Raw genomic sequence first — 106956 nt, forward strand, 5'->3', positions numbered from 1 at the left:
GAGTCGTTTGCTGGAACCATTGTCGCCGCGAGCTTGGCTTACGTGCTCACCCCCGATGGTAGTGATCGCCCGCTCTACTGCACCGTATTCTTGGATGAGGCGTTCTCCAACACTGCGGAAGCAGTGAGCCGTCGGGTGCTTAAGGTATTCCGAGAGCTGAAGATTCACGTGAATCTGATTACGCCATACAAGAACCTCAATCTTGCTCGCGAATCGGCGCGGTCGCTGTTGATCGCTGAGCGTAACGAGGAGAAGCATGAGAGCCGGCTCTGCGAGGTCACGTGGGAAGAGATTGACGAACAATTGGCGCGACATGAACAACAAAGTTTGCAAACGGTTGCCAGCTCATTGGGGATTGAAGTGGAGCCGGCCCTATGAGGGCTTGGGGACGACTGCCGGAGGATGCTATTGATGAGTTGCGTCGGCTGGAGTGGGATCACTCTAGCCGGCTTCGGGAGCGACTTCTTGGGACTCGGCCGTTCCCAGTCACTTGTGCGTTGAAGCCTCCAACGGGTAACCAGCTGCTTGAGGACCTTGCCCACTTCCATGGCTATATCGCAGCTTGGCGTAAATGGCCATGGCCGCATCAGGTGACTTGGGTGAAGAAGCAATTTCGGCAAGTCGGTGAATGTGATGTCCCCATCAGGCTGGAAATCAATTCCACCCAGGCTCTTATAGCTGTGCTGGGAGCTACAGCGATTGAGAGAAGCCAGGGATGGGCGGAGCGAATGGAGCCGTTGCTCTCGTTGGACAGGACTCTGTTCACCACGCTCATCAAGCAGCTTTGGGAATTAGAGAGGCTCTCGATGGCGGATATCCATTTGCTGGTTAGTGTGCTGCCGCAGCTGCATCGCGGATTGGGCCAGCAACGCTACTTGCGGGCCCTACCGCTCCAAGGCGTGGATACCAAATTCGTAGAGCTGAACCAGACGCTGATTATCGCACTGTTGGATGCGATGCATGGCCAGGAGATTTCCGCCCACGGTGGATTAGAAGCTTGGCTAGATTGTCGCGCGACTCCGTCTAATTGGCTTCACGTGAAACCACTTTGCACTGAAGCGAAAGAGTATTTTGCTGGGATTGATCTCCTTCGATTGCCCTTCGAGCATCTGGTGACTTACCCCTTGCCCGCTCGGAACGTGCTGGTCGTTGAGAACCTCCAAGCTGGATACGAGCTTCCCGAATTACCAAACACCGTTGCGGTATTTGGCGGAGGAGCCAACACAGCCTGGCTACAAGCTGAATGGCTGAAGGATCGACGTGTTGGGTACTGGGGCGATCTTGATACCTGGGGTTTGAGGTTTCTCGCCGATGCGAGACAAAGACAGCCGCATGTTGAGGCCTTGATGATGGATCAGGAGACATTGCTTGCGCACGTTGATCGGGGAGTGTGTGAAGAGCGGCCAGCAGAGCTGCCTGAGCAGGGCCTGACCTTTGTCGAGCGGGTCTTATTTGACGGGTTACGCTCCAATAGTTTTGGGGTTGGCCGGTTGGAACAGGAGCGGTTGTCTCAAGATTACGTCGAGCAACGCCTTGCAAATTGGGCCTTTACCGATGCGACGGTGGTCAGCCCGTAGGGGTTGTGAACTCATCGAGTAAGGAGGCCTTGATGCAATTGTTTAGCTACAAGATGACCCACGACACAGGGTTCGCGCCTAACCCTTTTGGCTGCACTCTCACCCTTGCGACCTGTAAACCCATGATTCGCCGGGCCAAGCATGCAGGTCAATGGATTGCAGGTTTCACGTCAGTGACACTGACCGGTGATCACGTCGGTGAAGAGCGATTGATTTACCTTATGCGGGTTGGCGAGAAGCGTCATTTGCGTGATTACTTCAACGATCATCGTTTTCAAGACAAGATTCCGGACATGCAACTGCCTGGCCCTATACCCAAGGCAGGCGACAATATCTACCGTCCCTTGGTAACCGGTGCATGCGAGTTTTCACACTTCGAACAGCTCAAAAATCCGAACCACTGGGCTGATTCTGGGCCTAGCGAATTCGACCTAAAACGAGACATTTCAGGTCAGTACGTTCTGGTGGCGGATACGTTTTACTACTTTGGCGCTCGCGCAATAAGCATTCCCGTCGAGTGTCGGCCATGGTTACCGAAGGGGCAGTCAGCACACGGGCGTTTGACGCCACCTGAACAGGCCTTGCGTTTCATCCAATACATTAAAGAGCGCTATCAGCCAGGGCGACATAGCAACCCGACGGATTGGCCGGAAGACGAAGTGCTGAACAAAACTCCCTGTGGAGGACGTCGATGCGGATCATCTTAAGTCGAAAGGGTTTTGATTCAGCTGCCGGTGGTTGCCCAAGTCCAATCTTGCCGGATGGACGCTTGTTTTCCCTACCTATCCCAGACAAAGCTTCGTCTATTGGATACTCCGATATCCAGTTCGATGGCCTTGATGTGGGCGAGCTGGTTGCGCAATTAACAGATGAACCGAAGCGTGTGCGACATTTCGCCCATCTAGATCCCGATTTGCGTCACACAGCCTTGAAACGGCAGCCTGGATGGAGGCCTGTACTCGGTCAAACTGGTAGCGCACAGGGGCACCTGCTCAATCAAAAGGTACAGGCTGGGGATATCTTCATTTTCTTTGGTTCTTTTCGGACCGTCGAAAAAATTGATGGTGTCTGGAGATTCATTAGAAGTGAACCCGCTCGGCACATTATCTGGGGATGGCTGCAAGTCGGAGAAATTTTGAAAGTGGATGATTTAGCTGATACGGCCATTCCCTGGGCGCGCTATCACCCCCACTTCTCTTATGGTAAAGACAAGGCGAACACGTTGTATTTGGCAGCTGACCATTTGGTTTTCGATGGGCAGCTGACGAATACTCCTGGTGCAGGGGTGTTTCCCCATATTCATGACACCCTGATGCTCACAGCACCAGGTGCTCTAAACCAAACTCAATGGAGGATGCCGTCTTGGTTGTTCCCTAGTGACGGAATATCTATGTTGAGCTTCCATCCAGACCTGAATCGTTGGACTTCCGATGGGGAATTCTGTCTTCTCAAAAGCGCAGCGCGAGGGCAAGAGTTTGTGTTTGACTCCAAAGGAAAGCCGGAGCCCATCGCGTGGATTAAGGGACTGCTTGAAGTCGTTGGACATTAGAGACGCCGCTCAAGCATCGTGGATGCGAGATCAGAATCTTGGACTTTTGATAACCGCTATGTTTCTGTTGGATTGAGGTCAGCAGCGCTGGGTTGTGCGCTGGTTCTGAATGGTAGAGGTGGAAAGCTGTGACAGACGCCAATCTGCTGGCGACATTACAAGCTGAGAACGCGAGGCTAATTGCCTTGCTTGACGCTCATGGGATTGATTGGCACCTGCCTGTTGAGCCGGTGAAGATACCGGTTGCTCAAATTGAGGCTTCGCGGCTGCTCAATACAGATGCCAAGGTTGACCTATTCAGAAACCTGTTTCGCGGTAGAGCCGACGTTTATCCCATCCGTTGGGAAAGCAAGGCCGGCAAGTCAGGATACGCGCCAGCCTGTGCTAACGAATGGCGCCCTGGGGTTTGTGAGAAGCCGCGAATCAAATGTGGCGATTGCGGCAATCGTCAATTGCTGCCGCTGACTGATGAGGTGATTTTTCGTCACTTGGCAGGCGACGTGGTGGTTGGTATCTATCCTTTGCTCCCTGATGACACCTGTTACTTTCTGGCCGTCGACTTCGATGAAGCTGAATGGCGTGATGATGCCCGAGCTTTTGTTCAGTCGTGTCATGAGCTAAATGTCCCAGTGGCATTGGAGATTTCACGCTCAGGCAATGGTGCTCATGCGTGGATTTTTTTCGACCGTAATGTTTCTGCTTTTGATGCACGCCGCCTAGGTGCTTCGATCATCAGTCATGCCTGTGAGCGTACTCGCCAATTGGCACTCAGTTCCTATGATCGACTGTTTCCAAACCAGGACTATATGCCGAAGGGTGGCTTTGGGAACCTCATTGCTCTGCCTTTGCAAAAGCGTGCAAGGGCGCAAAATAACAGCGTATTTGTAGATGACTCACTGGAACCTCATTCCGATCAATGGGCCTTTCTGGCCTCCATTCAGCGGATGAGCCCTGGGGATATTGAGCCGGCTATTATCCGGGCGATGGGTAACCGTGATCCTGTAGGCGTCGCGTATGTCGAGGACGAGGGGGATGCAGAGCCTTGGAAAGGCCGCGGTACTAGATCGCATAAGTTGACTTGCCCGTTACCTGCGTCTCTCCGTATCACATTGGCAAACTTGGTGTACTTCGAAAAATCGGAGTTACCGCAACCCTTGGCAAACCAACTTGTCCGACTCGCGGCATTTCAAAATCCTGAGTTTTATAAAGCCCAGGCAATGCGAATGTCCGTCTGGAACAAGCCTCGGATCATTGGCTGCGCGCAAAATTTCCCTAAACACATCGCCTTACCACGGGGATGCTTGGATGCGGCTCTGGAGCTTCTGGAGGAAAATGGAATCACCGCTGAGTTCCAAGATGAACGCTTTGCGGGCGACCCCATCGACGTGAGCTTTCTCGGCACGTTGCGTTCTGATCAGGAAGTTGCGGTCAGCTCGATGCTTAGTCATGACGTCGGTATCCTGTGTGCGCCGACAGCATTTGGCAAAACCGTAACTGCCGCCGCGTTGATAGCGAAGCGTAGTGTTAACACGTTGGTGCTCGTGCATAGGACTGAGCTGCTACGGCAATGGCAAGAGCGTTTGCATGCATTTCTAGGTGTTGGCAATGAAGTCGTGGGTACTATCGGTGGTGGAAAGGCAAAACCCACAGGTGTCATCGATATCGCTGTAATGCAGTCTTTATCGCGAAAAGGTGAGGTCAGCGATACGGTAAAAAACTACGGCCAGATCATAGTTGATGAGTGCCATCACGTGTCAGCGGTCTCGTTCGAGTCGTTACTGAGAAGTGCTGTTGCAAAGTATGTGGTGGGACTTACAGCAACTCCAATACGACGTGATGGGCAGCAACCTATCATCTTTATGCAATGCGGACCGATCCGGCACTCTGCTACTCGACCGGCAAGTTCCCCTCATGATTTGTCTGTGGTGCCCCGATTACTTTCCAAGCCCATTGTCGTCCCCGATGGCTCAGGGATTCAGGATGTATTTCGACGTTTAGCCGACGATGTCGAGCGTACAGCTAAAATTGTCTCCGAGGTTGAGCTAGCCTTTAGCCAAGGTAGGAAGATTTTGGTGCTGACTGAGCGTACTGAACATGTGGATGCACTTGAGACTGAATTGAAGGGGCGCGTGCATAACCTTTTTACACTTCATGGGCGTGTGCCAAAAAAGCAGCGAATCGCCCGCATGCACGATCTTGACTCACTGCCACCCGATGCTCCACGCGTCCTCGTTGCAACTGGAAAGCTAGTTGGTGAAGGCTTCGATCATCCAGCATTGGACACATTGGTGCTGGCAATGCCTATCTCTTGGAAAGGAATTCTTCAGCAATACGCAGGCCGGTTGCATCGAGCGCATGCCGATAAGGCCGACGTGCGAGTGATCGACTTCGTAGACGCGGGTAATGTCGCGTTGATGAGGATGTGGGATAAGCGGCAGGCGGGCTACAAAGCGATGGGGTACCGAATGGCTGACTCTCTAGCCACTATGGACTTGCTCTAGCAGCACAGTCGGTCCCATGGATTTCGATTTTGGACGCAGCCAGCAAGCTCCTTCAGTACGGTGAGGATGCTGGTTCCGGAAACGACATTTAATATGGTCAAATAACCGCAGTACGACACTTATCGTGGCTCAAATGCGACATTTATGGTGCCCATGTTCCACGTGGAACCCTGATTCCACCTAGGGTAGCCATGACACTTAATATGCCCATCGACACCCGCGTTTACTCAGCTGGTACAAAAAAGGCCAACGCTTTGCGTTGGCCTTTTTTATGGGCGTGTATTCAATTAGACAAGGCGCCGGACGGGTATAAAAAAACCGGCTAAAAAGCCGGTTTTCTGGGTCACTGCGAAAACTTATGCACGTTTTTCCCTGTTTTATCAGCTTAAGAAATATGTATCTAAATCATAGACTTAAGTGATAAATGAAACGATTTCAAAGAAAACCGTGCACAGGTTATCCACAGAAACTCAAATCGCCTGTGGCTCGGTCGCAGTTGCGAGTGGCGGCAAGGAGCCCATGTCGCGCTGGGTCTGCTCATTCCACGCAGCCGCGCGGTCGTTCAGTTCGGCAATCGCCCGTGGACCGGTGCCTTCGGCATACATGGGCTCACCGATCACCACGGTGATCACCCCAGGCTTTTTCGCCCAGCCGGTTTTCGGCCAGAACTTGCCGGCGTTGTGTGCGATAGGCAGTACCGGCAGTTCAGCATTGACCGCCAGCGCCGTGCCTCCCCGGGAGAACTTGCCAACCGTGCCAAACGGGACGCGGGTGCCTTCCGGGAAAATCAGCACCCAGACATTGTCCTTGAGCAGTTCATCGCCCTTCTTGGCCACATGCTTGAGTGCGGCCTTCGGGTTATCGCGGTCGATAGCAATCGGTCGCAGCATCGCCATCGCCCAGCCAAAGAACGGCACGAACAGCAGTTCGCGCTTGAGTACTTGACTCAATGGCTGGAAGTAAGCCGAGAGGAAGAATGTCTCCCAGGTGCTCTGATGGTTCGACAGGATTACGCAAGGCTGCTGCGGGACGTTCTCAGCGCCTTTGATCTCGTAGTGGATGCCAAGGAACACTTTGCTCAGCCACAGGGCGCAGCGGCACCAATAGACGTTGATGAATCGATAACGCGCCTTGAACGGCAGGAAAGGCGCGATAAAAAAGCTCAGGCTGCACCACAGCAACGAACTGGTGCCCAGCAGCAGGTAAAAAAGAAAGGTTCTGATTGCCTGCAAGATCGACATGGTCGCGTTTACCGTTGCGGGTCAGTGCCCGCCTTCCAAAAGCGCGCTCTGAACAGTCCCACGACAGGCTGCCAGAATCGCTCTAGTTGTTAATAAGTTCTGCGGCAATTGCCGCCAGATCGTCAAAAATCAGCGTACCTGCCGGCAAGGTCTTGCCCAGCGTCTTCTCGCCCTTCCCGGTTTTCACCAAAACAGGCTGAGAATCGACGGCTTTTGCGGCCTCCAGGTCACCGAGACTGTCGCCGACGAACCACAGGTGGCTCAGCGACACGTCGTAATGTGCGGCAATGGTTTTCAACATGCCGGGTTTTGGCTTGCGGCATTCGCAGCCTTCGTCAGGCCCGTGCGGGCAATAGACGATCAGGCCGAGTTCGCCGCCCTGCTCGGCCACTAACTCGCGCAAACGCGCGTGCATGGCGTCCAGGGTGGCGATGTCGTAATAGCCACGAGCAATACCGGACTGGTTGGTGGCCACGGCCACTGTCCAGCCGGCCTTGCTCAACTGCGCGATCGCCTCGATCGAGCCCGGCAGCGGAATCCACTCCGCCACCGATTTGATGTAAGCGTCGGAGTCGTAATTGATGACCCCATCCCGATCGAGAATCAGCAGTTTCAAACGGTCTTACCCCAGCAACGAAATGTCGGCTACACCCAGGAACAGGCCACGCAGACGCGCCAGCAGCGCATAGCGGTTGGCGCGCACATTGGCGTCCTCGGCATTGACCATCACCGCTTCGAAGAACGCATCCACCGGCTCGCGCAAGGCGGCCAGGCGCGCCAGCGACTCGCGATACTGACGAGCGGCAGCCATCGGTTGTACCGCCTGGTCGGCTTGCTGAATAGCCGAATAGAGCGAGAACTCGTTGGCGTTGTCGAAGTACTTGGCTTCGACGGTGGTCGGCACGCTGTCTTCGAGCTTGCTCAGCAGGTTCGACACGCGCTTGTTCACGGCGGCCAGGGCAGCCGCTTCCGGCAATTTGCGGAATGCCTGCACGGCTTGCACGCGCTGGTCGAAGTCCAGTGCCGAACCCGGGTTCAGTGCACGTACCGACAGGTAGGTGGCAACATCCACGCCTTCGTCTTCGTAGCGCGCACGCAGGCGGTCGAAGATGAATTCCAGGACCGCGTCAGCCAGACCGGCGGCCTTGACCTTCGGACCGAACGCAGCAACGGCGAAGGCCACCGCGTCGGTCAGATCGAGGTCGAGCTTCTTGTCGATCAGGATGCGCAACACGCCCAGGGCCGCACGACGCAGGGCGTACGGGTCCTTGCTGCCGGTTGGCAGCATGCCGATACCGAAGATCCCGACCAGGGTGTCGAGCTTGTCTGCAATCGCCACCGCTGCACCGGTCAGGGTGCTTGGCAGTTCAGCACCCGCACCGCGCGGCATGTACTGCTCGTTCAGTGCCAGGGCGACGTCTTCTGGCTCGCCATCATTGAGGGCGTAGTAGTAACCGGCGACGCCTTGCATCTCCGGGAACTCGCCGACCATTTCGGTCGCCAGGTCGCACTTGGACAGCAGACCCGCGCGCGCCGCCCATTGAGCGTTGCCGCCAATGTGCGGGGCGATGAACGCGGCCAGCTTGGAAACGCGCTCGGCCTTGTCGTAGACGCTGCCGAGTTTTTCCTGGAACACCACGTTCTGCAGGCGCTGGTTGAAATCTTCGAGTTTCTGCTTCTTGTCTTGCTTGAAGAAGAATTCGGCGTCGGTCAGGCGTGGACGAACCACCTTCTCGTTGCCGTCGATGATCTGCTGCGGGTCCTTGCTTTCGATGTTGGCCACGGTAATGAAACGTGGCAGCAACTTGCCGTCGGCGTCCAGCAGGCAGAAGTACTTCTGGTTGTCCTGCATGGTGGTAATCAGGGCTTCTTGCGGCACATCGAGGAAGCGTTCCTCGAACGAGCACACCAGCGGCACCGGCCACTCGACCAGCGCGGTCACTTCGTCCAGCAGGTTGGCCGGAACGATAGCCGTGCCTTCCTGGCGGGTCGCCAGTTCTTCGGTGCGCTTGCTGATGATCTCGCGACGCTCGTTGGCGTCGGCCAGCACATAGGCGGCCCGCAGGTCGGCCAGGTAGCTGGATGGCGAACCGATGCGCACGCTTTGTGGGTGATGGAAGCGGTGGCCACGGGAATCGCGACCGGCTTTCTGCGCCAGGATGGTGCAGTCGATGACTTGGTCACCCAGCAGCATCACCAGCCATTGCGTTGGACGAACGAATTCTTCCTTGCGCGCGCCCCAACGCATGCGTTTCGGGATCGGCAGGTCATTCAGGGAGTCTTCGACGATGGTCGGCAACAGGCTGGCGGTCGGCTTGCCGGCGATGTTCTGGCTGTAGCGCAGCTTTGGACCGCTCTGATCGATTTCGCTCAGGTCGACGCCGCACTTCTTGGCAAAGCCCAGCGCCGCTTGGGTCGGGTTGCCTTCGGCATCGAACGCGGCCTGACGTGGCGGGCCGTCGAGGTTGATGCTGCGATCCGGTTGCTGGGTGGCCAGTGCAGTGATCAGCACGGCCAGGCGGCGCGGGGCGGCATAAACGGTTTTGGTTTCGTAGTTCAGGCCGGCAGCTTGCAGGCCCTTGTCGATACCGGCGAGGAACGCCTCAGCCAAGGTGTTCAGGGCTTTGGGTGGCAGTTCTTCAGTGCCCAGTTCAACCAGAAAATCCAGAGCACTCATTGTGCAGCCTCCAGCTTGGCCAGTACTTCATCACGCAGGTCCGGGGTCGCCATCGGGAAGCCCAGCTTGGCGCGAGCCAGCAGGTAGGCTTGCGCAACGGAACGCGCCAGGGTGCGCACACGCAGAATGTATTGCTGACGCGCGGTCACCGAGATCGCCCGGCGCGCATCCAGCAGGTTGAAGGTGTGCGAAGCCTTCAGCACCATTTCATAGCTTGGCAGCGGCAGCGGTTGATCCAGCTCGATCAGACGCTTGGCTTCGCTTTCGTAGAAATCGAACAGTTCGAACAGTTTTTCGACGTTGGCGTGCTCGAAGTTGTAGGTCGACTGCTCCACTTCGTTCTGGTGGAACACGTCGCCGTAGGTAACCTTGCCCATCGGGCCGTCAGCCCAGACCAGGTCGTAGACCGAGTCCACGCCCTGCAGGTACATGGCCAGGCGTTCCAGGCCGTAGGTGATTTCGCCGGTCACCGGATAGCACTCGATGCCGCCCGCTTGCTGGAAGTAAGTGAATTGGGTCACTTCCATGCCGTTGAGCCAGACTTCCCAGCCCAGGCCCCAGGCGCCCAGGGTCGGCGATTCCCAGTTGTCTTCGACGAAACGGATATCGTGCACCAGCGGGTCGAGGCCCACGTGCTTGAGGGAACCCAGGTACAGCTCCTGGAAGTTGTCCGGGTTCGGCTTCAGGACTACCTGGAACTGGTAGTAGTGCTGCAGACGGTTCGGGTTTTCGCCGTAGCGGCCGTCAGTCGGGCGACGACTGGGCTGCACATAAGCGGCGTTCCAGGTTTCCGGGCCGATGGCGCGCAGGAACGTGGCGGTATGGAAAGTGCCGGCGCCTACTTCCATATCGTAGGGCTGAAGTACCACACAACCTTGCTCGGCCCAGTATTGCTGGAGGGCGAGGATCAAGTCTTGGAAGGTACGCACGGCTGGCGTAGGCTGGCTCACGAAATTCACCTGTTTCTTGGGCTGCGATTTAAAGAGCGGGAGTATACCCGATTCGTTCGTGCGCACGCCCCCTGGAGCCTTATGCCACGCTGCTTTTGGTGTTCCGAAGATCCGCTGTACATGGCTTATCACGATCAGGAGTGGGGCGTGCCGCTACGCGACGCGCAGCGCTTGTTCGAGTTGCTTTTGCTCGAAGGGTTCCAGGCCGGTCTGTCCTGGATCACCGTGCTGAAGAAGCGCGAGCGCTATCGGGAAGTGTTGTACGGCTTCGATGTGCAACGTGTGGCGCAGATGAGCGATGCTGAAATCGACGATCTGATGCTCGACCCCGGGATCATCCGCAACCGCCTGAAGCTCAAGGCCGCGCGCCGCAACGCCCAGGCCTGGTTGGCGCTGGAGGATCCGGTGGAGTTTCTCTGGTCGTTTGTTGGCGGGGTGCCGACGGTCAATCATTTCCAGGACCGCACCCAGGTACCGGCCGTCACCCCGGTCGCCGTGGAAATGAGTCGCGGGCTGAAAAAGGCCGGCTTCACCTTCGTCGGTCCGACCATCTGTTATGCCCTGATGCAGGCCTCGGGCATGGTCATGGACCACACGCTCGATTGTGATCGTTACGCCGAGTTGGCGGCGGGCGGTTAGAATAGTCGGCTCGCAACAGGATTCAGACAACAGGAGTGACCTGTGGATAAGTTTAAAGGCGCCTTGCTGGTGGGCGCTCTGCGGTTGTTTGCCCTGCTCCCGTGGCGGGCCGTGCAGGCGGTCGGTTCGGCGATTGGCTGGGTGATGTGGAAAACCCCCAACCGTTCCCGCGACGTGGTGCGCATCAACCTCGCCAAATGTTTTCCCGAGATGGACCCCGCCGAGCGTGAGCGTCTGGTGGGCCAAAGCCTCAAGGACATCGGCAAATCCCTGACCGAAAGTGCCTGTGCGTGGATCTGGCCGGCCCAGCGTTCGATTGACCTGGTGCGTGAAGTCGAAGGCCTGGACGTGCTCAAGGACGCCTTGGCGTCGGGTAAAGGCGTGGTGGGCATCACCAGTCACCTGGGCAACTGGGAAGTGCTCAATCACTTCTATTGCAGCCAGTGCAAGCCGATCATTTTCTACCGTCCGCCCAAGCTCAAGGCGGTGGATGAACTGCTGCGCAAGCAGCGGGTGCAGTTGGGCAATCGGGTGGCAGCGTCCACCAAGGAAGGCATTCTCAGCGTGATCAAGGAAGTGCGCAAAGGTGGCGCCGTGGGTATTCCGGCTGATCCGGAGCCGGCCGAGTCCGCCGGGATCTTCGTGCCCTTCTTCGCCACCCAGGCCCTGACCAGCAAGTTCGTGCCGAACATGCTGGCCGGTGGCAAGGCGGTCGGGGTGTTCCTGCATGCCCTGCGCCTGCCCGACGGCTCAGGCTACAAAGTGATCCTCGAAGCGGCCCCCGAAGACATGTACAGCACCGATACCGAGACGTCCTGTGCCGCGATGAGCAAGGTGGTTGAGCGTTATGTGCGGGCCTATCCGAGCCAGTACATGTGGAGCATGAAGCGCTTCAAGAAGCGTCCGCCGGGTGAAGAACGCTGGTACTGAAATCAGTGCCTAGAGGTGGCGGTCGAGTTTCTTGAGGAACACCGCCATCTCTTTCTCTGCCTGCTTGTCACCGTGGGCCTGCGCCGCGCTGATCCCCTGCTCCCAGGCCCGGCGCGCCGCCGCATGATCTTCCAAGCCCAGCAACGCCTTGCCCAGCAGCTTCCACGCCGCCGAATATTTCGGATCGAACTCGACGCACTTGCGCAGATGTTCGGCGGCCTTGGTGTAGTCCTTCAGGTCCAGATAACCCTTACCCAGACCGAAGCGCAGCAGGGAGTTATCCACACCCTTGGCAAGCATCTTTTCCAGCGACTCCAGCATCTGAAAACCTCCTGGTGATTGTCAGAAAAAGCTCAAGCCCACGTGGAACAGCTTCTCCACATCGCGGATGTGCTTTTTATCCACAAGGAACAGAATCACGTGATCGCCGGCTTCGATCACCGTGTCGTCGTGGGCGATCAGCACTTCTTCGTCACGAATGATCGCGCCGATGGTGGCACCCGGCGGCAATGCGATGTTTTCGATGGCCTTGCCGATCACCTTGCTGGACTTCGCGTCGCCGTGAGCAATCGCCTCGATGGCCTCAGCCGCGCCGCGGCGCAATGAGTGCACGCTGACGATATCGCCGCGGCGTACGTGTGCCAACAGGGTGCCGATGGTCGCCAGTTGCGGGCTGATGGCGATATCGATATCGCCGCCTTGGATCAGGTCGACATAGGCAGGGTTGTTGATGATGGTCATCACCTTCTTCGCTCCCAGGCGCTTGGCCAGCAGCGACGACATGATGTTGGCTTCATCGTCGTTGGTCAGTGCAAGGAAGATATCGGCGTCGGCAATGTTCTCTTCCAGCAGCAAGTCACGGTCCGACGCGCTGCCCTGTAATACCACGGTGCTGTCGAGGGTGTCCGACAGGTAGCGGCAACGCGCCGGGCTCATCTCGATTATCTTGACCTGGTAGCGACTCTCGATGGCCTCGGCCAGGCGCTCGCCAATCTGTCCACCGCCGGCAATGACGATGCGCTTGTAGCTTTCGTCGAGGCGGCGCATTTCGCTCATGACTGCGCGAATATTCGCTTTGGCAGCGATGAAGAATACTTCGTCGTCCGCTTCGATCACCGTATCGCCTTGCGGCAGGATCGGCCGGTCGCGACGGAAGATCGCGGCAACCCGAGTGTCGACGTTGGGCATGTGTTCGCGCAACTGACGCAATTGCTGACCTACCAGCGGCCCGCCGTAATAGGCCTTGACCGCCACCAACTGCGCCTTGCCTTCGGCGAAGTCGATGACCTGCAGGGCGCCAGGGTGTTGGATCAGACGCTTGATGTAGTTGGTCACGACCTGTTCCGGGCTGATCAGCACGTCCACTGGAATCGCGTCGTTGTCGAACAGGTCAGCGCGGGTCAGGTAGGACGCTTCGCGGACCCGGGCGATCTTGGTCGGGGTGTGGAACAGGGTGTGGGCCACCTGGCAGGCGACCATGTTGGTTTCGTCGCTGTTGGTCACCGCCACCAGCATGTCGGCGTCGTCGGCACCGGCCGAGCGCAACACGGTAGGCAGCGAGCCGCGACCTTGCACGGTGCGGATGTCGAGGCGATCGCCGAGGTCGCGCAGGCGTTCGCCGTCGGTGTCGACCACAGTAATGTCATTGGCTTCGCTGGCCAGATGCTCCGCCAGCGATCCGCCCACCTGCCCTGCGCCGAGGATGATGATTTTCATCCAGTCACTCCCTTGGAATCGTTTAACCGCGCGCGGCGGCGATCTTGATCAGCTTGGCGTAATAGAACCCGTCATGACCACCCTCTTGTGCCAGCAACTGGCGACCATGGGGCTGCTTGATACCGGCCTGGCTGGCGATATCCAGCTCGCGGGCACCCGGGGTGCGGGCGAGAAACGCCTCGATCACTTCGGTGTTTTCGGTGGGCAGCGTCGAGCAGGTGGCGTACAGCAGGATGCCGCCCACCTCGAGAGTCTTCCACATGGCGTCGAGCAACTCGCCCTGCAGAGTGGCCAGCGCGGCGATGTCGTCGGGTTGGCGAGTCAGCTTGATGTCCGGGTGACGGCGAATCACCCCGGTGGCCGAGCACGGCGCATCGAGCAGGATCCGCTGGAACGGTTTGCCGTCCCACCAGGCCTGAGTGTCGCGGCCGTCGGCGGCGATCAGCTCGGCATCCAGGCGTAGGCGATCGAGGTTTTCCCGTACCCGCAGCAGGCGTTTGGCTTCGAGGTCCACTGCCACCACGCCGGCCAGCGCCGGTTCAACTTCAAGAATATGGCAGGTCTTGCCGCCCGGGGCGCAGCAGGCATCCAGCACGCGTTGGCCGGGTGCCAGATCGAGCAGATCGGCCGCCAGTTGCGCGGCTTCGTCTTGCACACTGATCCAGCCTTCGCTGAAGCCCGGCAGGCTGCGCACGTCGCCTGGCGTGTCGAGGACGATGCCGTCCTGGCTGAATACGCAGGGTTGTGCGGCAACACCGGCCTGGTTCAACAGGGCGAGGTAAGCGTCGCGGGAATGATGGCGACGATTGACCCGCAAAATCATCGGCGGGTGCGCATTGTTGGCCGCGCAGATGGCCTCCCATTGCTGGGGCCAGAAGGCCTTGAGCGACTTCTGCAGCCAGCGCGGATGGGCGGTGCGCACTACCGGATCGTGCTCCAGTTCTGCCAACAGCGCTTCACTCTCACGTTGGGCGCGGCGCAGGACGGCGTTGATCAGGGCTTTTGCCCACGGTTTTTTCAGCTTGTCGGCGCAGCCAACCGTTTCGCCGATGGCGGCATGGGCCGGAACACGGGTGTAGAGCAACTGATACAAGCCGACCAGCAGTAGCGCCTCGACATCGGTATCAGCGGCCTTGAAGGGCTTTTGCAGCAGCTTGGCCGCCAGCGCCGACAAGCGTGGCTGCCAGCGCGCGGTGCCGAAAGCGAGGTCCTGGGTGAAGCCGCGATCGCGGTCTTCGACCTTGTCCAGCTGGGTCGGCAGCGAACTGTTGAGCGAAGCTTTGCCGTTGAGCACGGCAGTCAGTGCCTTGGCGGCGGCCAGACGCGGGTTCATTGCGCGTCCACCGCTTGGCCAAGGACGGTGCCGACAGCGAATTTTTCGCGCCGGCTGTTGAACAGGTCGCTGAAGTTCAGGGCCTTGCCGCCGGGCAGTTGCAGGCGAGTCAGGCACAGCGCCTGTTCGCCGCAGGCAACCAGCAGGCCGTCCTTGCTGGCGCCGATGATTTCGCCGGGGGTGCCTTTGCCGTCGGCCAAGGTGGCGGCGAGCACTTTCAACGCTTCGCCGTTGAGTGTGCTGTGGCAGATCGGCCATGGATTGAAAGCCCGGACCAGTCGCTCCAGCTCGACGGCCGGACGGCTCCAGTCAATGCGCGCTTCGTCCTTGTTCAATTTGTGGGCGTAGGTGGCCAGGCTATCGTCCTGCACTTCACCTTGCAGGGTGCCGGCAGCCAGCCCGGCAATTGCCTGGAGCACAGCTGGCGGGCCCATTTCGGCGAGGCGGTCGTGCAAGCTGCCGCCAGTGTCTTGGGCAGTAATTGGGGTGTGGACCTTGAGCAGCATCGGCCCAGTGTCCAGACCGGCTTCCATGCGCATCACGGTGACGCCACTTTCTGCGTCACCGGCTTCGACGGCGCGCTGGATCGGCGCCGCACCGCGCCAGCGTGGCAGCAGCGAGGCGTGGCTGTTGATGCAGCCCAGGCGCGGAATATCCAGCACCACTTGCGGCAGGATCAGGCCGTAGGCCACCACCACCATCAAGTCGGGCTTGAGCGCAGCCAGTTCGGCCTGGGCATCGGCGTTGCGCAGGGTCGGCGGCTGCAGCACCGGAATGTTGTTTTCCAGCGCCAGTTGCTTGACCGGGCTTGGCATCAGCTTTTGCCCGCGACCCGCCGGGCGATCCGGTTGGGTGTAGACCGCGACGATTTCGTACGGGCTGTCGAGCAGGGCCTTGAGGTGTTCGGCGGCGAATTCGGGGGTGCCGGCAAAAACGATGCGCATCGGGGGATCTCACAAAAGAAAAAGGCTTGCCGCAGCAAGCCTTTGGAAGAAAGGAGTCAAGTGTTCTGGCGGTGGAGCTTTTCCAGCTTCTTCTTGATCCGGTCGCGTTTGAGCGTGGATAGGTAGTCGACGAACAACTTGCCGTTGAGGTGGTCGCATTCGTGCTGGATGCACACCGCCAGCAGGCCTTCGGCAATCAGCTCGTAGGGCTTTCCGTCGCGATCCAGAGCCTTGATCTTGACCTTTTGCGGACGGTCGACGTTTTCGTAAAAGCCCGGTACCGAAAGGCAGCCTTCCTGGTACTGCTCCATCTCGTCGGTCAGGGTTTCGAACTCGGGGTTGATGAACACCATCGGTTCGCTGCGATCTTCGGACAGGTCCATGACCACGATGCGCTTGTGCACGTTGATCTGGGTCGCCGCGAGGCCGATGCCCGGAGCTCCATACATTGTTTCAAACATGTCATCGACCAACTGCCGCACTTCATCGTCCACTACGGCCACCGGTTTGGCGATCGTTCGCAGGCGCGGGTCGGGAAATTCGAGGATGTTCAAAATGGCCATAAGCGTAATAGCTGCACGTGTGAAGTTGGGTCAGGGCCGAGGCCACCGTTATAAAACGTCGCCCCCGACAGGAGCGAGCCCGGCGGGCCCTGGCGTTTTATGCGAACGGACATGATAAAGGGATTCACTGCATGAGTGAATCATTAGTCGCCCTGCGGCTTTGTACCTGGCGGCATTCGCGGTAAAGCCCTCAACAAGTTACCAACAGAGTTATCCACAGCTTATTCCTGCTAAAGCGGGACCACTTACGATCAAGGATGATCCTATGCCCTGCCCTGAAAATTCGCCGATATCCCCGGCCGAACTTGAAGCTCGCCTGCGTTTGCATTGCCTGCCGGAACTGGGGCAGCGACGTTATCTCAAACTGTTCGAAGCCTTCGGTTCAGCATCCAAAGCCCTCAGTGCGCCGGCCAATGCCTGGCGATCCCTGGGCCTGCCGGCATGTTGCGCCGAGGCCCGACGTAGTCCGCTGGTGCGCGACAGCGCCCAGCATGCCCTGGCCTGGCTTGAGCGCGAAGGCCAGCATTTACTGATGTTCGACCAGCCCGGTTACCCCGCATTGCTGGCCGAAATCAGCGATCCGCCGCCGTTGTTGTTCGTCGCTGGCGATCCGACCATCCTGGAAAAACCGCAACTGGCGATGGTCGGCAGTCGACGCGCGTCCAGGCCGGGCATGGATACCGCCGCGGCGTTTTCCCGCAGTCTGGCGGGTGCCGGTTTTGTCATCACCAGCGGCTTGGCCCTGGGGATTGATGCGGCAGCGCATCAAGCCGCGCTGGATGTGGGCGGTCAAACGATTGGGGTGCTGGGCACCGGCCTGGAAAAATTTTATCCACAGCGTAATCGGCGTCTGGCCGAGATGATGATCGCCCAAGGCAGTGCAGTGATTTCCGAATTCCCGCTCGATGCTGGGCCGCATGCCGGCAACTTCCCTCGGCGCAACCGGATCATCAGTGGTTTGTCCCTCGGGGTGCTGGTGGTGGAGGCCAGTGTCGCCAGTGGTTCTTTGATTACTGCACGGCTTGCTGCTGAACAGGGGCGCGAGGTCTACGCCATCCCGGGCTCCATCCATCACCCGGTCGCCCGAGGCTGTCACCAGCTAATTCGTGATGGCGCGGTGCTGGTGGAAACCATCGAGCACATTCTCGAAGGGCTACGGGGCTGGCAAAACCTGGCGGTGCCCGCGCAACCGGCCGTGGCTCTCGATCATCCCCTGCTCTGTTTGCTGATTGCTGCACCGCATACCAGCGAAGCCTTGGCTGACGCCTGCGGCTGGACATTGCCGAAAGTGCTGGCGGCCCTGACCGAGCTTGAGATGGATGGGCGCGCCGTGTGTGAAGGCGGACGCTGGTTTGCCCGCCTAAGCTAGGTTCAGACGCTGGGCTTTACAGGGAAGATGGGTAAACTGCGCACAGCCTTAATTTGGAGAGTCGATCATGGTCAACAGGTGGCGTGTGCAGCAAGCCGCACGAGGAATTCGCGCAGGGGCGGTGATTGCCTATCCAACGGAAGCTGTCTGGGGGCTGGGTTGCGACCCCTGGGACGAAGAAGCGGTCTATCGTCTGCTGGCGATCAAGGGGCGCTCGGTTGAAAAGGGCTTGATCCTGGTGGCCGATAATATCCGTCAGTTCGATTTCCTGTTCGAGGATTTCCCTGAACTGTGGATGGATCGCATGGCCAGCACCTGGCCAGGCCCCAACACCTGGTTGGTCCCGCATCAGAACATGCTGCCGCAATGGATCACGGGTGTGCACGAAACCGTCGCCTTGCGCGTCAGCGATCACCCGCAGGTGCGCGACCTGTGTTCGCTGGTCGGGCCGCTGGTATCGACTTCCGCCAACCCGCAGGGCCGTCCGGCGGCGCGCACGCGTCTGCGGGTCGAGCAGTACTTCCGTGGTGAAGTGGACCTGGTGCTGGGCGGCAGCCTCGGTGGGCGCAAGAATCCGAGCGTGATTCGCGACCTGGCCACCGGGCACGTGGTGCGCCCGGATTGACACCGCTTGCCGCTCTTCGCTGGCAGATGAGCGCCAGCGAAAGCGGCTTATTTCAGGGCAGGAGAATGGTCGAGCCGGTAGTGCGCCGCGCCGACAACTCTGCCTGCGCCTTGGCCGCGTCGGCCAGCGAATAGCGCTGGCTGATATCCACCTTCAGTTGGCCTCTGATGATCATCTCGAACAGCTCATCGGCCATGCGCTGCAGGTTGTCGGCGTTGTTGGCGTAGGTCGCCAGCGTCGGGCGAGTGACGTACAGCGAGCCTTTGGCCGCCAGAATCCCCAGGTTAACGCCGTCAACGGCACCGGAGGCATTGCCGAAGCTCACCAGCAGGCCACGGGGCGCAGTGCTGTCGAGGGAGGTCAGCCAGGTGTCTTTGCCGACACCGTCGTAAACCACCGGGCATTTCTGCCCATCGGTCAGTTCCAGCACTCGTTGTGCAACGTTTTCGTGGCTGTAGTCGATGGTCGCCCAAGCGCCGTTGGCCTTGGCCAGCGCGGCCTTTTCCGGCGAGCTGACGGTGCCGATCAGTTTCACCCCGAGCGCCTTGGCCCATTGGCAGGCCAGCGAGCCGACGCCCCCGGCTGCGGCGTGGAACAGGATGGTTTCGCCGCCCTTGAGTTCATAAGTCTGACGCAACAGGTACTGCACCGTCAGGCCCTTGAGCATCACCCCGGCGGCCTGCTCGAAACTGATAGCGTCCGGCAGATGCACCAGGTTGGCTTCGGGTAGCACGTGTACATCGCTGTAGGCGCCCAGCGGGCCGCTGCCATAAGCCACGCGATCACCGACCTTGAACCGGGTGACTTCGCTGCCCACCGCCTGGACCACGCCGGCGCCTTCCGCACCGAGGCCCGACGGCAAGGCCGGAGGCGCATAGAGACCGCTGCGGAAATAGGTGTCGATGAAGTTCAGGCCGATCGCCTTGTTACTCACCCGGACTTGATGCGGGCCTGGCTCGGCGGGCTGATAATCCACGTACTCAAGTACTTCGGGGCCGCCATGGGCGCTGAACTGGATACGTTTGGCCATCTGCACTCTCCTTGGGTGGTTTTGCGTAGGGGGTCTATCGGACTCCTAAGCTTGACCTTCGTCAACTGCGGCAGGTGTGGGTGCAGTGGTATGCTACGCGCCCATTTGCGTTGGTCGCCGCTCCGTGCGGGCGCCACGTAGCTTTGCCCGATTCAAGGTGATGCCATGACTACCCGCACCGAGGCCGTTAAAGCCTACCTGCTCGACCTGCAAGACCGCATTTGTGCTGCACTGGAAACCGAAGACGGCGGCACTCGTTTTGTCGAAGACGCCTGGACCCGGCCTGCCGGCGGTGGCGGTCGCACGCGGGTGATCGAAAATGGCGCGCTCATCGAAAAAGGCGGGGTCAACTTTTCCCACGTCTTCGGCAGCGGTTTGCCCCCTTCCGCCAGCGCGCATCGGCCTGAATTGGCTGGGCGTGGCTTTGAAGCCCTCGGCGTGTCGCTGGTGATTCATCCGCACAATCCCCATGTGCCGACGTCCCACGCCAACGTGCGGTTTTTCATCGCCGAAAAAGAAGGCGAAGAGCCGGTCTGGTGGTTTGGCGGCGGCTTCGACCTGACCCCTTACTACGGCAATGAAGAAGACTGCGTGCATTGGCACCGTGTCGCCGCTCAGGCCTGTGCGCCGTTCGGGGCAGACGTCTACAGCCGCTACAAGGACTGGTGCGACAGCTATTTCCACATCAAGCATCGCAACGAGCCTCGCGGCATTGGCGGTCTGTTCTTCGATGACCTGAACGAGTGGGACTTCGATACCAGCTTTGCCTTCATGCGCGCCATTGGCGATGCCTACATCGACGCTTACCTGCCGATCGTGCAGCGACGCAAGGCCCAAGCCTTCACCGCGCAACAGCGTGAATTCCAGGAATTTCGTCGCGGGCGTTATGTCGAGTTCAACCTGGTCTACGACCGTGGCACATTGTTCGGCCTGCAATCGGGCGGGCGCACCGAGTCGATCCTCATGTCGCTGCCACCGCAAGTGCGTTGGGGCTATGACTGGAAAGCCGAGCCCGGCAGTGAAGAGGCACGCTTGACCGAGTACTTCCTGCAGGACCGGGACTGGTTGGCAGGCACTGTTTAATAGCGAACCTGAAGGCGCTTACCCAGAGGTTGTGAGATGGATCAGTACGTAGTTTTCGGTAACCCGATTGGCCACAGCAAGTCGCCATTGATCCATCGCCTGTTCGCCGAGCAGACTGCCCAGCAACTCGATTACCAGACCTTGCTGGCGCCACTGGATGATTTTTCCGGCTGTGCCCGGGCATTTTTCCGCGAAGGTCGCGGCGCCAACGTGACGGTGCCATTCAAGGAAGAAGCCTATCGCCTGGCCGATCAGCTGACCCCTCGCGCGCAACGGGCAGGTGCGGTCAACACCTTGAGCAAGCAAGCGGACGGCAGCCTGTTGGGCGATAACACCGACGGCGCTGGACTGGTCCGTGACCTGACGGTCAACGCTGGATTCAGCCTGCGCGGCAAACGCATCCTGTTGCTGGGGGCTGGCGGTGCGGTGCGGGGTGCGCTGGAGCCACTGCTGGCCGAACAACCGGCGTCGGTGATCATCGCCAACCGCACGGTGGAAAAAGCCGAATTGTTGTGTGAATTGTTCACTGATCTCGGCCCGGTGTCGGCGAGTGGTTTCGGTTGGCTGCGTGAGCCGGTGGACCTGATTGTCAACGCCACGTCGGCCAGTCTGTCGGGCGATGTACCGCCGATTGCCGGCAGCCTGATCGAACCGGGCAAGACCCTGTGCTACGACATGATGTACGGCAAGGAGCCGACCTCGTTCTGTCGCTGGGCGGCCGATCAGGGCGGCGTGACGATGGACGGCCTGGGCATGCTCGCCGAGCAGGCTGGCGAAGCGTTCTTCCTGTGGCGCGGCGTGCGTCCGGACACCGCGCCAGTGCTTGCCGAACTACGCCGGCTGCTCGCCTAGTCTTCGAATCGTATCGGGCACTTCTCCAGCCCTTCGAGTTTGCGCAGTTCCTCGATTACATGAACCCGCGCCCGGCGCAGGGTCAGGCTGCGCTTCTGTCTGAGCAGGCGACGGGCCTCTTGATGGAGCATCTCCACGCCCGAGTAATCGATGAAGTTGATGTACTGCGCCTCGATCACCACCTTCAGGCCCTGGGTGCGTTGCAGGCGCACTTGCAGGTAATGGCTGGCGCCGAAAAAGATCGAGCCGCCGACCCGCAGGATTTCCTCGTCACCTTCGCGCCACTGCTGCACTCGCGGCTGCGAGGTGCGTTTCAGATAAAAGAACAGCGAGGCCAGCACGCCGGCGTAGATCGCGGTCTGCAACTCCAACAGCAGTGTGGCGACACAGGTCAGCGCCATCACCACGAACTCGGCACGGCTGACCCGGAACAGCGAGCGAATCCCGCGATGGTCCACCAGGCCCCAGCAAATCAGGAGGATGCTGCCGGCCATAGCCGGAATCGGAATGTGCGCGATCAGCGCCGCGCCGCTCACCGCAAACAGCGCCACCCAGAGCGCCGAGAACACACCGGCCAGCGGCGAACAAGCGCCCGCCTCATAGCTCAACCCGGAACGAGTAAAGGAGCCGGCCGACAGCGAGCCGGAGAAAAAACTGCCGACAATGTTCGACAGTCCCTGGGCGCGGACTTCCCGATTGGCATCGAGCAACTGCTGCGAGCGCGCCGACAACGAGCGGGCAATCGACAGGCTGGTGACCAGGCCGAGCATGCCGACGGCCACCGCACTCGGCAGCAGGCGCAGCACCAATTCCAGATCCAGCGGCAACGGGCTAAATGGCGGCAGGCGTCCAACAAATGCGCTGACCAGCGCCACATGACCGAACATCGATGGCCACAGCCATACCAGCAGGCTGCCGGCGATCAGGCTGATCAACAGGCTCGGCCAACGCGGTCGCCACAACTTGATCAGAATGCCCAGTGCCAGGGTGCCGAGGCCCAGCGCCAACGACGGTTTATCCACGGCGTCGAGATGGTTGACCAGTGACAGCAGACTATTGAGCGCGGTTGCCTGGCTCGGCAGGTCCAGCCCCAGCAGGTTCGGCAACTGTCCGAGGGCGATAACGACGGCGGCGCCCAGGGTGAATCCCAGTACCACCGAGTGCGAGACGAAATTCACCAGGGCGCCGAAGCGCAGAAGTCCCAATAGCCATTGGAAGACCCCGGCGAGGAAGGTCAGCAACAGGATCAGGGTGATGTAGTCCTGCGACGCCGGGACGGCCAGAGGGCTGACGCTGGCATAGAGGACAATGGAAATGGCTGCTGTAGGACCGCAGATCAAATGCCAGGAAGAGCCCCAGAGGCAGGCGATTAGCACCGGGATGATGGCGGCGTACAAGCCGTATTCCGGGGGAAGGCCGGCGATCAATGCGTAGGCGATGGATTGTGGCAACGCCAGAATGGCGCCGCTCAGGCCCACCAGCAGGTCGCGGCCGACGCTAGCGCGGGTTTGCCGGGGCAGCCATTTGAGAAAGGGAAAGAGCGAATGGCGACTGGGGATTGCCATGAATCCTCGCGATTGGGGTGTTTGCCAAAGAGTATCAGGGCCCGGGCGAATGTTCCCGCGCTGCTGGCAGGAACAGACCCGGGTCGAGCAGATTTAGAGCTTGGCTTGCACCGCCGGCAGCGCGTCTTTGCCATCCGCCGTCTTGACCCCGTCCAGCCATTTTTCCAGTACCGCCGGGTTGGCTTTGATCCAGGCTTTTGCGGCATCGGCGTTGCTGACCTTCTTATTCACCACCTCGGCCATGATGCTGTTCTCCATGTCCTGGGTGAAGCTCAGGTTGGTCAGCAGCTTGCCGACATTCGGGCAGGCCTGCGCATAACCCTTGCGAGTCAGGGTGTACACGCTGCCGGTGTCGCCGAAATATTTCTCGCCGCCCTTGAGGTAGTGCATTTTCAATTGCACGTTCATTGGGTGCGGAGTCCAGCCAAGGAAGGTCACGAACTTCTGCTTTTTCACTGCTCGCGAGACTTCGGCGAGCATTGCCTGCTCACTGGACTCCACCAGTTTCCATTGACCCATTTCGAAGTCATTCTTCTTGATGATTTCCTGCAGCGAGAGGTTGGCCGGCGCGCCGGAGCCGATGCCATAGATTTTCCGGTCGAACTTGTCGGCGTACTTGTTCAGGTCGGCAAAATTCCGCACCCCGGCGTCCCACACATAGTCCGGTACAGCCAGGGTGAACTCGGTGCCATCGAGGTTCTTGGCCAACTGGGTGACATCTCCAGTGGCGACGAATTTGTCATAGAAGCCCTGCTGCGCCGGCATCCAGTTGCCGAGGAAGACATCGACCTGACCGTCCTTGAGTCCGCCAAAGGTGATCGGCACGGCGAGGGTATCGACCTTGGCCTTGTAACCCATGCCATCGAGCAGGAAGCCAGTGATCGCATTGGTCGCGGCAATATCGCTCCAGCCGGGGTCGGCCATCTTTACGGTGGCGCAGCTGGTGTCGTCGGCCCAGGCCGGAACGCAGATCACCAGCAGGCCCGCGCTCAATACGGTGGATAACCTTTGCATGCTCTTCTTCCCCTTACGTTATTGGTTTTGGCAGGGTTGTGGATAACGAGCCTTGCGCTCCAGATCATCGAGGTCGATGTGGTTGCGCATGTACTGCTGACTGGCGTCGACCATTGGCTGGTGATCCCAGCTCTTGAGCTTGCCCAGGGTCAGCGCGTCGGCGACGAAGCGGCGGCGGCGCTGGCTGGCAAGGACTTGGTTGTGAATGGTTGGAATGTCCCACTTGGCGCGTGCTTCGGCGAGGAACGCGGCGAACAGTTCCCGGTGGTCCGCTGACTGACTGAGCTCTTCGCGCTCCTGCGGGTCGTTGCTCACGTCGTACAGCAGGCAGGGATCGCTTTCACTGTAGATAAATTTGTACGGCCCGCGTCGGATCATCATCAGTGGGCTGACGGTGCCTTCGGCCATGTATTCGCCAAACACTTCGTCATGCCCGCCCTGCCCTTGCAGATGCGGCAACAACGAGCGGCCGTCCAGTGGCAGGCCTGGCTCCAGTTGGCCGCCGGCGAGCGCGACGAAAGTCGGCAGCAGGTCGGCGGTAGAGACTGCGGTACTCACACGCCCGGCTGCGAACTGTCCCGGTGCGCTGATCAGCAGCGGTACCCGGGCCGCCATTTCGAACCAGTGCATTTTGTACCAGAGGCCGCGCTCGCCCAGCATGTCCCCGTGGTCGCCGGAGAAGACGATGATGGTGTCGTCGATCAGACCGGTCTCTTCAAGTGTTTGTATGAGCTTGCCGACATTGGCGTCGATGTAGCTGCACGCACCAAAATAGGCGCGGCGCGCATCGCGGATTTTCTCCACCGGCAATGGCTTGTTCCACAGGTCGTAGACCTTGAGCAGGCGCTGGGAGTGCGGATCGAGGTCGGACTGATCGGGAGTTTCCGGCAGCGGGATGTCCTGGTCGTCGTATAGGTCCCAGAATGCCTTGGGAATGGTGTACGGGTCGTGAGGGTGGGTCATCGAGACCGTCAGGCAAAACGGTTGATCGCCGTCTTCACGAATGTGATCGAACAGATACTGCTGCGCCTTGAACACCACCTCTTCATCAAAATCCAGCTGGTTGGTGCGCACACATGGGCCGGCTTGCAGCACCGATGACATGTTGTGATACCAGCTTGGGCGCACGTCCGGTTCATCCCAATTCACGGCCCAGCCATAGTCCGCCGGGTAGATGTCGCTGGTCAGGCGTTCTTCATAACCGTGAAGTTGGTCCGGCCCGCAGAAGTGCATCTTCCCCGAGAGTGCGGTGCGATAGCCGAGCCGGCGCAGATAATGGGCATAGGTCGGGACGTCGGCGGGGAAGTCCGCCGCATTGTCGTAGGCGCCGATTTTGCTCGGTAACTGACCGCTGACCAGGGTGAAGCGTGAAGGCGCGCACAACGGACTGTTGCAGTAGGCGGCTTCGAACACCACGCCTTCGGCAGCGAGACGGCTCAGGTTGGGCAGCTTGATCGGTGATGAACCGTAGAACGGCAACAGTGGCGCGGCCATTTGATCGGCCATGATGAAAAGAATGTTCTTGCGCTTCATGTGATCGCGGCATTCCATAGTGAGCAGTTATGCGAAAGTGCTGCGATCGAGAATGGAGTCCGCTCACTTCGTGGTAAAGCCCATGGCCGGCAATGACTAGGATAACGACAGCTTATGTATGACGCCCTTGGTGAGTTATCGCTGGATCTGCTGCGTACCTTTGAAGCGGCGGCGCGCCATCGCAGTTTCACCGCTGCGGCAGTTGAACTGGGAACCACTCAACCTGCGGTCAGTCAGCAGCTCAAACGGCTGGAGGAGCAACTCGATACGCGCCTGTTCGACCGCATTTATCGGGGCATCGAGTTGACGGAAGCCGGGACCATTCTGTTCGAGCATGTACAGGCCGGCTTGCAGGGCATCGATGATGGCCTGAATGCAATCAGCGCCCAGCACCAGCACGAGGTGTTGCAAGTGGCCACCGACTTCGCCTTTGCCGCCTACTGGCTGATGCCACGGTTGCATCGCTTTCACCAGGCCAATCCCCAGGTGGATGTGAGCCTGGTCACCAGCGAACGCAGTCACAACATGCTGCGTACCGACATTGATGTAGCGGTGCTGTTTGGCGATGGGCGCTTCAAGCAGGGCGAAAGTCATTGGTTGTTCAGTGAAGAGGTGTTTCCAGTCTGCAGCCCTTTGCTACTCAAGGACCGACCTGCTCCCCTTCCCGCCCAGGCACTCATGGAACTGCCCTTGCTTCATCTGCGCGGCGAGAACCGCAGTCACTGGTTTGATTGGAGCGGCGTGTTCCGCAGTCTGGGGATCGGCACTTCGCCCGCACCGGGGCAACTGCGCTTTGATAACTACACGCTGTTGATTCAGGCGGCGATTGGCGGCCAAGGGGTGGCCATCGGTTGGCGTCATCTGGTTGATAACCTGCTGACGCAAGGCTTGCTGGTGCGCCCGATCAACGAGACGGCGCTGTCGAGCTTTGGCTACTACGTGGTATTGCCTCAGCGCAAAAGGCGGCGCGCGTTGATCCAGCAGTTCGTCGACTGGTTGATGAGTGAGCAGGCCAGTAGTGCTGAATCGCTGACAGGCTTGGCCCTGCCATCAATTGCGGTGTAGCTTGATCATTTGCGCCACGAGAATGATATGCAACGGATCAAGGGCTATCACGCCCACGTTTATTTTGATGCGACCACTATCGACCAGGCCCGGGCTTTGTGTGAGCAGGCTGCTCAGACATTCAAACTGCGGATGGGGCGGGTCCACGAGCGGCCGGTCGGCCCCCATCCCGACTGGAGTTGTCAGCTGGCATTCGAGCCGGAATTGATTGGCGTGGTGCTGCCATGGTTGGCGCTTAATCGAAACGGCTTGGTGGTGTTCCTGCACCCGGAAACCGGTAATGACCTGCTGGACCACACCGATCACGCAATCTGGATGGGCGCTATTCGGCCGCTGGATCTGTCGAATTTCTAGATGCGCATAAAAAAGGCCCAGGGCAAAAACCTGAGCCTTCGATGCCGCTTTTAGATACTCAAGCAGTGCGCGCGTTACGCACACCTTGTGACAGCGCCGAGCACAGGCTCAACACGCCATCGATGGCTTGCTCGGATGTCGTCGCGTTGGCGATGTGATCGATCAGGGCCGAACCCACCACCACGCCGTCCGCTAGGCGAGCAATCGCAGCCGCCTGCTCCGGAGTGCGGATACCGAAGCCGATGCTGATTGGCAAATCGGTGTGTCGACGCAGACGAGCGACGGCTTCCTCGACATGCTCCAAGGTGGCCGCGCCGGCACCGGTCACACCGGCAACCGACACGTAATAGACGAAGCCCGAGCTGCCGTTGAGTACGGTCGGCAGGCGTGCGTCGTCAGTGGTCGGGGTGGTCAGGCGGATAAAGTCCAGACCTGCCGCTTGAGCCGGATCACAGAGTTCGCCGTTATGTTCAGGCGGCATATCCACCACGATCAGACCATCGACGCCGGCCTCCTTGGCATCGGCGATGAAGCGTGGAACGCCGTAGTAGTGAATCGGATTGAAGTAACCCATCAGCACCAGCGGGGTGTCGTTGTTCTCGGCACGGAACTCGCGAACCATCTGCAGGGTTTTCGCCAGGTTCTGTTTGGCACCCAGCGCACGGATGTTGGCCAATTGGATCGCCGGGCCATCGGCCATTGGGTCGGTGAAGGGCATGCCGAGTTCGATCACGTCCGCCCCCGCCGCTGGCAGGCCCTTGAGGATCGCCAGGGAGGTGTCGTAGTTCGGGTCGCCAGCGGTGATGAAGGTCACTAGGGCCGCACGGTTCTGCTCTTTGAGTTCGGTGAAACGAGTCTGCAGGCGGCTCATCAGTGTTTCTCCTGCTTGGATTGTTCCATGTGGAACATCACTGTTTGCATGTCTTTATCACCTCGGCCGGACAAGTTGACCACCATCAGGTGATCCTTGGGCAAGGTCGGTGCACGTTTGAACACTTCTGCCAGGGCGTGGGCGCTTTCCAGCGCTGGAATGATCCCTTCCAGGCGGCAGCACTTGTGGAACGCATCGAGGGCTTCGTCGTCGGTCACCGAGGTGTATTGAACACGACCGATGTCATGCAACCAGGCGTGTTCCGGGCCGATGCCCGGATAGTCGAGGCCGGCAGAAATCGAGTGTGCATCGATGATCTGGCCATCGTCGTCCTGCAGCAGGAAGGTGCGGTTGCCGTGCAACACGCCCGGTACGCCACCGTTCAAGCTGGCGGCGTGCTTGCCGGTTTCGATGCCGTGCCCTGCCGCTTCAACGCCGATGATCTCGACACCTTGGTCATCGAGAAACGGGTGGAACAGTCCCATGGCGTTCGAGCCACCGCCGATGCAGGCCACCAGGCTGTCGGGCAGACGGCCTTCCTGAGCCTGCAGTTGGTCGCGAGTTTCCTTGCCGATCACTGCCTGAAAATCGCGGACCATTGCCGGATAAGGGTGTGGACCGGCCACGGTGCCGATCAGGTAGAAGGTGCTGTCGACGTTGGTCACCCAGTCACGCAGGGCTTCGTTCATCGCGTCTTTCAGGGTACCGGTACCGGCAACCACCGGGATCACCTCAGCGCCCAGCAGTTTCATACGGAACACGTTGGCCTGTTGCCGCTCTATGTCGGTGGTGCCCATGTAGATCACACATTCCAGGCCAAAGCGCGCGGCGACGGTGGCTGTGGCCACACCGTGCATGCCGGCGCCGGTCTCGGCGATGATGCGTTTCTTGCCCATGCGCCGAGCCAGCAGGATCTGGCCGATGCAGTTGTTGATCTTGTGCGCGCCGGTGTGGTTCAGCTCTTCGCGTTTGAGATAGATTTTTGCGCCGCCGCAGAATTCGGTCAGACGCTCGGCGAAATAAAGCGGGCTTGGGCGGCCGACGTAGTCGCGCTGGAAGTAGGCCAGTTCTTCTTTGAAGGCTGGATCCTCTTTGGCGGCTTCGTATTCACGGGCCAGGTCGAGGATCAACGGCATCAGGGTTTCGGCAACGTAACGGCCGCCGAACGCGCCGAACAGGCCGCTGGCGTCAGGGCCGTTGCGCAGATTAGTCTGGGTCATGGGGCGCTCCAGGTGAATGCGTGAAGAGACAATGGCGTTCACTCTACCCCTGACGCTCCCCGGTGAAAACCGATAAGATCGCCACGACCTGTCAGGAAAACTCACCTATCCATGAGCCACGACCTGCCCCCTCTCAACGCCCTGCGCGCCTTCGAAGCCACTGCTCGCCTGAATAGCGTCAGTCAGGCGGCGGAGCAATTACACGTGACTCATGGGGCCGTGAGCCGGCAACTGAAAGTCCTCGAAGAACACTTGGGCATCAGCCTGTTCGTCAAAGATGGCCGCGGCATTAAACTCACAGATGCCGGCGTACGTCTGCGCGATGCCAGTGCCGATGCTTTTGAGCGACTACGCAGCGTTTGCGCTGAGCTGACGCAGGGTCACGCCGATGCGCCCTTTGTGCTCGGCTGCTCTGGCAGTTTGTTGGCGCGCTGGTTTATTCCGCGCCTGGGACGATTGAATGCCGATCTCCCGGACCTGCGCTTGCATTTGTCGGCGGGCGAAGGTGATCTCGATCCGCGCCGCCCTGGACTGGACGCCCTGCTGGTTTTCGCCGAGCCGCCGTGGCCAGCGGACATGCACGTCTATGAACTGGCCAGTGAATGCATCGGCCCGGTGCTCAGCCCACGTTGCGCCGCATACGAAACATTACGTGCGGCGCCGGCCAGCGCCCTGCTCGAGCAAGCCCTGTTGCACACAACCTCACGCCCGCAAGCCTGGCCCAGTTGGGCGCAACACAATCACCTCGACCCGCATGCCTTGAAGTTCGGTCAGGGATTCGAGCATTTGTATTATCTGTTGGAGGCGGCGGTTGCCGGTTTGGGAGTGGCTATCGCTCCACAGCCGCTGGTGGCTGAGGATTTGAAGGCGGGTCGCCTGATTGCGCCGTGGGGCTTTTCGCAAACCCCGGCGCAACTGGCGTTGTGGTTACCCAAGCGCGCCGCGGACGGGCGCGCTCGGCAACTGGCGCAGTGGCTGAAAAACGAACTGCGCCAGGCGGATTAGTCGCCGCGTTTGCACAACAGATACGCCGCCAACAGGCCCAGGGCACCGACTGCGACACCCGCCGTGGTCCACGGGTGCTCCTGCGCGTAGTCGCGGGTGGCGATCCCGGTCTCGCGGGTTTTCACTTTGACTTCTTCGTACGCGTCGCTGAGCAGGCTGCGCGAGTGTTTGAGCGCGCTCTCGGCATTGCCTTTCAAGGTTTTCAGGGTTTTCAGCGACTCGTCAGAGGCATCGCTTTTCAAGCTTTCCAACGACTTGAGCAGACTCTCGATCTCGGCTTCCATGCTTTGCAATGAAGCTTTGCGCAACGAGGTGTTGGCCATGGTGACTCTCCTGCATTGATTGAGTGGCATGTGTTGGTTCCGACTCCGGCGCTTCGCGAAAGTGCCGAAAAATCTGAACCTTCTCTGAGGAAATGCACACAGAAGAAATACGAAAAATCACTGCTAGTCTGTATTAACACTTAAGGAGATCGCCATGACTGACCATCACACTTACAAGAAAGTTGAACTGGTGGGCTCATCCCCTACCAGCATCGAAGATGCGATCAACAATGCGCTGGCCGAAGCCAGCAAAAGCATCAAACACCTGGAGTGGTTCGAGGTGGTCGATACCCGCGGGCACATCAAGGACGGCAAGGCGGCGCATTTTCAAGTGACGCTCAAGGTGGGCTTTCGGATCGCCAATAGCTGAGGGTGATCGCAGGCTAATGAACTCGTTCGCTGGCTGATTGCCATAGGAAGTGGCAAAGCGCTATTTAGACTCGGACACTGGAGTCTTGGACTTTATTTATAACCTTTTGATTCGACCAAGGAATGTGACCGATGAAGAAATTGATTCTGGCTTTGGGCTTGCTGAGCATTGCGGGTACAACGCTGGCGGCGGGTAAGCCGTGTGAGGAACTCAAGACGGAAATTGCAGCGAAGCTCGACGCCAAGGGCGTCTCCGGGTACACGCTGGAAATCGTCGACAAAGACGCTTCGACAGGCGGAAAAGTCGTGGGCACCTGCGAAGGTGGCTCCAAGGAAATCGTCTACAAAAAGTGACCCATTCCACACAAAAAAGCCGACGCCCAGGCGTCGGCTTTTTCATGGGTGCTCACAGGATATTCAACCCTTCATGACCTGCGCCAGCAGCTCGTAGGAGTGCAGGCGGTCAGCATGCTCATACAAGTCGCAGGTAAAGATCAGCTCATCGGCCTGGGTCTGCTCGATCAGCACCTCGAGCTTGCCGCGGATCTTCGCCGGACTACCGACCATGGCCAGTCCGAGGAAATCGCCGACAGCCTGTTTCTCATGCGGCAGCCACAAACCGTCCATGGATTTCACTGGTGGGCGCTGCACCAGGCTCTGGCCACGCATCAACGCCAGGATCCGCTGATAGACCGACGTCGCTAGGTAGTCGGCCTGGTCGTCAGTGTCGGCAGCTACCAGTGGCACGCCCAGCATCACGTAGGGTTTATCCAGCACGGCTGAAGGCTTGAAGTGGTTGCGATAGACGCGAATCGCTTCGTGCATGTAACGCGGTGCGAAATGTGAGGCAAAGGCGTAGGGTAAGCCGCGCTCCCCTGCCAGTTGTGCACTAAACAGGCTGGAACCCAGCAGCCAGATCGGTACGTTGGTCCCGGTGCCGGGCATAGCAATGATGCGTTGGTCTGGCGTGCGTGGACCGAGGTAGCGCACCAGCTCTGCGACGTCTTCCGGGAAGTCGTCGGCGCTGCCCGAGCGCTCGCGGCGCAAGGCACGGGCGGTCAGTTGGTCGGAGCCAGGGGCGCGCCCCAGGCCCAAGTCGATGCGCCCGGGATACAGGCTTTCCAGTGTGCCGAATTGTTCGGCAATCACCAGCGGCGCATGGTTGGGCAGCATCACCCCGCCGGAACCCACGCGAATGTTCTTCGTGCCGCCGGCCAGATAGCCCAGCAGCACCGAGGTGGCAGAACTGGCGATGCCGTCCATGTTGTGGTGTTCGGCCACCCAAAAACGGTTGTAGCCCCATTGTTCGACGTGTTGCGCCAAATCCAGTGAGTTACGCAGCGATTGCGCAGGGCTACCGTTCTCCCGGACGGGCACCAGGTCCAGGGTCGAAAACTTGATATCGGACAGCTGTTTCATAAGCCTGCTTCTCCAAAAGGGGGGCGGTGCAGGCTTTTCTCACCAACGAAAACCTGCCGAATGTATAAGCCTGTTCTATGCAATGTGGGCATATACCCGAGTTTCAATAGCAGGCTTGAAATTGCCTACCGGATAGTCGGTCTTATCCGACAATGTGAACTTTGTCCTGCGATCTATCCTCAGAAACCTTGGGAAGCGAAAACCATCAAGGCGCGAACCCTCGCGCCGGATTCTGAGGAGGCACAGATGAGCATCATCAAGAAAGCATCGGCGCATTGGGCAGGTGATCTGAAAACCGGTATTGGCTCGATATCCACGGAAACCGGTGTGCTGCGCGAGGCGCCTTACGGCTTCAAAGCGCGCTTCGAGGGCGGCAAGGGCACTAACCCGGAAGAACTGATTGGGGCCGCACATGCGGGTTGTTTCTCCATGGCCTTTTCCATGATTCTCGGCGAGGCAGGACTTACGGCTGAGAGCATTGATACCCAGGCCGAAGTCACCCTGGATCAGGTTGACGGCGGTTTTGCGATTACCGCAGTTCACTTGGTCCTCAAGGCAAAAATACCTGGCGCCAGCCAGCAGCAATTTGAAGAGCTGAGCAAAAAGGCCAAGGAAGGATGCCCGGTATCCAAGGTGTTGAACGCGAAAATCAGCCTGGACGGTCAGCTCATCACCTGAGCCCTCCCCTGCTGGAGATGGAGGCAGCGCAACGCAGAACTCGTCTGGCACAATGATGGTCGAATTAATGACAGCAGCTTGAGCACACGCCCGTGCGCGCTGCTTAGAGGGAGCTTCAACCATGAAACGTTTTGCCTTGGCGGTAATCTGCGCTGCGCTGACCACATCGGCCCTGGCGGCGCCCAAGCCGTGCGAAGAGCTCAAGGCCGAGATCGAAGCCAAGATTCAGGCCAACAACGTCTCTTCCTACACCCTGGAAATTGTCAGCAACGATGAAGTGCACGACCAGAACATGGTGGTCGGCAGTTGCGAAAATGGCAGCAAGAAAATCATCTACCAGAAGAACGATCGATAAGTCGCCTCAGGGTACGCAATTGATCTGACGTTCTTCGGCGACGATCTGACGCTTGGCGTCGTACAGTCGAGCGCTGGGCGTGAAGGCCAGCGAGCGGGCTTCAAGGCGATAGCGCTGGCCCGCCTGGAAATGGTCGTAAGAGAGGGTCATGTAGCACAACCGCTCCTGGGGATCGGTGTTCATGCCGCCCATGCCGCCGCCAAAAACTTCAAAATCAAAGCGCACCATCAGTTCATGGTGACCGGGCGTGACCTGGAAAAAACGGCCGTCGGTCAGGCGTTGATTGTCCAGGCGCTCGGCCATCAGCACTTTGCCGCCCGGCGACGGCATGGCGAAATCGACCCAGGCCATTTTCGGATCGACCGTAGGCAAGGGTGACGTGGTGCAGCCCGAGAGTGCGGTGAGGGCGAGAAGCAGCAAATACCTGTGCATGATTTATTTCCGTGCGGTCAGGTATTAATCATAGCGCCGATCAGGTGCCCTGGCAGCCTGTCGGACGGGCCTGACCGACGACTTTTCGCTGCTCATCGTAGAGTTTGGCCCAGGGCCGAAAACCGATATTTCCCGCCTGCAGTTGATAGCGACCGCCGGCGTTGAAATCGGTGTATTTCACGCTCAATTGGCAATCACGCCACAGTGTTTGCGCATCGGGGCCGATGTTGCTCGGCTCGACGGCAAACTGATAGCGCACCGTCAGCTCATGGCTGCCGGGGGGGACTTCGAAGTAACGTTTATCGAGGGTGGCCTTTTCATCGACTTCCAGCGCCTGCAGCGCGGTGTCCTTGGCATGGGGTGTGAGATCAATCCAGGCTTGTGTTGGGTCAGGTTGTGGCAATCCGGCACAGCCGGCTAGCGTCAGCAGGCCTCCACTCAGTATTAATGCGCGCATGGCGAAGCTCCAGTCAGGCGAGATAGTCTTGCAGGCAGACTCCCCAAGGATGATTCGATGTGATCAGGCTGCTTGCGAGCCATCGGTTACTTGATCGCGTTTTGCGCGTTTTGTTTCCGAGTGTGATGTTTTTGCTGCTGAACGGTTGTGCCAGCGTCAGTTACTACAGCCAGTTGGCCAGTGGTCAATTGCAGTTGTTAAACGCTCGTGTTCCGGTCAGCCAGGTCATTGCCGACCCGGCCAGTGACGCGAAACTGCGCGCACACCTGGAGCAATCGCAACGGGCCCGGGACTTCGCTAGCCAGCACCTGCACCTGCCGGATAACCAGAGTTACCGCCTCTACGCAGACATTGGCCGCTCCTACGTGGTGTGGAATGTGTTTGTCACTCCGGAATTTTCCCTCCGTCCGCAGAACTATTGCTTCCCGATTGCCGGCTGTGTGGCCTACCGCGGTTATTACCAGCAGGGTGCCGCGCGCGGTGAGGCGGCTCTCCAGCGCCAGCAGGGCATGGACGTGGCGATCGGCGGCGTCGAGGCCTATTCAACCCTGGGCTGGTTCGATGATCCGATCATGAATTCAATGCTGGGTTGGGGCGACGAGCGGCTGGCGACCCTGATCTTTCATGAGCTGGCGCACCAACGCCTTTATGTGAAAGACGACACTGAGTTCAACGAGTCCTTCGCCAGCTTTGTCGAGCAGGAAGGCACGCGCCAGTGGCGCGCGGCGCGCAACCTGCCTGCGCTGAATGATGCGCAGGAGCGACAGCGCGACCAGTTCATTCAGTTGTTGCTGGACACCCGTGCGCGGTTGGAAAAACTGTATGCCCTGCCCCTGGCGAGCGACGAAATGCGTCGGCGCAAGGCCGCTGAATTCACGCGCTTGCGCGCTGACTACCAGACCCTGCGCGACAGCCAATGGGCTGGCAGCCGACGCTTTGATGCGTGGATCGACGCGCCGATGAACAACGCCCGGCTACTGCCGTTCGGCCTGTATGACCAATGGGTGCCAGCATTCGCCGAGCTGTTCAGGCAGGCGGGCGGCGACTGGCAGAAGTTTTACTTGGCGGCGGAGCGAGTGGGCGCGCTGGCGCCCGCGCAACGCAAACGGGCGCTGATGTCATTGGACGACTGAGTACACCCGGGCGGAAAGCAGACTACCCGCGCAAGAAGGCCTGGTGCAGGTCTGCCAGGGTCTCGAAGTGATAGGCCGGTTGTTCCGCGCTCAACTCTTCGTGGCTGCCGAACCCATAACCCACGGCGGCAGCATCCAGGCCATTGCGGCGGGCGCCAATCAGGTCGTGCTTGCGATCGCCGATCATCAGCGTAGTGGCGGGGTCCAGGCCTTCTTCGCCGATCAGGTGGGCAATCAGTTCGACCTTGTCGGTGCGGGTGCCGTCGAGTTCGCTACCGTAAATCACCTTGAAGTGCCGGTCGAAGTCGAAATGTCGGGCAATTTCCCGGGCAAACACCCAGGGTTTGGACGTCGCGATATACAGCTGCCGGCCCTGTACGCTCAGTGTCTCCAGCAATGGCGTGACGCCATCAAACACACGGTTTTCGTACAGGCCGGTGACCTTGAAGCGTTCGCGATAGAAATTCACCGCCTGCCACGCCTTGGCTTCGTCGAAGCCGTAGAACTGCATGAAAGCCTGCAGCAACGGCGGGCCGATGAAGTGTTCCAGTTTGCCCAGGTCCGGCTCGTCGATCCCCAGGTTGCTCAGGGCATATTGGATAGAGCGGGTAATGCCCTCGCGCGGGTCTGTCAGGGTGCCATCAAGGTCGAACAAAACAGTTTGGTAATGCATGAAATGTCCCGAATAAGAGTCAGAGCTGGTCGTAGCCTTCGGCCAGATGCAGGTCTTTGAGCTTGACGTAGTTGCCGGCGCTATAGGTAAAAAATGCGCGCTCCTTGTCAGTCAATGGGCGAACTTGCTTTACCGGACTGCCCACGTACAGGTAGCCACTTTCCAGGCGTTTGCCCGGTGGCACCAGGCTGCCGGCGCCGATGATGACCTCGTCCTCGACAATGGCGCCATCCATCACGATGCTGCCCATGCCGATCAAAACCCGGCTACCGATGTTACAGCCGTGCAGCATGACCTTGTGAGCGATGGTCACGTCATCGCCGATCAGCAGAGGGAAACCGTCGGGGTTGAATGGGCCGGCATGGGTGATGTGCAGGACACAGCCATCCTGCACGCTGGTGCGTTGGCCAATGCGGATGCGGTGCATGTCACCGCGGATCACGGTCAGCGGCCATACCGAGCTGTCGGCGCCGATCTCGACGTCGCCGATGACCACCGCCGAGCCGTCGACGAACGCGCCGTTGCCGAGTACGGGGGTGTGGTTCTGGTACTTGCGAAGGGACACGATAGGCTCTCTCTCTTTTGCTGATAGCTGCGGTGAGCGTCGATTGTAATTAAGATGGCCCCATGTTTCTTCCAGCCAAGGTGCCAACCGTGAGCGTGAACAACCCTCTTTTGCAGCCCTACGACCTACCGCCGTTCTCGGCGATCCGCGCCGAACACGTGCAGCCGGCCATCGAACAGATCCTCGCCGACAACCGCGCCGCCATTGCCGAGATCCTCAAGACCCAGGGCCAACAACCGACCTGGGCCGGCCTGGTGCTGGCGATGGACGAGCTCAACGACCGCCTGGGCGCTGCCTGGAGCCCAGTCAGCCACCTCAATGCCGTGTGCAACAGCGCCGAACTGCGAGAGGCCTATGAGTCCTGCCTGCCGGCCCTGAGCGCCTACTCCACTGAACTGGGGCAGAACCGCGAACTGTTCCAGGCGTTCGAAGCCCTGGCCAACAGCCCTGAAGCCAGCGGCTTCGACGTTGCGCAAAAAACCATCATCGAGCACTCGCTGCGCGACTTCCGTCTGTCGGGTATCGACCTGCCAGAGGCTGAGCAGCAGCGCTACGCCGAAGTGCAGAGCAAGTTGTCTGAACTGGGCAGCCGCTTCTCCAACCAGTTGCTCGATGCCACCCAGGCCTGGACCAAACACGTCAGCGATGAGGCGGCGCTGGCCGGCCTGACCGATTCGGCCAAGGCACAGATGGCTGCGGCCGCACAGGCCAAGGGCCTCGATGGCTGGCTGATCAGCCTGGAGTTTCCGAGCTACTACGCGGTGATGACCTACGCCCACGACCGTGCTTTGCGTGAAGAAGTCTACGCTGCTTACTGCACCCGTGCGTCAGACCAAGGCCCGAACGCCGGTCAGAATGATAACGGCCCGGTCATGGAAGAGATCCTCGACTTGCGTCAGGAATTGGCCAAGTTGTTGGGTTTCTCGAGTTTTTCGGAACTGAGTCTGGCGACCAAGATGGCCGAGTCCTCTGATCAGGTGCTGAGCTTCCTGCGCGACCTTGCCAAGCGCAGCAAACCATTCGCCGCCCAGGATCTGCAACAGCTCAAGGCCTATGCCGCTGAGCAGGGTTGTGCGGACCTGCAAAGCTGGGACAGCGGGTTTTATGGCGAAAAACTCCGTGAGCAGCGTTACAGCGTCTCCCAGGAAGCGCTGCGCGCGTACTTCCCGATCGACAAAGTGCTGGGCGGGTTGTTCGCGATTGTCCAGCGCCTGTATGGCATCGAGATCGTCGAGCAAAAAGGTTTCGATACCTGGCATCCCGATGTTCGCCTGTTCGAAATCAGTGAAAACGGCCAGCACGTAGGGCGTTTCTTCTTCGATCTGTACGCACGCGCCAACAAGCGTGGCGGTGCGTGGATGGATGGCGCCCGTGACCGTCGCCGCACCGCCGAGGGCGCGTTGCAGAGCCCGGTGGCCAATCTGGTGTGCAACTTCACCCCGGCTGACAGCGGCAAGCCGGCTCTGCTGACCCACGATGAAGTGACCACCTTGTTCCACGAGTTCGGTCACGGCCTGCACCATCTGCTGACCCGCGTCGATCACGCCGGTGTCTCCGGGATCAATGGCGTGGCCTGGGATGCGGTCGAGTTGCCGAGCCAGTTCATGGAAAACTGGTGCTGGGAGCCCGAAGGCCTGGCGCTGATTTCCGGTCACTATGAAAGTGGCGAACCGCTGCCGCAGGACCTGCTGCAGAAAATGCTCGCGGCTAAGAATTTCCAGTCCGGGCTGATGATGGTGCGCCAACTGGAGTTTTCCCTGTTCGATTTCGAATTGCATGCCACCCACGGTGATGGCCGCAGCGTTGCACAGGTGCTCGAGGGCGTGCGTGACGAGGTGTCGGTGATGCGTCCGCCTGCCTACAACCGCTTCCCCAACAGCTTTGCGCACATCTTTGCCGGTGGTTACGCCGCAGGCTATTACAGCTACAAATGGGCTGAAGTGCTGTCGGCCGATGCGTTCTCGAAGTTTGAGGAAGAAGGCGTACTCAACGCAGCGACGGGTCGTGCCTTCCGTGAAGCGATCCTGGCGCGTGGCGGTTCTCAGGAGCCGATGGTGCTGTTCGTCGATTTCCGCGGACGGGCGCCGTCGATTGACGCACTCCTGCGTCACAGCGGCCTGAATGAGGACGTAGCAGCATGAGTGATGGGCCTGTGAGCAAAACCAAGAAACGCTTTATCGCCGGAGCCGTGTGCCCGGCGTGCAGCGAGCCGGACAAGTTGATGATGTGGAGCGAAGACGATGTTCCGCATCGCGAATGCGTGGCTTGCGGTTACAGCGATACGCTCAACGAGCAGGGTCTGTCGGTACCCAAGGAGTTGGGTACGCGGGTCAACACCAGTGCGGTGAAGGTTGCGGACGCCAAGGTCCAGACCGTGCAATTTTTCGTCAATCCAAAGCTGAAGAAAAAAACCGACGACGCCTGATTGCGCGGCCGGCTCCTCTCCTCCGGGAGCCGGCCCGAAGGCGTCTATAGCGCCGACTTACCCTCGCTGACGGATTTGAACCAGCTCTTCATCGAGCATGTGGCAAATACGCTGGTGCTGCATTCCCCATTGGCAAGGGCCGCGCGCAGCTTATCGATATCGGCATGCATCATGTAGCGTATGCCGTCCTTGAAATGATGACTGTCGCCGAATCCGCCTTCGGTCATTTCCTGCAGCGCACCCTCCTTGCTCCAACCCTGAACGACCACTCGGTACATTGCCGCAATCAGGCCTGTGCGGTCCGAGCCGTGTTTGCAATGCATCAGTACCGGGCCTTTGCTCTGGCCAGTCTCTATCGCCCGCAGGGCACTCAAGACCAGGCTGTCGTCGACATGGTTGGTCCTGTAGGGAATCTGCACCAGATTGATTCCGGGAGCGGTTAGCCACTGCGCATCGGACTGCGGCAGAAAGGTGATCACTGTGCGCACCTTGAGCCTGTCGAGCAGGGGCAGGACGCCGTCATCCGGCAGTGCACTGCGGTAGAGCGTTGGCGACATCTGAAAGAGGTCGTACTGCGCTTCGATGGGTTGCGCCCATTCGCCGGGGCGCAAGAATGACGTTGATGCGGCTTGAGCCGGATGAATCGAAAAAAACGCCATGAACGATAAGTACAGTACGAACAGCAAGCGTTGATTCGACATGAGCTGGGTAAACCGTGAAGGATGACAGCTTGCTAGCGTGGGCGTTTGGCAGTCAAAGGTCCGTGAGGGGCTTGTCAAAGATTTGTTCAATGATCAAGCCCCTCAACGAACGGCATTCACCTACAGCTTCATGCTGATGAATGCCCTGAGCAGGGGCGCCAGATTGGAAGCCTCGTGTGGCTGACTGCCGCTATGAGGATTCACTCTGTCCAGCTGGAAGTTAATCCCGTTATCAACCGACGTAGCCGTATAAGAGTAATCGTAAGGAACAAGTTTCTCTTCATCCTCATCCCGTTCGAACAAGTAAACTTTTACTCGAAGCACGTCCGCAGGATTGTTAAGCACCGTGAGAAATACTAAAAGTTCTGGATCGATGGTCGCTTGATGGTAAAAAGCCACTGCAAGTTTGCGGATAGCTTCAATGTCTTTTTCATCAATGCTGCCGTCAGGGACAACGTTAATGTCGGACCAAGGGTCGAAGTCGAACGTGGTGCTGTTGTCCTGCTTGTCGATATGCAAGGTTAAGTGGGTGGTAGCGCAAAGAGAGGAGTCGCTATTACTTCTGGACAATGTAATAAGAATTTTGACGGTGTCTGCGTCATCCACTCTTTGCAGAAATACGCCACTGGTAGTGCATGGAAACATACAGAACCTACCGTGCTTAAGGGCTGACGATGCTGGCGTAGGCTTTGGCGAGTGCTTTTAGTTTGTCTTCGTCGGCGGCATCCAAATCACCGTCGCCGTCCACATCTTTTTTCAGTCCGCTGAGGGTGAAGGTGTTTCCATTATCGCGGGATATTGCGGTGACAAAGATCGAGTCGACCAGGGTTTCCGTTTGGGTTTCATTTTCCGCATTCCACCCCATTTCCTTTCGAGCAAGTTGCATCGACACCCAGGTGTTGGGTTCCGATGGGCCGGGTTGCATGAGTTGCAGGAATATACCGCGTTGATTGAAATAAGACATGACTTAGTCCTTTAGGTTAATGTCGAGTGCAAATTATTTGCGGAGTGAAAACTAAAGCTAAAAACCCAGGTCAAGCCAATAACTATGTAGGTCAAAAGTTACTAATTATTAATTACTTGATTAACCAATGTAGTTGATTGCCATCTCTCCGCACGGCCGATCGGCATGCCGAACGGTACTCGTCGGCGCACGGCCTGTTGGAGTACTGTATGAATATACAGATAAAGGATGAGTTCGATGATCAGTTCCCTGCCACCTCGCGGGCGAGGTACCGCAGCCAATCCGCATAATCGCTTTGCACCCAGTCGTTCGGTCGCCGAGGACGACGGTTGGTATCAGGAAGTGCCGCTGACCCAAGGCACAGAGGTGCGCATTGAGACGGCGAAAACCATCATTACCCGCAACAACTCACCGGACCTGCCGTTCGATCGTTCGATCAACCCCTACAGGGGCTGCGAACACGGATGCATCTACTGTTACGCCAGGCCTAGCCACGCCTACTGGGACCTCTCCCCCGGGCTCGACTTCGAGACTCGCCTGATTGCTAAAACCAACGCGGCCGACGTGCTTGAGCAGCAACTCAGCAAGCGTGGCTATCAATGTGCGCCAATCAATCTGGGTTCCAACACCGACCCCTACCAGCCGATCGAGCGCGAACAAAAAATCACCCGGCGAGTTTTGCAGGTGCTCCTACGCTACCGGCATCCGGTGACTATCATCACTAAGGGCTCGCTGATCCTTCGCGACCTGGATTTGTTGAGCGAATTGGCCGAGCAACGGCTGGTGGCGGTGATGATCAGCCTGACCAGTCTGGATGATGAGCTCAAACGCATACTCGAACCTCGCACGGCGGCCCCCAAGGCACGGTTACGGGCGATTCGGGTGATGCGCGAGGTGGGTATTCCGGTGGGCGTGCTGTGTTCGCCGATGATTCCGATGGTCAACGACAGCGAGCTGGAAAGCCTGCTCACGGCAGCCCACGCCGCCGGGGCTCAAAGTGCGGCGTACATGATGCTCAGGCTGCCGTTGGAAGTCGCTCCGCTATTTGAAGAGTGGCTGGCGGCCCACTACCCGCAGCGTGCAGCTCACGTATTGAGCCTGATTCGCCAAAGTCGCGGCGGCGAGCTGTACGACAGTCGATTTGGCGTGCGCATGCGTGGCGAAGGGCCATTTGCCGACCTGTTGGCGCAGCGGTTTGCCAAGACCATCAAGCGCCTTGGGCTGAATCAGCGTGAGGGGTTCAACCTGGATTGCAGTGCCTTTTGCCCTTCGGGTGCGCAAATGTCGTTGTTATAGCCCACGAATTAATAGTGTTTATAGTGCTATGTAATACGTACCACGGTATGAAATATCTGCAGTAATCCTTTAAATGTGCGGTTTAGAGCCACTGATTCAGTTTGAGTTAAGTTTTGCTGGTTACGGTGCTCATCGAGTGACCGGCTGGTCACGGATTTGTTTTTCGGCCAGCCGTTGGCTCTGTCCCAGGTAAAACGGGAAGATTCGCTAACTCGTCAAAGAGGATGATCCATGAGTGACCAGGATAAACAGCCGCCGGCTGCATTGGTTTCGGCCCCTCCCGGGGCCGAAACCGCAGATGCAGCGCTGCAACATATCGTCGATGGCTTTCTGCATTTTCATCATGAAGTCTTCCCGCAGCAGGAAGAGCTGTTCAAGAAGCTCGCCACGGCGCAACGGCCGCGAGCGATGTTCATTGCATGTGCCGACTCACGCATCGTTCCCGAATTGATTACCCAAAGCGCCCCAGGCGATCTGTTTGTCACCCGTAATGTCGGCAACGTCGTTCCGCCCTATGGGCAAATGAACGGTGGTGTTTCCACGGCGATCGAATACGCCGTTCTGGCCCTGGGTGTGCAGCACATCATTATTTGCGGGCACTCCGATTGCGGTGCCATGCGCGCTGTACTCAATCCGCAAAGCCTGGAGAGGATGCCCACCGTCAAGGCCTGGTTGCGTCACGCCGAAGTGGCGAAAACCATGGTCCAGGAGAACTGCCAGTGCGCTGACGAACACGAAGGCATGCAGGTGCTGACCGAAGAAAACGTCATCGCACAATTGCAGCACCTGCGTACCCACCCTTCCGTGGCTTCGCGCATGGCCAACGGGCAGCTGTTTATCCATGGCTGGGTCTACAGCATCGAAACCAGCGAAATCAAAGCTTATGACGCGGATAAGGGCTGCTTCTTGCCGCTGGATGGTCAACATCCGATTCCCATGGCGACGCCCAAGGCGCGCTTCTAGAAACGCCTAAACACCTCGTCTGGCCCGGTCGTGGCTGCTGAAAAAGCAGTCAGGCCTTGTCACGCCTGTAAAAAATCGGGAGACGCGCTATGCGTACTGCGCAATTGAGAGCTGTTTTGCCACGGGAGCTAATGGCTTCGGTGGTGGTATTTCTGGTCGCCCTGCCGTTGTGCATGGGCATTGCCATTGCGTCCGGGATGCCCCCGGCCAAGGGCCTGATCACCGGAATCATCGGCGGGCTGGTGGTGGGTTGGCTCGCGGGGGCGCCGCTGCAAGTCAGCGGGCCGGCGGCGGGGTTGGCGGTATTGGTGTTCGAATTGGTACGCCAGCATGGTGTGGCGATGCTGGGCCCGATCCTGCTGCTGGCCGGCTTGTTGCAATTGCTTGCCGGTCGTCTGCGACTCGGCTGCTGGTTTCGGGTGACGGCACCGGCAGTGGTGTATGGAATGTTGGCGGGGATTGGCGTGTTGATCGTGCTGTCGCAGGTGCATGTGCTGTTTGACGGGGTACCCAAACCCTCGGGTCTGGAAAACCTTATCGGTTTCCCGGCGACTGTGGTGCAGGCGCTCGACGGTGCAGTGGGCTGGCAGGCCGGTTTGTTGGGGCTATCCACCATCACCGTGATGGGGCTCTGGGAGAAGTTGCGTCCGCCAGCTCTGCGCTTTATCCCCGGGGCTCTGCTCGGCGTCGCGTTGGCGACCATCACCAGCTTGCTCCTGGTGTTGGACGTCAAACGAGTCGAGGTTCCAGCCAATCTAGCCGAGGCCATCGACTGGTTGAAACCTGCGGACTTGCTGAACCTGGCCGACCCCAACCTGTTGATTGCCGCGTTTGCAGTAGCGTTTATTGCCAGCGCGGAAACCTTGTTGTCAGCAGCCGCCGTGGATCGAATGCACAGTGGCGCGCGGGCTGATTTCGACCGTGAATTGTCTGCTCAGGGCGTGGGCAACATGCTCTGCGGTCTGCTGGGCGCCTTGCCGATGACCGGAGTGATCGTGCGCAGTTCGGCCAACGTTCAGGCGGGAGCCAAAACGCGTCTGTCGGCCATTTTGCATGGCGTCTGGTTGCTGGGATTTGTGCTGCTGCTCTCCAGCGTCCTGCAAAGCATCCCGGTAGCCAGTCTTGCGGGGGTGTTGGTGTATACGGGGATCAAGCTGGTCGATCTCAAGGCGTTTCGTGGCCTGCAGCGCTATGGTCGGTTGCCGATGCTGACTTACGCCGTCACTGCACTGGCGATCATCTTCAGCGACTTGTTGACGGGAGTGCTGATCGGCTTTGGCCTGACCCTGGTGAAACTGGCCTGGAAGGCATCCCGCCTGAAAATCAGTCTGGTCGATCTGGCGCCGCAGGGAGAAATGGAATTGCGGCTGACTGGCGCTGCGACCTTTCTCAAGGTGCCAGCGTTGTCGCGGGCATTGCAGGCCATTCCGGCGGGTGCAACGGTGCATGTGCCACTGAACAACCTCAGTTACATCGACCATGCCTGCCTGGAATTGCTGGAGGAATGGGATCGGGCCAATCAGAGCAAGGGGTCGCGGTTGGTGATCGAGGCGCGTGGATTGAAGCGTCGACTGGAGGGGCGATTGCGGACTACGGTGGGGCTTGGTTAAAGCGAAAGATCGCAGTCTGCAGGGATTTCTGCTGGCTGCGATCTCTCAAAAGGGGGTCAAGCTGCCGGTTGATCCAGTTCCAGACCAACACCCAACTGGCGGGACAGGCACGGCCAGCGTTTCCAGGCAGCACCGGTGTCCGGGCTGTTGAGTTTTTCCCGGTAGGCTTCGACCGATTCCAGGGCGAAGCTGTCTTCGTCGAGCATTTCGTCGACGGCATGATGAACCGCCTCATCCAGTTGATTGGCGAAATCTTCGCCGATCAACTGGTGGGCAATCAGGTTGGCGACAGTCATGTCCAAGGGGATCAGTGGCTGGCCAAAATGCTTGATGTACAGGTCATTCACTTCCTCTACCAGGCGATGTGCGAGGTAGGCTTCGTCCAGCAGACAGTCGAGGCCGACATGGCCCTGCATGATTTCCGGTGGCTGGATGAAGAACTGTTCGGCGATCTTCAATACTGGTTTGATCTGCGATTCGATACCGGCTTCTCGCGCGACTTCATTGGCCGCGTCCAGCAGGTCGGGTACCTGGTCGATGTAAGCAGCAACAAAACGGGTCATCGCGCCGTTGGCGTCGACCTCGGGTAACTTGATGGCGTCATGCAGGTGAGGCAGTTGGTCTTCCAGCTGACGGCTCAGCTGACCGGTTTCGGACTCATGTTGCTGTGCACGTTGAATCTGCTCGCGCAATGCGGCGGTGTTCATGAAAACTCCAGGAAACGAAGGCAGGAAAATAGGGGAAGACATAAGTTAGCTTGCTTATGAAAACCCTTAAGACGTATTTGTCATAATTATTTCACCTTTGATGCGTATAGGTTATATCCATTTGCCATCATCCACCCCACATCCTTCTCCATCCGTGGCCCATGGCGCAAGTCCAGGGTGTTTCAGCTGATTTACGCCGTCGCGTTGCGAGGTCGTACTCCCTGTCTATACTCGGTTTTGTATGAAGTTAGCTGATGACGCCCGACTGCATGTGCAGCAAGGCTTGGCGGTTTAAGTTCGTAGTCTAGGTAGCCGCTCCCTTGGACGCAGGTGAAAGCCGGCGGGATAACAAGAACGATAAGGGGAACCCGCAATGATGCGACATCCACAAGTCTGGATGGGCCTCCTGTTGTGGTCGGTTTTCAGTCAGGCGCAAGCCGCCTGGACTGTGAATATGGCGCCTGGGGCTACTGAAATCAGTCACGCAGTGTTCGACCTGCACATGACCATCTTCTGGATCTGTGTAGTGATCGGCATCATCGTCTTTGGGGCGATGTTCTGGTCGATGATCATGCATCGGCGCTCCACCGGACAGGAAGCCGCCAAATTCCATGAAAGCACGACGGTCGAGATTCTCTGGACCATCGTGCCTTTCATCATCCTGGTCGCCATGGCTGTTCCGGCGACCGCCACCCTGATCAAGATGTACGACAGCAGTGAGCCGGATATCGATATCCAGGTCACCGGCTATCAGTGGAAGTGGCACTACAAATACCTGGGCCAGGACGTCGAGTTCTTCAGCAACCTGGCCACGCCTCAAGAACAGATCCACAACAAGAGCGCCAAGAGCGAGCATTACCTGTTGGAAGTCGACCAGCCGCTGGTGCTGCCGGTGGGGGCCAAGGTGCGCTTCCTGGTGACCTCGGCCGACGTTATCCACTCGTGGTGGGTGCCGGCATTCGCGGTCAAGCGTGATGCGATTCCCGGGTTCGTCAACGAGGCCTGGACTCGCGTCGACAAGCCCGGCCTCTACCGTGGGCAGTGCGCCGAGTTGTGCGGCAAGGACCACGGCTTCATGCCGATCGTGGTCGACGTCAAAACCAAGGCCGACTACGACACCTGGCTCGCCGAACGCAAGGCCGAAGCCGCCAAGCTCAAGGAGCTGACCAGCAAGGAATGGACGCTGGACGAGCTCAAGGAGCGCGGCGACAAGATCTATCACACCACCTGCGTGGCCTGTCACCAGGCCGAAGGCCAGGGTCTGCCGCCGATGTTCCCGGCACTCAAGGGCTCGAAAATCGCCACCGGTCCGAAGGACGCTCACCTGAGCATCGTCTTCCACGGCAAACCGGGAACCGCCATGGCGGCGTTCGGCAAGCAGCTGTCGGAAGTCGATATCGCCGCCGTCGTTACCTACGAGCGTAACGCCTGGGGTAACAACAAAGGCGATATGGTCACGCCGAAAGACGTGCTGGCCCTGAAACAGGCGGAAAGCAAATGAGCCGCTCGATTGCATGTTCCCGTGAACGCCTGGGGCTCAACCCCCCAGGCCGCCCAGCCCATTGGTTTGCAGGAGAAAGGACATGAGCGCAGTGATCGATGACCATGGTCATGCCGGCCATGACCACGCCCATGGTCCCGCCAAGGGCTTGATGCGCTGGGTGCTGACCACCAACCACAAGGACATCGGCACCCTGTACCTGTGGTTCAGTTTCATGATGTTCCTGCTGGGCGGATCGTTTGCCATGGTGATCCGCGCCGAGCTGTTCCAGCCCGGGCTGCAGATTGTCGAACCAGCCTTCTTCAACCAGATGACCACCATGCATGGCCTGGTGATGGTCTTCGGTGCGGTGATGCCGGCGTTTGTCGGCCTGGCCAACTGGATGATTCCGCTGATGATCGGGGCGCCGGACATGGCCCTGCCGCGGATGAACAACTTCAGTTTCTGGCTGCTGCCGGCAGCCTTCCTGATGCTGGTTTCGACCTTGTTCATGCCCGGTGGCGGACCGAACTTCGGTTGGACCTTCTACGCGCCGCTGTCGACCACCTACGCCCCGGAAAGCGTGACCTTTTTCATCTTCGCCATCCACCTGATGGGTATCAGTTCGATCATGGGGGCGATTAACGTCATCGCGACCATCCTCAACCTGCGCGCCCCGGGCATGACCTTGATGAAGATGCCACTGTTCGTCTGGACCTGGCTGATCACCGCCTTCCTGCTGATCGCGGTGATGCCGGTACTGGCCGGTTGCGTGACGATGATGCTGATGGACATCCACTTCGGCACCAGCTTCTTCAGTGCCGCCGGTGGCGGTGACCCGGTGTTGTTCCAGCACGTGTTCTGGTTCTTCGGTCACCCCGAGGTGTACATCATGATTCTGCCGGCGTTCGGCGCCGTCAGCTCGATCATTCCGACCTTTTCGCGCAAGCCGCTGTTCGGCTACACCTCGATGGTCTATGCGACGGCGAGCATCGCTTTCCTGTCGTTCATCGTCTGGGCGCACCACATGTTCGTGGTGGGCATCCCGTTGGTGGGTGAGCTGTTCTTCATGTACGCCACGTTGCTGATCGCGGTGCCCACTGGGGTAAAGGTGTTTAACTGGGCCAGTACCATGTGGCAGGGATCGCTGACGTTCGAGACGCCCATGCTGTTCGCCGTGGCGTTCGTGATTCTGTTCTCGATCGGTGGCTTTTCGGGGTTGATGCTGGCGATCGCTCCGGCGGACTTCCAGTATCAGGACACCTACTTCGTGGTGGCGCACTTTCACTACGTGCTGGTGCCGGGCGCAATCTTCGGGATCTTCGCCTCGGCCTACTACTGGATGCCGAAGTGGACCGGCCACATGTATGACGAGACCCTCGGCAAGCTGCATTTCTGGCTGTCCTTCATCGGCATGAACATGGCGTTCTTCCCGATGCACTTCGTCGGGCTGGCGGGCATGCCGCGGCGGATCCCGGACTACAACCTGCAGTTCGCCGACTTCAACATGGTCTCGTCGATTGGCGCGTTCATGTTCGGCGCCACGCAGATTTTCTTCCTGTTCATTGTGATCAAGACCATTCGCGGCGGCCCACCCGCCCCGGCGAAACCTTGGGATGGTGCCGAAGGCCTGGAGTGGGAAATTCCATCGCCAGCGCCGTATCACACCTTCACTACACCGCCAGATGTGAAGTGAACGGCGCGGAGGATCGACACCATGGCTGACTCGATCTCGATGAAAAAACTAGTCACCCGGCTGTTGCTGGTGGTGGTGGCGATGTTTGTCTTTGGTTTTGCCCTGGTGCCGATCTACGACGTGATGTGCAAGGCGCTGGGCATCAATGGCAAGACCGGTGGCCAGTACACGGGTGAGCAGCAGGTGGATGCTTCGCGCCAGGTGCGGGTGCAGTTCCTGTCGACCAATGCCATCGACATGGTCTGGGATTTCTATCCCAAATCCGATGACATCGTGGTCCATCCGGGGGCGGTGAACGAGATGATCTTCATCGCGCGTAATCCCAGTGACCACCCCATGAGCGCCCAGGCGGTGCCGAGCATTTCGCCCAGCGCTGCGGCGATGTACTTCCACAAGACCGAATGCTTCTGCTTTACCCAGCAAGTGCTGCAGCCCGGTCAGCAGATCGAGATGCCGGTACGTTTCATCGTTGACCGCGATATGCCCAAGGATGTGAAGCACCTGACGCTGGCTTACACGCTGTTCGATATCACTGCACGTCATCCGCCCGTGGCCGTCGCCGAGAAGACCGGTGGCTAGACGTTCAAGCGTGCCCGATAAGGAGAACAATAAATGGCAACTCATGAGCACTATTACGTACCCGCCCAGAGCAAATGGCCGATCATCGCCACCATCGGCATGTTCGTCACGGTGTTCGGCCTGGGCACCTGGTTCAACGACCTCAAGGCGGCGCGCCCGGAATCCCACGGCCCGCTGATCTTTTTCGTCGGCGGTCTGCTACTGGCCTACATGCTGTTTGGCTGGTTCGGCGCGGTGATCAAGGAGAGTCGTGCGGGGTTGTACAGTGCGCAACTCGATCGCTCATTCCGCTGGGGCATGAGCTGGTTTATCTTCTCCGAAGTGATGTTCTTCATCGCCTTCTTTGGCGCGTTGTTCTACGTGCGCCATGTCTCGGGTCCGGCGTTGGGTGGTGAAGGCACCAAAGGCATCGCCCACATGCTCTGGCCGAACTTCCAGTTCGTCTGGCCGCTGCTGGAAAACCCGGACTCCAAACTGTTCCCGCCACCCAAGGACGTCATCAGCCCCTGGGGCTTGCCGCTGCTCAACACGGTCATTCTGGTGACGTCCAGTATCACCGTGACCATCGCCCACCATGCTCTGAAAAAAGGCCATCGCGGCGCGCTGAAAATCTGGTTGGCCCTGACCGTATTGCTGGGCTGCGCGTTCCTCGGCTTCCAGGCTGAAGAGTATATCCACGCTTATAAAGAGCTGGGCCTGACCCTCGGTTCGGGCATCTACGGCGCGACTTTCTTCATGCTCACCGGTTTCCATGGCGCCCACGTGACCATCGGCACCCTGATTCTGTTCGTGATGCTGATGCGGGTCCTGCGCGGGCATTTCGATGCCGAGCACCAATTCGGCTTCGAAGCCGCGAGCTGGTACTGGCACTTTGTGGACGTGGTGTGGATCGGCTTGTTTGTCTTCGTCTACGTGCTTTGAGATCGTTTACCAGGGGGCATGAGAGACCAGCTGGCCGCTGAAGAAGCCCCAGGCGATCAGGCCGACGGTGACGGCGGCCAGGCCAACGCGAACACTCAGGGCGATCACCAGGCGATGTGAGCTGCTCTCGTCCTTGACCAGAAAAAACAGGCCGCTGAACAGGCTGACAACCGTGGCAATCAGCATCAGGACGATGGCTGCTTTGAGCATGGGGACACTCCGGGGGAAACGCGTATGCATTTGAGTATAGCCAGCTCGCCCGCTGACTTTCTGGCGCGGCCATGAAGCATTTCCGCCCGGGTCTCGTGCCGAGCCTGGTGGTGGCGCTGTTGCTGCCGCTGCTGGTCTCGCTCGGCTTCTGGCAACTGGCCCGTGGCGAGCAAAAAAAGCTGCTCATGGACAGTTACGCCGAACGCCGGGCGGGCGAGCCAGTGGCCGTCGCTGAGTTGCTGCACAACTCTGATCCGGCCTTCAGACGGGTCAGCCTGCACGGCCATTTCGACGCCGAACACAGCGTGCTGCTGGACAACCGGCAGCGCGATGGCAAGGTCGGCGTCGAGTTGCTGCAGCCATTTCTCGATCAGGCCAGCGGCCAATGGCTGTTGGTCAATCGCGGTTGGTTGCCGTGGCCGGACCGGCGCACACCGCCGGCATTCAGCACACCCGAGCAGGCATTGAGCCTGACCGCGTGGGTCTATGTCGCTCCCGGTACCACCTTTCAACTGCATGCCGATCCCCTTCAGGCCAACTGGCCGCGGCTGGTGACGGCGATCGCGCCGCAAAAGCTCTGGGACGAACTGGGTCGCAGCGGTTTCGCCTACGAAGTTCGCACAGAAGCCGGGCCTGCGGCCTACCAGGCCGACTGGCCAGTGGTGTCCATGGGCCCGGAAAAACACCTCGGTTATGCCGTGCAGTGGTTCGCCATGGCGCTCGCACTGTTCGGCCTCTATCTCTACCTCGGATGGCACAACGCAAGGGAGAAAAACCATGGGAGCGACCATGAATCCACCCAACATGTCTAATGCACAGGCGCCTCAACGGCGGCGCGGACGTTGGCAGTTGATCCTGATTGTGCTGATGGTGATCGGTCCGATGATCCTCGCCACCGGCATGTACAAATTGCAGTTCTGGGTGCCGGACGGGCGCAGCTATCACGGCGAACTGATCGGCAATGGCCAGGGGCGCGCCGACCTGGGGGTGCAGGCGGACGAGCAGCGCTGGCAGATGCTGGTGACGGCGCCGAAGGAGTGTTCGGTCGATTGCCAGCAACTGGTGTACCTCGCCCGGCAGATCCAGGTCGGCCTGAACCGTGATGCTGCCCGCGCCAGTCACGCCCTGGCGGTCGCCCAGCCGTTGAGTGCCGATTACGACGCCAAGCTCAAGCGCGAGTACCCACAACTGCAGCGCTATCCGCTGGACCTTGGGACCTACAACAAAGCCGTGGAAGGCAAAAGCGCGGCGCAACTGTGGATCATCGATCCCCACGGCAACCTGGTGCTGCGCTACGGCCCCACCGTCAAAGGCAAGGACCTGCTCAACGACCTGCGCCACCTGCTGAAACTGTCGAATATCGGATAAGGGCATCGTCATGGCCAAACCTGGATTTCGCCTCGCGCTGTTTGCCACCTTGCTGGCACTGATTGTCGTGTTGCTGGGGGCCTACACTCGGCTGACCCATGCCGGCCTTGGCTGTCCGGACTGGCCGGGGTGCTATGGGTTTATCAGCGTACCGAAAAGCGAAGCCCAACTGGCCCATGCCGAATTGCACTTTCCAGATACCCCGGTCGAGGCCCACAAGGGCTGGAACGAGATGATCCACCGTTATTTCGCCGGGACCCTGGGCCTGCTGATCGTGTTGCTGGCGGCGCGTGCCTGGACTCACCGCAAGCATCCCGATCAACCGCTGAAACTGCCGTTGTTCCTGATGGCGGTGGTGTTCGCCCAAGCGGCGTTCGGCATGTGGACCGTGACCCTCAAACTGTGGCCGCAGGTGGTGACCGGGCATTTGCTCGGCGGCTTCGCCACCCTGAGCCTGTTGTTCCTGTTGACCCTGAGGTTGTCTGGCGTGTTGCCGGCGCTGATCGTGCCGCGCCGCTTGCAGTATTGGGCAACTGCTGGTCTGTTGCTGGTGATCGGTCAGATCGCCCTGGGTGGCTGGGTCAGTTCCAATTATGCGGCGGTGGCGTGCATTGATTTCCCGACCTGCCATGGTCAATGGCTGCCACCGGCGGACTTCGCCAACGGCTTTCATCTGACCCAGCATATCGGCCCCAATTACCTCGGCGGACAGCTCGACAGTGATGCGCGCACCGCCATCCACCTGACCCACCGCATCGGCGCCTTGCTGGTGACCCTGGTGTTGCTGGGCCTGGCCTGGCAACTGAAAGTGGTCGGCATGACTCGCCTGGCCGGCCTGGTGTTGCTGGCGCTGGCCACGCAGATCACGCTGGGCATCAGCAATGTGCTGTTTCACCTGCCCCTGCCGGTGGCCGTGGCACACAACGCCGGAGGCGCGGCGCTGTTGCTGACCCTGGTGCTGGTCAACTACCACGCCCGCACCAGCCTGGTCCGGGTCGAGCAACAGGCGCTCGGACGCTGGCGCTTCAGCCCGCGTAAACATGCGGCTGGGCCGATAACCATAAAAGGAGAAATGCCATGGCGACTCTGATCGGCGAACGGCCCCGGCAGGCAATCTGGCGTGACTACCTGGAGCTGACCAAGCCCAAGGTGGTGGTGCTGATGCTGATCACTTCGCTGGTCGGCATGTTCCTCGCGACCCGGGCCGGCGTGCCGTGGACGGTATTGATATTCGGCAATCTGGGCATCGCCTTGTGTGCCGGCGGCGCGGCGGCGGTCAATCATGTGGTAGATCGGCGAATCGACGCCGTCATGGCCCGCACCCACAAACGGCCATTGGCCGAAGGCCGGGTCTCACCGTTCGGGGCCTTGACCTTTGCCCTGGTGCTGGCACTCAGTGGGCAAGCCCTGCTGCTGGCCTTCACCAATCCGCTGACGGCTTGGCTGACCCTGGCTTCGCTGTTGGGCTACGCGGTGATCTACACCGGCTTCCTCAAGCGCGCCACCCCGCAGAACATCGTGATCGGCGGGCTGGCCGGTGCTGCCCCGCCTTTGCTGGGCTGGGTCGCCGTCACCGGGCACCTCAGCGCTGAGCCGCTGCTGCTGGTGCTGATCATTTTCGCCTGGACCCCGCCACACTTCTGGGCGCTGGCGATTCACCGCAAGGAGGAGTACGCCAAGGCCGATATCCCGATGCTGCCGGTGACCCATGGCGAGCACTACACCAAGGTGCACATCCTGCTCTACGCCTGCGCCCTGCTGGCAGTGAGCCTGATGCCCTACGTGATCCATATGAGCGGCCTGTTGTATCTGGCCTGTGCACTAGGGCTGGGAGCGAGGTTTCTGCAATGGGCCGTGGTGCTGTACCGTGGCACTCGGCCGCACGCGGCGATCAACACCTTCAAGTACTCTATTTACTACTTGTTCCTGCTGTTTATCGCCCTGCTCGTAGACCACTATCTGATGTTGAACCTATGACCCGAACCCAGAAAACTGTCTTCATCCTTGTTGCCCTGATTGCCCTTGTCCTCGGGCTGACCATCAACAAGGTCCTGTCCGGCAAGGGCCAGGGAGATCCGACCGCGCTGATCGATGCCGGGATCATCCTGCTCCCGCAAAGCCGCAACCTGCCGGACGTGCAGATGACCAACCAGGACGGCCAGCCGGTCACCATCAATGAGTTGAAAGGCAAGTGGAGCCTGCTGTTCTTCGGCTACACCTTCTGCCCGGACATCTGCCCGACCACCCTTGCCCAACTGCGTCAGATCAAGAGCGAGCTGCCGGCGGATGCGGGCGACAAGCTGCAGATCATCTTGGTCAGCGTCGACCCTCATCGCGACACACCGCAGCAGCTCAAGCAATACCTGGGTTACTTCGATCCACAGTTCATCGGGCTGGCGCCGAAATCGGTCGAAGAACTGCAGACCGTGGCCAACGCGCTGAGCATCCCGTTCATTCCGGCGGATACCAGCAAGCCCAACTACACCGTCGATCACAGCGGCAATTTGGCGGTGATCGGCCCGGATGGCACCCAGCGCGGATTCATCCGTGCGCCCTTGAACAACGTCAAGCTGGTGGCGCAGTTGCCTGTGATGGTCAGCCGTCAGTAATCGAGTCGTTTATCAGGCACAAAAAAGGGGCGCATTGAATGCGCCCCTTTTTAGTTGTATCGCTCAGATCAGAACGCCGGCACTACCGCACCTTTGTACTTCTCCAGGATGAACGCTTTGACTTCCGGGCTGTGCAGGGCAGCTACCAGTTTCTTCATGGCGTCGCTGTCCTTGTCGTCCGGGCGGGCAACCAGGATGTTCACGTAAGGCGAGTCCTTGCCTTCGATGACCAGCGCATCCTTGGACGGATCCAGTTTGGCTTCCAGCGCGTAGTTGGTGTTGATCAGCGCCAGGTCAACCTGGGTCAGCACGCGCGGGATAGTGGCGGCTTCCAGCTCGCGGAATTTCAGGCCCTTGGTGTTCTCGGCGATGTCCTTGACGGTCGCCAAGATATTCTTCGAGTCCTTGAGCTTGATCACGCCGGCGTGGTCCAGCAGCAGCAGGGCACGGCCGCCGTTGGTGGCGTCGTTCGGAATGACCACGGTGGCGCCACCTGGCAACTCGGCCAGCGACTTGTACTTGCTGGAGTATGCACCCAGGGGCTCGATGTGCACGCCGGCCACGCTCACCAGGTTGGTGTTCTTGGCCTTGTTGAATTCATCGAGGTACGGCTGGTGCTGGAAGAAGTTGGCATCCAGGCGCTTTTCCGCGACCTGAACGTTCGGCTGCACGTAGTCGGTGAAGACCTTGACCTTGAGGTCCACGCCCTCTTTGGCCAAGGCCGGTTTCACGAACTCAAGGATTTCTGCGTGCGGTACCGGGGTGGCGGCAACGGTTAGGGTTTCTGCAGCCTGGGCGGAGAACGCAGCAACGGCTGCGAACGCGACGAGTAGTTTTTTCATCCAGCAAACTCCTTGTGAAGCGCCCTTTCGGGCGCCTGCCGGCGTAATGCCGACGATTGCATTTATTTTCGGGAAAAGTGCACCACCAGCTTATCGCCGACGGTTTGCAGTACCTGGACCAACACCAGCAACAACACCACGGTCACCACCATGACGTCGGTCTGGAAGCGCTGATAGCCGAAACGGATGGCCAGGTCACCCAGGCCTCCGGCGCCGACCACACCGGCCATGGCCGTGTAGGACACCAGCGTGATGGCCGTCACCGTGATCGCCGCGAAGATGCCCGGACGGGCTTCCGGCAACAGGGCATTTGTAATGATCTGGCGTGTCGTGGCGCCCATTGCCTGGGTCGCCTCGATGATGCCGCGATCGACTTCGCGCAGGGCGGTTTCCACCAAGCGGGCAAAGAACGGTGTAGCACCGACCACCAGTGGCGGAATCGCCCCGCCGACGCCCAGCGAGGTGCCGGTGATCAGTACGGTGAACGGAATCATCACGATCAGCAAAATGATGAACGGCAGCGAGCGCAGAATGTTCACGATCAGCGACAGCAGCGCGTAGACACCCTTGGCTTCAAGCAATTGGCGTGGGCTGCAGAGGAACAGCAGCACACCCAGTGGCAGTCCGAGTAATACGGTGAACAACAGCGAGCCGCCGAGCATCAGCAAGGTGTCGCCGGTGGCCAGCCAGATTTCGTACCAGTCGATATTGGCGAAGAAACTTGTCAGCAGTTCCATTAGCGCAGCACCTCCATATGGACTTCGGCCGCAGCAAAGAGGGCGAACGCCGCTTCCATGTCACCCCCGGTGATGGCCAGGGTCAGTTGCCCGTAAGGGACGTCTTTGATGCGGTCGATGCGACCGGCGAGGATGCTGTAGTCGACCCCCGTTTCGCGGGCGATGGTGCCCAGCAGCGGCGCATAGGTGGCATCACCCTGGAAGGTCAGGCGCACGATACGCCCCGGCACGTGAGCGAAATCATCGCGCTGTTCGCCTTCGTCGACCTGCTCGTCTTCCTGGACGAAGCGCTTGGTAGTCGCATGCTTGGGATGCAGGAACACTTCGGCCACCGGGCCCTGTTCGACGATCCGGCCGGCGTCCATTACCGCAACCTGGTCGCAGACCCGGCGAATCACGTCCATTTCATGGGTGATCAGCACGATGGTCAGTTTCAACTCGCGGTTGATCTCCGCCAGCAGTTGCAGGACGGATGCAGTGGTTTGCGGGTCGAGGGCGCTGGTGGCTTCGTCGCACAGCAGGATTTTCGGTTTGGTCGCCAAGGCGCGGGCGATACCGACGCGCTGCTTTTGACCGCCGGACAGTTGCGCCGGGTATTTTTTGGCGTGGTCGGACAAACCAACTCGCGCCAGCAACTCGGCCACACGGCGGTCGATGTCGCTGCGCGAGAGTTCGCCGGCCAGGGTCAGTGGCAACGCGACGTTGTCGGCAACCGTCTTGGAGGCCAGCAAGTTGAAGTGCTGGAAAATCATCCCGACTTGCTGGCGGAAACGGCGCAGGGCCGTGGCGTCGAGCGCAGTGATTTCTTCGCCGTCGACGGTGATTTTGCCGCCACTGGAGTCTTCCAGGCGGTTGATCAGGCGCAGCAGGGTGCTTTTCCCGGCGCCGGAGTGGCCGATCAGGCCAAACACCTGACCGTTATCAATCGTCAGACTGGTCGGATGCAGGGCGGGAATATCCTTACCGGCGACGCGGTAGGTTTTATGGACGTTTTGAAACTCGATCACGTAGCGAACCTTGTGGGGCGCGTTGGAAAAGGATCAGCGGTTAGCCGGGGGCGCATTTTAGCCTGTCCGTATAGAGGTTCTTAGCATTTATTTCGTAAACAACCTTTCATTTGGCGATAACGCGATCAAAGGTCATAAAAAAGGAACGGTGCCGAAGCCCGTCAGTCACTACTTCAGCAACTGAAAAACGCCCGCTGTCGACGGGCATCCCAATCGAGGAGTTCAGGACTGATGAGTAGTAAAAAACCGGGTGCCGACCAAAGCCAGCTGGCGGGTACCCATACCCCGGATCGCGCCAACAGCAATGCCAAGCTGCAAAGCTTGGAAACCTTCCGCTCTGATGCCACCGAGCAGGCTCTGCGTACTAATCAGGGGGTCAAGGTCGCCGATAACCAGAATAGCTTGAAGGCCGGCGCACGCGGGCCGTCGTTGCTCGAAGACTTCATCATGCGTGAGAAGATCACCCATTTTGACCATGAGCGAATCCCCGAACGCATCGTGCATGCCCGCGGCACAGGCGCCCACGGCGTCTTTCAGTGCTACGAGAACCATGCTGAATTGACCAAGGCCGGTTTCCTGCAGGACCCAGGACAAAAAACGCCGGTGTTCGTGCGCTTTTCCACGGTGCAGGGGCCGCGCGGGTCCGGCGATACGGTGCGCGATGTCCGGGGCTTTGCGGTGAAGTTCTTCACCAAGCAAGGTAACTTCGACCTGGTCGGCAACAACATGCCGGTGTTTTTCATTCAGGATGCGATCAAGTTTCCTGACTTCGTCCATGCGGTAAAACCCGAGCCGCACAACGAAATTCCTACGGGTGGCTCGGCTCACGATACCTTTTGGGATTTCGTATCGTTGCAGCCGGAGTCGGCGCACATGGTGATCTGGGCCATGTCCGACCGGGCTATCCCGAAAAGCCTGCGCAGCATGCAGGGCTTTGGCGTGCACACCTTTCGCCTGATCAATGCCGAGGGCAAGGCGCGCTTCGTCAAGTTCCACTGGCGGCCCACTGCTGGCACCTGCTCGCTGGTCTGGGATGAAGCGCAGAAGCTCGCCGGCAAGGACACGGACTACCACCGCCGCGACCTCTGGGATGCCATCGAAATGGGTGATTATCCCGAGTGGGAGTTGGGAGTGCAGGTCATCGAGGAGGAAAACGAGCACGCCTTCGATTTCGACATCCTCGACCCGACCAAGCTGATCCCCGAGGAGCTGGTGCCAATTACCCCGTTGGGTAAGATGGTGCTCAACCGCAACCCTGACAACTTTTTTGCCGAAGTCGAGCAGGTCGCGTTCTGCCCGGGCCACATCGTGCCCGGCATCGATTTCTCCAACGACCCGCTGTTGCAAGGCCGGCTGTTTTCCTACACCGATACCCAGATCAGCCGGCTTGGCGGGCCGAATTTTCATGAGATCCCGATCAATCGGCCAATCACGCCTGTGCATAACGGACAGCGTGATGCCCTGCATCGCACCACCATCGACAAGGGTCGCGCCTCCTACGAGCCGAATTCGATTGATGGCGGCTGGCCGAAAGAAACCCCGGCGGCTGCGGTCGACGGCGGATTCGAGAGTTATGCCGAACGGATCGATGCGAACAAGATCCGCCAGCGCAGCGAGTCATTCGGCGATCATTTCTCTCAGGCCCGGTTGTTCTTCAACAGCATGAGCGAGCATGAGAAAGAGCACATCATTGCCGCCTACAGTTTTGAACTGGGCAAGGTCGAACGCGAGTTCATCCGGGCGCGGCAGGTGAATGAGATCCTGGCCAACATCGATCTGGATCTGGCGGCACGCGTGGCGCAGAACCTAGGGTTACCGGCGCCGAAAACCGGGACTGTCGAGGTTCGCGAGACTTCGTTGGAGCGCTCGCCGGCGCTGAGTCAGGCCAACCTGTTGCCGGAAACCATCAAGACGCGAAAAGTCGCGATTTTGGCAGCGAACGGAGTCGATGCGGCGGCGATCAGTGCCATGAAGAAGGCGCTGGAAGCTGAAGGGGCGCACGCCAAACTGTTGGGGCCGACCTCGGCGCCGGTGACTTCGGCGGATGGCAAGGCGCTGGCGGTGGATGCGTCGATGGAAGGCATGCCTTCAGTAGCCTTCGATGCGGTGTTCGTCCCGGGTGGTGCGGCGTCGATCAAGGCGTTGAGCACCAATGGAGTGGCCTTGCACTACGTGCTGGAGGCTTACAAGCACTTGAAGGCCATCGCGCTGCAAGGTGAAGCCAAGCAGTTGCTGGATGTATTGAAGTTAGAGGTCGATGCCGGGCTGATCGTCGGGGCGGATGCCAAGTTGACCAAGGCATTTTTTGCCGCCATTGGCCAGCATCGGGTCTGGGATCGCGAGGAGAAGGCCAAGGCCGTTCCCGCCTGATTCAGCCATTACCCTCGATTGCCACGATTAATCCTTGCGCGGTGTTAACACCATCTGCGCAGGGATGTGGCGCAGGATCTGCCGCTGGATCTTCAGGTCGAAGTCGGAGTCGAGTTTTTTCACCCGCTTGGTCAGCAGGGTCGCGAGCCACGGGTAATCTTCGGTGCGCGGTGCCTGAATGCTGACGGCGCATTGATAATTCACCACATCGGCGGCGATCGCGTCCAGTTGTCGCCGAAGTTTTGGGCTATCGGTGATGTTCAGCGCAACGGTGGTGCTCTCGGCGGTCGGGTCGATTACCCTGGCCTTTGGCTTGGCGGCGGCGGCCTCAAGGGCGGCCTCGGCCTGCTCCAACTCAGCCCTGCGCGCTTCGGTAATGGCGCCGTTAACACCGCCGGTCAGCGCCGGTGCCTTGGGCATGAGTGCGCGAGCGCGGCTTAGGGCCGTCGCGGCAGCGTTCACATCACCCTTTTGCAGGACGATCTGACTGCGCTGCAGGTAAGCTTCGGCCAATTGACGCTGATACTGCTCCAGCGAGGGATCGTCGGGTGTCTGCGCTTGCAGTGCCGCCAGTTGATCTTCGGCAGTCGCCAGCTCACTGCTGGCCAGGCTCTGTTGCAACTGGGCAATCGCCGTCGTCCGAGCGTCCGGGACTTCGGGGGCGGGGGGTGTGCTCTGGCAGGCGCCCAGAAGTACAAAGGCAACAAGGAGCAGATAACGGGAGGCGAACGGCTTCATTCCTGCGACTCTCTGATTGCGCAAAAAACGAGCAAGTCTACACCCCTCGACGGGGCAGGACAAAACTCAGCAGAAACAGCGCGGCGGCGGCGACCACAATCGACGGGCCGGCCGGCGTGTCCTTGAACCAGGACAACGCCAGGCCACCGCAGACCGCGAGTATACCCAGCACGCTCGCACCGAGGGCCATTTGCTCCGGCGAGCGAGCGTGGCGTTGTGCCGCAGCGGCCGGAATGATCAGCAAGGACGTGATCAACAGCACTCCGACGATTTTCATCGCGACCGCGATCACCACGGCAATCAGCAGCATCAGGGTCATCCGCAGAGCGGGTACCGGCAGGCCTTCGACCGTTGCCAGCTCTTCATGCACCGTAATCGCCAGCAGCGGTCGCCACAGCGCGGCCAGCAAAATCAGCACCGCCGCGCTGCCGCCGAGGATCCATGCCAGATCGTTTGGGCTGATCGCCAGCAAGTCGCCAAACAGATAAGCCATCAGGTCAATCCGCACTTCATGCATGAAGCTTAGTACCACCAGGCCGAGGGAGAGCGTGCTCGGCGCAAGAATCCCCAGCAAGGTGTCGGAGGCCAGTGGTTGGCGCTGCTGCAGGGTTACCAGCAGGACGGCGAGCAACAGACAGCCAACAGTCACCGCAATGGTCGGACTGACATCCAGCAAAAAGCCCAATGCTACGCCCAACAAGGCGGCGTGGGACAGGGTGTCGCCGAAATAGGCCATGCGCCGCCAGACCACGAATGATCCCAGCGGGCCGGCAACGATAGCGAGGGCGAGGCCTGCGAGCAGGGCGTACAACAGAAAATCAGCCATGCTTGCAGCCATCTCCATGAACGTGGGTATGAGCGGCGGGCGCCGCGCTGACGACCGAGCCATGCAGGTCATGGGCGTGGTCGTGATGGTGGTGGTAGATCGCCAGGCTTGGCGCATTCTTGCCAAACAACTCGACGAATGCCGGGTCGCCGCTGACCTGTTCCGGATGCCCGGAGCAGCACACGTGACGGTTTAGGCAGACCACCTGATCGGTGGTGCTCATCACCAGGTGCAAGTCATGGGACACCATCAACACGCCGCAACCGTGGCGATCGCGCAAGCGGGTGATCAGGCTGTACAGCTCGGCCTGGCCGGCGACGTCGACCCCTTGCACCGGCTCGTCGAGCACTAGCAACTCAGGCTCGCGCAACAGCGCACGGGCCAGCAGCACGCGCTGCATTTCGCCGCCGGAAATGCTCTGCACCGGGCTATCAATCACCTGCTCGGCACCGACTTCGCCGAGTGCCGCGAGGGCACGCGTGCGGTCGACACCGGGGACCAGGCGCAGAAAGCGCAGGACTGACAGCGGCAGGGTCGGGTCAACATGGAGTTTTTGTGGCATATAGCCAACCCGTAGCTTTGGCTTGCGCCACACGCTGCCGCTGTCGGGCTTGAGCAGACCCAGCACGGCGCGCACCAGGGTGGTTTTGCCAGCGCCATTGGGGCCGATCAAGGTCACGATCTGACCTGGCTCGACGCTCAGCTCGATATTGTCCAGTACGTTTTGCCCGGCGAAGGTCACTGCAACCTGGTTCAGGCGAATCAATGCAGTGCTCATCAGGCCCCCTGGCAACCCGCGCAGAGACCAACGACCTCGACGGTCTGGCCTTCGACCACGAAACCGACGTCGCTGGCGCTGTGGATGATCGCGTCGCTGATGGATTTCTGCTCCAGCTCGATGGCTGCATGGCATTCGCGGCAAATCAGGAACTGGCCCTGATGGGCGTGGCCCGGATGGTTGCAGCCGACAAAGGCGTTGAGCGACGAAATGCGATGCACCAGGCCGTTGTCCAGCAGGAAATCCAGGGCGCGGTACACAGTGGGCGGCGCGGCGCGGCGGCCGTCCTGCTCGCTGAGTACCGCGAGGATGTCATAGGCGCCCAGCGGCTTGTGGCTCTGCCAGACCAACTCCAGCACGCGCCGGCGCAAGGCGGTCAGGCGCAGGCCCTGGCGTGCGCAAATGGCATCGGCCTCGGACAGCGCGGTGTGCACGCAGTGCGAATGGTCGTGGGGGCGGCTGGCGAGCGGTGTTTTAGGCATGAGCGGCGACGAGTTTTGTGAGAGACGTTATTATGTTACCCGTTCTCGCCTCTTTGAGTGGTCATCGTGTCCAGACTTTTTGCCATCCTTGTCACATTTACTGCCAGTTTCCTCGCGATCAGTGCCGCGCAGGCCGAGGTCAAGGTGCTGACCAGCATCAAGCCGGTACAGTTGATTGCTGCAGCGGTGCAGGATGGCGTCGGCGTTCCCGAGGTGCTGCTGCCACCGGGTGCGTCGCCGCATAATTACGCCCTGCGACCTTCCGACGTACGGCGCGTGCAGTCGGCTGACCTGCTGTACTGGATCGGCCCGGACATGGAAGGCTTCCTCCCTCGCGTGCTCAAGGGGCGCAATTTGCCATCGGTTGCGTTGCAGGACCTGCCGGGTCTGAAGTTGCGCCGGTTTGCCGAAGACAGTCATTCCCATGCAGAAGAGGCCGACGACCACGATCACGACCATCGTCCGGGAAGTCTCGACGCTCATTTATGGTTATCACCAGTCAATGCGCGGGTAATTGCCGGGAAAATCGCCAACGATCTGAGCGCTGCCGATCCGGCCAATGCCGCGCGCTATCAAAGCAACCTCAAGGCCTTCGACGAGCGCCTCGATGCGCTGGACCTGCGGTTGAAGGCGCGTTTGGCAGCCATTGAAGGCAAACCCTACTTCGTCTTCCACGAAGCTTTTGATTATTTCGAAGACGCCTACGGGCTCAAGCATGCGGGGGTGTTCAGCGTGGCTGCCGAAGTGCAGCCGGGCGCCCAACATGTGGCGGCGATGCGCGCGCGCCTGCAGGAAGTCGGCAAGACCTGCGTGTTCAGCGAACCGCCATTGCGCCCACGCCTGGCCGAGACCCTGGTGGCGGGCTTGCCGGTGAAATTGGCTGAACTGGATGCGCTGGGTGGCTATACCCCGGCGACTGCCCAAGGGTATGAGCAGGTGCTGGAAAAGCTTGGGAATGATCTGGCGGGGTGTCTGGAGTCGCTATAACGCTGGAATCGGCGTCGCCGCAATCGCGAGCAGGCTCGCTCCTACAGGTGATCGACACAACCCCCTGTAGCGAGCCTGCTCGCGATGCTTTTAGAGGGCAAACGGCAACGGCGTACTGACCTGCTGACGCTGAACCAAACGCTGTTCAAATTCCATCGGGTCGTGAATCAGCACATCCTGACCGGCAAAAGATTCGGCGGCGATCAGGCGCGACAGCCAGAAGCGCACGCAGGCAACGCGCAGCATGGTCGGCCACAGCTCGGCCTCGGCCGCAGTGAAGGGTCGCAGCGCGGCATAAGCCCCCAACAAAGCCCGCGCTCGTGGACCATCAATCTGGCCGTCGTCGTCCGAGCACCAGTCATTCAGGGCGATGGCTACGTCATACAGCATCGGACCCGAGCAGGCGTTATAGAAGTCGATCAGTCCGGTCAGGTGCGTGCCTTCGAACATCGCATTGTCGCGGAACAGGTCGGCATGGATGTTGGCGCGAGGCAACGCGAGGATTTTGCTCTTCTGCTCGCTGATTTCGTCCAGTGCCCGTTGCAGCAGTTGCCGCGACTCATTGCCCAGGTGCGAAAGCAATTGCGTGCCTTCTTGCTGCATCCAGTCCAGGCCGCGGTCGGTCTTGCGTTTGATCATCTTGTCCTGGGTGGCCAGGTGCAGATGCGCAAGCAACTCGCCGACTTGGGCGCAATGCTGTGCATTGGCAACCTTGATGTGCTTGCCCGCCAGCCGCGGCTGTAGCAACGCAGGTTTGCCGGCCAGCGTGCGCAGGGCGACGCCGTCAGTGGTGCGCAGAGCGTAGGGAACGGGCAGATTGGCATCGTGCAGGACATCGAGCAGTTCGATGAAAAACGGCATCTCCTGCACCGGCCCGCGCTCGACCAGGGTCAGGACAAACTCGCCCTGCTCCAGGCTGATGAAGAAATTGGTGTTTTCACTACCAGCGGCAATCCCCTGGAAATCGAGCAGGCGGCCGAGCCCGTACGGGGCGAGAAAGGTTTCCAGCTCGGGCCGAGCCAGGGGGGTGAACACAGACATGGTTAAAAACTGCTCAGTTCGGGCGCGGCGATCAAGCCAGCGCCGATTAAAATTAAGAAACTACTTCCACTCAAAGATCTTCCACGCCGGGATCAGCATATCCGGCTGATCCGAACGTATGAAGTTCGCATCCGTGCCGTCCGAGCGCACCAGGAAGTACGGCTTGCCGCCCTTCGGAGTGACCTTGATCGCGTACAGGAAACCGTTTTGGCGGTACTCCTGAATGGTCTTGTCGCCTTCGGTGCGGATGGTCACTTCCGGATCCGGAGTCGGAGCATCGTCCGCCGCCATGGCGGCCAATGGAATACAACCAAACAAACCAGCCAGCAACAGGCGATTGAGTGTGCGCATGATAACCTTGTCCCTTTGTCGTCAACGGTCCCGCTATTCTAGCGCCGGACCCGCCGAAAAGGTTGATCCTGCTCATGAGCCAAGCGCCCCTCGTCCTGGTGGACGGTTCTTCGTACCTGTACCGCGCCTTTCACGCGCTGCCACCTCTGACCACGTCCAAAGGCCTGCCTACCGGCGCGGTGAAGGGCGTGTTGAACATGCTCAAGAGTCTGCGCAAGCAGTACCCGGATAGCCCGTTCGCCGTCGTATTCGATGCCAAGGGTGGGACCTTTCGCGATGACATGTACGCCGAATACAAGGCTAACCGTCCCAGCATGCCGGACGACATGCGCGTACAAATCGAACCCCTGCACGCCAGCGTCATCGCCATGGGCTTCCCGCTGCTGTGCGTCGAAGGCGTCGAAGCCGATGACGTGATCGGCACGCTGGCCCGCAGCAGCGCAGCCGCTCAGCGTCCGGTGGTGATCTCCACCGGCGACAAGGACATGGCGCAGTTGGTCGACGGGCACATTACCTTGGTCAACACCATGACCGGTAGCGCCATGGATGTGGCTGGCGTGAAGGAGAAATTCGGCGTCGCTCCCGAGCAGATCATCGACTATCTGGCCTTGATGGGCGATTCCTCCGACAACATCCCCGGCGTTCCGGGTATCGGGCCGAAGACTGCATCGGGCTTGCTGGTGGGGGTTAACGGCGGCCTGGTCGAGCTGTATGAACAGCTCGATATCGTCCCGACCCTGCCGATTCGTGGGGCGAAAACCCTGCCTGCCAAGCTCGAGGAACACCGGGAGATGGCGTTCCTTTCCTATCAGTTGGCGACCATCAAGGTCGATGTGCCGCTGGACGTCGGCCTGGACGACCTGCACCTGCGCGAGCCAGACCGGGAAAAGCTCGCCGAACTCTACGCCCTGCTCGAGTTCAAGAGCTGGCTCGACGAACTGCAGCGCGACGCCAAACGGGTCGAACTCAAGGCTGCTGCCGAGCCGGCGCCGGTGGCGGATCTGCTGAGTGCGGTGGAGCCCGAAGAGGCGGCACCTGCGCAGGCACAATACGAGACGATCCTCGATCAAGCGCGTTTCGACGTCTGGCTGGAAAAATTGCGTAACGCCCCGCTGTTCGCCTTCGACACCGAAACCACCGGGATCGATGCCCAGCAGGCGCAATTGGTCGGCCTGTCGTTTGCGGTCAAGGCCAACGAAGCGGCCTACATTCCGCTGACCCATTCCTACATTGGTGTGCCTGAGCAACTGGACCGCGATACAGTCCTGCGCGCTCTCAAGCCGCTGCTGGAAGACCCGCAGAAGCTCAAGGTCGGCCAGCATGCCAAGTTCGACATCAACATCCTGGCCAACTGTGCCATCGGTGGCGATCAGACTTGCGGCATCACGGTACGCGGCGTGGCATTCGACACCATGCTCGAATCCTACGTACTCAATTCCACCGCGACCCGGCACGATATGGACAGCCTGGCGCAGAAGTACCTGGACCACACCACTGTGAGTTTCCAGGACATCGCCGGCAAGGGCGCCAAGCAGCTGACATTCGACCAGATCGCCCTGGAGCAGGCTGGTCCGTATGCCGCCGAGGATGCCGATGTGACCCTGCGCCTGCATCAGGCCTTGCACGAAAAACTCACGGCGATTCCTAGCCTGGCCAGCGTGCTCAGCGATATTGAAATGCCTCTGGTGCCGGTGCTGGCGCGAATCGAACGCCAGGGCGCACTGGTGGATGACAAACTGCTGGGTGAGCAAAGCGTCGAACTGGGCGAGAAGATGATTGCCCTGGAGCGTGAGGCCTTTGAAATCGCTGGCGAACCTTTCAATCTCGGCTCGCCCAAGCAGTTGGGGGTGATTCTTTACGAGAAACTCGGCTACCCGGTGCTGAAGAAAACCGCCAAGGGGCAGCCCTCCACGGCTGAAGAAGTGTTGGCCAAGCTGGCGGAAGAAGACTACCAGCTGCCGAAAGTGCTGATGCAGTACCGCTCCATGAGCAAACTCAAAAGCACTTACACCGACCGTCTGCCGGAGCAGATCAACCCGCGTACCGGGCGGATTCATACCTCCTATCACCAGGCGGTGGCCTCCACCGGGCGTCTGTCGTCCAGCGATCCGAACCTGCAGAACATTCCGGTGCGTACCGCCGAGGGGCGGCGCATTCGCCAGGCATTCGTCGCGCCAGCGGGCTACAAACTGCTGGCTGCGGACTATTCGCAGATCGAGCTGCGGATCATGGCGCACCTGTCCCGTGACGAAGGGCTGCTCAATGCCTTCCGCAATAATCTCGACGTGCACACCGCCACTGCCGCCGAAGTCTTCCGGGTCGAGCTCGAGCAGGTCAGCATCGAGCAGCGGCGCAGCGCCAAGGCCATCAACTTCGGCCTGATCTACGGCATGGGCGCGCAGAAGCTGGGCAAGGACATCGGCGTCGACACCAAGCAGGCCAAGGCCTACATCGACACCTACTTCGCCCGCTATCCGGGTGTGCGTGAGTATATGGATCGCACCCGTGCTCAGGCCGCGGACCAGGGCTATGTGGAAACGATTTTCGGACGTCGCCTCTATCTGCCGGAAATCAACTCGAACAAGCCGCAGGAACGCGCGGCGGCTGAGCGCACCGCGATCAATGCGCCGATGCAGGGCACGGCAGCCGATATCATCAAAAAGGCCATGGTGGCTGTGGATAACTGGCTGACCAGTTCCGGCCTGGATGCCAAAGTCATTTTGCAGGTACACGATGAATTGGTGCTGGAAGTGCGCGAGGACCTGGTCGATCAGGTTCGCGAGGAAATTCGTGGGCACATGAGCGGTGCGGCGAACCTGGATGTGCCGCTTTTGGTTGAAGTGGGTGTAGGAAACAACTGGGATGAGGCCCATTAAGGGCGTTTTTCAGGGAGTTTTTGCGTGAGTTGCCGCGGCATAGTGTCGCGGTAATGGGCTCGAAAAGGCTTAGTTCGAAAAAATCTTGGGGTTATTCCCAATCGATTTTGCCCGCCTGCGGAACTAAACCAGTGAATTGCCACTCAGAGTTACTGAATGGGTGGTGAAGCCCTTCGATGCTCCTATGTTGTGTTAAGTGTTGGCAGATATCTGGACCCCGCCCTAGCGGTCCGGAGTACTTAAACCCCGAACTCTCCCTCCCCATATGAGTTTCGGGGTTTTTTTTGCCTGGAATTCGACCCTGCTCTCTGTAGGCGCGAGCCTGCTCGCGAAAAACCTGAGGGCGCGTCGCACCTTCAGAATGCCCGCGTTATCGTTTGGCGTTTTTCGCGAGCAGGCTCGCCACTACAGTTGTAGGTGTTATTCCGCGCCTTTGTCAGCCAGTTCCATCCAGTCCGCCAATACAGTGTAGGCCTCTTCCAGGCCCAGGCGTTTTGGTGCTGAAAACAGTTGGATGGTCACGGTTTCGCCCCAGCCTTTGCGGATTTCGGCCTGGACTTTAAGCAGGGTGTTTTTGGCCGCGCCATAGGTCAGCTTATCGGCCTTGGTCAGCAGTACATGCATCGGCATGCCGCTGGCTACGGCCCAATCGAGCATCAGCAGGTCGAAGTCGGTCATTGGATGACGGATGTCCATCATCAGGATCAACCCCTTCAAACTCTCGCGGCTGCCCAGGTAGGCTTCCAGGTGGCGCTGCCAGTGCTGTTTCAGTGGGATAGGAACTTTTGCGTAACCGTAGCCCGGAAGGTCGACCAGACGCCGTTCTTCGTCTAGCTTGAAGAAATTCAACAGTTGCGTGCGCCCTGGGGTTTTCGAGGTGCGTGCCAGGCTGGCATGGGTGAGGGTGTTCAGCGCGCTGGATTTGCCGGCGTTGGAACGCCCGGCGAAGGCGACTTCGAAGCCGTCGTCGTCAGGGCATTGATCGACTTTGGCGGCGCTGAGCATGAAAGTGGACTGTTGGCACAGGCCGAGGATGGGGTTCTTGAGTTGCATGGGATTTCCGATGTGGGCGGTGCCGAGAATGGTCGCAAAGAGCAGCGTCGTTTCCGTTTCAGTAACGCCAGTATATAATGCCGCAGATTTTGTGTGCGCTTTGTCCCAGCGTAGGATGAAGTTCACGAGAGCGACAGACCTTGATTGCGCATTAGAACGCAGCACGCTCTCAACCCTGAAAAGGTCGTTTTATGACGAAATGGCTGCTGGCTATCGGTGTCTTGATGCCGCTTTGTAGCGCGCAGGCTACACAGGATCCGGAAGCCGTGTACAACCGTGTTTGTGGGGCCTGTCATTCCGGCCAACTCCCAACGGCGCCTCGCAAGGGCGATCAGGAAGCTTGGGCGCCGAGACTGGCGCAAGGTATGGAGACGCTGGTGCAACACGTGACCCAGGGTTTCAAGGCGATGCCGCCGCGTGGTTTGTGCATGGACTGCAGTGCCGAGGATTACCGAGCCATCATCCACTGGATGAGCGAGTGATCCCGGTCCATAACTCTTTAACCCTTAGCCGTAGTTGGATTAGCTGATGAACAAATTGATCGTGAGTCTGCTGTTGACCGTGGGGATCTCCGGCATTGCCCATGCTGCAGGTGATGCGAAAGCTGGTCAGGCGAAGGCCGCAGTGTGCGGTGCCTGCCATGGCCCAGATGGCAACAGCATGGCGCCTAACTTTCCAAAACTGGCGGGTCAGGGTGAGCGTTACCTCGACAAGCAACTGCACGACATCAAGTCGGGCAAGCGCACTGTTCTGGAAATGACCGGCCTGCTGACCAACCTGAGTGATCAGGACCTGGCGGATATTGCGGCGTACTTCGCCAGCCAGAAAGGCAGTGTAGGCGCAGCAGATCCGAAAGTCGTGGCTCGCGGTGAAGAACTGTTCCGCGGCGGGAATCTGGAAAAAGGTATGCCATCGTGCACCGGTTGCCACTCCCCTAACGGTGTCGGCAACGCTGCAGCGGGCTTCCCGCACTTGGGTGGTCAGCATGCTCAGTATATCGCCAAGCAATTAACCGATTTCCGCGAGGGTAACCGTACCAACGACGGTGATGCGAAAATCATGCAAAGTATTTCGGCCAAGCTGAGCAACAAGGACATCGAAGCGGTGTCCAGCTATATCCAGGGCCTGCACTAAGGCCCCTTGAGCGAGCGTGGTGCGTGAGGTTCTACCCGCGCCACGTTAACGCTCGATTAATCCTTCGATGCAAGCATAAAAAGGGTGGCTTTGGCCGCCCTTTTTTGTGGCCGCTGCCGTTACACTAGAGAACTCAAGCCCGCCATGACCTGTCAGAAGCAAGGTCGCGCGAGGCACTCAAATTGTCCAGGAGTAAAGCATGCGTAAACTGATTCTCAGCGCCGCACTGGTTGCTGCCAGCTTGTTCGGCATGACCGCACAGGCGGCCGAACCGCTTGAAGCCGGTAAGCAATACGTCGAACTGAGCAGCGCTGTTCCGGTGGCTGTGCCGGGCAAGATCGAAGTCGTGGAGTTGTTCTGGTATGGCTGCCCGCATTGCTACGCGTTTGAGCCAACCATCAATCCATGGGCGGAAAAACTGCCAGCCGATGTGAACTTCGTGCGTATTCCGGCGATGTTCGGTGGCATCTGGAACGTTCACGGCCAGTTGTTCATCACCCTCGAAGCCATGGGTGTCGAGCACAAGGTCCACAAGGCCGTGTTCGAAGCCATCCACGGTGGCAAGAAGCTCGCTACCCCGGAAGAAATGGCTGAGTTCCTCGCCGGTGAAGGCGTCGACAAGGACAAGTTCCTCAGCACCTACAACTCGTTCGCTGTCAAAGGCAAGGTCGAGGATGCCAAGAAGAAGGCCCAGGCCTATCAGATCTCCGGCGTACCGACCATGGTCGTCAACGGCAAGTACCGCTTTGACCTGGGCAGCGCCGGTGGTCCGGAAGCTGCCTTGAACGTTGCCGATCAACTGATCGCCAAGGAGCGCGCCGCTCAGTAAGCGGCGCACGCCATGCGTCGCTGGGGCACTGAACGCCTCGTTGGCCTGCATGATCCGCGGGTCAACGAGCACCATCTGGAGTCTTCTGGCTTGCCCGAAGACAGTCGGCTGCGTCTGCTCAGCTTCAATATCCAGGTGGGCATCAGTACCGAGCGTTATCGGCACTACCTGACCCGGGGTTGGCAGCACCTGCTGCCGCACACCGGGCGCGCCGACAATTTGCAAAAAATCGGCAACCTGTTGAACGACTATGACCTGGTAGCGTTGCAGGAGGCTGATGGCGGCAGTCTGCGCTCAGGCTACGTCAATCAGGTCGAGCACCTGGCCCAGCTCGGCGCCTTCCCCTACTGGTATCAGCAACTCAATCGCAACCTCGGACGGCTCGCCCAGCACAGCAACGGCGTGCTCAGTCGACTGCGCCCGTGGGCGATTGAAGATCATCCGCTGCCAGGCCCGAAAGGCCGTGGGGCGATCCTGGTGCGTTTCGGCGAAGGCCCCGAGGCCTTGGTGGTGGTGATGATGCACCTGGCGCTCGGCGCCCGTGTGCGCACGATGCAACTGGCTTACATTCGCGAGTTGATCGGCAACTACAAGCACCAGGTGCTGATGGGCGACATGAACACCCATGCCAGTGATTTGCTGCAAAGCTCGCCACTGCGCGATCTCGGTTTGCTGGCGCCGCAAGTCGAGGCGACATTCCCCAGTTGGCGTCCGCAACGCTGCCTGGATCACATCCTGCTCAGCCCGAGCCTGACCCTCGAACGGGTCGAAGTGCTGGCGCAGCCGATTTCCGATCACCTGCCGGTCGCGGTAGAGATTCGTCTGCCGGGTTCGCTCACGGCCGATGCATTGCCCGCGTTGAGTCCTGCCCTTCGCGGAACCCCTGAATGAGCGACGAAGCAAACCGCTGGAAAGAGAAGTACCTCCAAAGTATCGAACAACAGGAAAAACTCGAACGGCGCTGGGACGCACGTCTCGACCTGCTGCGTCGCGGACTGGTGCGTAGCACATTGGCGGCTGAGGGGACGGACCGTGCAGTTGACCAGTGCATGAAGGAAATGCGTGAAGTCATCCGCACCGACGACATGGATGCCGGCCTCGCCGCCCTGCTGCCGCGTCTGGAAAAGGCCGTACTGGATTCCGAGCAGCGACGCGAAACCCGTGTCGATCAGATTGCGACGGCGTTGGCCGAGCTGGTCAAACAGCTACAAGGCCTGCCACTGCCGCGTGAGGTCAGCCGGCCGCTGAAGACCTTCGCCAAGCAACTGGACGGACGCGTGGGACAGGCGCGCGAGATTCCGCTGTTACTGGGTGAGCTGAGTGGTTTGCAGGGGCGGGCGCTCAGTCTGTTGGAGCAACCCGCCGAGCCGAATCGTCCCGGCTTGTTGCAGCGCCTGTTTGGCGGGCGTGAGCTGGATGTCGAAGTCCGGGATGAATCCACGCCAGCGACCGTGACTGCAAGCGCACCGCTCGCTCCCGTGCATCAGGCTCAGGAGCCTTCTACTGCGGCTGGCGAGGCCGCAGTGGACGCTGATGTAGCCATACTGGAAGAGCCCGCTGTCGAGGTTTCCATGCTCACGCCAGCGATGACATCCGACATGACGTCGCCCGCCATCGAGCCGATCCAGGAGCCGCAGGAGACGCTGGCACTGTCGCCAGCGATGGTCGAGAACCCCGCCGAGCACGACCCGGAGCGCGCTGAGCAGGAGGCGCTCTACGCCCTGCCGGATTCACCCGAGCCTTCTTACAGCTCCGTGGCCAAGCATATCGAGGGGACGCTGCTGGGGCTGCTGGATGATTTGTCGCTGCCAGAACGACATCGTCCGCAGGCCGAAGCGATGCGTGAACGCCTGAAAAACGGCTTGAACTGGTATGAATTGCTACCGATTCTCGACGATCTGGCGGTACTGATGCTGGCCATCACCGACAGCGGCCAGCACGAGTTCGAGGTGTACCTCAAGCAACTCAACGAGCGCCTGGAGTCGTTCCAGAGCAATCTGCAAGCTGCCAGCGAGGGACATGCCGACAACCGCTCCGCAGCGCAGCAGCTCGATTCGCAGATCCGCGAGCAGGTCGATGGTCTGCAGAGCAGCATGCATCAGGCGGCAGACCTGGCGGGTCTCAAGCAGGTGCTGGAGAACCATCTCGAAGGCCTGCTGGGTACCATGGACGAGCACCGCAAGCAGCGCGATCAACGTGAGCAGGAAGTCGCCTTACGCCTGCAAGGCCTGGCGGACCGGGTGGCGAGCATGGAACATGAGGCCCAGGGCTATCGCGAGCACCTTGAAGAGCAGCGGCAGAAGGCTCTGGTCGATCCCTTGACCGGGTTACCCAATCGGGCCGCCTGGAGCGAGCGCCTGCAACACGAAATCGGCCAATGGCAACAGCATGGCAATACCCTGTTGCTGGCGATGCTCGATCTCGATCATTTCAAGCGAATTAACGATAACTATGGTCACCTGGCTGGCGATAAAGTGTTGAAGATTATCGCCACGGTGTTGCGCAAACGCCTGAGGGGGGCGGACTTCATTGCCCGTTTTGGCGGTGAAGAGTTCGTTCTGCTATTGCCGAATACGCCGCAGGCAGCCGGAATAAAACTGTTGCAGTCGTTGCGCGCGGCCATCGAGGCCTGCCCATTTCACTTCAAGGGTGAGCCAGTGACCATCACGGCTTCGATCGGTGTCTCCGCCTTCCGTGCCGGTGAGCACAGCGATGTGGTGCTCAAACGGGCCGATCAAGCCTTGTACCGGGCGAAGGATGCCGGTCGCAATCGGGTCGAGCCTGGCTGATCCATTTGTCCCTTTTTGTTAAATCCCCATAGGGGAGGTGGGCAGTACGTTACACTGTTGCATTACTGCCATCAGCGTACTGCCTTCACCATGAAATTTCTCGCCCTGCTTGTTTCCCTTCTCGTCCTGGCTGGTTGTGCCAGCGGTCCGCGTATCGACACCAGTCATCCCTCGGTCAATCACGACAGCCGCGTGCAGTTCGTGGTGGTTCATTACACCTCTGCTTCTCTGGAGCGCTCGTTGGCATTGTTGACCCACGGCGAAGTCAGCAGTCACTACCTGGTCGGCGACGACAAGAACGCCACCATCTTTAAGTTGGTAGACGAGAATCTGCGTGCCTGGCACGCCGGCGAAAGTGAATGGCAGGGCCGGACCTGGCTGAACTCCAGTTCCATCGGTATCGAGATCGTCAATCCGGGGTTTCGCGATACGCCAACAGGACGGGTCTGGTATCCCTACAGCGAAGCTCAGGTGCAATCCTTGATCTTCCTGCTCAAGGACATCAAGCAACGTTATGGGCTCAACCCGCGCCAGATCATCGGACACAGCGACATTGCACCCCTGCGCAAGCTCGATCCGGGGCCGTTGTTCCCATGGAAGCGCCTGGCTGACGCAGGCGTGGCGCTCTGGCCGAATGAACAGGCGGTAGCACGTCAACAGGCGGTATTCGCGACCCAACTGCCGAGCATCAGTTGGTTCCAGGAACAGTTGTCCCACTTGGGCTACACCACGCCCCAGACTGGCGAGCTGGATGTCGCAACACGGCATGTGTTGGCGGCCTTCCAGATGCGTTTCCGGCCATCACGCTTCGACGGCGCTCCGGACGCGCAAAGTGCCGCGATCCTTCAGGTGTTGAATCAGACAAAATAATGACGCCCGCCCGACGGTCCGGGCGAAATTCCCATCAGTAGCTATAACTCATTGGTAATCCTTTGGATGTTCAATGATGGCGGCCGCCCGAGAGACCTTGCGCAGTTGGTTTTATCGCCCCTGGACCTTGGCGATAGTGGCGGCTGCCCTCAGCGCGGTGTTATTGCTGGCGGGTAGTTTGGGCGTGGCCTTGCGTCAGGTGCAGCAACGCGAAAGCGAGCAGATGAACAGCCAGGGCGAACGCTTTCTGGAGCGCCTGGAGCAACTGTTCGGGCAATTGCGCGAAGGCCTGGACGATCTGGAAGCCCAGCCGTTGCGTGGCTGTGACATGAAAATGTTCAGCACCTTACAGCAGGTCAGTTTCAGCTACCGCTTCGTCTATGAAGCGGCCTACATCGACAAGACCCAATTCTGCTCCAACCGACCTCATCAGGAAGCCCTGTCGGCGATCCGTCCGCCTGACATCAAGGGGCCGACCTACAGCTATTGGCTGAACACCTCCACCGAACCCGACGAAAACCGCGCGGCCTTGATGTTGGGTCGAGGTAACTTTCGGGTAGCGACCTCGCGCGGGCACTTGACCGACATGGTCGACCTGACGCCCGGCAGCAGTCTGTTGGTGATTCTCGACCACGGCACCCGTGCAATTCCGGTGCTGGGCGCCCCGCAAGCCTGGCCACCGTCCGAGCCCTGGTCACCGTTCAGCAGTGAGCCTTTGCAGATCACCCAGAACAGGCTGATCTACCGCATGCCCACCAATAACCCCGAATACCAATTGGTGCTGATTTCCCCACGCACCGCCATGCACCTGCCGACGCTGTGGTGGTGGCTGGTGCCGGCGAGCCTGGTATTGGGCCTGAGCATCGGGGCGCTGGTGTTTCTGTTGGCCAGGCAGCGGCAGTCGATGGGAGGGGAGCTGCAGGGGGCGCTCAAGCGCGGCGAGCTGCAGGTTTTGTATCAGCCGATCTTCGACCTGCGCGATCGCCAATGCGTCGGTGCCGAAGCCCTGCTGCGCTGGCGTCGACCGGACGGCACGCTGACCAGTCCGGACCTGTTCATCCCTATGGCAGAGGACAGCGGCCAGATTCGCCAGATCACTGACTTTGTCCTGCAGCGACTGTTGGAGCAACTGGGCCAGTTATTGCGTGCCAATCCGCACTTGTATGTCTCGGTCAATCTGGCGGCCTGCGATGTGATGGTGCCAAGGATTGGTGAAGTCATGGCTCGCCTGCTGGATCTGCATCGTGTCGAGGCCCGACAGATTGCGTTCGAGGTCACTGAGCGTGGCCTGATCGACGTCGTGGTGGCGCGGGAAAACCTGCAAGCCCTGCGCGATGCCGGACATCAGGTGTTGATTGATGATTTCGGTACCGGTTACTGCAGTCTGGCTTACTTGCAGACCTTGCCGGTGGATTGCCTGAAGATCGACAAGGCCTTCATTGATGCGCTGGGTCATGACGCGGCCAGCAGCGGGGTCGCGCCGCACATCATTCGCATGGCCCATGCCTTGGATCTCAAGGTGATCGCCGAAGGCATTGAATATGAAGCCCAGGCGATGTACTTGAGCAGCGAGGGCGTCAACTATGGCCAGGGTTGGTTGTTCGCCCATGCATTGAGCGCCATGCAGTTGATAGAGCTGGTGACGCGAGGGCGTCGGCAGGGCCCGCGACGCATCGACGACGAGGCCTGAGCGGCCTTTACAGAGGTAGCGCCATGTAGAACTGCGTGCCCTGCCCTGGGCGCGAGTAAACGCCCATGCGCCCGCTGTGCAACTGAACGATTTCCTTGCACAGGGCCAAGCCGAGCCCGGCGCCACCCTTCTTGCGTCCGACCTGAACGAACGGCTCGAATATACGTCCCTGCTGGCCATAGGCGATGCCTTCGCCGTTGTCTTCGACGCTGACAATTACCCGTTCGCCATGGCGGCGTGCCTGAAGACGGATTTGTCCGTTGGTGCCGGTGTGACGCAAGGCGTTGTCGATCAGGTTGTCCAATACCCGGTCGAGTTGAGCCTGGTCGGCCTGCAGGCGTGGCAACGGACTTTGAATTTCCAGCAGCAATTCAATGGATTGCGCGCGTGAGCGGTCGACGAAACGCTCGCGCGCCTGTGCCAGTAGATCGTCGATGTTGCAGGGCGCCAGGGTGAGTTTTTGCAGGCCGTTTTGATACCGGGAGAAATTCAGCAGGTCGTTGATCAGTTGCATCAAACGCTGCATTTCTTCCTGCACGGTATCGAGCAGGTCTTTTTCACGGGAGTTTTCCGGAAAATGCGCGCGTTCGCGAAACAGGCCGAACGCCATGTGCATGCCGGTCACAGGCGTGCGCAATTCATGCGAGGCGCGTAGGACAAATTCGCTACGCACCCGTTCGAACGCGCGCTGTTCGGTGACGTCATGCAGCACCATCACAGCGCCCAATATGTGGCCTTCGGCAGGACTGACCGGGGTCAGGCTGTAGGTCAGCAGTCGCGATTCGCCATCGACTTCGATGCTCAAATCCTCGGGTGCGCGCTCCAGGGAGCCGCCGCGCAATACCAGGCGCAGTTGTTCGTCGAGCTCCGGGCGTTGCAGGGCGGTGCCCAAACCGACGCCGAGACGATCATCCTCCCAGCCCAGCTGGCGTTGAGCCACTGGGTTCATGTGCTCCAGGCGGCCTTGCCGATCGATCATCAGCAGGCCGTCATCAATGCTGTCGAGTACCGCTTGCAAGCGTTGCTGACCGGCGAGTAGTTCGTCGACATTGGTTGCCTGATGCTCGCGCAATGCCTGGGCCATGATCCCGAAACGGCGTGTCAGTTGGTTCATTTCCGCTGACTGGGAGATCGGCAGGGTGACATCAAAGTTGCCCTGGCCGATGTGGTCCGCTGCCTTGGCCAAGGCTTCAATTGGCCCACCAAAACGTCGGGCAATGCCGTGGGCGGTAATGAAACCGATGATCAGCACAGCCAGGGCAACCAGTCCCAGCGAACCGGCGACCAGCAACGCACGCTCCCGGGCTGCGCGTTGGGTGTTGTTGATGTTCTCCAGTGCCAGCTTGTGTTCGTTGATCAGGCCATTGCGCAGGATGTCGAATTTCTCCGTGAGCTCCTCATTGCCTCTCAAGCTGGCAGTCGGTTGCTGCGCATTGAAGGCCTTGAGGAAGCTCAGGTAGTCGTCACGGGCCTGCTGGAAACCATGGTGGCCGTTATCGAGGGTGTTTTCATGGGCAATGCCCTCCTCCAGCAGCTCGAAATAATGCCGTTCGACTTTTTCCAGCGCCGCCAGATCCGGCTTGTCGTCCAGCATGATCATGAACTGGTCGCCCAGGCTCTGGCGCAATTTGAGACCCAGGTCGAGGGTGATGAAGTTGTCGCGAATCAGCACTTCCTGATTGCTGGCCATTTGCATCACGCTCACCAGGCCTAGCACCAGCCCCAGCAAGGCCACCGTCATCAGCGCCGAGATGCTGAGAAACAGTCGGGTGCGCAACTTCATCGCCAGCTTCATGAGGAGGCGCTCACAAGTTGTACTGTTTGCGTTTGCGGTACAGCGTCGAGGCGTCGATGCCCAGGGTTTTCGCCGCCTGATCAAGGGTCGCGGCACTGGCGAGGACCGCACCGATGTGGGCCTTTTCCAGCTCATCTAGGCTCAGGGCCGCGCCGATACGAGGAGCGTTGTTGGTGGGTTGCTCGGCCATCCCCAGATGGCTGATCTCGACCCGTTCCTGCGGGCAAATGATGCTTGCCCGTTCTACCACGTTGCGCAATTCGCGGATGTTGCCGGGCCAACGGTAGCCGAGCATTGCCTCGCGAGCCTCATCGCTGAAGCCGCGAGCGGGCCGCGCGTACTCCTTGACGAACCGGGCCAGGAAACGGTCAGCCAGGGTCAGAATGTCCTCGGCACGCTCGCGCAGTGGCGGCAGGTGCAAGGTGATGACATTCAAGCGGTACAGCAGGTCTTCGCGAAAGCGCCCGTCGCGGACCATGTCTTCCAGGTTGAGGTTGGTGGCGGCGAGGATCCGCACGTCGGCGCGGCGAGTCACCGGGTCGCCAACCCGTTCGTACTCCTTGTCTTGAATGAAACGCAGCAACTTGGGTTGCAAGGTCAGGGGAAAATCGCCGATCTCGTCGAGAAATAGCGTTCCGCCATCGGCCTGGTTGACTCGACCCAGGGTGCTTTCGCTGGCGCCGGTAAACGCGCCGCGGCTGTGACCGAACAGCTCGCTTTCCATCAGTTCAGCGGTCAAGGATGGGCAGTTGATCGTTACGCAGGACTTCTTCGCCCGTTTGCTCCAACCGTGAATCGCGCGAGCCAGCTCACCCTTGCCGGTACCGGACTCACCAAGGATCAGGATGTTGGCGTCGGTGCTCGCCACCTGGCGAGCCGTTTCCAGTACGACTTTCATGGCCGGGCTATGGGAATCGAGGCCGTCACTGGGCTTGCGCATTTCGCCTTCAAGCGCTTCCAGGCGGGCGGAAAGCTGCCGGACTTCCAATTGCTTGGCGGTCGCCAGGCGCAATTGGTCGGGGCTGCAAGGTTTGACCAGGTAATCGGCGGCGCCCGCCTGGATGGCGTCGACGGCGGTGTCCACGGCGGAGTGAGCCGTCACAATCACCACGCGCATCCATGGGGCCTGGATTCGCATTTGGGCCAGTACGTCGAGACCGTTGTCTTCACCCAGGCGCAGATCGAGAAAGCACAGATCGAAGACCTGACGCTGCAGCAGGGCATCGGCCTGAGCGGCGCTGTTGGCCGTTGCAACGTTGTAGCCTTCGTCTTCCAGGCAGTAACGGAAGGTACGCAGGATGGCGGATTCATCGTCCACCAGGAGAATGCGGCCTTGGTGCTCGTTGGCAGATTCCATTTTTCCTACGCTCCTTAAATGAATGATCTTAGTTAGTCACGCCCGAATCGGGCAAGTTGCATGGTTTATTCTGGGCGCTTGCGCGTCGGACGCGGTAGTCCTTTGCCGAAATTGTAGGTAAGTCTCTAATTTTTATCGGTTTTCTTGCAAAAGTGCTTTGTCTGACCTACGACTGCCTATTTTTCTGACATCTACGTCCCCTCATCCATTCCAAAATATTTTCGATTTCCTACGATTTCATCGGGCAATTCGCACGACTCTCCATCATGCATCGTGCAGGATGCGTTCGGATTCAATTGGGGATCATATGTAACTTATTGATTTTATTGATTATTTATCCGTGACGATTTTTGGCATGCAGGCTGCAATGTATTGATCAACCCGGGGCGATCAAGAAGCCGCCCTCAAACCGATTACCACCAGTGTGGGAGGAGTTTCAGGATGATTCGCCAACGTGCCGCCCAATTGCGTTTTTCGCCACTGTATCTCCAGCAAGGTCTGTTCACGGTGCTAGCGCTGGTGATCACCTTGATTGGCGGCCAGCAATTCATGCTCTGGCAACACAGCCAGCAACCTGATGCTGCGATTCCTGCTACTCATCATTTCACCCAGACACACTTCAGTGCCGTCAGCAGCCGGTCTGCGGAAGCTGGCGCTGTGCGAATGCTGGACGTCGACCAGGCGCAGGGCGCCTTTGACGTGCCACGGCAGGAACGCTGGATTTTCTAAGTGACAAAACCGATGCCATCTGAAGGCATGGGGAACAGCAAGACCTCAAATAAAGCGTAAGGAGAATCATCATGCTGAGTTGGGCAATCACATTCTTGATCATTGCCATTGTCGCCGCTGTTCTGGGCTTCGGTGGTATCGCGGGCACCGCCACGGGTATCGCCAAGATTCTCTTTGTCGTGTTCCTGGTGATGTTTGTTGTGTCGTTCTTCTTCGGCCGTCGTGGTCGAGGCTGACCTGAGGCCTCGAATGCTAGGTGCTGGCCGCCACCCTTGGGGTGGCAGTGCCAGTGCAAGCGGCAAGGAAGCGATGTTGTTAAAGCGAATTGAAAACCGAAAGAGTTGGACGCCAATTCTTTCCTTTACGCCCACCCGAGGAGGGTGTGTGTATGACCAAGGGGCCGGGACGTTCTGATTGCTGCAGGATCGGAGTGACCTACGGGTACAGGGAGTGCCTGCGAAAAGGGCCGGGTCAGGCAAGCAGCGCCGTCTATTTACCTACCGGTTATGGTGGAGTCGATAGACGGCGTACTTATGTGTGCGGAAATTGATCCAAAGCATTTGCAGCTATTTCAATCAGCACTATCGTCATCCCCAAGCGTTTCCTCGTGTTTCCTGGTGACCGTATATCGAGAAATTTTCGACTAATTTCTGATCATTTTTCGACGCGTCGCGTAGGGAAAATCTCGTTTTTTTGTACATAATTGACTGATCAATTAATCACCAGTCTCCTCTGCGATGGCCGGTACACGGCACTTATGCCTGCCGAAATGTCGCATTCGAACCGGTTGGGACGGCCGTTTTGTTTGAAAAAACTCATGCCGATTCGGCATGGGGTAGGCGTTTACGGCATTAGACGCGGTGTCCTTGCATCGGAATAGTTGCGCCTTTTTTCGCCTGCCGAAGAGCCGTAACACGCGCCTCGGGCGACCTTATACGGGGGCCGATGCACGAACTTCTACACCATAGGGTGTTGCAGTTCTGGCATCGGTCCGAGATAAACAAAAGTAAGGGTAATGATATGAAGAAGGCAAAGCTTAGCCTCGCCTGGCAGATCCTCATCGGTCTGGTCCTGGGTATAGCAATCGGCGCACTGCTCAACCATTTCAGTGCTGAAAAAGCCTGGTGGGTCAGTAACGTCCTGCAACCAGCGGGCGATATCTTTATCCGTCTGATCAAGATGATCGTGATCCCGATCGTGATTTCTTCGCTGATCGTCGGCATTGCCGGTGTGGGGGATGCGAAGAAACTCGGGCGCATCGGTCTGAAGACCATCATTTACTTTGAAATCGTCACCACCATCGCCATTCTGGTGGGTCTGGTACTGGCCAACGTGTTCCACCCGGGCGCCGGCATCGACATGAGCACCCTGGGTACCGTGGATATTTCCAAGTACCAGGCGACGGCGGCGGAAGTCCAGCATGAGCATGCGTTCATCGAAACCATCCTCAACCTGATCCCGTCGAACATCTTTGCCGCCATGGCGCGTGGCGAGATGCTGCCGATCATCTTCTTCTCGGTACTGTTCGGTCTCGGTCTGTCGAGCCTGCAGTCGGACCTGCGCGAGCCGCTGGTGAAGATGTTCCAGGGCGTATCGGAAAGCATGTTCAAGGTCACTCACATGATCATGAACTACGCCCCGATCGGCGTGTTCGCACTGATCGCCGTGACCGTGGCCAATTTCGGCTTCGCGTCCCTGCTGCCGCTGGCCAAATTGGTGATCCTGGTTTACTTCGCCATCGCCTTCTTCGCCTTCGTGATCCTGGGCCTGATCGCTCGCCTGTTTGGCTTCTCGGTGATCAAGCTGATGCGCATCTTCAAGGATGAGCTGGTGCTGGCTTACTCCACCGCCAGCTCCGAGACCGTGCTGCCGCGTGTGATCGAGAAGATGGAAGCCTACGGTGCGCCGAAGGCCATTTGCAGCTTCGTGGTACCGACCGGCTACTCGTTCAACCTCGACGGTTCGACCCTGTACCAGAGCATCGCGGCAATCTTCATCGCCCAGCTGTACGGCATCGACCTGTCGATCAGCCAGCAGTTGCTGCTGGTTCTGACCCTGATGGTCACCTCCAAGGGCATTGCTGGCGTGCCGGGCGTCTCCTTCGTGGTGCTGCTGGCGACCCTGGGCAGCGTTGGCATTCCGCTGGAAGGCCTGGCGTTCATTGCCGGTGTCGACCGTGTCATGGACATGGCCCGTACCGCACTCAACGTAATCGGCAACGCCCTGGCGGTTCTGGTTATCGCGCGTTGGGAAGGTATGTACGACGATGCCAAGGGCCAGCGCTACTGGAACTCCCTGCCGCACTGGCGCAGCAAAGACAAACTGCCTGCGGGCGAGGCGTCGAAGAACTGATCAGCGCTTGGTGATCATGCAAACCCCGGAGAAATCCGGGGTTTGTCGTTTCTGTACACCCCGCTATCATTCGCCGCATCTTCTGGGGGATATGACTGATGCTCAATGGCCTGTGGCTTGGCTTTTTCATCGTGGCGGCCATTTCGGCCATGGCGCAGTGGCTGGTCGGCGGTAATGCCGGAATCTTTGCCGCCATGGTCGAGAGCATTTTTGCCATGGCCAAGCTGTCGGTGGAAGTCATGGTGCTGCTGTTTGGCACCCTGACCCTGTGGCTGGGCTTTTTGCGGATCGCCGAGAAGGCAGGCATCGTCGAGTGGCTGGCGAAGGCCCTGGGACCGCTGTTCCTGCGCTTGATGCCGGAAGTGCCGCCGGGCCACCCGGCCATCGGCCTGATCACCCTGAATTTTGCCGCCAACGGCCTGGGCCTGGACAATGCGGCCACGCCCATCGGCCTCAAGGCGATGAAAGCCCTGCAGGAGCTCAACCCCAGCGCCACAGTGGCCAGCAATGCGCAGATCCTGTTCCTGGTGCTCAATGCGTCGTCGCTGACCCTGCTGCCAGTCACTATCTTTATGTACCGCGCCCAGCAAGGCGCGCCGGACCCGACGCTGGTGTTCCTGCCGATCCTGCTGGCGACCAGTTGCTCGACCCTGGTGGGGCTGCTGTCGGTGGCCTTCATGCAGCGTTTGCGCCTGTGGGACCCGGTGGTGCTCGCCTACCTGATTCCCGGTGCCCTGGCCCTCGGCGGCTTCATGGCGCTGCTGGCAACGCTCTCGGCCACCGCCCTGGCTGGCCTTTCCTCAATCCTCGGCAACCTGACGCTGTTCGGCCTGATCATGCTCTTCCTGGTGATCGGCGCGCTGCGCAAGGTCAAGGTCTACGAGGCCTTCGTCGAAGGCGCCAAGGAAGGTTTCGACGTCGCTAAGAACCTGCTGCCGTACCTGGTCGCCATGCTCTGCGCGGTGGGCGTACTGCGCGCCTCCGGGGCGCTGGATTTTGGCCTCGACGGCATTCGCCATCTGGTCGAGTGGGCGGGTTGGGATACGCGTTTTGTCGACGCCTTGCCGACCGCAATGGTCAAGCCGTTTTCCGGCAGCGCCGCGCGGGCGATGTTGATCGAGACCATGAAGACCTCGGGCGTCGACAGCTTCCCGGCGCTGGTGGCCGCGACCATCCAGGGCAGTACCGAAACCACCTTCTACGTGCTGGCGGTGTACTTCGGTGCGGTGGGTATTCAGCGGGCGCGGCATGCGGTGGGCTGCGCGCTGCTGGCGGAGCTGGCTGGGGTGCTGGCGGCGATCGGAGTGTGCTACTGGTTCTTCGGTTGAACCACTGACCCGCAGAATCCTGCAGGTCAGCCATTCAAGGCTTGGCGGGCACGTTCTTCTGGCCCTGTTCCACGGTCCAGGCAATCACTTGGCGGGTCAGTTCATCCCCGGCCCGGCCGAATCCGCTGACCACGCCAGGTACCTGCACGTCACTCACCGGTTGGCGGACCTCGAAGCGCTTGCTGGCGAGGATACGTTGGTCGGTGCCGCGCACCAGCAACGCATCCAGGCGGATCACCACCTGCACACTGTTGCCCTGATATTCGGTCTGGAACGCCTGCAGGTTGCCGGCCAGTTCCAGATCGGTCTGCAAGTTGGCGTCGTCAGTGCTCAGCAATTGCACCCGACCATCCTCGGCAAAGCCGTCGAGCAGGCGGTTGCGCAGCAGCATCGGTGCCCGGTCGCTCCAGCGCGAGGCCTTGTAACTGCTGATCAGGTCGCCCTGGGGAATCACCGCGATGCGTGAGCTGTTGAGCACATCGCTGGCTTGCGGCTTGGACACTCGCAGCGACCAGCTGACGGCGGGCGCCTGTGTCGCCGACCCAGGGCTGTGGGCTGCCGGCAGGCGATAGACGTCCTGCGGGTCGCCCTTGGGTAAAATCGAACAGGCGCCGGTCAGCGCCAGGCTGGCCAGCAGCGTCCCGTGGGCCAGGGTGCGGAAGACGCGCTTCATGGGGTGAACTCCTTGTCTGTCTCGTGGCCGAGCAGGTAACCGCTGGGATTGGATTCCAGGCGCCGGGAGATGGCCCGCAACGAGCCCAGGGTGTCGCGCAGCTCGCGTATGGCCGGGGCCAGGCTGTTGAGCCCCTGCATGCCGTTGCCCAGCGCTTCCTGATTATTGGTCAGCAGGGTATTGATGGTGGCCGTGCTCTGCTCCAGGGACTTCATCGCCTGCTCGGCGCTGCCGAACATCTGCTTGCCATTGTTGTTGAGCAACCCATTGGCGTTGCGCATCAGCAAGGTGGTCTGTTCCAGCGCGGCGCTGGCCTGCTTGCCGATAGACGCCAGTTGGCGCATGGCCTGCAGGATATCGCCACGCTGATCGTTGATGGTGCCGGTGGTTTGCTCGAGGTTTTCCAGTGTCTTGCTCAGGCGCTCGACGTTTTGCGGCGAGAGTACCTGGTTGGCGTTGTACAGCAGTTGATTGACGCTGCTCATCACGTCGTCACTGTTGTTGAGCAAGCGTGCGATGGGCGACGGCGAGGCGACGATGACCGGTAGCTTGCCGTTGTTGCCACGCAATTCCGGGCTCTGCGGTGTGCCACCGCTGAGCTGGATCAGCGACGTGCCGGTGATACCGGTCAATGCCAGCTTGGCTTGGGTGTCTTCCTTGATCGGGGTCTCGCCACCGAGGCGGATGCGCGCCAGCACCCGGCGCGGGTCCTTGGGGTCGAGGCGCAAACTGACCACGTCGCCGACCTTGATCCCGCTGTACTGCACCGCGCTGCCCTTGGACAGGCCACTGACCGCTTCGTTAAAGACCACCTCGTAGTCCTTGAACTCGGTGTCGACGCTGGACTTGGCCAGCCACAGACCGAACAGCAAGGCACCGGCCACTACCAGGACGGTGAACAGGCCGATCAATACATGATGGGCTCGGGTTTCCATGTCATACCTCGTTGGACGGTGAAGCGGCCGTCAGCGCCGCGCGGCCACGGGGGCCATGAAAGTATTCGTGAATCCAGGCGTCATCGGTTTCCGAAACAACATCGATGGCATCCGCCACCAGCACTTTCTTCTGTGCCAATACCGCCACCCGGTCAGTAATGGTGTAGAGGGTGTCGAGGTCATGGGTTACCAGGAACACGCTCAGGCCCAATGCATCACGCAGGGTCAGGATCAACTGGTCGAACGCGGCTGCGCCAATCGGGTCGAGGCCGGCGGTGGGCTCGTCGAGAAACAGGATATCCGGGTCCAGCGCCAGGGCCCGGGCCAGCGCCGCACGCTTGATCATGCCGCCGGACAGCGAGGCCGGGTATTTGTCGGCGGCTGACAGCGGCAAACCGGCCAGAGCCAGTTTGACCGCCGCCAGGTGCTCAGCGTCGGCGCGACTCAGGCCTGCGTGCTCGATCAGCGGCAGCGCGACGTTCTCGGTCACGGTCAGTGACGAGAACAAGGCGCCCTTCTGAAACAGCACGCCGAAGCGTCGTTCAATCAGCGAGCGCTCGTGTTCCGGCAGGCTGGGCAGGTTCTTGCCGAACACCTTCACACTGCCCCCGCTGGGCTGGCGCAAGCCGATGATGCTGCGCAGCAGGACCGATTTACCGCTGCCGGAGCCGCCAACCACGGCAAGAATCTCGCCCTTGTACAAATCCAGGTCGAGATTTTCGTGCACGCTCTGCTTGCCGAAGCGATTGCACAGCCCACGCACTTCGATCACCGCCTCGCTGGGCGCACGGGGTACTCGACTCACCAGCCCATCTCCATGAAGAACAGCGCGGCGACCGCATCCAGCACAATCACCACGAAAATCGACTGCACCACGCTTGAGGTGGTGTGGGCGCCAACGGATTCGGCGCTGCCGCTGACCTTGAAGCCTTCCAGACAGCCAACCGCGGCAATCAGGAAGGCAAAAATCGGCGCCTTGACCATGCCGACGAGGAAGTGCTGAACGCCGATGTCCGATTGCAGCAGCGCGAGGAACATTGCCGGCGAAATGCCCAAGGAAATCGCACACACCACCCCGCCGCCGATAATCCCTGAGAGCATCGCCATAAAGGTCAGCATCGGCAGTGCCACCAGCAGCGCGAGAACTCGGGGCACCACCAGCAACTCCATGGGATCGAGACCCAGGGTGCGGATGGCGTCGATTTCTTCATTGGCCTTCATTGAACCGATTTGCGCGGTAAAAGCACTGGCGGTGCGGCCCGCCATTAGGATCGCGGTGAGCAGCACGGCGAACTCCCGCAGGAACGAAAACGCCACCAGGTCGACGGTGAAAATGGTCGCGCCGAAATTGGCCAGCACCGTGGCGCCGAGGAACGCCACTACGGCGCCCACCAGGAAGGTCAGCAGGGCGACGATGGGCGCGGCGTCGAGCCCGGTTTGTTCAATGTGCGCCACCACCGGGGTGATGCGCCAGCGCGAGGGGCGAAATAGGCCGCGGGCGATGGTTTCGAGGATCAGGCCGACGAATCCGAGCAGTTGCAGGGTGTCCTTCCAGACGGTGTCCACTGCCCGGCCGATCCGTGTCAGCAACTGAACACCGACGCTGATTTCCGGCTCCTTGACCGGAATACAGAAGTCGCTCATCGAGCAATAGACCGTCTGCAGCAACGCCCGGTCGGCGCTGGAGAGGCTGCAATCGGGGTGTTCGGCGGATTTGCCGAGGCGTTCGGCGCCCAACAGCTCAACCAACAGCGAAGCGCCGGCGGTGTCGAGCGCGCCGAGACTATTGAGGTCGATGTGGGTGCGCTCGTCGTATTGGCCCTTGAGGGTTTCGCTCAGGTGTTTGAGGGCTGCGTAGTGGGCGAGCGTCCAGTCGCCGCTAACCCTTAGTTGGGTTGGGCTTTGCGAGGTGTCGAGTTGGGCATTGCCGGCGATCGTATTGCTCATAAGCTCCGTGCTTGTTCAGCTGATACGCAGTGCTACGTAATAGCACGATCCTTGTTACTTTGCCTGGTTCGCCGGTGGGTTGTCTTGACCTGTGTCGCTGACCACGAAGCGCAGCACGCCAATCACCTGACCATCTTCGGTCAGGACTCGCACCTGCCATTTACCGGCCGGGTTGGGCGGGAAGTTCTTCTTGTGAGTCCAGGCACGGTAGCCTTCCTTGCGACCGCCGTGAATATCCAGGGCAATGCGGTCGACTTCCTTACCGTTGAACGTCCATACGTGATAAATCCGCTCGTCCAGACCGCGCGGCGCGTTGATGGCGGTGTAGGCATACAGGCCATCGCCGCGTAGTTGGCCGACGTTGACTTCATCCAGGCTGTCGCCGGGCGTGCGGTCTTGCAATTGCGTGCTGATCGCCACTTCAGTCATCCACAGGGTGGCCGGTGGCACCCAGGAGCGCATGAACCAGCCAGTGGCGCCGATGGCGACGGTGATGCACAGCACGCTCAGGCCGCCGCGCAAGGTACGTATCGGAAAGATCGAGGCCAGGCTGGGGAAGGACAACAGCATGGCGATGCCCAGGGCCAGCTTGAAGCTCTGCGCGGTGGTCAGGTGGAGGATGATCGGCAGCGCCGTGAGCAAGGCGGCGAACAGCGTCAGCGTGTGCATGGCCAGGAACAGCCAGCGCTGCGGCGCCAGCCACTTGTAGTAGAGCGGATCGGTGATGGAGATCAGCGCCGCAGCGCCCAGCAGCCCTGTAAATACCAGCTGTCCGCTGTTCCAGGTAGTGGTGATGAAAAAGAATGGCAGGACGAAAAACAGGCTTTCCTGATGGATCATCTGCGTCGCATAGCGCAGCAAAGGCTGGGGGATTTCGCGCTTGAAGACCTTGGCGAACAGCTGGGTCAGACTGTTCTCCAGCATCAGCCAGACCCAGCTGACCAGCATGATGATCGCAATCCAGGTCGCCAGGCCTTGTTGGCGGTCGACCAGGATGAAGCTGCCAACCCCCGAGATGAAACCGCCGAGCGCAATGACTCCCGGGTAGCGCTTCATCAGTTCGAGGATGCGCTGTACGTAGAGGGTCAAATTCGGCATGGGACAGTTCACAGTGGTTGTAGGAAAACCCTCACAGGATACCGCCGGGATACCCATGTAGCGAGAAACCAGACGTTATCGATGCCGATGATGAAGGTGCCAGCCCAGCAGGCCGAGGAACATCAGCGCAACAGCCGCTCCCAGGATCCAGACCAGTTGGTCGTAACTGAGCAGCGGCTTTTCGATGCGCAGGTAACCGGGTTGTTCGAGTAACTGTTTCAGGGCCCGGTTAGCTTGCTTGAGCGTCACCGCACGCAGGCGTCGAACCGGGTCGGCAAAGCGCCCGTCGTCATAGTCGGCCAGGGCACTCCAGTAATAATCGGCCAGGGCGCTATTGCCCTGCACAGCCCAGGCCTGGCGGGCGATGGCGGCCTGTTTGAGGCGCTCGAAGGCCACCGGATCAAGACCGTTTTTCAGCAGGTCCGCCTTGAATGCTTCCAGCACTTGCTGCGCTTGCGCCAGGTTGTCGCGCTCCAGATCGGCATTCAAACTCATGAAACCTACGCCGCCGAAGACTTCGCGCTCGGCCGAAGGGCCATAGGACAGTCCGTGTGCCAGGCGTAATTGGCGGTACAGCGCCCAGTCCAGGTAGTCCTTGAGTAGGGAAAAGGTCTCGTCGTATTGGTCGTCAAGGACCGGCTCGGGAAACAGCCAGTGCAATTTGGCCGAGTCGCCAAGCCAGCCATGGATAAGATTACGCTCGGCTTCGGCGGGTTGTTGCAGTTGGGGCAAGTCTGGGTGCTGGCGGGGATCGACCGGTTTGAGCCGGCCATAGGTGCGCTCCAGGTAGGCCGGCAGCAGGCGGTCGAGATCACCGACGATAATCAGCGTCATGTTGTTGGGGGCGTACCACTGCTGGCGCACGTCCTCAAGCTGTTCACGGGTCAGCGGCTGGACATCGGGTCGTTCCCTGCACTTGAGCCCCAACTCCATCGCCAGTTGATTGCTTGCGTTGTGGCTCAGGTCCTGGCGATCGAGCCAGCGCTGCAAATGCGAGGCGTGCCCGCCATCTTCACGCTCGACCACCTGTTTGGCGGCCTGGACGGCATGGTCATCAATTCGAGTCTGGGTCAGCAGGGCCAGCAGCAGATCCAGTACCTTGCGCTGGTTTTTCGCTGGAGCCTCAATCACAAAAGTGGTGTCGGCGTTACTGGTGTAGGCATTCCACTCGCCACCCAGGCCTTGCATGCGCTCCTCGAGCCCGCCCTCACCGCCCGCGTCGATGCCGCTGAACAGCACGTGCTCCAACAGATGCGGCAATTCCTTTTCGGTACAGGAAAAGTCGTCGAGCCCGACGCCGACCACCAGGCGAATTGCCACGTGCCCACGCTCGCTGCTGGGTTTGAGCAGGATTTGCAGGCCATTGCGCAGCACATAGCCTTCGACCTGCAAGCGGTCCAATGCCCAGGTAAAGCTGGACCCAAACAGCAGGCATGCAAACAACAGACAACGCATAACGACTTTCCTGGCGGGTAGTTGCGGGGCGAAGAGTTTTCCCCAGGTTTTGCAAATGACTACCGGCAACACTAGACGTTCAGGGTGAATGGGTGATGTCGGCCAAGTCATCGACGGCCAGTGCTCCGGTTTCCGAGGTTTCCAGGACCGCGTAGGCGCTGCTGCAGAATAGAGAGTTCAAGCGTTTCATATCGGCGATCAGCTCCAGGTGCAGCGAGCTGGTTTCCAGGCTTTGCACGATTTTGCGTTGCAGGCGGCTCACATGGGCATGGGCCAGGCGTCTTTCCTGCGCACGGAAGCGGCGCTTCTCGCGCAGCAGTTGCCGGGCACTTTCCTTGTCGGCGCTGAGAAACACTGACAGCCCCAGACGCAGATTGGCGATCAGTTGATGGTGCAAGCCGGTGAGCTCTTCCAGTCCTATGTCGGAAAACGAACGGCGCTGTGAAGTCTTTTGCTGTTGGACCTTGCGCAGCATGCGTTCGATCAGGTCCGAGGCAAGCTTCAAATTGATCGCCAGTTCGATGATTTCCGCCCAGCGTCGGCTGTCCTGCTCGCTCAAGTCTTCTCGGGGCATCTGCGCCAGATACAGCTTGATCGCGCTGTACAGCCCTTCGATGTCATCACTGAGACGGCGCATTTCCTGGGTCACGGCGGTTTGCTTGCCGCGCAACACGTCGAGCATGGCTTCGAGCATGTTATCGAGCAGGTCGCCCATGCGCAGAGTCTCGCGCGCGGCATTGGCCATGGCCAGGCTCGGCGTGGCCAGGGCCGTAGGGTCCAGGTGCCGGGGCTTGGCCAGGCCATTGGCTTCCGGACGCTCCGGTAGCAGCCAGGCGCACAGTCGCGCCATCGGGCTGACGGTAGGCAACAGCACCAGGCAGCGCGCGGTGTTGTAGAGCAAATGGAAGCCGATCACCAGACCTTGGGCGCTGTAGTCGAGGCTGTCCATCCAGTGCACCAGCGGGTCGAGTACCGGGATGATCAAGAGCAGGCCGATCAGCTTGTACAGCAGGCTGCCCAGCGCCACCTGGCGGCCAGCGGCGTTCTGCATGCTAGTGCTGAGAAAGGCCAGCACCCCGCTGCCAATGTTGGCGCCGATCACCAGGCCGATGGCCACTGGAAGGCTGATCACCCCGGCACCGGCCAGGGTTGCGGTCAGCAGGACGGCGGCCAGGCTGGAGTAGGAAATCATCGCGAACAGCGCGCCGATCAGCGCATCGAGGAGGATGTCGCCAGTCAGCGAGGCAAAGATGACTTTGACGCCCTGGGCATGGGTGATGGGCGCCGCGGCTTCGACAATCAACTGCAGTGCCAGGATGATCAGCCCCAGACCAATCGCCACCCGGCCCATTTGGCCGACCCGGGTTTGTTTGCGTGAAAGGAACAGGATCACGCCGACGAAAATCAGCAACGGCGACAGCCACGACAGGTCGAGGGTCAGCACCCGCGCCATCAGCGCGGTCCCGACGTCGGCCCCGAGCATGGTCGCCAGGGCTGGGGTCAACGCCATCAGGCCTTGGCCGACAAACGAGGTCACCAGCATGGCTGTGGCATTGCTGCTCTGGACCATGGCGGTCACCAGGATCCCGGCGATAAAGGCCAGCCAGCGCTTGGACATGTTGCGCCCAATGACATGGCGCAGGTTAGAGCCGTAGACCCGCAGGATGCCGGTTCGGACGATGTGCGTGCCCCAGATCAGCAAGGCCACGGCGGATAACAAATTGAGCAGGGTCAGCATGACAGGCCCCCTGGTTGAATAGCGTCCCAAAGGGACAAGTCAGCAGTACCGCGCGTTTTTTCTACATTCTGTACTTAAGCTGTAGTTGGCTTACGGTCTGGACGCCAGCATCGCATAGCTAAAGAGTGCATTGAAACAAAACTGTCATGAAAACAGCTTCATGCAGGCGTGAAAAAGGGGCCTGCGAAGGCCCCTCTCCATGACAACCGGCTTCAATTACTGACCCGGGATGTCCTTGCGCAGTTTCACAGGATCCTGCTGCTTCCTCTTTTTCGCGATGGCAGTGCGCAACTTGATGTTGATCGCTTCCACCGCCAGCGAGAAGGCCATGGCGAAGTACACGTAGCCTTTTGGAATGTGCACTTCGAACGATTCGGCGATCAACACCGTACCGACCACCAGCAGGAACGACAGTGCGAGCATTTTCAGCGACGGGTGTTTGTCGATGAACTCGCTGATGGTACCGGCCGCCAGCATCATCACCAGGACGGCGACGACGATTGCCGCGACCATTACCGGCACGTGGGAAACCATGCCTACCGCGGTAATCACCGAATCCAGGGAGAACACAATGTCGATGATCGCGATCTGGATGATGGTGTAGAGGAAGTTACCGCCTTTGCCGCTAGGCTCGTCAGAGGTTTCGTCTTCACCTTCCAGCGCGTGGTACATCTCCTGGGAGCTTTTCCACAGCAGGAACAGACCACCGAAGAACAGGATCAGGTCGCGTCCGGAAATGCCCTGGCCGAAGACCACGAACAGGTCGGCGGTCAGGCGCATGACCCAGGTGATCGACAGCAGCAACAGGATCCGGGTGATCATGGCCAGGGCCAGACCGAAGATCCGGGTGCGCGCCTGCATGTGCTTGGGCATGCGGCTGACCAGAATCGAAATCATGATGATGTTGTCGATGCCCAGGACGATTTCCAGGGCCGTCAGTGTCAAGAAGGCAACCCAGATCTCTGGGTTGGTCAGCCATTCCATGTGTATTCCTTTGAGGATGTGTTAAACCACGCCGCCAGCGGCTTCAAAACTCGAAGTCTAGCTGGCGGCGCGGTGAGTGGGTGCGCTTACAGGGTGCTGAACAGCGGAAATATCCCCATCAGCAACGCGGCGAACATTATGCACAGGCAAACCAGAACTGCCCACTTGAGGGTGAAGCGCTGGTGGTCGCCGAACTCGATCCCGGCCAACGCCACCAGCAGGTAGGTCGACGGCACCAGCGGGCTGAGCAGGTGAACGGGTTGCCCGACGATCGAAGCACGGGCCATTTCCACGGCAGTGATGCCGTAGTGACTGGCGGCTTCGGCGAGAACCGGTAACACACCGTAATAAAATGCGTCGTTGGACATGAAGAAAGTGAACGGCATGCTCACCAGGGCAGTGATCACCGCCAGGTACGGCCCGAGGAAGTCCGGGATGACCGCCAGCAGGCTTTTGGACATGGCGTCAACCATACCGGTGCCGGTCAGGATGCCGGTGAAAATACCGGCAGCGAAGATCAGCCCGACCACCGCCAATACGCTCCCGGCATGGGCCGCGACGCGGTCTTTCTGCTGCTGCAGGCACGGGTAGTTGACGATCATCGCGATACTGAACGCAACCATGAACAGCACCGGCAATGGCAGCAGGCCAGCGATCAGGGCACACATCAGGCCCAGGGTCAGGGCACCGTTGAACCAGATCAGCTTCGGACGACGGGCATCCGGGAACTGCGAAACGCTGATTTCGCTGTGGTCGATTTCATCGCCTGCCAGGTGCAGTTCGCCCAGGCGTGCGCGCTCACGTTTACCGTACATGTAGGCAATTGCCAGGATCGCCACGACACCGGCCAACATCGCCGGGATCATCGGTACGAAGATGTCAGAAGGATCGACATGCAGAGCGCTGGCGGCCCGTGCGGTCGGGCCACCCCATGGGGTCATGTTCATCACGCCGCCGGCGAGGATGATCAGACCGGCCATGATCCGCGGGCTCATGCCGATGCGGCTGTACAGCGGCAGCATGGCGGCGACGCAGATCATGTAGGTGGTGGCGCCGTCACCGTCCAGGGAAACCACAAGCGCCAGCACGGCAGTACCGACCGACACTTTGAGCGGGTCACCCTTGACCAGCTTGAGGATCTTGCGCACGGCCGGGTCGAACAGGCCGGAGTCGATCATCAAGGCGAAATAGAGGATGGCGAACATCAGCATCACCCCGGTCGGGGCCAGCTTGGTGATGCCTTCGAGCATCATCGGGCCGATTTTCGGCGCGAAACCACCGAACAGGGCAAACAGGATCGGCACGATGATCAGGGCGATCAGCGCGGACAGGCGCTTGGTCATGATCAGGTACATGAACGTGATGACCATGGCAAAGCCAAGGAAAGTCAGCATGGGAATACTCCAGGCGTAGCGCGTCTAGGGAATGGCGGACCGGATCGGGTCAGCGCAGAACGGGAAGCACGAGGCGTACGAAGGGAGTCGGGGCGTACAGGCGGGTATGAGCGGACATCAGGATCACCATTGTTGTTGTTAATTGGGCCGGGCGAACTGTTTAAAAGTCGCGTTGGCCAACCGGTCTATTGCCGGCAGTGAGGGCGATCCTAGTCGGCAAACCTTTCAACCAGCTTTCGCATGTAGAAATGTCTGACGAGGTGTTCAGGTAAATCTTACGGGCCTAAAGTAGAACGAAGTCGATGGTCGAGGGAGAGCGGGAATGAACCCAGTGCATGAGGGTGGCTGCCATTGTGGTCGGCTGCGTTATGAAATCAGCGGGCCGTTGCGCGACATTGCCCATTGTCATTGCTCGATCTGTCGGCGGGTCAGCGGTGGTTTGGTGACCACCTGGATCACCCTGCCCCATTCAAGCTTCCGATGGCTGGCGGGGACTCCGGCGCGCTACGACTCTTCGCCCAGTTGCGCGCGTTATTTCTGCGCGGATTGCGGTGCGCATCTGACGCTGATCACCCACCTGAGCCCGGAAAGTATCGACGTGACCATCGCCACCTTCGATCACCCCAAACTGGCGCCCGCAGACCGGCATATCTGGACCGATAGCCGGCTGCCATGGCTGCATCTGGATGAACACTTGCCCGAGGAGCGGGAAGAAACCCTCTAGTCTGGCGAGTCAGGGCAATTCCAATCCACCGGCGGCCTTGTGCAGCGCACGCAGGTGTTCGCCCAACTGCTTGACATTGGCTTCGTTGGCCGCGATCTCTGTTGCGCGCTCCGGTTCCAGCAGGGCCCGAGCCTCTTTGTCCAGTTCTCCGGTCAAGGCCAACAGAGTCTTCTGTCGACTGCTGCTTTCCGCCTCCAGGCGTTGCCACTCATTGGCCTGGGGCAAGCCATACCCGCCTCGATCGAGCAATTCCGCCGGACGACTGAGGAAGCCGCTGTTGAGCAGGATCTGCTGCAAGGTCTGATTGGCGCGGTCCATGCCACCGTTTTCCAGCTCACGGGCGTTCAGGTAGCGCTCTTTCACTTCGTTCTGGGCCAACAACAACTGTTGGCGGAAGCTCGCCTGTTCCAGCAGCAGCAAGGCGGCGCTGGTGCGCAGATCGGCCTGGTCAAACCATTTGCGCCGTTCGGCGGCGCTGCTGCTGAGCCAGTCCTCGACCTTGTCCTGTTTGATCGGCAAGTGCTTTTTCAAGACCTCGAACATCGCTTGATAGCGGTCGCGGAACGAGTCGAAGCGATAACCCAGGCGTAAGGCTTCCTTCGGGTCATCGAGTACGCTGGTGTCCGCCAGGCCTCTGCCTTTGAGCACTTCGAGCAAACCGTTGGGCATGATGCTGTCGAGTCCGACCAACTGCGAGTTGTTGCTGCCGCTGCGCAGCAGTTTGAGGTTCTCCACCGCGCAGTTATTGGACAGGAAGAAGTAATTGCCGTCGTAGCTCCAGTGCATTTCCGCCGCGTGCTCGACCGTTTCGTTGATTTCACTGCGTGACAGGTTCAGTGGCACCGATGCCAGGCTGCGCAGTTCGGTCTTGGTGTATTCGTCGATGACCTGGGACAGCGGCAGGATAAACAGGCGCGACGGGTACTTGCCCACCAGGCCGCCCCAGCTCGACAGCTGTACGTCGCCGACAAAGGCGCGGTAGGACAGCACCAGCGAGTATTCGAGGTCGAGCCGGCAATCCGGTCCGCGTGGGCGGCCGGGCGCGCAGATCACCAGGCGCAACATGCTGTGGCCCCAACGGCTGACCAGATTCTGATTGGCTTCGGCCAGCAGATAGTCGATGGCGTAGACCCGCTCCGGATCGACCTTGCCCAGGGGCTGTTTGGCAAAGTCATTGCCGGCGTTCAAGAAGGCGAACGAAGTGGCGCAGGTATTTTTTGCCGCCGGCGCCCAGCCGAAGTGCGTCTGGTAGTAGCGGTACAGCGCCGGACGGCGACAAGCGTAGCTCGGGTCGAGGAGGAAGTACTCCATGTTGACCGCGACAAACTCCTTGGGACTGCTGGTCTCGTAGAGGTCCGGGCTGCGGGCGATCTGCCGGTTGTGCTGTTCGCGCTCGCCGCGGCGGCCGACGTACTGCTGCCAGCCGGCCAGGTCGAGCAGGCGCGGGTCATCGCTCAGGGTGAAGCGACGGTCGTTCTGGCCGCGGCATTGATCAGGCATGCCGATCAGGCCGGCGCTGTTGTTGCGGCGGGTGCAGCGCTGGATCAGCAGGCGTTCGGAATCGGACCACAGGCGCGCACGGTCATAAATATGGGTGAGTTCGTGAAGGACGGTGGCGAGCAGTTCCCGGCGCACCGTGCCATGGGGGCGATTGGTGTTTTTGCTCGCGGCGCTGCCGTCGGTCAGGCTGGCGAGCAGCTTGCGATTGAGGTCGAGCTCGGACACCAGGGATGCCTGACCGTAGGCATTGGCCGGCATCTTGTCGGTCCAGCCGACATCGATACGCCGGTCCAGTTGCTCGATGAAGCGCGGCGGCAATGCCTGCAGCGCTTCATCCAGCAAGGCCTGGCTGGCCTGTTGTTCGGCTGGGCTCAGGCCCTCGCGCTTGAGCTGCAGTTGCAGGCCGGCGTGCGCCGTGGTGCCGAACAGCAGGACGAAGGTGGCCAGCAGCCAGGCGACGACCGGCCTCACAGTGCGAGGATGGCTTCGGCGAGTACCTGGTCACTGGCATCGCGGGCTTCCGGCACGCGGGTGCGCAAGGTTTCAAAGGCCGCTTCCAGGTGCGCGCCACGGATATCGCCATTGCTGGCAACAAAGCTGGCGGCATCGTCCTGGGCATCGCGCACGACTTTCGAGTCACGGATGGACGTGGTGGTGTCCGAGGTGAAATCCAGGGTGCGCTGGGAGGCACGGATAATGATGTTACTGGTGGCTACCAGGGTGTGGGCCTGGGCCACGTCGGCCAACAACAGCAGGCCTAGGGTGGCAGCAATCAGCGGGCTACGCATGGAACGACTCCGGAATAACAGGGAATAACTATTGGACGAGAATTGCTTGCGCCAGTTCAAGGTCACTTGCATGAAGTTTCGCCGGGGCATGCCGCAGGTAACTCAGGGCAGACTCCAGGCGTGCGCCTCGTAATCGGCCGTTGCTGGCAACAAACGCGGCGGCATCATCGTGCGCGGAGAGCAGCAGTTTATGGTCGAAGGGCGCGGCGGTCACCATGCTTGTGGCATAGGCGCTGATGACCAGGTTCTGCGTGGTCAGGTCCATGGCATGCGCCGGGTTGAACCAGCAGGCGAACAGTGTGGCGGGGACGTAAAGTGCTTTTGAAAGAAAACCCATGGGACTCGACAGTTGGAAGCGAGACCCAAGGCTAGCGCAATGCCTGTGCCAGAGCCAAGCATTGCAAGGCGCGGCAGCGGACTGCCGCGTTTTTACGCGGCAATCAGATGGTCAGGATTGCCTGAGCCAGCTGCGCGTCGGTCGCGCTCAACTGTGGAACCTGCTTGCGGATGTGCTCCAGGGCACTTTCCAGACGCACGCCACGGATTTCACCTTCGCTGGCCACGAAGCTGGCCGCATCATCACGCGCTGCGCGGACGATTTTGTCGTCACGGAACGAAGAGGTGACATCGGAGGTGGCGTCGGACGTGGCTTTCAGCGCGCCGACGATCGCATCAGTGGTCACAATGAAGCTGGTAGCGTGCGCATTGGCAGCCACGGCCAGCAGGGCTGCAGCGCTGAGCAGACGAAGACGGGACATGGGGTAACTCCTGTTTATGAAAAAAATATGGCGCCGAGCACGCCAGGCGATCACCGCAAAATAGGTCGCGCCTGAAAGCTCAGACGTCAGCCACGCAGCAGTCGCCACTTGATATCGATGATAGTAGGCCCTTGGTAAGGCGTTAGAACAGTCTTGTGCTGTTTAGTTGCGCCACTTACTGCCAAAACGAGCGCTCCAGTTCGGCCATGCGTTCGCAGTGGCTGATGCCTATATCGGACAGTTGCTGCTCGTTGAGTTGGGCCAACAAGCGTCGGGTCCGCGCCCTCTCCAGGCTCCTGCCCCAGGCAGCGAACAGTCTGCGGACCAAGCGCCATGCAGCGAGCCGCGGGCGGCGTGGCAGAGGAGTATCCAGTGAACGGTCCATGATCTGATCCTCGCGATAAGGCTGGAAGAGCAGCCTTGGGAGATCATGGTGAGCGATTCGCAATTTATGTATCAGTGACACCTGCGCTGAATTGTACTGGTTCAGTCTGTTGATTTATTAAACTGTACCTGTTGCGAGTATCCGCTTCTGTATCTGTGTTTTCCTGACCCTGAAACGACAAGACCCGTCGCGGTTTCCCGCGACGGGTCTTGTGTGTGCAATTCAAAGTGCTGGCGGTGGACCCAGGGGGTCAGAGCCAGCGACGCTAAGTTAGCGCCAGAACGGCTTGCTCAGCTCTTCGAAGCGTTGTGCTTCGCTAATCCCTGCGTCAGCCAGCAGACGCGAATCCAGGCGAGCCAGTTGATGGCGGCTGGAGATGCGGCGCTGCCACAGCATCAGGTTGGCGAGAACGCGAAGAGGCATGGAAGCCTGGGATTTTGCAGCTTTGTCTTCGAAGAACAGCTCGGAACTGAGTGTACGTTCCATGGTTGACATCCTTCCGCTTGTGGCGGGATTAGGTAGTGGTTTAACTGGTGCCCATGATCCTCTCGTTTGGCCAGTCTCTGTAGATACAGTTCACCTGTATTGTGAGAGACCAGTTAACTGTTAAAGGGTGCTGTGCTGGTCAAAATTGAGGCAACTGTACCTGTGCGCACTAACTTAGTGCGTTTTCGTTGATTTAGCATCGGAAGGTAGGGAAATACGGTAGGAAAAGACCGGTACAGCAGTACAGTTTTTGTTAGGATCGAGCGAGGGAATGGCGGGCTGACGAAAAACTGTTTGCGTCAGCCGCCATCTGTATCAATTACACCGCCAGCATGCGCCCGGTTTCTTCCAGGTTCATGTGCCAACTCAGGGCATCACGCAGGATGTGCGGAGTGTGCCCGCCCAGTGCGCAGGCCTTCTCGAAGTAATCGTTGAGTGCCTGGCGATAGTCCGGGTGGACACAGTTGTCGATCACTGCCCGGGCACGTTCGCGTGGCGCCAGGCCGCGCAGGTCGGCGAGGCCGATCTCGGTGACGAGGATGTCGACGTCGTGCTCGGTGTGGTCAACGTGGCTGACCATCGGCACCACGCTGGATATCGCCCCGCCCTTGGCAATCGACTTGGTGACGAAGATTGCCAGGTGCGCGTTGCGGGCAAAATCGCCCGAGCCGCCAATGCCGTTCATCATTCGCGTGCCGCACACGTGCGTCGAGTTGACGTTGCCGTACAGGTCGAACTCCAGCGCGGTGTTGATGCCGATGATGCCCAGGCGACGCACCACTTCCGGGTGGTTGGAGATTTCCTGCGGGCGCAGCACCAGCTTGTCCTTGTAGCGCTCCAGGTTGCCGAACACATCGGCGTTGCGGCGCTCCGACAAGGTGATCGAGCTGCCGGAAGCAAAGCTCAGTTTGCCGGCGTCGATCAGGTCGAAGGTCGAATCCTGCAGGACCTCGGAGTACATGGTCAGGTCGTGGAACGGCGAGTCGATCAAGCCGCACATCACCGAGTTAGCGATGCTGCCAATGCCGGCCTGCAGTGGGCCGAGTTTGTCAGTCATGCGCCCGGCGTCCACTTCCTGCTTGAAGAAGTCGATCAGGTGATCGGCAATGGCCTGGGTTTCGCTGTCCGGCGGCAGCACCGTGGATGGCGAGTCCGACTGGTTGGTGACGACGATGGCGACAATCTTGTCCGCCGGGATCGGGATTGCAGTGCTGCCGATGCGGTCGTCGACCTGGGTCAGCGGGATCGGCGTGCGGGTCGGCCGGTAGGTCGGGATATAGATGTCGTGCAGGCCTTCCAGATTCGGGTTGTGCGCCAGGTTGATCTCGACGATCACCTGCTTGGCGAAAATCGCGAAGCTGGCGGAGTTGCCGACCGACGTGGTGGGTACGATGTGGCCTTGTTCGGTGATGGCCACAGCCTCGATCACCGCAATGTCCGGCAGCTTGAGCTGCTTGTTGCGCAACTGCTCCACGGTTTCCGACAGGTGCTGGTCGATGAACATTACCTCGCCGGCATTGATTGCCTTGCGCAGGGTGCTGTCGACCTGGAACGGCATGCGACGAGCCAGCACGCCCGCTTCGGTCAGCTGTTTGTCGAGGTCGTTGCCCAGGCTGGCGCCGGTCATCAGGCTGATCTTCAGCGGCGTGACCTTGGCGCGCTCTGCCAGCGCATGGGGCACGGCCTTGGCCTCGCCGGCGCGGGTAAAGCCGCTCATGCCGACGGTCATGCCGTCCTCAATCAGAGCGGCGGCATCGGCGGCGCTCATCACCTTATCCAACAACGAAGGCAAGCGAATACGGTCACGGTACATGGTTGTTATCTCGGGCAACGGAAGCAAGATGCGCAGTCTAGAGATTTCGCAAAAATTCGTCCCGCTACCATGGTCGAATGCCGACCGCCGATTTAGAGCCTTTGGTCGGGTTTCATGGAGTAATAAAAAACCCCAGCCTATTGCAGGCCGGGGTTTTGGGTATTGCGCTGGAGCAATGTTTTATTCGACAGCCTTGACCATGTCCTCGATGACTTTCTTCGCGTCGCCGAAGACCATCATGGTTTTGTCGAGGTAGAACAGTTCGTTGTCCAGACCGGCATAGCCGCTGGCCATCGAGCGCTTGTTGACGATGATGGTCTTGGCCTTGAAGGCCTCGAGAATCGGCATGCCGGCGATCGGCGACTTGGGATCGTTCTTCGCCGCCGGGTTGACCACGTCGTTGGCGCCCAGCACCAGTACCACGTCGGCCTGGCCGAACTCGGAGTTGATGTCTTCCATCTCGAACACCTGGTCGTACGGCACTTCGGCCTCGGCCAGCAATACGTTCATGTGGCCAGGCATCCGGCCAGCAACCGGGTGGATCGCATATTTCACGGTCACGCCGCGGTGCGTCAGCTTTTCGGTCAGTTCCTTGAGCGCGTGCTGTGCCCGTGCCACTGCCAGGCCGTAGCCCGGAACGATGATCACGGTGTCGGCGTTGGTCAGCAGGAAGGTCGCGTCGTCAGCCGAGCCCGATTTCACCGGACGAGCTTCTTGCGAGCCGGCTGGACCGCCAGCGTCGGCACTGTTGCCGAAGCCGCCGAGCAGAACGTTGAAGAACGAACGGTTCATCGCCTTGCACATGATGTACGAGAGGATTGCACCGGACGAACCCACCAGCGAACCTGCGATGATCAGCATCGAGTTGTTCAGCGAGAAACCGATACCGGCCGCCGCCCAGCCCGAGTAACTGTTGAGCATCGACACCACCACTGGCATGTCGGCGCCGCCAATCGGGATGATGATCAGCACGCCCAGCACGAAGGCCAGGGCCAGCATCAGGGCGAAGGCGCCGAGGTTGCCGGTCAGCATGAACATGATGCCCAGGCCCAGTGTCGCCAAGCCCAGGATCAGGTTGACCTTGTGTTGGCCGCTGAACTGTACCGGTGCGCCCTGGAACAGGCGGAACTTGTACTTGCCCGAGAGTTTGCCGAACGCGATCACCGAGCCGGAGAAGGTAATCGCACCGATGGCGGCACCGAGGAACAGTTCCAGGCGGTTACCGGCCGGAATCGCGTCGCCCAGTTGCTTGACGATGCCCAGGGACTGCGGCTCGACCACGGCGGCAATCGCAATGAACACGGCGGCCAGGCCGATCATGCTGTGCATGAACGCGACCAGTTCCGGCATCTTGGTCATTTCAACGCGCTTGGCCATGATCGAACCAGCAGTGCCGCCGACCAACAGCCCGACAATGACATAACCGATACCAGCGGTGGCAAGCTCTGCGCCCAGCTTATAGATGAGGCCCACAGTTGTGAGGATCGCCAGCGCCATGCCGAGCATGCCGAACAGGTTGCCGCGTCGCGAGGTGGTGGGGTGCGACAGGCCTTTGAGGGCTTGGATGAAGCAGATCGACGCGATCAAGTAGAGCGTCGTTACGAGGTTCATGCTCATTACTTCGGCGCCTCTTCTTTTACGGCTTTCGGGGCTTTTTTCTTGAACATCTCAAGCATGCGTCGGGTGACCAGGAAGCCACCAAAGACGTTCACTGCCGCCAGTGCGACAGCCAGGGTGCCCATGGTTTTGCCCAGCGGGGTCACGGTCAGGGCGGCGGCCAGCATGGCGCCGACAATCACGATTGCAGAAATGGCGTTGGTAACGGCCATCAACGGCGTGTGCAAGGCGGGTGTAACGTTCCAGACCACGTGGTAACCGACATAAATCGCCAGCACGAAGATGATCAGGTTGTAGATACCGGGGGAGATAAGCTCTTCCATCGTCTGAATCCCTGCTTAGGCGTTTTTGCGGATGACTTGGCCGTCGCGGCACATCAGGCACGCGGCGACGATGTCGTCTTCGAGGTTGATCTCGAACTGGCCTTCCTTGGTGAAAACCAGTTTCAGGAAGTCCAGCAGGTTGCGCGCATACAGCGCCGAAGCGTCTGCACCGACCTGGGCGGCCAGGTTGGTCGGACCACAAATGGTCACGCCGTGGGCCACGATCACCTGATCGGCGACGGTCAGCGGGCAGTTGCCGCCTTGCGCAGCAGCCAGGTCTATGACTACCGAGCCAGGCTTCATTTGCGCAACGGTTTCCGCGCTCAGCAACACCGGTGCCTTGCGGCCGGGAATCAGCGCAGTGGTGATGACGATGTCGGCTTGCTTGGCGCGCTCGTGCACCGCCTGGGCCTGACGCTGCATCCAACTGGCGGGCATTGGGCGTGCATAACCACCGACACCGACCGCGCACTCACGCTCTTCATCGGTTTCGTAAGGCACGTCGACGAACTTGGCGCCCAGGGATTCGATCTGTTCCTTCACCGCCGGACGCACGTCGGACGCTTCGATCACCGCACCCAGGCGCTTGGCCGTGGCGATGGCCTGCAGACCCGCGACGCCGGCGCCGAGAATCAGCACGCGAGCCGCTTTGACGGTGCCCGCAGCGGTCATCAGCATCGGCATGAAGCGCGGATAGTGGTGAGCTGCCAGCAGTACGGCTTTATAGCCGGCAATGTTGGCTTGCGAGGAAAGCACATCAAGGCTTTGCGCACGGGAGGTGCGCGGCGCGGCTTCCAGGGAAAAGGCGGTGATACCGGCCTCGGCCAGCTTGGCAATGGTTTCATTGCTGAACGGGTTGAGCATGCCAACCAGCACGGTGCCGCTTTTGATCAGGCTCAGTTCGCTATCGCTGGGGGCGACAACCTTGAGGATCAGCTCTGCACCAAATGCATCGTTGGCGCTGCCAATCACTGCACCTGCCGCTTCATAAGCACTGTCGACAACGCTGGCATTGATGCCGGCGCCGGTTTGCACAGTGACTTTATGACCCTGGCCGATCAGCTTCTTGATGGTTTCCGGGGTTGCAGCAACCCGCGTTTCACCGGTCTGGGTCTCGAGAGGAACACCAATGTGCACGTCAAATCTCCTGCTTGATCTTATTGCTTTCGATCTTTCTTAGAAGGCCAGCGCACTGCGGAGGGTGCGACTGGGGCGGCCGATCAGCACGACCCCGCTGTATTCAAGGCGGGGCGCGGCATTTTGCAGGCGAACTAAGTGGCCTTCAAGGGATTATGACGGGTGACGGAAAATTAACTACAAGTCACCCCGTGACCGAATGTCGCAACCCACCGTTAAAGTTCCGTCTAGCCCGTGGCTTGTGGGGATTGTCGGGAGAAAATAGTAATTTACGCATCGGCTATATGAATGATGCGCCATTGCTTCGCCTGGGCGTCTGAAAGCCGCGTGGTTGGCAGTCTGTGGGACGATTGTGCCGTTTTGAGTACAGTCTGTGGAAATGCGACATAAAGTTATATCTGTAGGGCTTAAATTTTATTGACTACGGGGTCAAATTACTGCGAAAGGCCCATTCTATCTATGTTGTAGCTGTGCGCCTGGTGGATCAACCAGTCCCGAAAGGCGCGTAAAGAGGCGGATTCAACCTTTCGGTCAGGAATCATCAGGTAATACGCCTTGATACTCGACAGTGCCTGCGGGTTGGCAATCACCAGTCTTTGCTCGGCCAACTCGCGTTGAATCAGGAACGGTGGGATCAGTGCGATTCCCATGTCGTGCATGGCCGCTTGGGCGAGCATGGAGAATAGCTCGTAGCGTGGTCCTGTCATGTCGCGGGGGATATTCAGTTGCTGGGCATTGAACCATTGGCGCCATGCATAGGGACGTGTGGTCTGTTGCAACAGTGGCAGTTCGGCAATCCGTTCGGCGCTCAGGTGTGCGTGGTTGTCCAGCAGTGCCGGACTGCAGACTGGCATCGGATTCTCCCCCATCAGACGGTGGGATTCGGTGCCTGGCCAATCGGCATCGCCAAAGTAGATCGCGGCGTCGAACTCAGTGTCGGCGAACAGGAAGGGGCGGGTGCGGTTGGTCAGGTTGACCGTCACTTCCGGGTGTTGCTGCTGGAAATCCTTGAGTCGGGGCAGCAGCCATTGGGTGCCAAAGGTCGGGACTACCGCCAGTTCAATGGTGTTGGCGCCTTGCTGGCCCATGACTGACAAGGTATCCCGCTCGACAGCGTCCAGCTGGGTGGCGACGCGCCGGCTGTAGGAAAGACCGGCTTCAGTGAGCTTCACGCCGCGCCGTGAGCGTCGGAACAGTTCGACGCTGAGGAACTCCTCCAGCCCGGCAATTTGTCGGCAGATGGCGCCTTGGGTGAGGGAAAGCTCATGAGCGGCTTTGGTGAAGCTCTCGTGGCGCGCCGCCGCTTCGAAGCTGATCAGCGCGGCAGTGCTGGGAATTTTGCGGCGCATGTACGGCAACCTCACTAATAAGTCGTATGTTTAGGGCTTGTACCTATTACGGAGTGAGAAATTAGCACAACAGCATGCGAAATCCTCGTTTGCTCAATCCCTGTACGGCGCCTAGGATCATTCCACGATATTTGACCACCTTCGCGAGGACAGGCTCATGGCCGGTAAAGCTAGCTTCAACTGGATCGATCCCCTGCTGCTGGATCAACAGCTCACTGAAGAAGAGCGCATGGTGCGCGACAGCGCTGCGCAGTTTGCGCAGGACAAACTGGCACCACGCATCCTCGAAGCTTTCCGCCATGAAAAGACCGACCCGGCGATCTTCCGTGAAATGGGTGAAATCGGCCTGCTGGGCGCGACTATCCCTGAGCAGTACGGCGGCAGCGGGCTGAACTACGTGTGCTACGGCCTGATCGCCCGTGAGGTTGAGCGCGTCGATTCCGGCTACCGTTCGATGATGAGTGTGCAGTCCTCACTGGTGATGGTGCCGATCAATGAGTTCGGTACCGAAGCGCAAAAGCAGAAGTACCTGCCGAAACTGGCCTCGGGTGAGTGGATTGGTTGCTTCGGTCTGACTGAGCCTAACCATGGTTCCGACCCTGGTTCGATGATCACTCGTGCACGCAAAGTGGAAGGCGGCTACAGCCTGACCGGCAGCAAGATGTGGATCACCAACAGCCCGATCGCCGACGTGTTTGTGGTCTGGGGTAAAGATGATGCGGGCGATATCCGCGGCTTCGTGCTGGAAAAAGGCTGGAAAGGTCTGAGCGCTCCGGCGATCCACGGCAAGGTTGGTCTGCGTGCGTCGATCACCGGCGAGATCGTGATGGACAACGTGTTTGTTCCAGAAGAAAACATCTTCCCGGATGTCCGTGGCCTCAAAGGTCCGTTCACCTGCCTCAACTCGGCGCGCTATGGCATTTCCTGGGGCGCACTGGGCGCGGCCGAGTTCTGCTGGCACACCGCTCGTCAGTACACCCTGGATCGTCAGCAGTTCGGTCGCCCATTGGCAGCCACCCAGTTGATCCAGAAGAAACTGGCGGACATGCAGACCGAGATCACTCTGGCGCTCCAAGGCTGTCTGCGTCTGGGGCGGATGAAGGATGAAGGCACGGCTGCGGTTGAAATCACGTCGATGATGAAGCGCAATTCTTGCGGCAAGTCCTTGGACATCGTACGCATGGCTCGCGACATGCTCGGCGGCAACGGCATTTCCGACGAGTTCGGTGTGGCGCGTCACCTGGTCAACCTTGAGGTGGTGAATACCTACGAAGGCACCCATGACGTTCACGCGCTGATCCTTGGTCGTGCGCAAACCGGTCTCCAGGCGTTCTATTAATAGGAGGGCGGACCATGGGTGCGTTATCGCATTTGCGGGTACTGGATTTATCGCGGGTACTGGCCGGGCCATGGGCCGGCCAGATCCTCGCGGACCTGGGGGCTGAGGTCATCAAGGTCGAGCGTCCGGGCAACGGCGATGACACGCGCGCCTGGGGTCCGCCCTTCCTTAAAGATGCTTACGGCGAGAACACCAGTGAGGCGGCTTATTACCTCTCGGCCAATCGCAACAAACAATCGGTGACCATCGACTTCACCCGAGCCGAAGGTCAGAAGCTGGTGCGCGAGTTGGCGGCCAAGTCAGACATCCTCATTGAAAACTTCAAGGTCGGTGGTCTGGCGGCTTATGGGTTGGATTACGAGTCGCTGAAGGCGATCAATCCTGACTTGATCTACTGCTCGATCACCGGCTTTGGTCAAACCGGGCCCTACGCCAAGCGCGCGGGCTATGACTTCATGATCCAGGGGCTGGGCGGCTTGATGAGCCTGACCGGTCGCCCCGAGGGTGATGAAGGTGCAGGGCCGGTGAAGGTCGGCGTGGCGTTGACGGATATCCTGACCGGGCTGTATTCGACGGTGGCGATCCTGGCGGCGCTGGCGCATCGCGATCACGACGGTGGTGGCCAGCACATCGACATGGCATTGCTGGATGTGCAAGTCGCTTGCCTGGCTAACCAGGCCATGAACTATCTGACCACAGGCGTGGCTCCCAAGCGACTGGGCAACGCCCATCCTAATATAGTGCCGTACCAGGATTTCCCGACAGCGGATGGCGACTTCATCCTCACCGTGGGTAACGACGGGCAGTTTCGCAAGTTTGCCCAGGTGGCCGGTCAGCCACAGTGGGCGGATGATCCGAGGTTTGCCACCAACACCCAGCGTGTAGCGAATCGTGCGGTGCTGATCCCGTTGATTCGTCAGGCGACAGTGTTCAAGACCACCGCGCAGTGGGTGTCCGAGTTGGAACAAGCGGGCGTGCCTTGTGGGCCGATCAATGATCTTTCTCAGGTGTTTGCCGATCCCCAGGTGCAGGCGCGCGGGTTGGCGATCGAGCTGCCCCATGCGTTGGCCGGTTTGGTTCCGCAGGTGGCCAGCCCTATCCGGCTGTCGCAGACGCCCGTGGAGTACCGTCATGCGCCACCTCTTCTGGGGGAGCACACGCTGGAGGTCTTGCAGCGGGTGTTGGGAATGAATGCGGACGCGGTGGCGGCCTTTAAAGAGTCCGGTGTGCTTTAAACGGCTTCTCTATATAGAAGCGTTGCCGTTCCTTGCTTGAACAGAAGGAACGGCATCGTTTTTTGGGCTTTGCGCAACTCATTGATCGAAAAGCAAAATTAGTGGTTGACGCAAGTTTTTATCTGTCTATAATTCGCCCCACTTCCGGCGCAGTCGAAACGGAAAACTCCTTGGTAAA

The 106956-nt window shown here is 59.7% G+C and carries 107 protein-coding genes and 1 pseudogene (1 of these 108 cut by a window edge); 50 read left to right on the forward strand and 58 right to left on the reverse strand.

Translation table 11 applies throughout. The features are described from left to right. The 5 genes from NR126_RS04500 to NR126_RS04520 form a co-directional block, all read left to right on the forward strand. A protein-coding gene (locus NR126_RS04500) for an ATP-binding protein (RefSeq protein WP_256829763.1) crosses the window boundary here: on the forward strand, positions 1–378 show its 3' portion. 3009 nt of this gene lie to the left of the window's left edge; 378 of the gene's 3387 nt are visible here — the last part of the coding sequence; its start codon lies off the left edge, out of view; the stop codon is at positions 376–378. Beyond that, the gene (locus NR126_RS04505) at positions 375–1577 is read left to right on the forward strand and encodes a DUF3322 domain-containing protein (RefSeq protein WP_256829764.1); all 1203 of its coding nucleotides are present in this window, start codon (positions 375–377) and stop codon (positions 1575–1577) included. Before NR126_RS04500 ends, NR126_RS04505 begins: the two co-directional genes overlap by 4 nt. A gap of 32 nt (positions 1578–1609) precedes the next feature. Continuing rightward, positions 1610–2284, forward strand: coding sequence for a hypothetical protein (locus NR126_RS04510; protein ID WP_256829765.1), 675 nt, complete (start codon positions 1610–1612; stop codon positions 2282–2284). Further along, the gene (locus NR126_RS04515) at positions 2269–3126 is read left to right on the forward strand and encodes a hypothetical protein (RefSeq protein ID WP_256829766.1); all 858 of its coding nucleotides are present in this window, start codon (positions 2269–2271) and stop codon (positions 3124–3126) included. The genes NR126_RS04510 and NR126_RS04515 overlap by 16 nt, the downstream gene beginning before the upstream one ends. A gap of 128 nt (positions 3127–3254) precedes the next feature. After that, a complete protein-coding gene (locus NR126_RS04520) occupies positions 3255–5627 on the forward strand; it encodes a DEAD/DEAH box helicase (protein WP_256829767.1) in 2373 nt (790 codons plus the stop codon). Between the two features lie 470 nt (positions 5628–6097). On the opposite strand, the gene NR126_RS04525 is transcribed toward NR126_RS04520, so the two are convergent. The 4 genes from NR126_RS04525 to glyQ form a co-directional block, all read right to left on the reverse strand. Then, complete coding sequence (locus NR126_RS04525; RefSeq protein WP_027616665.1) at positions 6098–6868, reverse strand: 1-acyl-sn-glycerol-3-phosphate acyltransferase; 771 nt, start codon at positions 6866–6868, stop codon at positions 6098–6100. An 82-nt stretch (positions 6869–6950) separates the two neighbouring features. Further along, positions 6951–7484: a D-glycero-beta-D-manno-heptose 1,7-bisphosphate 7-phosphatase gene (gmhB, locus tag NR126_RS04530; protein ID WP_105753522.1), complete on the reverse strand. Its 534-nt coding sequence runs from the start codon at positions 7482–7484 to the stop codon at positions 6951–6953. 6 nt (positions 7485–7490) lie between these two features. Then, entirely contained in the window at positions 7491–9545 is a 2055-nt protein-coding gene (gene glyS / locus NR126_RS04535) for a glycine--tRNA ligase subunit beta (RefSeq protein ID WP_256829770.1), read from the reverse strand. Beyond that, positions 9542–10495: a glycine--tRNA ligase subunit alpha gene (glyQ, locus tag NR126_RS04540; protein WP_008155694.1), complete on the reverse strand. Its 954-nt coding sequence runs from the start codon at positions 10493–10495 to the stop codon at positions 9542–9544. The genes glyS and glyQ overlap by 4 nt, the downstream gene beginning before the upstream one ends. An 81-nt stretch (positions 10496–10576) precedes the next feature. Between glyQ and tag the strand changes: the two genes are divergently transcribed. Both tag and NR126_RS04550 read left to right on the forward strand, forming a co-directional pair. After that, a complete protein-coding gene (gene tag, locus NR126_RS04545) occupies positions 10577–11134 on the forward strand; it encodes a DNA-3-methyladenine glycosylase I (protein WP_027616662.1) in 558 nt (185 codons plus the stop codon). A gap of 42 nt (positions 11135–11176) precedes the next feature. Next, entirely contained in the window at positions 11177–12064 is an 888-nt protein-coding gene (locus NR126_RS04550; protein ID WP_027616661.1) for a lysophospholipid acyltransferase, read from the forward strand. A gap of 9 nt (positions 12065–12073) precedes the next feature. On the opposite strand, the gene NR126_RS04555 is transcribed toward NR126_RS04550, so the two are convergent. From NR126_RS04555 to def, 5 genes are read right to left on the reverse strand one after another with little or no spacing between them, the layout of a single operon-like run. After that, entirely contained in the window at positions 12074–12385 is a 312-nt protein-coding gene (locus NR126_RS04555) for a tetratricopeptide repeat protein (protein WP_027616660.1), read from the reverse strand. 21 nt (positions 12386–12406) lie between these two features. After that, positions 12407–13780, reverse strand: coding sequence for a Trk system potassium transporter TrkA (gene trkA / locus NR126_RS04560; protein ID WP_027616659.1), 1374 nt, complete (start codon positions 13778–13780; stop codon positions 12407–12409). 22 nt (positions 13781–13802) lie between these two features. Then, entirely contained in the window at positions 13803–15113 is a 1311-nt protein-coding gene (rsmB, locus tag NR126_RS04565) for a 16S rRNA (cytosine(967)-C(5))-methyltransferase RsmB (RefSeq protein WP_105753521.1), read from the reverse strand. Beyond that, complete coding sequence (gene fmt, locus NR126_RS04570) at positions 15110–16057, reverse strand: methionyl-tRNA formyltransferase (protein WP_027616657.1); 948 nt, start codon at positions 16055–16057, stop codon at positions 15110–15112. Before fmt ends, rsmB begins: the two co-directional genes overlap by 4 nt. A 56-nt stretch (positions 16058–16113) precedes the next feature. Then, complete coding sequence (gene def, locus NR126_RS04575; protein WP_256829777.1) at positions 16114–16620, reverse strand: peptide deformylase; 507 nt, start codon at positions 16618–16620, stop codon at positions 16114–16116. A gap of 265 nt (positions 16621–16885) precedes the next feature. Between def and dprA the strand changes: the two genes are divergently transcribed. Further along, positions 16886–17989: a DNA-processing protein DprA gene (gene dprA, locus NR126_RS04580; protein ID WP_256829778.1), complete on the forward strand. Its 1104-nt coding sequence runs from the start codon at positions 16886–16888 to the stop codon at positions 17987–17989. Positions 17990–18056: 67 nt separating this feature from the next. After that, the gene (locus NR126_RS04585) at positions 18057–18614 is read left to right on the forward strand and encodes an L-threonylcarbamoyladenylate synthase (RefSeq protein ID WP_027616654.1); all 558 of its coding nucleotides are present in this window, start codon (positions 18057–18059) and stop codon (positions 18612–18614) included. Positions 18615–18666: 52 nt separating this feature from the next. Here the strand turns inward: NR126_RS04585 and NR126_RS04590 are convergent, their stop codons facing one another. After that, positions 18667–19644 (reverse strand): NADPH:quinone reductase, encoded by a 978-nt coding sequence (locus NR126_RS04590; RefSeq protein ID WP_256829780.1) that lies wholly within the window; start codon positions 19642–19644, stop codon positions 18667–18669. Positions 19645–19809: 165 nt separating this feature from the next. On the opposite strand from NR126_RS04590, the gene hemF reads away from it, so the two are divergent. After that, complete coding sequence (gene hemF / locus NR126_RS04595) at positions 19810–20727, forward strand: oxygen-dependent coproporphyrinogen oxidase (protein WP_027616652.1); 918 nt, start codon at positions 19810–19812, stop codon at positions 20725–20727. A gap of 36 nt (positions 20728–20763) precedes the next feature. Then, positions 20764–21579 (forward strand): shikimate dehydrogenase, encoded by an 816-nt coding sequence (gene aroE / locus NR126_RS04600; protein WP_105753515.1) that lies wholly within the window; start codon positions 20764–20766, stop codon positions 21577–21579. On the opposite strand, the gene NR126_RS04605 is transcribed toward aroE, so the two are convergent. From NR126_RS04605 to betC, 3 genes are all read right to left on the reverse strand, one after another. Beyond that, on the reverse strand, positions 21576–23144 hold the full coding sequence (locus NR126_RS04605; protein ID WP_256829781.1) for a SulP family inorganic anion transporter: 1569 nt from the start codon (positions 23142–23144) through the stop codon (positions 21576–21578). The genes aroE and NR126_RS04605 overlap by 4 nt on opposite strands. A gap of 93 nt (positions 23145–23237) precedes the next feature. Then, positions 23238–24158, reverse strand: coding sequence for a choline ABC transporter substrate-binding protein (gene choX / locus NR126_RS04610; protein ID WP_027616649.1), 921 nt, complete (start codon positions 24156–24158; stop codon positions 23238–23240). An 18-nt stretch (positions 24159–24176) separates the two neighbouring features. Continuing rightward, positions 24177–25691 (reverse strand): choline-sulfatase, encoded by a 1515-nt coding sequence (betC, locus tag NR126_RS04615; protein ID WP_256829782.1) that lies wholly within the window; start codon positions 25689–25691, stop codon positions 24177–24179. Between the two features lie 114 nt (positions 25692–25805). Here betC and NR126_RS04620 point away from each other — a divergent pair, with 114 nt between their 5' ends. Together NR126_RS04620 and NR126_RS04625 are read left to right on the forward strand one after the other, a co-directional pair. After that, on the forward strand, positions 25806–26756 hold the full coding sequence (locus NR126_RS04620) for a LysR family transcriptional regulator (protein WP_027616647.1): 951 nt from the start codon (positions 25806–25808) through the stop codon (positions 26754–26756). A gap of 27 nt (positions 26757–26783) precedes the next feature. Continuing rightward, positions 26784–27110: a DOPA 4,5-dioxygenase family protein gene (locus tag NR126_RS04625; RefSeq protein WP_027616646.1), complete on the forward strand. Its 327-nt coding sequence runs from the start codon at positions 26784–26786 to the stop codon at positions 27108–27110. Positions 27111–27168: 58 nt separating this feature from the next. Here the strand turns inward: NR126_RS04625 and trpA are convergent, their stop codons facing one another. Together trpA and trpB are read right to left on the reverse strand one after the other, a co-directional pair. After that, entirely contained in the window at positions 27169–27981 is an 813-nt protein-coding gene (gene trpA / locus NR126_RS04630) for a tryptophan synthase subunit alpha (protein WP_027616645.1), read from the reverse strand. After that, positions 27981–29201 carry a tryptophan synthase subunit beta gene (gene trpB, locus NR126_RS04635; protein ID WP_027616644.1) on the reverse strand — a complete coding sequence of 407 codons (1221 nt, stop codon included), beginning with the start codon at positions 29199–29201 and terminating at the stop codon, positions 27981–27983. The genes trpA and trpB overlap by 1 nt, the downstream gene beginning before the upstream one ends. Positions 29202–29312: 111 nt before the next feature. Between trpB and NR126_RS04640 the strand changes: the two genes are divergently transcribed. Next, positions 29313–30206 carry a LysR family transcriptional regulator gene (locus NR126_RS04640; protein ID WP_105753512.1) on the forward strand — a complete coding sequence of 298 codons (894 nt, stop codon included), beginning with the start codon at positions 29313–29315 and terminating at the stop codon, positions 30204–30206. Here NR126_RS04640 and NR126_RS04645 read toward each other — a convergent pair. After that, complete coding sequence (locus NR126_RS04645; RefSeq protein WP_027616642.1) at positions 30203–30529, reverse strand: YqjD family protein; 327 nt, start codon at positions 30527–30529, stop codon at positions 30203–30205. The two genes, NR126_RS04640 and NR126_RS04645, sit on opposite strands and share 4 nt — an antisense overlap. Positions 30530–30683: 154 nt before the next feature. Between NR126_RS04645 and NR126_RS04650 the strand changes: the two genes are divergently transcribed. Next, positions 30684–30899, forward strand: coding sequence for a dodecin (locus NR126_RS04650; RefSeq protein WP_027616641.1), 216 nt, complete (start codon positions 30684–30686; stop codon positions 30897–30899). A gap of 131 nt (positions 30900–31030) precedes the next feature. Next, entirely contained in the window at positions 31031–31252 is a 222-nt protein-coding gene (locus NR126_RS04655; RefSeq protein ID WP_256829783.1) for a DUF1161 domain-containing protein, read from the forward strand. A 63-nt stretch (positions 31253–31315) separates the two neighbouring features. Here the strand turns inward: NR126_RS04655 and NR126_RS04660 are convergent, their stop codons facing one another. Then, positions 31316–32317 (reverse strand): LLM class flavin-dependent oxidoreductase, encoded by a 1002-nt coding sequence (locus NR126_RS04660; protein WP_027616639.1) that lies wholly within the window; start codon positions 32315–32317, stop codon positions 31316–31318. Positions 32318–32563: 246 nt separating this feature from the next. Between NR126_RS04660 and NR126_RS04665 the strand changes: the two genes are divergently transcribed. Together NR126_RS04665 and NR126_RS04670 are read left to right on the forward strand one after the other, a co-directional pair. Next, positions 32564–32995 (forward strand): OsmC family protein, encoded by a 432-nt coding sequence (locus tag NR126_RS04665; protein ID WP_027616638.1) that lies wholly within the window; start codon positions 32564–32566, stop codon positions 32993–32995. A gap of 121 nt (positions 32996–33116) precedes the next feature. After that, positions 33117–33350 (forward strand): DUF1161 domain-containing protein, encoded by a 234-nt coding sequence (locus NR126_RS04670; protein WP_027616637.1) that lies wholly within the window; start codon positions 33117–33119, stop codon positions 33348–33350. 6 nt (positions 33351–33356) lie between these two features. On the opposite strand, the gene NR126_RS04675 is transcribed toward NR126_RS04670, so the two are convergent. Both NR126_RS04675 and NR126_RS04680 read right to left on the reverse strand, forming a co-directional pair. Beyond that, positions 33357–33782, reverse strand: coding sequence for a hypothetical protein (locus NR126_RS04675; protein ID WP_027616636.1), 426 nt, complete (start codon positions 33780–33782; stop codon positions 33357–33359). A gap of 40 nt (positions 33783–33822) precedes the next feature. Beyond that, positions 33823–34239 carry a hypothetical protein gene (locus NR126_RS04680; RefSeq protein ID WP_027616635.1) on the reverse strand — a complete coding sequence of 139 codons (417 nt, stop codon included), beginning with the start codon at positions 34237–34239 and terminating at the stop codon, positions 33823–33825. A gap of 59 nt (positions 34240–34298) precedes the next feature. Between NR126_RS04680 and NR126_RS04685 the strand changes: the two genes are divergently transcribed. Beyond that, positions 34299–35372 (forward strand): aminopeptidase, encoded by a 1074-nt coding sequence (locus NR126_RS04685; RefSeq protein WP_027616634.1) that lies wholly within the window; start codon positions 34299–34301, stop codon positions 35370–35372. Positions 35373–35394: 22 nt separating this feature from the next. On the opposite strand, the gene NR126_RS04690 is transcribed toward NR126_RS04685, so the two are convergent. Next, entirely contained in the window at positions 35395–36045 is a 651-nt protein-coding gene (locus NR126_RS04690) for an HAD family hydrolase (protein ID WP_027616633.1), read from the reverse strand. 19 nt (positions 36046–36064) lie between these two features. Beyond that, on the reverse strand, positions 36065–36610 hold the full coding sequence (locus tag NR126_RS04695; RefSeq protein WP_027616632.1) for a gamma carbonic anhydrase family protein: 546 nt from the start codon (positions 36608–36610) through the stop codon (positions 36065–36067). Between the two features lie 62 nt (positions 36611–36672). On the opposite strand from NR126_RS04695, the gene prlC reads away from it, so the two are divergent. Continuing rightward, positions 36673–38751: an oligopeptidase A gene (gene prlC / locus NR126_RS04700; protein ID WP_256829784.1), complete on the forward strand. Its 2079-nt coding sequence runs from the start codon at positions 36673–36675 to the stop codon at positions 38749–38751. Then, positions 38748–39035: a YheV family putative zinc ribbon protein gene (locus NR126_RS04705; protein ID WP_027616630.1), complete on the forward strand. Its 288-nt coding sequence runs from the start codon at positions 38748–38750 to the stop codon at positions 39033–39035. Before prlC ends, NR126_RS04705 begins: the two co-directional genes overlap by 4 nt. A gap of 44 nt (positions 39036–39079) precedes the next feature. Here the strand turns inward: NR126_RS04705 and NR126_RS04710 are convergent, their stop codons facing one another. The 3 genes from NR126_RS04710 to NR126_RS04720 form a co-directional block, all read right to left on the reverse strand. Beyond that, positions 39080–39736: a tyrosine-protein phosphatase gene (locus NR126_RS04710; protein ID WP_027616629.1), complete on the reverse strand. Its 657-nt coding sequence runs from the start codon at positions 39734–39736 to the stop codon at positions 39080–39082. Positions 39737–39856: 120 nt separating this feature from the next. Beyond that, a complete protein-coding gene (locus NR126_RS04715; RefSeq protein WP_256829785.1) occupies positions 39857–40342 on the reverse strand; it encodes a hypothetical protein in 486 nt (161 codons plus the stop codon). A gap of 55 nt (positions 40343–40397) precedes the next feature. Further along, positions 40398–40700 carry a hypothetical protein gene (locus NR126_RS04720; RefSeq protein ID WP_256829786.1) on the reverse strand — a complete coding sequence of 101 codons (303 nt, stop codon included), beginning with the start codon at positions 40698–40700 and terminating at the stop codon, positions 40398–40400. Between the two features lie 237 nt (positions 40701–40937). Here NR126_RS04720 and NR126_RS04725 point away from each other — a divergent pair, with 237 nt between their 5' ends. The 3 genes from NR126_RS04725 to NR126_RS04735 all read left to right on the forward strand — a co-directional run bounded on the left by NR126_RS04725 (position 40938) and on the right by NR126_RS04735 (position 44569). After that, positions 40938–41996, forward strand: a complete 1059-nt coding sequence (locus NR126_RS04725; RefSeq protein WP_256829787.1) for a PA0069 family radical SAM protein — start codon at positions 40938–40940, stop codon at positions 41994–41996. A 231-nt stretch (positions 41997–42227) separates the two neighbouring features. Further along, the gene (locus NR126_RS04730) at positions 42228–42959 is read left to right on the forward strand and encodes a carbonic anhydrase (protein ID WP_027616626.1); all 732 of its coding nucleotides are present in this window, start codon (positions 42228–42230) and stop codon (positions 42957–42959) included. An 89-nt stretch (positions 42960–43048) separates the two neighbouring features. Then, entirely contained in the window at positions 43049–44569 is a 1521-nt protein-coding gene (locus tag NR126_RS04735) for a SulP family inorganic anion transporter (protein WP_256829790.1), read from the forward strand. A gap of 56 nt (positions 44570–44625) precedes the next feature. On the opposite strand, the gene NR126_RS04740 is transcribed toward NR126_RS04735, so the two are convergent. Beyond that, entirely contained in the window at positions 44626–45276 is a 651-nt protein-coding gene (locus NR126_RS04740; protein WP_105753505.1) for a hypothetical protein, read from the reverse strand. 373 nt (positions 45277–45649) lie between these two features. On the opposite strand from NR126_RS04740, the gene coxB reads away from it, so the two are divergent. From coxB to NR126_RS04760, 4 genes are all read left to right on the forward strand, one after another. Next, complete coding sequence (gene coxB, locus NR126_RS04745) at positions 45650–46777, forward strand: cytochrome c oxidase subunit II (RefSeq protein WP_105753504.1); 1128 nt, start codon at positions 45650–45652, stop codon at positions 46775–46777. An 82-nt stretch (positions 46778–46859) separates the two neighbouring features. Beyond that, positions 46860–48452 carry a cytochrome c oxidase subunit I gene (ctaD, locus tag NR126_RS04750; RefSeq protein WP_027616622.1) on the forward strand — a complete coding sequence of 531 codons (1593 nt, stop codon included), beginning with the start codon at positions 46860–46862 and terminating at the stop codon, positions 48450–48452. Between the two features lie 21 nt (positions 48453–48473). Then, positions 48474–49031 (forward strand): cytochrome c oxidase assembly protein, encoded by a 558-nt coding sequence (locus NR126_RS04755; protein ID WP_027616621.1) that lies wholly within the window; start codon positions 48474–48476, stop codon positions 49029–49031. A 33-nt stretch (positions 49032–49064) separates the two neighbouring features. Then, positions 49065–49952 (forward strand): cytochrome c oxidase subunit 3, encoded by an 888-nt coding sequence (locus NR126_RS04760; protein WP_027616620.1) that lies wholly within the window; start codon positions 49065–49067, stop codon positions 49950–49952. Positions 49953–49958: 6 nt separating this feature from the next. Here NR126_RS04760 and NR126_RS04765 read toward each other — a convergent pair whose 3' ends face one another. Next, positions 49959–50162, reverse strand: a complete 204-nt coding sequence (locus NR126_RS04765) for a twin transmembrane helix small protein (protein ID WP_256829791.1) — start codon at positions 50160–50162, stop codon at positions 49959–49961. A 71-nt stretch (positions 50163–50233) separates the two neighbouring features. On the opposite strand from NR126_RS04765, the gene NR126_RS04770 reads away from it, so the two are divergent. From NR126_RS04770 to NR126_RS04790, 5 genes are read left to right on the forward strand one after another with little or no spacing between them, the layout of a single operon-like run. Continuing rightward, on the forward strand, positions 50234–50974 hold the full coding sequence (locus NR126_RS04770; RefSeq protein WP_256829792.1) for an SURF1 family protein: 741 nt from the start codon (positions 50234–50236) through the stop codon (positions 50972–50974). Next, positions 50940–51530, forward strand: a complete 591-nt coding sequence (locus NR126_RS04775; protein ID WP_256829794.1) for a hypothetical protein — start codon at positions 50940–50942, stop codon at positions 51528–51530. The genes NR126_RS04770 and NR126_RS04775 overlap by 35 nt, the downstream gene beginning before the upstream one ends. A gap of 10 nt (positions 51531–51540) precedes the next feature. Continuing rightward, positions 51541–52620, forward strand: coding sequence for a heme A synthase (locus NR126_RS04780; RefSeq protein WP_027616616.1), 1080 nt, complete (start codon positions 51541–51543; stop codon positions 52618–52620). Beyond that, the gene (gene cyoE, locus NR126_RS04785) at positions 52608–53507 is read left to right on the forward strand and encodes a heme o synthase (protein WP_256829796.1); all 900 of its coding nucleotides are present in this window, start codon (positions 52608–52610) and stop codon (positions 53505–53507) included. The genes NR126_RS04780 and cyoE overlap by 13 nt, the downstream gene beginning before the upstream one ends. Further along, the gene (locus NR126_RS04790; RefSeq protein WP_105753503.1) at positions 53504–54139 is read left to right on the forward strand and encodes an SCO family protein; all 636 of its coding nucleotides are present in this window, start codon (positions 53504–53506) and stop codon (positions 54137–54139) included. Before cyoE ends, NR126_RS04790 begins: the two co-directional genes overlap by 4 nt. Before the next feature lie 68 nt (positions 54140–54207). Here the strand turns inward: NR126_RS04790 and NR126_RS04795 are convergent, their stop codons facing one another. The 3 genes from NR126_RS04795 to NR126_RS04805 form a co-directional block, all read right to left on the reverse strand. Further along, positions 54208–54981 carry a MetQ/NlpA family ABC transporter substrate-binding protein gene (locus NR126_RS04795; RefSeq protein ID WP_027616613.1) on the reverse strand — a complete coding sequence of 258 codons (774 nt, stop codon included), beginning with the start codon at positions 54979–54981 and terminating at the stop codon, positions 54208–54210. Positions 54982–55043: 62 nt separating this feature from the next. Next, a complete protein-coding gene (locus NR126_RS04800) occupies positions 55044–55718 on the reverse strand; it encodes a methionine ABC transporter permease (RefSeq protein ID WP_027616612.1) in 675 nt (224 codons plus the stop codon). Further along, positions 55718–56725 (reverse strand): methionine ABC transporter ATP-binding protein, encoded by a 1008-nt coding sequence (locus tag NR126_RS04805; RefSeq protein ID WP_105753502.1) that lies wholly within the window; start codon positions 56723–56725, stop codon positions 55718–55720. Before NR126_RS04805 ends, NR126_RS04800 begins: the two co-directional genes overlap by 1 nt. Before the next feature lie 171 nt (positions 56726–56896). On the opposite strand from NR126_RS04805, the pseudogene katE reads away from it, so the two are divergent. Then, positions 56897–59095 (forward strand): annotated as a pseudogene (gene katE, locus NR126_RS04810) (catalase HPII); the annotation flags it as partial. A gap of 27 nt (positions 59096–59122) precedes the next feature. On the opposite strand, the gene NR126_RS04815 reads toward katE, so the two are convergent. From NR126_RS04815 to zur, 4 genes are read right to left on the reverse strand one after another with little or no spacing between them, the layout of a single operon-like run. After that, positions 59123–59833 (reverse strand): PA5502 family lipoprotein, encoded by a 711-nt coding sequence (locus tag NR126_RS04815; RefSeq protein ID WP_256829797.1) that lies wholly within the window; start codon positions 59831–59833, stop codon positions 59123–59125. A gap of 37 nt (positions 59834–59870) precedes the next feature. Beyond that, positions 59871–60659, reverse strand: coding sequence for a zinc ABC transporter permease subunit ZnuB (gene znuB, locus NR126_RS04820; RefSeq protein WP_027616608.1), 789 nt, complete (start codon positions 60657–60659; stop codon positions 59871–59873). After that, positions 60652–61437 carry a zinc ABC transporter ATP-binding protein ZnuC gene (gene znuC / locus NR126_RS04825; RefSeq protein WP_027616607.1) on the reverse strand — a complete coding sequence of 262 codons (786 nt, stop codon included), beginning with the start codon at positions 61435–61437 and terminating at the stop codon, positions 60652–60654. The genes znuB and znuC overlap by 8 nt, the downstream gene beginning before the upstream one ends. Beyond that, positions 61437–61919, reverse strand: coding sequence for a zinc uptake transcriptional repressor Zur (gene zur / locus NR126_RS04830; RefSeq protein WP_027616606.1), 483 nt, complete (start codon positions 61917–61919; stop codon positions 61437–61439). Before zur ends, znuC begins: the two co-directional genes overlap by 1 nt. A gap of 57 nt (positions 61920–61976) precedes the next feature. On the opposite strand from zur, the gene znuA reads away from it, so the two are divergent. Next, complete coding sequence (gene znuA / locus NR126_RS04835; RefSeq protein WP_256829799.1) at positions 61977–62906, forward strand: zinc ABC transporter substrate-binding protein ZnuA; 930 nt, start codon at positions 61977–61979, stop codon at positions 62904–62906. A gap of 90 nt (positions 62907–62996) precedes the next feature. Here the strand turns inward: znuA and NR126_RS04840 are convergent, their stop codons facing one another. Beyond that, complete coding sequence (locus tag NR126_RS04840) at positions 62997–63947, reverse strand: homoserine kinase (RefSeq protein ID WP_027616604.1); 951 nt, start codon at positions 63945–63947, stop codon at positions 62997–62999. 60 nt (positions 63948–64007) lie between these two features. Beyond that, entirely contained in the window at positions 64008–64298 is a 291-nt protein-coding gene (locus tag NR126_RS04845; RefSeq protein WP_027616603.1) for a DUF2782 domain-containing protein, read from the reverse strand. Positions 64299–64372: 74 nt separating this feature from the next. Here NR126_RS04845 and polA point away from each other — a divergent pair, with 74 nt between their 5' ends. Beyond that, positions 64373–67174, forward strand: a complete 2802-nt coding sequence (gene polA, locus NR126_RS04850) for a DNA polymerase I (RefSeq protein ID WP_027616602.1) — start codon at positions 64373–64375, stop codon at positions 67172–67174. A 420-nt stretch (positions 67175–67594) separates the two neighbouring features. Here polA and yihA read toward each other — a convergent pair whose 3' ends face one another. Beyond that, positions 67595–68227, reverse strand: coding sequence for a ribosome biogenesis GTP-binding protein YihA/YsxC (yihA, locus tag NR126_RS04855; RefSeq protein WP_027616601.1), 633 nt, complete (start codon positions 68225–68227; stop codon positions 67595–67597). Between the two features lie 191 nt (positions 68228–68418). Here yihA and NR126_RS04860 point away from each other — a divergent pair, with 191 nt between their 5' ends. The 7 genes from NR126_RS04860 to NR126_RS04890 all read left to right on the forward strand — a co-directional run bounded on the left by NR126_RS04860 (position 68419) and on the right by NR126_RS04890 (position 75539). After that, the gene (locus NR126_RS04860) at positions 68419–68709 is read left to right on the forward strand and encodes a cytochrome c5 family protein (RefSeq protein WP_027616600.1); all 291 of its coding nucleotides are present in this window, start codon (positions 68419–68421) and stop codon (positions 68707–68709) included. Between the two features lie 46 nt (positions 68710–68755). Continuing rightward, positions 68756–69361: a cytochrome c4 gene (locus tag NR126_RS04865; RefSeq protein ID WP_027616599.1), complete on the forward strand. Its 606-nt coding sequence runs from the start codon at positions 68756–68758 to the stop codon at positions 69359–69361. A gap of 199 nt (positions 69362–69560) precedes the next feature. After that, the gene (locus NR126_RS04870; RefSeq protein WP_027616598.1) at positions 69561–70190 is read left to right on the forward strand and encodes a thiol:disulfide interchange protein DsbA/DsbL; all 630 of its coding nucleotides are present in this window, start codon (positions 69561–69563) and stop codon (positions 70188–70190) included. A 12-nt stretch (positions 70191–70202) separates the two neighbouring features. Beyond that, the gene (locus NR126_RS04875) at positions 70203–71081 is read left to right on the forward strand and encodes an endonuclease/exonuclease/phosphatase family protein (protein ID WP_027616597.1); all 879 of its coding nucleotides are present in this window, start codon (positions 70203–70205) and stop codon (positions 71079–71081) included. Then, positions 71078–72979: a diguanylate cyclase gene (locus NR126_RS04880; RefSeq protein ID WP_256829801.1), complete on the forward strand. Its 1902-nt coding sequence runs from the start codon at positions 71078–71080 to the stop codon at positions 72977–72979. The genes NR126_RS04875 and NR126_RS04880 overlap by 4 nt, the downstream gene beginning before the upstream one ends. A 90-nt stretch (positions 72980–73069) precedes the next feature. Beyond that, complete coding sequence (locus NR126_RS04885; RefSeq protein ID WP_105753495.1) at positions 73070–73849, forward strand: N-acetylmuramoyl-L-alanine amidase; 780 nt, start codon at positions 73070–73072, stop codon at positions 73847–73849. A 73-nt stretch (positions 73850–73922) separates the two neighbouring features. Next, positions 73923–75539 (forward strand): EAL domain-containing protein, encoded by a 1617-nt coding sequence (locus NR126_RS04890; RefSeq protein ID WP_027616594.1) that lies wholly within the window; start codon positions 73923–73925, stop codon positions 75537–75539. A gap of 7 nt (positions 75540–75546) precedes the next feature. On the opposite strand, the gene NR126_RS04895 is transcribed toward NR126_RS04890, so the two are convergent. Together NR126_RS04895 and algB are read right to left on the reverse strand one after the other, a co-directional pair. Next, the gene (locus tag NR126_RS04895; RefSeq protein WP_256829802.1) at positions 75547–77334 is read right to left on the reverse strand and encodes an ATP-binding protein; all 1788 of its coding nucleotides are present in this window, start codon (positions 77332–77334) and stop codon (positions 75547–75549) included. Between the two features lie 10 nt (positions 77335–77344). Next, positions 77345–78691 carry a sigma-54-dependent response regulator transcription factor AlgB gene (algB, locus tag NR126_RS04900; RefSeq protein ID WP_027616592.1) on the reverse strand — a complete coding sequence of 449 codons (1347 nt, stop codon included), beginning with the start codon at positions 78689–78691 and terminating at the stop codon, positions 77345–77347. A gap of 441 nt (positions 78692–79132) precedes the next feature. On the opposite strand from algB, the gene NR126_RS04905 reads away from it, so the two are divergent. The 4 genes from NR126_RS04905 (at position 79133) to NR126_RS04920 (ending at position 83100) form a co-directional block, all read left to right on the forward strand. After that, positions 79133–79420 (forward strand): hypothetical protein, encoded by a 288-nt coding sequence (locus NR126_RS04905; protein WP_027616591.1) that lies wholly within the window; start codon positions 79133–79135, stop codon positions 79418–79420. A gap of 71 nt (positions 79421–79491) precedes the next feature. Continuing rightward, positions 79492–79656, forward strand: a complete 165-nt coding sequence (locus NR126_RS04910) for a DUF1328 domain-containing protein (protein WP_002555679.1) — start codon at positions 79492–79494, stop codon at positions 79654–79656. Positions 79657–80440: 784 nt separating this feature from the next. After that, complete coding sequence (gltP, locus tag NR126_RS04915; protein WP_027616590.1) at positions 80441–81772, forward strand: glutamate/aspartate:proton symporter GltP; 1332 nt, start codon at positions 80441–80443, stop codon at positions 81770–81772. Between the two features lie 98 nt (positions 81773–81870). After that, positions 81871–83100, forward strand: coding sequence for a nucleoside recognition domain-containing protein (locus tag NR126_RS04920; protein WP_027616589.1), 1230 nt, complete (start codon positions 81871–81873; stop codon positions 83098–83100). Positions 83101–83134: 34 nt separating this feature from the next. Here the strand turns inward: NR126_RS04920 and NR126_RS04925 are convergent, their stop codons facing one another. The 9 genes from NR126_RS04925 to NR126_RS04965 form a co-directional block, all read right to left on the reverse strand. Beyond that, entirely contained in the window at positions 83135–83773 is a 639-nt protein-coding gene (locus tag NR126_RS04925) for an ABC-type transport auxiliary lipoprotein family protein (RefSeq protein ID WP_027616588.1), read from the reverse strand. After that, positions 83770–84708: an MlaD family protein gene (locus tag NR126_RS04930; protein ID WP_256829804.1), complete on the reverse strand. Its 939-nt coding sequence runs from the start codon at positions 84706–84708 to the stop codon at positions 83770–83772. The genes NR126_RS04925 and NR126_RS04930 overlap by 4 nt, the downstream gene beginning before the upstream one ends. A gap of 1 nt (position 84709) precedes the next feature. Continuing rightward, complete coding sequence (locus NR126_RS04935; RefSeq protein ID WP_256829805.1) at positions 84710–85513, reverse strand: ATP-binding cassette domain-containing protein; 804 nt, start codon at positions 85511–85513, stop codon at positions 84710–84712. Continuing rightward, positions 85510–86655 (reverse strand): ABC transporter permease, encoded by a 1146-nt coding sequence (locus NR126_RS04940; RefSeq protein ID WP_033865956.1) that lies wholly within the window; start codon positions 86653–86655, stop codon positions 85510–85512. The genes NR126_RS04935 and NR126_RS04940 overlap by 4 nt, the downstream gene beginning before the upstream one ends. Positions 86656–86709: 54 nt before the next feature. Next, positions 86710–87753, reverse strand: coding sequence for a DUF5924 family protein (locus NR126_RS04945; protein ID WP_256829806.1), 1044 nt, complete (start codon positions 87751–87753; stop codon positions 86710–86712). Between the two features lie 75 nt (positions 87754–87828). Beyond that, entirely contained in the window at positions 87829–89208 is a 1380-nt protein-coding gene (locus NR126_RS04950) for a pitrilysin family protein (RefSeq protein ID WP_256829807.1), read from the reverse strand. 79 nt (positions 89209–89287) lie between these two features. Then, positions 89288–90946 carry a Na/Pi cotransporter family protein gene (locus NR126_RS04955; RefSeq protein WP_027616582.1) on the reverse strand — a complete coding sequence of 553 codons (1659 nt, stop codon included), beginning with the start codon at positions 90944–90946 and terminating at the stop codon, positions 89288–89290. Positions 90947–91162: 216 nt separating this feature from the next. Then, a complete protein-coding gene (locus tag NR126_RS04960) occupies positions 91163–91930 on the reverse strand; it encodes a TerC family protein (protein ID WP_256829808.1) in 768 nt (255 codons plus the stop codon). Positions 91931–92016: 86 nt separating this feature from the next. Continuing rightward, positions 92017–93324, reverse strand: coding sequence for a CitMHS family transporter (locus NR126_RS04965; protein ID WP_027616580.1), 1308 nt, complete (start codon positions 93322–93324; stop codon positions 92017–92019). Between the two features lie 322 nt (positions 93325–93646). On the opposite strand from NR126_RS04965, the gene NR126_RS04970 reads away from it, so the two are divergent. Beyond that, positions 93647–94048 (forward strand): GFA family protein, encoded by a 402-nt coding sequence (locus NR126_RS04970; protein ID WP_027616579.1) that lies wholly within the window; start codon positions 93647–93649, stop codon positions 94046–94048. A gap of 9 nt (positions 94049–94057) precedes the next feature. Here NR126_RS04970 and NR126_RS04975 read toward each other — a convergent pair whose 3' ends face one another. The 11 genes from NR126_RS04975 to NR126_RS05025 all read right to left on the reverse strand — a co-directional run bounded on the left by NR126_RS04975 (position 94058) and on the right by NR126_RS05025 (position 104204). Beyond that, a complete protein-coding gene (locus NR126_RS04975; protein ID WP_256829809.1) occupies positions 94058–96019 on the reverse strand; it encodes a DUF4105 domain-containing protein in 1962 nt (653 codons plus the stop codon). Then, positions 96016–96336 carry a DUF2388 domain-containing protein gene (locus NR126_RS04980; RefSeq protein WP_027616577.1) on the reverse strand — a complete coding sequence of 107 codons (321 nt, stop codon included), beginning with the start codon at positions 96334–96336 and terminating at the stop codon, positions 96016–96018. The genes NR126_RS04975 and NR126_RS04980 overlap by 4 nt, the downstream gene beginning before the upstream one ends. 28 nt (positions 96337–96364) lie before the next feature. After that, on the reverse strand, positions 96365–96673 hold the full coding sequence (locus NR126_RS04985) for a DUF2388 domain-containing protein (RefSeq protein WP_256829810.1): 309 nt from the start codon (positions 96671–96673) through the stop codon (positions 96365–96367). 103 nt (positions 96674–96776) lie between these two features. After that, positions 96777–97094: a DUF2388 domain-containing protein gene (locus NR126_RS04990; protein ID WP_027616575.1), complete on the reverse strand. Its 318-nt coding sequence runs from the start codon at positions 97092–97094 to the stop codon at positions 96777–96779. Between the two features lie 175 nt (positions 97095–97269). Continuing rightward, a complete protein-coding gene (locus tag NR126_RS04995; protein WP_027616574.1) occupies positions 97270–97479 on the reverse strand; it encodes a DUF1127 domain-containing protein in 210 nt (69 codons plus the stop codon). A 270-nt stretch (positions 97480–97749) separates the two neighbouring features. Then, on the reverse strand, positions 97750–97965 hold the full coding sequence (locus NR126_RS05000) for a DUF1127 domain-containing protein (protein ID WP_027616573.1): 216 nt from the start codon (positions 97963–97965) through the stop codon (positions 97750–97752). A gap of 319 nt (positions 97966–98284) precedes the next feature. Then, positions 98285–99778: an acetyl-CoA hydrolase/transferase family protein gene (locus NR126_RS05005; protein ID WP_027616572.1), complete on the reverse strand. Its 1494-nt coding sequence runs from the start codon at positions 99776–99778 to the stop codon at positions 98285–98287. Positions 99779–99958: 180 nt separating this feature from the next. Further along, a complete protein-coding gene (locus NR126_RS05010) occupies positions 99959–101395 on the reverse strand; it encodes an NAD(P)(+) transhydrogenase (Re/Si-specific) subunit beta (protein ID WP_027616571.1) in 1437 nt (478 codons plus the stop codon). Further along, positions 101395–101718 (reverse strand): NAD(P) transhydrogenase subunit alpha, encoded by a 324-nt coding sequence (locus tag NR126_RS05015; protein ID WP_003187010.1) that lies wholly within the window; start codon positions 101716–101718, stop codon positions 101395–101397. The genes NR126_RS05010 and NR126_RS05015 overlap by 1 nt, the downstream gene beginning before the upstream one ends. A 15-nt stretch (positions 101719–101733) precedes the next feature. Further along, positions 101734–102855: a Re/Si-specific NAD(P)(+) transhydrogenase subunit alpha gene (locus NR126_RS05020; protein WP_027616570.1), complete on the reverse strand. Its 1122-nt coding sequence runs from the start codon at positions 102853–102855 to the stop codon at positions 101734–101736. Between the two features lie 434 nt (positions 102856–103289). Next, positions 103290–104204, reverse strand: coding sequence for a LysR family transcriptional regulator (locus NR126_RS05025; protein WP_027616569.1), 915 nt, complete (start codon positions 104202–104204; stop codon positions 103290–103292). A gap of 157 nt (positions 104205–104361) precedes the next feature. Here NR126_RS05025 and NR126_RS05030 point away from each other — a divergent pair, with 157 nt between their 5' ends. Further along, on the forward strand, positions 104362–105543 hold the full coding sequence (locus tag NR126_RS05030; protein WP_105753487.1) for an acyl-CoA dehydrogenase: 1182 nt from the start codon (positions 104362–104364) through the stop codon (positions 105541–105543). Positions 105544–105557: 14 nt separating this feature from the next. Beyond that, on the forward strand, positions 105558–106778 hold the full coding sequence (locus NR126_RS05035; RefSeq protein WP_105753486.1) for a CaiB/BaiF CoA-transferase family protein: 1221 nt from the start codon (positions 105558–105560) through the stop codon (positions 106776–106778). Positions 106779–106956: the final 178 nt, after the last annotated feature.

The sequence above is a fragment of the Pseudomonas sp. Pse1 genome (genome assembly GCF_024519635.1).
GTDB lineage: Bacteria > Pseudomonadota > Gammaproteobacteria > Pseudomonadales > Pseudomonadaceae > Aquipseudomonas.

Excerpts from the sequence above, each read along its gene's own strand:
- yihA (WP_027616601.1), bottom strand. The coding sequence starts at position 68,227 with ATGCAACTCAAGAACCCCATCCTCGGCCTGTGCCAACAGTCCACTTTC.
- NR126_RS04640 (WP_105753512.1), top strand. The coding sequence starts at position 29,313 with ATGAGCCACGACCTGCCCCCTCTCAACGCCCTGCGCGCCTTCGAAGCC.
- cyoE (WP_256829796.1), top strand. The coding sequence starts at position 52,608 with ATGGCGACTCTGATCGGCGAACGGCCCCGGCAGGCAATCTGGCGTGAC.
- NR126_RS04705 (WP_027616630.1), top strand. The coding sequence starts at position 38,748 with ATGAGTGATGGGCCTGTGAGCAAAACCAAGAAACGCTTTATCGCCGGA.
- znuC (WP_027616607.1), bottom strand. The coding sequence starts at position 61,437 with ATGAGCACTGCATTGATTCGCCTGAACCAGGTTGCAGTGACCTTCGCC.
- NR126_RS05035 (WP_105753486.1), top strand. The coding sequence starts at position 105,558 with ATGGGTGCGTTATCGCATTTGCGGGTACTGGATTTATCGCGGGTACTG.
- NR126_RS04525 (WP_027616665.1), bottom strand. The coding sequence starts at position 6,868 with ATGTCGATCTTGCAGGCAATCAGAACCTTTCTTTTTTACCTGCTGCTG.
- NR126_RS04890 (WP_027616594.1), top strand. The coding sequence starts at position 73,923 with ATGATGGCGGCCGCCCGAGAGACCTTGCGCAGTTGGTTTTATCGCCCC.
- NR126_RS04655 (WP_256829783.1), top strand. The coding sequence starts at position 31,031 with ATGAAGAAATTGATTCTGGCTTTGGGCTTGCTGAGCATTGCGGGTACA.
- NR126_RS04660 (WP_027616639.1), bottom strand. The coding sequence starts at position 32,317 with ATGAAACAGCTGTCCGATATCAAGTTTTCGACCCTGGACCTGGTGCCC.
- trpA (WP_027616645.1), bottom strand. The coding sequence starts at position 27,981 with ATGAGCCGCCTGCAGACTCGTTTCACCGAACTCAAAGAGCAGAACCGT.
- NR126_RS04940 (WP_033865956.1), bottom strand. The coding sequence starts at position 86,655 with ATGAGCAATACGATCGCCGGCAATGCCCAACTCGACACCTCGCAAAGC.
- coxB (WP_105753504.1), top strand. The coding sequence starts at position 45,650 with ATGATGCGACATCCACAAGTCTGGATGGGCCTCCTGTTGTGGTCGGTT.
- NR126_RS04505 (WP_256829764.1), top strand. The coding sequence starts at position 375 with ATGAGGGCTTGGGGACGACTGCCGGAGGATGCTATTGATGAGTTGCGT.
- dprA (WP_256829778.1), top strand. The coding sequence starts at position 16,886 with ATGCCCTGCCCTGAAAATTCGCCGATATCCCCGGCCGAACTTGAAGCT.
- NR126_RS04725 (WP_256829787.1), top strand. The coding sequence starts at position 40,938 with ATGATCAGTTCCCTGCCACCTCGCGGGCGAGGTACCGCAGCCAATCCG.
- NR126_RS04555 (WP_027616660.1), bottom strand. The coding sequence starts at position 12,385 with ATGCTGGAGTCGCTGGAAAAGATGCTTGCCAAGGGTGTGGATAACTCC.
- zur (WP_027616606.1), bottom strand. The coding sequence starts at position 61,919 with ATGCCTAAAACACCGCTCGCCAGCCGCCCCCACGACCATTCGCACTGC.
- NR126_RS04720 (WP_256829786.1), bottom strand. The coding sequence starts at position 40,700 with ATGTCTTATTTCAATCAACGCGGTATATTCCTGCAACTCATGCAACCC.
- NR126_RS04875 (WP_027616597.1), top strand. The coding sequence starts at position 70,203 with ATGCGTCGCTGGGGCACTGAACGCCTCGTTGGCCTGCATGATCCGCGG.
- NR126_RS04795 (WP_027616613.1), bottom strand. The coding sequence starts at position 54,981 with ATGAAAAAACTACTCGTCGCGTTCGCAGCCGTTGCTGCGTTCTCCGCC.
- NR126_RS04585 (WP_027616654.1), top strand. The coding sequence starts at position 18,057 with ATGGTCAACAGGTGGCGTGTGCAGCAAGCCGCACGAGGAATTCGCGCA.
- aroE (WP_105753515.1), top strand. The coding sequence starts at position 20,764 with ATGGATCAGTACGTAGTTTTCGGTAACCCGATTGGCCACAGCAAGTCG.
- NR126_RS04930 (WP_256829804.1), bottom strand. The coding sequence starts at position 84,708 with ATGGAAACCCGAGCCCATCATGTATTGATCGGCCTGTTCACCGTCCTG.
- NR126_RS05025 (WP_027616569.1), bottom strand. The coding sequence starts at position 104,204 with ATGCGCCGCAAAATTCCCAGCACTGCCGCGCTGATCAGCTTCGAAGCG.
- NR126_RS04755 (WP_027616621.1), top strand. The coding sequence starts at position 48,474 with ATGGCTGACTCGATCTCGATGAAAAAACTAGTCACCCGGCTGTTGCTG.
- NR126_RS04760 (WP_027616620.1), top strand. The coding sequence starts at position 49,065 with ATGGCAACTCATGAGCACTATTACGTACCCGCCCAGAGCAAATGGCCG.
- NR126_RS05010 (WP_027616571.1), bottom strand. The coding sequence starts at position 101,395 with ATGAGCATGAACCTCGTAACGACGCTCTACTTGATCGCGTCGATCTGC.
- NR126_RS04865 (WP_027616599.1), top strand. The coding sequence starts at position 68,756 with ATGAACAAATTGATCGTGAGTCTGCTGTTGACCGTGGGGATCTCCGGC.
- NR126_RS04845 (WP_027616603.1), bottom strand. The coding sequence starts at position 64,298 with ATGCGCACACTCAATCGCCTGTTGCTGGCTGGTTTGTTTGGTTGTATT.
- NR126_RS04510 (WP_256829765.1), top strand. The coding sequence starts at position 1,610 with ATGCAATTGTTTAGCTACAAGATGACCCACGACACAGGGTTCGCGCCT.
- NR126_RS05005 (WP_027616572.1), bottom strand. The coding sequence starts at position 99,778 with ATGTACCGTGACCGTATTCGCTTGCCTTCGTTGTTGGATAAGGTGATG.
- NR126_RS04895 (WP_256829802.1), bottom strand. The coding sequence starts at position 77,334 with ATGAAGCTGGCGATGAAGTTGCGCACCCGACTGTTTCTCAGCATCTCG.
- tag (WP_027616662.1), top strand. The coding sequence starts at position 10,577 with ATGCCACGCTGCTTTTGGTGTTCCGAAGATCCGCTGTACATGGCTTAT.
- rsmB (WP_105753521.1), bottom strand. The coding sequence starts at position 15,113 with ATGAACCCGCGTCTGGCCGCCGCCAAGGCACTGACTGCCGTGCTCAAC.
- NR126_RS04690 (WP_027616633.1), bottom strand. The coding sequence starts at position 36,045 with ATGCATTACCAAACTGTTTTGTTCGACCTTGATGGCACCCTGACAGAC.
- NR126_RS04775 (WP_256829794.1), top strand. The coding sequence starts at position 50,940 with ATGGGAGCGACCATGAATCCACCCAACATGTCTAATGCACAGGCGCCT.
- NR126_RS04780 (WP_027616616.1), top strand. The coding sequence starts at position 51,541 with ATGGCCAAACCTGGATTTCGCCTCGCGCTGTTTGCCACCTTGCTGGCA.
- NR126_RS04945 (WP_256829806.1), bottom strand. The coding sequence starts at position 87,753 with ATGCCGAATTTGACCCTCTACGTACAGCGCATCCTCGAACTGATGAAG.
- NR126_RS04645 (WP_027616642.1), bottom strand. The coding sequence starts at position 30,529 with ATGGCCAACACCTCGTTGCGCAAAGCTTCATTGCAAAGCATGGAAGCC.
- betC (WP_256829782.1), bottom strand. The coding sequence starts at position 25,691 with ATGAAGCGCAAGAACATTCTTTTCATCATGGCCGATCAAATGGCCGCG.
- algB (WP_027616592.1), bottom strand. The coding sequence starts at position 78,691 with ATGGAATCTGCCAACGAGCACCAAGGCCGCATTCTCCTGGTGGACGAT.
- trpB (WP_027616644.1), bottom strand. The coding sequence starts at position 29,201 with ATGACCCAGACTAATCTGCGCAACGGCCCTGACGCCAGCGGCCTGTTC.
- NR126_RS04665 (WP_027616638.1), top strand. The coding sequence starts at position 32,564 with ATGAGCATCATCAAGAAAGCATCGGCGCATTGGGCAGGTGATCTGAAA.
- trkA (WP_027616659.1), bottom strand. The coding sequence starts at position 13,780 with ATGAAAATCATCATCCTCGGCGCAGGGCAGGTGGGCGGATCGCTGGCG.
- NR126_RS04770 (WP_256829792.1), top strand. The coding sequence starts at position 50,234 with ATGAAGCATTTCCGCCCGGGTCTCGTGCCGAGCCTGGTGGTGGCGCTG.
- NR126_RS04590 (WP_256829780.1), bottom strand. The coding sequence starts at position 19,644 with ATGGCCAAACGTATCCAGTTCAGCGCCCATGGCGGCCCCGAAGTACTT.
- fmt (WP_027616657.1), bottom strand. The coding sequence starts at position 16,057 with ATGCGCATCGTTTTTGCCGGCACCCCCGAATTCGCCGCCGAACACCTC.
- NR126_RS05030 (WP_105753487.1), top strand. The coding sequence starts at position 104,362 with ATGGCCGGTAAAGCTAGCTTCAACTGGATCGATCCCCTGCTGCTGGAT.
- NR126_RS04515 (WP_256829766.1), top strand. The coding sequence starts at position 2,269 with ATGCGGATCATCTTAAGTCGAAAGGGTTTTGATTCAGCTGCCGGTGGT.
- NR126_RS04740 (WP_105753505.1), bottom strand. The coding sequence starts at position 45,276 with ATGAACACCGCCGCATTGCGCGAGCAGATTCAACGTGCACAGCAACAT.
- polA (WP_027616602.1), top strand. The coding sequence starts at position 64,373 with ATGAGCCAAGCGCCCCTCGTCCTGGTGGACGGTTCTTCGTACCTGTAC.
- NR126_RS04815 (WP_256829797.1), bottom strand. The coding sequence starts at position 59,833 with ATGAAGCCGTTCGCCTCCCGTTATCTGCTCCTTGTTGCCTTTGTACTT.
- NR126_RS04970 (WP_027616579.1), top strand. The coding sequence starts at position 93,647 with ATGAACCCAGTGCATGAGGGTGGCTGCCATTGTGGTCGGCTGCGTTAT.
- gltP (WP_027616590.1), top strand. The coding sequence starts at position 80,441 with ATGAAGAAGGCAAAGCTTAGCCTCGCCTGGCAGATCCTCATCGGTCTG.
- NR126_RS04885 (WP_105753495.1), top strand. The coding sequence starts at position 73,070 with ATGAAATTTCTCGCCCTGCTTGTTTCCCTTCTCGTCCTGGCTGGTTGT.
- NR126_RS04650 (WP_027616641.1), top strand. The coding sequence starts at position 30,684 with ATGACTGACCATCACACTTACAAGAAAGTTGAACTGGTGGGCTCATCC.
- NR126_RS04905 (WP_027616591.1), top strand. The coding sequence starts at position 79,133 with ATGATTCGCCAACGTGCCGCCCAATTGCGTTTTTCGCCACTGTATCTC.
- choX (WP_027616649.1), bottom strand. The coding sequence starts at position 24,158 with ATGCAAAGGTTATCCACCGTATTGAGCGCGGGCCTGCTGGTGATCTGC.
- znuB (WP_027616608.1), bottom strand. The coding sequence starts at position 60,659 with ATGGCTGATTTTCTGTTGTACGCCCTGCTCGCAGGCCTCGCCCTCGCT.
- NR126_RS04925 (WP_027616588.1), bottom strand. The coding sequence starts at position 83,773 with ATGAAGCGCGTCTTCCGCACCCTGGCCCACGGGACGCTGCTGGCCAGC.
- glyS (WP_256829770.1), bottom strand. The coding sequence starts at position 9,545 with ATGAGTGCTCTGGATTTTCTGGTTGAACTGGGCACTGAAGAACTGCCA.
- NR126_RS04710 (WP_027616629.1), bottom strand. The coding sequence starts at position 39,736 with ATGTCGAATCAACGCTTGCTGTTCGTACTGTACTTATCGTTCATGGCG.
- NR126_RS04605 (WP_256829781.1), bottom strand. The coding sequence starts at position 23,144 with ATGGCAATCCCCAGTCGCCATTCGCTCTTTCCCTTTCTCAAATGGCTG.
- NR126_RS04880 (WP_256829801.1), top strand. The coding sequence starts at position 71,078 with ATGAGCGACGAAGCAAACCGCTGGAAAGAGAAGTACCTCCAAAGTATC.
- NR126_RS04680 (WP_027616635.1), bottom strand. The coding sequence starts at position 34,239 with ATGCGCGCATTAATACTGAGTGGAGGCCTGCTGACGCTAGCCGGCTGT.
- NR126_RS04620 (WP_027616647.1), top strand. The coding sequence starts at position 25,806 with ATGTATGACGCCCTTGGTGAGTTATCGCTGGATCTGCTGCGTACCTTT.
- prlC (WP_256829784.1), top strand. The coding sequence starts at position 36,673 with ATGTTTCTTCCAGCCAAGGTGCCAACCGTGAGCGTGAACAACCCTCTT.
- NR126_RS04995 (WP_027616574.1), bottom strand. The coding sequence starts at position 97,479 with ATGGACCGTTCACTGGATACTCCTCTGCCACGCCGCCCGCGGCTCGCT.
- NR126_RS04625 (WP_027616646.1), top strand. The coding sequence starts at position 26,784 with ATGCAACGGATCAAGGGCTATCACGCCCACGTTTATTTTGATGCGACC.
- ctaD (WP_027616622.1), top strand. The coding sequence starts at position 46,860 with ATGAGCGCAGTGATCGATGACCATGGTCATGCCGGCCATGACCACGCC.
- hemF (WP_027616652.1), top strand. The coding sequence starts at position 19,810 with ATGACTACCCGCACCGAGGCCGTTAAAGCCTACCTGCTCGACCTGCAA.
- NR126_RS04985 (WP_256829810.1), bottom strand. The coding sequence starts at position 96,673 with ATGGGTTTTCTTTCAAAAGCACTTTACGTCCCCGCCACACTGTTCGCC.
- NR126_RS04950 (WP_256829807.1), bottom strand. The coding sequence starts at position 89,208 with ATGCGTTGTCTGTTGTTTGCATGCCTGCTGTTTGGGTCCAGCTTTACC.
- NR126_RS04965 (WP_027616580.1), bottom strand. The coding sequence starts at position 93,324 with ATGCTGACTTTCCTTGGCTTTGCCATGGTCATCACGTTCATGTACCTG.
- def (WP_256829777.1), bottom strand. The coding sequence starts at position 16,620 with ATGGCCATTTTGAACATCCTCGAATTTCCCGACCCGCGCCTGCGAACG.
- NR126_RS05000 (WP_027616573.1), bottom strand. The coding sequence starts at position 97,965 with ATGGAACGTACACTCAGTTCCGAGCTGTTCTTCGAAGACAAAGCTGCA.
- NR126_RS04980 (WP_027616577.1), bottom strand. The coding sequence starts at position 96,336 with ATGCGTAGCCCGCTGATTGCTGCCACCCTAGGCCTGCTGTTGTTGGCC.
- NR126_RS04840 (WP_027616604.1), bottom strand. The coding sequence starts at position 63,947 with ATGTCTGTGTTCACCCCCCTGGCTCGGCCCGAGCTGGAAACCTTTCTC.
- NR126_RS04860 (WP_027616600.1), top strand. The coding sequence starts at position 68,419 with ATGACGAAATGGCTGCTGGCTATCGGTGTCTTGATGCCGCTTTGTAGC.
- NR126_RS04735 (WP_256829790.1), top strand. The coding sequence starts at position 43,049 with ATGCGTACTGCGCAATTGAGAGCTGTTTTGCCACGGGAGCTAATGGCT.
- NR126_RS04670 (WP_027616637.1), top strand. The coding sequence starts at position 33,117 with ATGAAACGTTTTGCCTTGGCGGTAATCTGCGCTGCGCTGACCACATCG.
- NR126_RS05015 (WP_003187010.1), bottom strand. The coding sequence starts at position 101,718 with ATGGAAGAGCTTATCTCCCCCGGTATCTACAACCTGATCATCTTCGTG.
- NR126_RS04910 (WP_002555679.1), top strand. The coding sequence starts at position 79,492 with ATGCTGAGTTGGGCAATCACATTCTTGATCATTGCCATTGTCGCCGCT.
- NR126_RS04870 (WP_027616598.1), top strand. The coding sequence starts at position 69,561 with ATGCGTAAACTGATTCTCAGCGCCGCACTGGTTGCTGCCAGCTTGTTC.
- NR126_RS04920 (WP_027616589.1), top strand. The coding sequence starts at position 81,871 with ATGCTCAATGGCCTGTGGCTTGGCTTTTTCATCGTGGCGGCCATTTCG.
- NR126_RS04765 (WP_256829791.1), bottom strand. The coding sequence starts at position 50,162 with ATGCTCAAAGCAGCCATCGTCCTGATGCTGATTGCCACGGTTGTCAGC.
- NR126_RS04800 (WP_027616612.1), bottom strand. The coding sequence starts at position 55,718 with ATGGAACTGCTGACAAGTTTCTTCGCCAATATCGACTGGTACGAAATC.
- NR126_RS04960 (WP_256829808.1), bottom strand. The coding sequence starts at position 91,930 with ATGGAATGGCTGACCAACCCAGAGATCTGGGTTGCCTTCTTGACACTG.
- NR126_RS04790 (WP_105753503.1), top strand. The coding sequence starts at position 53,504 with ATGACCCGAACCCAGAAAACTGTCTTCATCCTTGTTGCCCTGATTGCC.
- NR126_RS04990 (WP_027616575.1), bottom strand. The coding sequence starts at position 97,094 with ATGTCCCGTCTTCGTCTGCTCAGCGCTGCAGCCCTGCTGGCCGTGGCT.
- NR126_RS04730 (WP_027616626.1), top strand. The coding sequence starts at position 42,228 with ATGAGTGACCAGGATAAACAGCCGCCGGCTGCATTGGTTTCGGCCCCT.
- NR126_RS04675 (WP_027616636.1), bottom strand. The coding sequence starts at position 33,782 with ATGCACAGGTATTTGCTGCTTCTCGCCCTCACCGCACTCTCGGGCTGC.
- NR126_RS04955 (WP_027616582.1), bottom strand. The coding sequence starts at position 90,946 with ATGCTGACCCTGCTCAATTTGTTATCCGCCGTGGCCTTGCTGATCTGG.